113 protein-coding genes and 1 pseudogene (1 of these 114 cut by a window edge) are annotated in these 114,277 nt (G+C 68.5%); 34 read left to right on the plus strand and 80 right to left on the minus strand.

Translation table 11 applies throughout. The features are described 5' to 3' along the window. Nucleotides 1–199: 199 nt before the first annotated feature. Nucleotides 200–567 (plus strand): annotated as a pseudogene (tnpA, locus tag CA951_RS45070) (IS200/IS605 family transposase). On the opposite strand, the gene CA951_RS08275 reads toward tnpA, so the two are convergent. Next, entirely contained in the window at nt 503–1,660 is a 1,158-nt protein-coding gene (locus tag CA951_RS08275) for a winged helix DNA-binding domain-containing protein (RefSeq protein ID WP_256973427.1), read from the minus strand. The pseudogene tnpA and the gene CA951_RS08275 overlap by 65 nt on opposite strands. Nucleotides 1,661–1,750: 90 nt before the next feature. Here CA951_RS08275 and CA951_RS08280 point away from each other — a divergent pair, with 90 nt between their 5' ends. Then, on the plus strand, nt 1,751–3,271 hold the full coding sequence (locus tag CA951_RS08280; RefSeq protein ID WP_087556402.1) for an MFS transporter: 1,521 nt from the start codon (nt 1,751–1,753) through the stop codon (nt 3,269–3,271). Here CA951_RS08280 and CA951_RS08285 read toward each other — a convergent pair. From CA951_RS08285 to CA951_RS08310, 6 genes are all read right to left on the minus strand, one after another. Continuing rightward, the gene (locus CA951_RS08285) at nt 3,261–4,430 is read right to left on the minus strand and encodes an ABC transporter ATP-binding protein (RefSeq protein WP_087556403.1); all 1,170 of its coding nucleotides are present in this window, start codon (nt 4,428–4,430) and stop codon (nt 3,261–3,263) included. The genes CA951_RS08280 and CA951_RS08285 overlap by 11 nt on opposite strands. 5 nt (nt 4,431–4,435) lie before the next feature. Further along, complete coding sequence (locus CA951_RS08290) at nt 4,436–5,272, minus strand: carbohydrate ABC transporter permease (protein WP_087556404.1); 837 nt, start codon at nt 5,270–5,272, stop codon at nt 4,436–4,438. Between the two features lie 2 nt (nt 5,273–5,274). After that, nucleotides 5,275–6,222: a carbohydrate ABC transporter permease gene (locus tag CA951_RS08295; RefSeq protein ID WP_087556405.1), complete on the minus strand. Its 948-nt coding sequence runs from the start codon at nt 6,220–6,222 to the stop codon at nt 5,275–5,277. Continuing rightward, the gene (locus CA951_RS08300) at nt 6,219–7,583 is read right to left on the minus strand and encodes an ABC transporter substrate-binding protein (protein ID WP_179220148.1); all 1,365 of its coding nucleotides are present in this window, start codon (nt 7,581–7,583) and stop codon (nt 6,219–6,221) included. Before CA951_RS08300 ends, CA951_RS08295 begins: the two co-directional genes overlap by 4 nt. Before the next feature lie 249 nt (nt 7,584–7,832). Further along, nucleotides 7,833–8,324 (minus strand): general stress protein, encoded by a 492-nt coding sequence (locus CA951_RS08305; RefSeq protein ID WP_015889781.1) that lies wholly within the window; start codon nt 8,322–8,324, stop codon nt 7,833–7,835. A gap of 67 nt (nt 8,325–8,391) precedes the next feature. Continuing rightward, on the minus strand, nt 8,392–9,354 hold the full coding sequence (locus tag CA951_RS08310) for a CoA ester lyase (protein WP_087556406.1): 963 nt from the start codon (nt 9,352–9,354) through the stop codon (nt 8,392–8,394). A 71-nt stretch (nt 9,355–9,425) separates the two neighbouring features. Between CA951_RS08310 and CA951_RS08315 the strand changes: the two genes are divergently transcribed. The 5 genes from CA951_RS08315 to CA951_RS08335 all read left to right on the plus strand — a co-directional run bounded on the left by CA951_RS08315 (nt 9,426) and on the right by CA951_RS08335 (nt 14,854). Continuing rightward, on the plus strand, nt 9,426–10,697 hold the full coding sequence (locus CA951_RS08315) for a magnesium transporter MgtE N-terminal domain-containing protein (protein WP_087556407.1): 1,272 nt from the start codon (nt 9,426–9,428) through the stop codon (nt 10,695–10,697). Beyond that, on the plus strand, nt 10,694–11,215 hold the full coding sequence (locus CA951_RS08320; RefSeq protein WP_087556408.1) for a DUF1003 domain-containing protein: 522 nt from the start codon (nt 10,694–10,696) through the stop codon (nt 11,213–11,215). Before CA951_RS08315 ends, CA951_RS08320 begins: the two co-directional genes overlap by 4 nt. A gap of 116 nt (nt 11,216–11,331) precedes the next feature. After that, nucleotides 11,332–12,522, plus strand: coding sequence for a lytic transglycosylase domain-containing protein (locus CA951_RS08325; protein WP_087556409.1), 1,191 nt, complete (start codon nt 11,332–11,334; stop codon nt 12,520–12,522). 293 nt (nt 12,523–12,815) lie between these two features. After that, a complete protein-coding gene (locus CA951_RS08330) occupies nt 12,816–13,694 on the plus strand; it encodes a lytic transglycosylase domain-containing protein (protein ID WP_087556410.1) in 879 nt (292 codons plus the stop codon). A gap of 23 nt (nt 13,695–13,717) precedes the next feature. Next, a complete protein-coding gene (locus tag CA951_RS08335; RefSeq protein WP_087556411.1) occupies nt 13,718–14,854 on the plus strand; it encodes an Mrp/NBP35 family ATP-binding protein in 1,137 nt (378 codons plus the stop codon). A gap of 66 nt (nt 14,855–14,920) precedes the next feature. Here CA951_RS08335 and tatB read toward each other — a convergent pair whose 3' ends face one another. The 4 genes from tatB to sigE form a co-directional block, all read right to left on the minus strand. Beyond that, a complete protein-coding gene (gene tatB, locus CA951_RS08340) occupies nt 14,921–15,352 on the minus strand; it encodes a Sec-independent protein translocase protein TatB (RefSeq protein WP_087556412.1) in 432 nt (143 codons plus the stop codon). Between the two features lie 69 nt (nt 15,353–15,421). Continuing rightward, on the minus strand, nt 15,422–16,942 hold the full coding sequence (locus tag CA951_RS08345) for a S1C family serine protease (RefSeq protein ID WP_087556413.1): 1,521 nt from the start codon (nt 16,940–16,942) through the stop codon (nt 15,422–15,424). A gap of 94 nt (nt 16,943–17,036) precedes the next feature. After that, nucleotides 17,037–17,399: a DNA-directed RNA polymerase sigma-70 factor gene (locus CA951_RS08350; RefSeq protein ID WP_015889772.1), complete on the minus strand. Its 363-nt coding sequence runs from the start codon at nt 17,397–17,399 to the stop codon at nt 17,037–17,039. Between the two features lie 16 nt (nt 17,400–17,415). Next, nucleotides 17,416–18,048, minus strand: coding sequence for an RNA polymerase sigma factor SigE (gene sigE, locus CA951_RS08355; RefSeq protein ID WP_087556414.1), 633 nt, complete (start codon nt 18,046–18,048; stop codon nt 17,416–17,418). Nucleotides 18,049–18,331: 283 nt separating this feature from the next. On the opposite strand from sigE, the gene CA951_RS08360 reads away from it, so the two are divergent. Beyond that, complete coding sequence (locus CA951_RS08360; protein ID WP_087556415.1) at nt 18,332–18,970, plus strand: O-methyltransferase; 639 nt, start codon at nt 18,332–18,334, stop codon at nt 18,968–18,970. 84 nt (nt 18,971–19,054) lie between these two features. Here the strand turns inward: CA951_RS08360 and glgC are convergent, their stop codons facing one another. After that, nucleotides 19,055–20,269 (minus strand): glucose-1-phosphate adenylyltransferase, encoded by a 1,215-nt coding sequence (gene glgC, locus CA951_RS08365; protein ID WP_005239253.1) that lies wholly within the window; start codon nt 20,267–20,269, stop codon nt 19,055–19,057. Nucleotides 20,270–20,390: 121 nt separating this feature from the next. Here glgC and glgA point away from each other — a divergent pair, with 121 nt between their 5' ends. Beyond that, complete coding sequence (gene glgA / locus CA951_RS08370) at nt 20,391–21,560, plus strand: glycogen synthase (RefSeq protein WP_087556416.1); 1,170 nt, start codon at nt 20,391–20,393, stop codon at nt 21,558–21,560. 3 nt (nt 21,561–21,563) lie between these two features. On the opposite strand, the gene CA951_RS08375 is transcribed toward glgA, so the two are convergent. The 11 genes from CA951_RS08375 to CA951_RS08425 form a co-directional block, all read right to left on the minus strand. Then, nucleotides 21,564–22,406 (minus strand): putative RNA methyltransferase, encoded by an 843-nt coding sequence (locus tag CA951_RS08375; protein WP_087556417.1) that lies wholly within the window; start codon nt 22,404–22,406, stop codon nt 21,564–21,566. A 90-nt stretch (nt 22,407–22,496) separates the two neighbouring features. Next, nucleotides 22,497–22,664, minus strand: coding sequence for a DUF3117 domain-containing protein (locus CA951_RS08380; RefSeq protein ID WP_003936084.1), 168 nt, complete (start codon nt 22,662–22,664; stop codon nt 22,497–22,499). A 150-nt stretch (nt 22,665–22,814) separates the two neighbouring features. Next, entirely contained in the window at nt 22,815–23,387 is a 573-nt protein-coding gene (locus tag CA951_RS08385; protein WP_087556418.1) for a DNA-3-methyladenine glycosylase I, read from the minus strand. Further along, nucleotides 23,384–23,695 carry a DivIVA domain-containing protein gene (locus CA951_RS08390; RefSeq protein ID WP_087556419.1) on the minus strand — a complete coding sequence of 104 codons (312 nt, stop codon included), beginning with the start codon at nt 23,693–23,695 and terminating at the stop codon, nt 23,384–23,386. The genes CA951_RS08385 and CA951_RS08390 overlap by 4 nt, the downstream gene beginning before the upstream one ends. A 52-nt stretch (nt 23,696–23,747) precedes the next feature. Next, entirely contained in the window at nt 23,748–24,707 is a 960-nt protein-coding gene (locus tag CA951_RS08395; protein ID WP_373413600.1) for a glucosyl-3-phosphoglycerate synthase, read from the minus strand. Then, a complete protein-coding gene (gene folP / locus CA951_RS08400) occupies nt 24,704–25,603 on the minus strand; it encodes a dihydropteroate synthase (protein WP_087556421.1) in 900 nt (299 codons plus the stop codon). The genes CA951_RS08395 and folP overlap by 4 nt, the downstream gene beginning before the upstream one ends. 89 nt (nt 25,604–25,692) lie before the next feature. Further along, on the minus strand, nt 25,693–27,468 hold the full coding sequence (locus CA951_RS08405) for a long-chain-acyl-CoA synthetase (RefSeq protein ID WP_087556422.1): 1,776 nt from the start codon (nt 27,466–27,468) through the stop codon (nt 25,693–25,695). Between the two features lie 84 nt (nt 27,469–27,552). After that, the gene (locus CA951_RS08410; RefSeq protein WP_087556423.1) at nt 27,553–28,116 is read right to left on the minus strand and encodes a TIGR00730 family Rossman fold protein; all 564 of its coding nucleotides are present in this window, start codon (nt 28,114–28,116) and stop codon (nt 27,553–27,555) included. After that, on the minus strand, nt 28,110–28,907 hold the full coding sequence (locus tag CA951_RS08415) for a TIGR00730 family Rossman fold protein (RefSeq protein ID WP_087556424.1): 798 nt from the start codon (nt 28,905–28,907) through the stop codon (nt 28,110–28,112). The genes CA951_RS08410 and CA951_RS08415 overlap by 7 nt, the downstream gene beginning before the upstream one ends. A gap of 42 nt (nt 28,908–28,949) precedes the next feature. Continuing rightward, nucleotides 28,950–30,023, minus strand: a complete 1,074-nt coding sequence (gene dapE / locus CA951_RS08420; RefSeq protein ID WP_087556425.1) for a succinyl-diaminopimelate desuccinylase — start codon at nt 30,021–30,023, stop codon at nt 28,950–28,952. Between the two features lie 41 nt (nt 30,024–30,064). Then, on the minus strand, nt 30,065–31,021 hold the full coding sequence (locus CA951_RS08425; protein WP_087556426.1) for an SMP-30/gluconolactonase/LRE family protein: 957 nt from the start codon (nt 31,019–31,021) through the stop codon (nt 30,065–30,067). Nucleotides 31,022–31,163: 142 nt separating this feature from the next. Between CA951_RS08425 and dapD the strand changes: the two genes are divergently transcribed. After that, on the plus strand, nt 31,164–32,117 hold the full coding sequence (gene dapD / locus CA951_RS08430) for a 2,3,4,5-tetrahydropyridine-2,6-dicarboxylate N-succinyltransferase (protein ID WP_087556427.1): 954 nt from the start codon (nt 31,164–31,166) through the stop codon (nt 32,115–32,117). Nucleotides 32,118–32,121: 4 nt separating this feature from the next. After that, nucleotides 32,122–33,513 carry an amino acid permease gene (locus CA951_RS08435; protein ID WP_087556428.1) on the plus strand — a complete coding sequence of 464 codons (1,392 nt, stop codon included), beginning with the start codon at nt 32,122–32,124 and terminating at the stop codon, nt 33,511–33,513. Between the two features lie 14 nt (nt 33,514–33,527). On the opposite strand, the gene CA951_RS08440 is transcribed toward CA951_RS08435, so the two are convergent. The 8 genes from CA951_RS08440 to pruA form a co-directional block, all read right to left on the minus strand. After that, nucleotides 33,528–33,941 carry a DUF1622 domain-containing protein gene (locus CA951_RS08440; RefSeq protein WP_087556429.1) on the minus strand — a complete coding sequence of 138 codons (414 nt, stop codon included), beginning with the start codon at nt 33,939–33,941 and terminating at the stop codon, nt 33,528–33,530. A 67-nt stretch (nt 33,942–34,008) separates the two neighbouring features. Beyond that, a complete protein-coding gene (locus CA951_RS08445; protein ID WP_087556430.1) occupies nt 34,009–35,655 on the minus strand; it encodes a substrate-binding and VWA domain-containing protein in 1,647 nt (548 codons plus the stop codon). 145 nt (nt 35,656–35,800) lie between these two features. Next, nucleotides 35,801–37,039 (minus strand): CdaR family transcriptional regulator, encoded by a 1,239-nt coding sequence (locus CA951_RS08450; protein ID WP_087556431.1) that lies wholly within the window; start codon nt 37,037–37,039, stop codon nt 35,801–35,803. A gap of 146 nt (nt 37,040–37,185) precedes the next feature. Beyond that, nucleotides 37,186–38,226 (minus strand): NADP-dependent oxidoreductase, encoded by a 1,041-nt coding sequence (locus CA951_RS08455; protein ID WP_087556432.1) that lies wholly within the window; start codon nt 38,224–38,226, stop codon nt 37,186–37,188. 52 nt (nt 38,227–38,278) lie between these two features. Next, nucleotides 38,279–39,679 carry an acyl-CoA synthetase gene (locus tag CA951_RS08460; RefSeq protein ID WP_087556433.1) on the minus strand — a complete coding sequence of 467 codons (1,401 nt, stop codon included), beginning with the start codon at nt 39,677–39,679 and terminating at the stop codon, nt 38,279–38,281. A gap of 12 nt (nt 39,680–39,691) precedes the next feature. Further along, nucleotides 39,692–40,366 (minus strand): rhomboid family intramembrane serine protease, encoded by a 675-nt coding sequence (locus tag CA951_RS08465; RefSeq protein WP_087556434.1) that lies wholly within the window; start codon nt 40,364–40,366, stop codon nt 39,692–39,694. 55 nt (nt 40,367–40,421) lie between these two features. Further along, entirely contained in the window at nt 40,422–41,399 is a 978-nt protein-coding gene (locus CA951_RS08470; protein WP_087556435.1) for a proline dehydrogenase family protein, read from the minus strand. Beyond that, nucleotides 41,396–43,036, minus strand: a complete 1,641-nt coding sequence (gene pruA, locus CA951_RS08475; RefSeq protein ID WP_087556436.1) for an L-glutamate gamma-semialdehyde dehydrogenase — start codon at nt 43,034–43,036, stop codon at nt 41,396–41,398. The genes CA951_RS08470 and pruA overlap by 4 nt, the downstream gene beginning before the upstream one ends. 159 nt (nt 43,037–43,195) lie before the next feature. Here pruA and CA951_RS08480 point away from each other — a divergent pair, with 159 nt between their 5' ends. Continuing rightward, on the plus strand, nt 43,196–43,789 hold the full coding sequence (locus tag CA951_RS08480; RefSeq protein ID WP_087556437.1) for a hypothetical protein: 594 nt from the start codon (nt 43,196–43,198) through the stop codon (nt 43,787–43,789). Between the two features lie 4 nt (nt 43,790–43,793). Here the strand turns inward: CA951_RS08480 and CA951_RS08485 are convergent, their stop codons facing one another. From CA951_RS08485 to CA951_RS08515, 7 genes are all read right to left on the minus strand, one after another. Next, nucleotides 43,794–44,207 (minus strand): PPOX class F420-dependent oxidoreductase, encoded by a 414-nt coding sequence (locus CA951_RS08485; protein ID WP_087556438.1) that lies wholly within the window; start codon nt 44,205–44,207, stop codon nt 43,794–43,796. 55 nt (nt 44,208–44,262) lie between these two features. Continuing rightward, complete coding sequence (locus CA951_RS08490) at nt 44,263–45,132, minus strand: hypothetical protein (RefSeq protein WP_087556439.1); 870 nt, start codon at nt 45,130–45,132, stop codon at nt 44,263–44,265. A gap of 45 nt (nt 45,133–45,177) precedes the next feature. Continuing rightward, entirely contained in the window at nt 45,178–46,278 is a 1,101-nt protein-coding gene (gene dapC, locus CA951_RS08495) for a succinyldiaminopimelate transaminase (protein ID WP_087556440.1), read from the minus strand. Nucleotides 46,279–46,280: 2 nt separating this feature from the next. Then, on the minus strand, nt 46,281–46,604 hold the full coding sequence (fdxA, locus tag CA951_RS08500; protein WP_087556441.1) for a ferredoxin: 324 nt from the start codon (nt 46,602–46,604) through the stop codon (nt 46,281–46,283). Between the two features lie 108 nt (nt 46,605–46,712). Then, a complete protein-coding gene (locus CA951_RS08505; RefSeq protein ID WP_087556442.1) occupies nt 46,713–47,483 on the minus strand; it encodes a hypothetical protein in 771 nt (256 codons plus the stop codon). After that, nucleotides 47,480–50,107, minus strand: a complete 2,628-nt coding sequence (locus CA951_RS08510) for a bifunctional FO biosynthesis protein CofGH (RefSeq protein WP_087556443.1) — start codon at nt 50,105–50,107, stop codon at nt 47,480–47,482. The genes CA951_RS08505 and CA951_RS08510 overlap by 4 nt, the downstream gene beginning before the upstream one ends. A 45-nt stretch (nt 50,108–50,152) precedes the next feature. Continuing rightward, complete coding sequence (locus tag CA951_RS08515) at nt 50,153–50,338, minus strand: hypothetical protein (protein WP_015889740.1); 186 nt, start codon at nt 50,336–50,338, stop codon at nt 50,153–50,155. An 82-nt stretch (nt 50,339–50,420) separates the two neighbouring features. Here CA951_RS08515 and CA951_RS08520 point away from each other — a divergent pair, with 82 nt between their 5' ends. Genes CA951_RS08520 through CA951_RS08530 form a run of 3 tightly spaced genes read left to right on the plus strand, consistent with a single transcriptional unit; the run spans nt 50,421 to nt 53,157 of the window. After that, nucleotides 50,421–50,921, plus strand: coding sequence for a PH domain-containing protein (locus CA951_RS08520; RefSeq protein ID WP_087556444.1), 501 nt, complete (start codon nt 50,421–50,423; stop codon nt 50,919–50,921). After that, complete coding sequence (locus CA951_RS08525; protein ID WP_087556445.1) at nt 50,918–52,459, plus strand: PH domain-containing protein; 1,542 nt, start codon at nt 50,918–50,920, stop codon at nt 52,457–52,459. Before CA951_RS08520 ends, CA951_RS08525 begins: the two co-directional genes overlap by 4 nt. Further along, nucleotides 52,444–53,157 carry a uracil-DNA glycosylase gene (locus CA951_RS08530; protein WP_087556446.1) on the plus strand — a complete coding sequence of 238 codons (714 nt, stop codon included), beginning with the start codon at nt 52,444–52,446 and terminating at the stop codon, nt 53,155–53,157. The genes CA951_RS08525 and CA951_RS08530 overlap by 16 nt, the downstream gene beginning before the upstream one ends. Nucleotides 53,158–53,221: 64 nt before the next feature. On the opposite strand, the gene CA951_RS08535 is transcribed toward CA951_RS08530, so the two are convergent. Further along, nucleotides 53,222–54,064 (minus strand): uroporphyrinogen-III synthase, encoded by an 843-nt coding sequence (locus tag CA951_RS08535; RefSeq protein WP_087556447.1) that lies wholly within the window; start codon nt 54,062–54,064, stop codon nt 53,222–53,224. A 39-nt stretch (nt 54,065–54,103) separates the two neighbouring features. On the opposite strand from CA951_RS08535, the gene CA951_RS08540 reads away from it, so the two are divergent. Next, nucleotides 54,104–54,481, plus strand: coding sequence for a VOC family protein (locus CA951_RS08540; protein WP_087556448.1), 378 nt, complete (start codon nt 54,104–54,106; stop codon nt 54,479–54,481). Here the strand turns inward: CA951_RS08540 and CA951_RS08545 are convergent. The 6 genes from CA951_RS08545 to typA form a co-directional block, all read right to left on the minus strand. After that, nucleotides 54,478–55,995, minus strand: a complete 1,518-nt coding sequence (locus CA951_RS08545) for a catalase (protein WP_087556449.1) — start codon at nt 55,993–55,995, stop codon at nt 54,478–54,480. The two genes, CA951_RS08540 and CA951_RS08545, sit on opposite strands and share 4 nt — an antisense overlap. A 30-nt stretch (nt 55,996–56,025) precedes the next feature. Continuing rightward, nucleotides 56,026–56,454, minus strand: coding sequence for a hypothetical protein (locus tag CA951_RS08550; protein ID WP_087556450.1), 429 nt, complete (start codon nt 56,452–56,454; stop codon nt 56,026–56,028). Between the two features lie 14 nt (nt 56,455–56,468). Beyond that, complete coding sequence (locus tag CA951_RS43355) at nt 56,469–56,627, minus strand: hypothetical protein (protein WP_005239161.1); 159 nt, start codon at nt 56,625–56,627, stop codon at nt 56,469–56,471. Between the two features lie 99 nt (nt 56,628–56,726). Further along, complete coding sequence (mshB, locus tag CA951_RS08555) at nt 56,727–57,605, minus strand: N-acetyl-1-D-myo-inositol-2-amino-2-deoxy-alpha-D-glucopyranoside deacetylase (RefSeq protein ID WP_087556451.1); 879 nt, start codon at nt 57,603–57,605, stop codon at nt 56,727–56,729. Beyond that, entirely contained in the window at nt 57,602–59,359 is a 1,758-nt protein-coding gene (locus CA951_RS08560; RefSeq protein ID WP_179220149.1) for an ABC transporter family substrate-binding protein, read from the minus strand. Before CA951_RS08560 ends, mshB begins: the two co-directional genes overlap by 4 nt. 221 nt (nt 59,360–59,580) lie before the next feature. Next, complete coding sequence (gene typA, locus CA951_RS08565) at nt 59,581–61,488, minus strand: translational GTPase TypA (protein ID WP_087556453.1); 1,908 nt, start codon at nt 61,486–61,488, stop codon at nt 59,581–59,583. 334 nt (nt 61,489–61,822) lie between these two features. Here typA and CA951_RS43360 point away from each other — a divergent pair, with 334 nt between their 5' ends. Beyond that, nucleotides 61,823–61,999: a hypothetical protein gene (locus CA951_RS43360; RefSeq protein WP_087556454.1), complete on the plus strand. Its 177-nt coding sequence runs from the start codon at nt 61,823–61,825 to the stop codon at nt 61,997–61,999. Between the two features lie 2 nt (nt 62,000–62,001). Here the strand turns inward: CA951_RS43360 and CA951_RS08575 are convergent, their stop codons facing one another. After that, nucleotides 62,002–62,382: a (deoxy)nucleoside triphosphate pyrophosphohydrolase gene (locus CA951_RS08575; protein ID WP_087556455.1), complete on the minus strand. Its 381-nt coding sequence runs from the start codon at nt 62,380–62,382 to the stop codon at nt 62,002–62,004. A gap of 58 nt (nt 62,383–62,440) precedes the next feature. Here CA951_RS08575 and CA951_RS08580 point away from each other — a divergent pair, with 58 nt between their 5' ends. Beyond that, nucleotides 62,441–62,725 (plus strand): 4a-hydroxytetrahydrobiopterin dehydratase, encoded by a 285-nt coding sequence (locus tag CA951_RS08580; RefSeq protein WP_015889728.1) that lies wholly within the window; start codon nt 62,441–62,443, stop codon nt 62,723–62,725. Here CA951_RS08580 and CA951_RS08585 read toward each other — a convergent pair. After that, nucleotides 62,673–64,007, minus strand: coding sequence for a mannosyltransferase (locus CA951_RS08585; RefSeq protein ID WP_087556456.1), 1,335 nt, complete (start codon nt 64,005–64,007; stop codon nt 62,673–62,675). The two genes, CA951_RS08580 and CA951_RS08585, sit on opposite strands and share 53 nt — an antisense overlap. Before the next feature lie 315 nt (nt 64,008–64,322). Between CA951_RS08585 and CA951_RS08590 the strand changes: the two genes are divergently transcribed. Both CA951_RS08590 and CA951_RS08595 read left to right on the plus strand, forming a co-directional pair. After that, nucleotides 64,323–65,105: a hypothetical protein gene (locus CA951_RS08590; RefSeq protein WP_179220150.1), complete on the plus strand. Its 783-nt coding sequence runs from the start codon at nt 64,323–64,325 to the stop codon at nt 65,103–65,105. Nucleotides 65,106–65,214: 109 nt separating this feature from the next. Next, complete coding sequence (locus tag CA951_RS08595) at nt 65,215–65,565, plus strand: hypothetical protein (protein WP_087556458.1); 351 nt, start codon at nt 65,215–65,217, stop codon at nt 65,563–65,565. A gap of 10 nt (nt 65,566–65,575) precedes the next feature. Here the strand turns inward: CA951_RS08595 and CA951_RS08600 are convergent, their stop codons facing one another. Continuing rightward, the gene (locus CA951_RS08600; protein ID WP_087556459.1) at nt 65,576–66,046 is read right to left on the minus strand and encodes a MarR family winged helix-turn-helix transcriptional regulator; all 471 of its coding nucleotides are present in this window, start codon (nt 66,044–66,046) and stop codon (nt 65,576–65,578) included. 357 nt (nt 66,047–66,403) lie between these two features. On the opposite strand from CA951_RS08600, the gene CA951_RS08605 reads away from it, so the two are divergent. After that, nucleotides 66,404–66,907: a nuclear transport factor 2 family protein gene (locus CA951_RS08605; RefSeq protein ID WP_087556460.1), complete on the plus strand. Its 504-nt coding sequence runs from the start codon at nt 66,404–66,406 to the stop codon at nt 66,905–66,907. Nucleotides 66,908–66,912: 5 nt separating this feature from the next. Here CA951_RS08605 and CA951_RS08610 read toward each other — a convergent pair whose 3' ends face one another. The 20 genes from CA951_RS08610 to CA951_RS08705 all read right to left on the minus strand — a co-directional run bounded on the left by CA951_RS08610 (nt 66,913) and on the right by CA951_RS08705 (nt 90,048). Further along, entirely contained in the window at nt 66,913–67,635 is a 723-nt protein-coding gene (locus tag CA951_RS08610) for a DUF1906 domain-containing protein (protein WP_087556461.1), read from the minus strand. A gap of 167 nt (nt 67,636–67,802) precedes the next feature. Next, nucleotides 67,803–69,425, minus strand: a complete 1,623-nt coding sequence (gene nuoN, locus CA951_RS08615) for an NADH-quinone oxidoreductase subunit NuoN (RefSeq protein WP_087556462.1) — start codon at nt 69,423–69,425, stop codon at nt 67,803–67,805. Next, nucleotides 69,425–70,993 carry an NADH-quinone oxidoreductase subunit M gene (locus tag CA951_RS08620; RefSeq protein ID WP_179220151.1) on the minus strand — a complete coding sequence of 523 codons (1,569 nt, stop codon included), beginning with the start codon at nt 70,991–70,993 and terminating at the stop codon, nt 69,425–69,427. Before CA951_RS08620 ends, nuoN begins: the two co-directional genes overlap by 1 nt. Beyond that, nucleotides 70,990–72,870, minus strand: a complete 1,881-nt coding sequence (nuoL, locus tag CA951_RS08625) for an NADH-quinone oxidoreductase subunit L (protein ID WP_087556464.1) — start codon at nt 72,868–72,870, stop codon at nt 70,990–70,992. Before nuoL ends, CA951_RS08620 begins: the two co-directional genes overlap by 4 nt. A 69-nt stretch (nt 72,871–72,939) precedes the next feature. After that, a complete protein-coding gene (gene nuoK / locus CA951_RS08630; RefSeq protein ID WP_005239116.1) occupies nt 72,940–73,239 on the minus strand; it encodes an NADH-quinone oxidoreductase subunit NuoK in 300 nt (99 codons plus the stop codon). Continuing rightward, on the minus strand, nt 73,236–74,045 hold the full coding sequence (locus CA951_RS08635) for an NADH-quinone oxidoreductase subunit J (RefSeq protein ID WP_087556746.1): 810 nt from the start codon (nt 74,043–74,045) through the stop codon (nt 73,236–73,238). The genes nuoK and CA951_RS08635 overlap by 4 nt, the downstream gene beginning before the upstream one ends. 31 nt (nt 74,046–74,076) lie before the next feature. Beyond that, the gene (gene nuoI, locus CA951_RS08640; protein WP_087556465.1) at nt 74,077–74,643 is read right to left on the minus strand and encodes an NADH-quinone oxidoreductase subunit NuoI; all 567 of its coding nucleotides are present in this window, start codon (nt 74,641–74,643) and stop codon (nt 74,077–74,079) included. Further along, nucleotides 74,636–75,988 (minus strand): NADH-quinone oxidoreductase subunit NuoH, encoded by a 1,353-nt coding sequence (gene nuoH / locus CA951_RS08645; protein WP_087556466.1) that lies wholly within the window; start codon nt 75,986–75,988, stop codon nt 74,636–74,638. The genes nuoI and nuoH overlap by 8 nt, the downstream gene beginning before the upstream one ends. Continuing rightward, entirely contained in the window at nt 75,985–78,519 is a 2,535-nt protein-coding gene (locus CA951_RS08650) for an NADH-quinone oxidoreductase subunit G (protein WP_256973433.1), read from the minus strand. The genes nuoH and CA951_RS08650 overlap by 4 nt, the downstream gene beginning before the upstream one ends. An 81-nt stretch (nt 78,520–78,600) precedes the next feature. Continuing rightward, a complete protein-coding gene (gene nuoF / locus CA951_RS08655) occupies nt 78,601–79,899 on the minus strand; it encodes an NADH-quinone oxidoreductase subunit NuoF (protein WP_087556467.1) in 1,299 nt (432 codons plus the stop codon). A gap of 1 nt (nt 79,900) precedes the next feature. After that, nucleotides 79,901–80,821, minus strand: coding sequence for an NADH-quinone oxidoreductase subunit NuoE (gene nuoE, locus CA951_RS08660; RefSeq protein WP_087556468.1), 921 nt, complete (start codon nt 80,819–80,821; stop codon nt 79,901–79,903). Beyond that, nucleotides 80,818–82,128 (minus strand): NADH dehydrogenase (quinone) subunit D, encoded by a 1,311-nt coding sequence (gene nuoD / locus CA951_RS08665; protein ID WP_087556469.1) that lies wholly within the window; start codon nt 82,126–82,128, stop codon nt 80,818–80,820. Before nuoD ends, nuoE begins: the two co-directional genes overlap by 4 nt. Further along, complete coding sequence (locus CA951_RS08670; protein WP_087556470.1) at nt 82,128–82,850, minus strand: NADH-quinone oxidoreductase subunit C; 723 nt, start codon at nt 82,848–82,850, stop codon at nt 82,128–82,130. Before CA951_RS08670 ends, nuoD begins: the two co-directional genes overlap by 1 nt. Nucleotides 82,851–82,982: 132 nt before the next feature. After that, nucleotides 82,983–83,537 carry an NADH-quinone oxidoreductase subunit B family protein gene (locus CA951_RS08675; protein ID WP_087556471.1) on the minus strand — a complete coding sequence of 185 codons (555 nt, stop codon included), beginning with the start codon at nt 83,535–83,537 and terminating at the stop codon, nt 82,983–82,985. A 49-nt stretch (nt 83,538–83,586) separates the two neighbouring features. Beyond that, nucleotides 83,587–83,946 carry an NADH-quinone oxidoreductase subunit A gene (locus CA951_RS08680; protein WP_087556472.1) on the minus strand — a complete coding sequence of 120 codons (360 nt, stop codon included), beginning with the start codon at nt 83,944–83,946 and terminating at the stop codon, nt 83,587–83,589. A 218-nt stretch (nt 83,947–84,164) separates the two neighbouring features. Beyond that, nucleotides 84,165–84,587, minus strand: coding sequence for a response regulator transcription factor (locus CA951_RS08685; RefSeq protein ID WP_087556748.1), 423 nt, complete (start codon nt 84,585–84,587; stop codon nt 84,165–84,167). Nucleotides 84,588–84,693: 106 nt separating this feature from the next. After that, entirely contained in the window at nt 84,694–85,902 is a 1,209-nt protein-coding gene (locus tag CA951_RS08690; protein WP_087556473.1) for a serine hydrolase domain-containing protein, read from the minus strand. A gap of 166 nt (nt 85,903–86,068) precedes the next feature. Further along, a complete protein-coding gene (locus CA951_RS08695) occupies nt 86,069–86,968 on the minus strand; it encodes a restriction endonuclease (protein WP_087556474.1) in 900 nt (299 codons plus the stop codon). A gap of 42 nt (nt 86,969–87,010) precedes the next feature. Then, a complete protein-coding gene (locus CA951_RS08700; protein ID WP_087556475.1) occupies nt 87,011–88,423 on the minus strand; it encodes a chloride channel protein in 1,413 nt (470 codons plus the stop codon). After that, nucleotides 88,420–90,048 (minus strand): amidohydrolase, encoded by a 1,629-nt coding sequence (locus CA951_RS08705; protein ID WP_087556476.1) that lies wholly within the window; start codon nt 90,046–90,048, stop codon nt 88,420–88,422. The genes CA951_RS08700 and CA951_RS08705 overlap by 4 nt, the downstream gene beginning before the upstream one ends. 138 nt (nt 90,049–90,186) lie before the next feature. Here CA951_RS08705 and CA951_RS08710 point away from each other — a divergent pair, with 138 nt between their 5' ends. After that, nucleotides 90,187–91,317 (plus strand): NADH:flavin oxidoreductase, encoded by a 1,131-nt coding sequence (locus CA951_RS08710; RefSeq protein WP_087556477.1) that lies wholly within the window; start codon nt 90,187–90,189, stop codon nt 91,315–91,317. A 9-nt stretch (nt 91,318–91,326) separates the two neighbouring features. Here the strand turns inward: CA951_RS08710 and CA951_RS08715 are convergent, their stop codons facing one another. Next, a complete protein-coding gene (locus tag CA951_RS08715) occupies nt 91,327–91,845 on the minus strand; it encodes an OmpA family protein (RefSeq protein WP_087556478.1) in 519 nt (172 codons plus the stop codon). A gap of 301 nt (nt 91,846–92,146) precedes the next feature. Here CA951_RS08715 and CA951_RS43365 point away from each other — a divergent pair, with 301 nt between their 5' ends. Beyond that, nucleotides 92,147–92,284, plus strand: a complete 138-nt coding sequence (locus CA951_RS43365) for a hypothetical protein (protein ID WP_179220152.1) — start codon at nt 92,147–92,149, stop codon at nt 92,282–92,284. A 325-nt stretch (nt 92,285–92,609) separates the two neighbouring features. Next, nucleotides 92,610–93,854, plus strand: coding sequence for a triacylglycerol lipase (locus CA951_RS08720; protein ID WP_087556479.1), 1,245 nt, complete (start codon nt 92,610–92,612; stop codon nt 93,852–93,854). A gap of 21 nt (nt 93,855–93,875) precedes the next feature. Here CA951_RS08720 and CA951_RS08725 read toward each other — a convergent pair whose 3' ends face one another. Further along, nucleotides 93,876–94,646, minus strand: coding sequence for a CPBP family intramembrane glutamic endopeptidase (locus tag CA951_RS08725; RefSeq protein WP_087556480.1), 771 nt, complete (start codon nt 94,644–94,646; stop codon nt 93,876–93,878). Between the two features lie 178 nt (nt 94,647–94,824). Here CA951_RS08725 and CA951_RS08730 point away from each other — a divergent pair, with 178 nt between their 5' ends. Beyond that, the gene (locus tag CA951_RS08730; protein ID WP_087556481.1) at nt 94,825–96,522 is read left to right on the plus strand and encodes a fumarate hydratase; all 1,698 of its coding nucleotides are present in this window, start codon (nt 94,825–94,827) and stop codon (nt 96,520–96,522) included. A gap of 60 nt (nt 96,523–96,582) precedes the next feature. Here CA951_RS08730 and CA951_RS08735 read toward each other — a convergent pair whose 3' ends face one another. Both CA951_RS08735 and CA951_RS08740 read right to left on the minus strand, forming a co-directional pair. Beyond that, on the minus strand, nt 96,583–97,251 hold the full coding sequence (locus CA951_RS08735) for a L,D-transpeptidase (RefSeq protein ID WP_087556482.1): 669 nt from the start codon (nt 97,249–97,251) through the stop codon (nt 96,583–96,585). 56 nt (nt 97,252–97,307) lie between these two features. Beyond that, nucleotides 97,308–98,117 (minus strand): class I SAM-dependent methyltransferase, encoded by an 810-nt coding sequence (locus tag CA951_RS08740; protein WP_087556483.1) that lies wholly within the window; start codon nt 98,115–98,117, stop codon nt 97,308–97,310. 130 nt (nt 98,118–98,247) lie between these two features. Here CA951_RS08740 and CA951_RS08745 point away from each other — a divergent pair, with 130 nt between their 5' ends. Continuing rightward, nucleotides 98,248–99,642, plus strand: a complete 1,395-nt coding sequence (locus tag CA951_RS08745) for an acyl-CoA dehydrogenase family protein (RefSeq protein ID WP_087556484.1) — start codon at nt 98,248–98,250, stop codon at nt 99,640–99,642. A gap of 12 nt (nt 99,643–99,654) precedes the next feature. Here CA951_RS08745 and CA951_RS08750 read toward each other — a convergent pair whose 3' ends face one another. From CA951_RS08750 to CA951_RS08770, 5 genes are all read right to left on the minus strand, one after another. Beyond that, nucleotides 99,655–100,005 carry a hypothetical protein gene (locus tag CA951_RS08750; RefSeq protein ID WP_087556485.1) on the minus strand — a complete coding sequence of 117 codons (351 nt, stop codon included), beginning with the start codon at nt 100,003–100,005 and terminating at the stop codon, nt 99,655–99,657. Between the two features lie 25 nt (nt 100,006–100,030). Beyond that, a complete protein-coding gene (locus CA951_RS08755; RefSeq protein ID WP_087556486.1) occupies nt 100,031–100,600 on the minus strand; it encodes a mismatch-specific DNA-glycosylase in 570 nt (189 codons plus the stop codon). After that, nucleotides 100,597–101,586 (minus strand): NAD-dependent epimerase/dehydratase family protein, encoded by a 990-nt coding sequence (locus tag CA951_RS08760; RefSeq protein WP_087556487.1) that lies wholly within the window; start codon nt 101,584–101,586, stop codon nt 100,597–100,599. The genes CA951_RS08755 and CA951_RS08760 overlap by 4 nt, the downstream gene beginning before the upstream one ends. 6 nt (nt 101,587–101,592) lie before the next feature. Further along, the gene (gene htpG / locus CA951_RS08765) at nt 101,593–103,521 is read right to left on the minus strand and encodes a molecular chaperone HtpG (RefSeq protein ID WP_087556749.1); all 1,929 of its coding nucleotides are present in this window, start codon (nt 103,519–103,521) and stop codon (nt 101,593–101,595) included. A 102-nt stretch (nt 103,522–103,623) separates the two neighbouring features. Next, entirely contained in the window at nt 103,624–103,836 is a 213-nt protein-coding gene (locus CA951_RS08770) for a DUF4287 domain-containing protein (RefSeq protein ID WP_087556750.1), read from the minus strand. 240 nt (nt 103,837–104,076) lie between these two features. On the opposite strand from CA951_RS08770, the gene CA951_RS08775 reads away from it, so the two are divergent. Beyond that, entirely contained in the window at nt 104,077–105,732 is a 1,656-nt protein-coding gene (locus CA951_RS08775) for an alkaline phosphatase D family protein (protein WP_087556488.1), read from the plus strand. Here CA951_RS08775 and CA951_RS08780 read toward each other — a convergent pair. After that, entirely contained in the window at nt 105,726–106,196 is a 471-nt protein-coding gene (locus CA951_RS08780; protein WP_087556489.1) for an SRPBCC family protein, read from the minus strand. The genes CA951_RS08775 and CA951_RS08780 overlap by 7 nt on opposite strands. 132 nt (nt 106,197–106,328) lie before the next feature. Here CA951_RS08780 and fusA point away from each other — a divergent pair, with 132 nt between their 5' ends. Together fusA and CA951_RS08790 are read left to right on the plus strand one after the other, a co-directional pair. Then, a complete protein-coding gene (fusA, locus tag CA951_RS08785) occupies nt 106,329–108,362 on the plus strand; it encodes an elongation factor G (protein ID WP_087556490.1) in 2,034 nt (677 codons plus the stop codon). Between the two features lie 84 nt (nt 108,363–108,446). Next, nucleotides 108,447–108,884 carry a hypothetical protein gene (locus tag CA951_RS08790; RefSeq protein WP_256973437.1) on the plus strand — a complete coding sequence of 146 codons (438 nt, stop codon included), beginning with the start codon at nt 108,447–108,449 and terminating at the stop codon, nt 108,882–108,884. 7 nt (nt 108,885–108,891) lie between these two features. Here CA951_RS08790 and CA951_RS08795 read toward each other — a convergent pair whose 3' ends face one another. Beyond that, complete coding sequence (locus tag CA951_RS08795) at nt 108,892–109,935, minus strand: helix-turn-helix transcriptional regulator (RefSeq protein ID WP_087556491.1); 1,044 nt, start codon at nt 109,933–109,935, stop codon at nt 108,892–108,894. An 86-nt stretch (nt 109,936–110,021) separates the two neighbouring features. On the opposite strand from CA951_RS08795, the gene CA951_RS08800 reads away from it, so the two are divergent. From CA951_RS08800 to CA951_RS08810, 3 genes are all read left to right on the plus strand, one after another. Then, complete coding sequence (locus CA951_RS08800) at nt 110,022–110,489, plus strand: hypothetical protein (RefSeq protein WP_087556492.1); 468 nt, start codon at nt 110,022–110,024, stop codon at nt 110,487–110,489. After that, nucleotides 110,486–110,890, plus strand: a complete 405-nt coding sequence (locus CA951_RS08805) for a DUF1304 domain-containing protein (RefSeq protein ID WP_087556493.1) — start codon at nt 110,486–110,488, stop codon at nt 110,888–110,890. The genes CA951_RS08800 and CA951_RS08805 overlap by 4 nt, the downstream gene beginning before the upstream one ends. 68 nt (nt 110,891–110,958) lie before the next feature. After that, nucleotides 110,959–111,828, plus strand: a complete 870-nt coding sequence (locus CA951_RS08810) for a PE-PPE domain-containing protein (RefSeq protein WP_087556494.1) — start codon at nt 110,959–110,961, stop codon at nt 111,826–111,828. 3 nt (nt 111,829–111,831) lie between these two features. On the opposite strand, the gene CA951_RS08815 is transcribed toward CA951_RS08810, so the two are convergent. Continuing rightward, a complete protein-coding gene (locus CA951_RS08815; RefSeq protein ID WP_087556495.1) occupies nt 111,832–112,362 on the minus strand; it encodes a helix-turn-helix domain-containing protein in 531 nt (176 codons plus the stop codon). Between the two features lie 61 nt (nt 112,363–112,423). Between CA951_RS08815 and CA951_RS08820 the strand changes: the two genes are divergently transcribed. Then, nucleotides 112,424–113,833 carry an MFS transporter gene (locus tag CA951_RS08820; protein ID WP_087556496.1) on the plus strand — a complete coding sequence of 470 codons (1,410 nt, stop codon included), beginning with the start codon at nt 112,424–112,426 and terminating at the stop codon, nt 113,831–113,833. Between the two features lie 251 nt (nt 113,834–114,084). Beyond that, on the plus strand, nt 114,085–114,277 hold the 5' portion of the coding sequence (locus CA951_RS08825) for an Ig-like domain-containing protein (protein ID WP_087556497.1). It continues 185 nt past the right edge of the window; the window shows 193 of its 378 coding nt (coding positions 1–193); it begins with the start codon at nt 114,085–114,087; the stop codon falls past the right edge of the window.

Below are 114,277 nucleotides of genomic sequence, written 5' to 3' on the forward strand. Positions count from 1 at the left end.
CTTTTGCAGCGCGAACGGGCGTCGATCAGCGGCGGTGTGCGCGAGCTGCGCAACCATGTTCGCCCCCGCATTGCACAACTCCAGTGTCGATGTCAGCGCCACATACTGCTCCGGGGTCGGAGCCAGCTTCACGACAACGATCCGCTTCACACCCCGCGCCTTTCCCTGCGGATACTCTTTGGTCTATGTCACCGAGATGATGGCAGAGGTGTGTGACAAGTTCGGCGCGACGTCGACCGCGTTCACCGGAAAAACCGACCACGTCCACCTATTGATCCACTACCCACCGTGCAACTCTCCACCCTGGTCAATAGCCTCGAGGGCGTCTCCGCACGATACCTGCGCCAAGAGTTCCCCGACCACATCCAGAAATACCTGTGGGGCAACCACTTCTGGTCACCGTCCTACTTCGCCGCCTCCGCAGGCGGAGCCCCACTCGCCACCATCGCCGAGTACATCACCAACCAAAAACGACCAGAACCCACGAAAGAAACCGACCCCGCTACGCGCCATCGCGCAATACAGAATCAGCTTCCTCCCGGCCCGAAAGGGCCAAACCTCCTCTGATTGATCCGGTGAACCGCACGACGCGGTCGGTCGCCTCGGGGTGCGCGAACTTCAGCAGTCGCCTGCCCTCCGCCTCGATCGCGGTTCGGTGCGTCTTCGCGATGGTCGCCAGTGGCTCCACCTCGAGAACCGCACGGGACTTCTCGACCACCGTCGTGGTGAACGCAGCGACCCGGCCGTTCACGAGGACGGCGGGTTTGACGATGCCGTTCTGCGTGAAGATCTTCTTCCGCACGTCGTCGTCGACGAGGCGCCCGCGGTCCGCGTGCGAGAGCAGCACGTTGTCGAACGGCGCGAGGATGCGGACAGGGGCGGGGGTGTTCGGGTCCGGCCGGGGCGCGTCGGGAAGGTCGAACAGTTCCGGCCCCGACTCCCCCGCGAACACCCGGAGCCGGGGCCGCAGCCGGTCCAGCACCTCACCGAGCCGGGTCAGCCCCGACCAGGCCTGGGCGTCGCGCGCACTCGCGGGGCCGAACGCGGCGAGGTAGCGGAGCAGCATCGTGTCGATGGACGGCGCGGCGGACAGTGGGCGGCCCACCCACGACTCCAGGGTCGCCAGCGCCGGTTGCCCCGACCTGCCCCACAGCCCGCGCGGCGGTACCTGGACCATCGGGACCAGTCCCCGCACTCCGTGGGCGAGGGCGGCACCGTCGCGGCCGGGGAACCGCTGCTCGAGCAGCGGCCGCATCTGCGACTGGGTGCGGGGTTCGTCGCGCACCAGGTCGCGTCCCGCGGCCGCAAGGGCGTCGAGGTCGATCCCGTCGAGACTCGACCGGTGCTGCGTGTTGGTGTGGAGGTCCCGGTCGAGCAGTGGTTGCGCCAGCGGACGGAACGAGAGGGCGTCCGACGCGGACAGCGCGAACACCGTCCCGCGCATCGCGACGATCCGCACCACCGCGCGGTTCTCGACGAGATCCGACAGATTGTCGGCGCGGAACCGTCGGAGCCGCGCCCACAGCGCGAAGTACGGCGGGGCCGGCGCCTGGGCCTGCAGTCCGCAGAGGTGCTCGATCATGTCGAGCGCGGACAGGTCCGAACGACTCAGCAGCGATTGCCTGGCCAGCGTCGCCCGGCCCAGCGCTCGATTCGACATGCGTTCAGACCCCACCGTGCACCCCTTCGTTAGTTAGCCCCAGTACCGTATTGGTTTACGCCCGTTCACCGACCCCTGCAGGAGGACCCCATGGCCGCCGGATCGACAACCGCCGCCAGGGCTCTCCTGCCCGTCATGTGCTTCGTCGTGATGATTGTCGCCGTTCTGCAGACACTGGTGGTACCGATCGTCGGGACCATCGGCGCGCAACTCGACGTCGGCCCCACCGCCGTCGGCTGGCTGCTCACCGCGAACCTTCTCGCGGCGGCGACCGCGACACCCGTCCTCGGCCGCCTTGCCGACCTCCGCGGCAAACGGCCGGTCCTGCTCGGGGTGCTCGTCGTGGTGCTGCTGGGGTCGCTGATCGGTGCGGTGTCGACGTCGGTGGGGGTGCTGATCTTCGCCCGGGTACTTCAGGGTGTGTCGTTCGCACTGTTCCCCATCGGCATCGCAGTGCTACGTGACGAACTTCCGGCCGAGAAACTGACCGGGGCGATGGGGATCTTCTCCGGCACCCTCGGTTTCGGCGGATGCTTCGGCATCGTCCTGACCGGTGTGCTGGTCTCCGACGGCGCCGACTTCCACCGCGTCTTCTGGCTGTCCTCGGCCATCACCGCGGCGGGACTCCTGCTCGCCTGGATCGCCATTCCCCGCCGTCCGCGCACAGGCACGGGTTCCATCGACTGGATCGGCGCCGTCGGTCTCGCCGCCGGCCTGGTCCTCGTCCTGCTCCCGCTCGCCGAGGGCGGCACCTGGGGCTGGACGTCTCCCGTCACGATCGTCAGCGGAGTCGCCGGAATCCTGGTTCTGATCGGCTGGTTCCTCTACGAACGCCGGACCACCGACCCGCTCGTCGCGCCCCGGCTGCTGACCAACCCGCCCGTCCTGGTCACCCACTTGTCCGCCCTGGTGGTCGGCATGTCGATGTTCGTGATGTTCCTGGGCAGCTCGTACTTCGTCCAGACGCCGCGCGCGGTCGCCGGGTACGGCTTCGGCGCCACCGTCCTCGCTGCCAGCACCGTGTATCTGCTGCCGGGCGCGATCAGCGGCGTCCTGGCGTCGATTGCGAGCGGAAGACTGATCCACCGCTTCGGTTCCCGCGCCGTCCTGATCGCCGCAAGCGTCGTCGGGGTCGGCGGTTTCGTCGTGTTCATCTTCGCCCACGACCGCACGTGGGAAGTCATTGCGGCGCTCGTGCTGATCAACACGTACATCAGCCTCGCCTACGCGTCCCTGCCCTCGCTGCTCGTGGCCGAGGTACGGCAGGACGAGACCGGCGTCGCGAACAGCATCAACTCCATCGCCCGGTCTGTGGGCAGCTCGATCGCCAGTGCACTCCTCGCGACCCTGCTCGCCGGGATCACCATCCCCGGGACCGACGTCCCGACCGAATCGGCGTACGTGATCGCGTTCGTCGTCGGTGCGGCCGCCGCAGCCCTCGCCGGACTGCTGCCGTACTTCGGGATCACCCGCACCACCCGCACCCCGTCCGACGAGGAGGAGGACGAGGTCCACGCGACCGCCCTCGCCGCCGAGTGGGGCACGGTCGGCGGTCTCGGCGGAGCGAACACCAGCCGTCCGGGTGAACGCACCACCCCGGTCAGCGGGTGAGGTTCGCCCCCGAGTTCTGATCGAACAGGGCGATCTTCGCCCGGTCGAACCACAGCTCCACCGGGCTGCCGTGCACCGCGGACGATTCGGCCGACAACCGGGCCACCAGCTGCCCGCCCCCCGCGACCGCGGTACCCGAGTCGGCGGCGAGTTCCTCGAGTTCCCGGGAGTTCACCTGCGGCCCCTCGGCCGTGAAATAGGCGTACTTGTCCGAGCCCATCGACTCGAGCACCTCGACGTTGGCCGTGAACGTGGCACCGGACTCCCGCTGTCCCACGTCGACGAGCGCCACGTCCTCGAAGTGCTCGGGACGGATCCCGACCACGACGTCCTTCGCCGAATTCGACGACGCGACCTTGTCGCGGGTCTCCGGGGGCAGCGTGAACTCGCCGAGCGGCGTCGACACCCCATCGGCGGTCAGCTGTCCCGGGAAGAAGTTCATCGACGGCGAGCCGATGAATCCCGCGACGAACAGGTTGTTCGGGTGGTCGTACAACTCCTGCGGCGCCCCGATCTGCTGGACCACCCCGCCGCGCAGCACCACTACCCGGTCGCCGAGCGTCATCGCCTCGGTCTGATCGTGCGTGACGTAGACCGTGGTGGTGCCGAGTCGCTGTTGCAGCCGGGCGATCTCGGTGCGCATCTGGACGCGGAGCTTGGCGTCGAGATTCGACAGCGGCTCGTCCATCAGGAACGCCTTGGGGCTGCGGACGATCGCCCGGCCCATCGCGACGCGCTGCCGCTGACCGCCCGACAGATTGGCGGGTTTGCGGTCGAGGTGCTGCGTGAGGTCGAGGATCTTGGCAGCGTCGTCCACCTTCGCTGCGATGTCCGACTTCGACATCTTCGCCAGGGTGAGCGGGAACGCGATGTTCTGCCGCACCGTCATGTGCGGGTACAGCGCGTACGACTGGAACACCATGGCGATGTCGCGGTCCTTCGGCGCCTTCTCGTTGACCCGCTCCCCCGCGATCCGCAGCTCACCGGACGAGATGTCCTCCAGCCCGGCGATCATGTTGAGAGTGGTCGACTTTCCGCAACCGGACGGTCCGACCAGGATGATGAATTCACCGTCGGCGATCGTGATGTCGACGTCGCTCACCGCCTTGGCGCCGTCCGGGTACAACTTCGTCACCTTGTCGAGCACGATTTCGGCCACAGCACTTATCCCTTCACGGCGCCGGAGGTCAGGCCGGCCACGATGCGTCGTTGGAAGAACAGCACGAAGATGATGATCGGGATCGTGATCACCATCGCGGCTGCGGCGATCGAACCGGTCGGCTCCTCGAACTGGGAGGCACCGGTGAAGTTCGCGATCGCGGCAGGCGCGGTGATGGACCGTTCCGTCGAGGTCAGCGAGATCGCGAACAGCAGATCGTTCCAGCAGAAGATGAACACCAGGATCGCGGCGGTCACGATGCCCGGCGCCGCAAGCGGTGCCACCACCTTCCGGAACGCCTGCGCCGGGGTGGCGCCGTCCATCTTGGCCGCCTTCTCCAACTCCCACGGGATCTCCTTGAAGAAGGCCGACAGCGTGTAGATGGCCAGCGGGAGCGCGAACGTGATGTACGGCAGGATCAGGCCGGCCCAGGTGTCGAACAGCCCGAGCCTGCGCTCGATGTCGAACAGCGGGCTCACGAGGGAGATCTGGGGGAACATCGCGATCAGCAGCGCCACCCCGACCAGCAGTTTCTTGCCAGGGAAGTCGAGGCGGGCAATGGCGTAGGCGGCCATGGTGCCGATGACGACGGCGATCACCGTGGAGATGAGACCGATGCCGATGGAGTTGATCAGCGCGCTGGTGAACGCGTTGGTCTCGAAGATGCCGCGGTAGTTGTCGAGGGTCCACTTCTGCGGAATGAACTTGCCGTCCTTGATCGTTCCCGCGGGTTTGAACGACAGGCTGGCGATCCACAGCACCGGGACCAGCGCGTACAGCAGGACCAGCAGGTTGACCGCGGACCAGCTGAACTTGCGGCGAGGGGTGTCGACGACGGCCATGGTTATCGGTTTCCTTCCGTGTCGGACCCGGGAGCAGACGCGCCGAAGAGCTTGATGAACACGAATGCGAGCAGCGCGACGCACAGGAAGATGAGGACGCTGATCGCCGAGCCGATACCGAGGTTGAATGCCTTGAACAGGTTGTCGTAGCCGAGGATCGACAGTGACCCGGTGTCGTTGGCGCCCTTGGTGAGAACGTAGATGTTGTCGAAGATCCGGAACGCGTCGAGGGTGCGGAACAGCAGCGCCACGAGGATCGCGGGTTTCATCAGCGGCAGGATGATCCGCACCAGCCGCGTCCACGCCCCGGCGCCGTCGACCTGCGCGGCCTTGAGGAGGTCGTCGGGAACGAGAGCGAGCCCGGCGAGCAGCAGCAGCGCCATGAACGGCGTCGTCTTCCACACCTCGGCGAGCACGATGATCGCGAGCGACGGGATCTGCTCCGTCAGCGGGGCGCTGCCGTCGGGCAGCAGATTTGCGAGATACCCGGTTCCCGGCGTCCACGCGTAGTACCAGCTGTACGCGGCGGCGACGGTGACGATGCCGTACGGAATCAGCACCACCGTCCGGACGAGACCCTTCCCCACCAGCGTCCGGTGCATCACGAGCGCCAGGATCAGGCCCAGGACGAACTCGATCACCACCGACACGACGGTGATGCCCACCGTCACCCAGAACGCCTGCCACCAGTACCCGTCCGTCAGCACCGACACGTAGTTGGCGAGGCCGACGAACTTGCGTTCGTCGGGGAACCGGAGGTCGTAGCGCTGCAGGCTCAACCACACCGCGTACACGACGGGATAGGCCGTCACCGCGATCATGAGGATCGCGGCGGGGGCCACCAACCACAGCCCGAGCCGGCGTTCGGCTTTCTTTCCTTCCGAGATCTGGCCCTTGGACGCGGCTTTCGGCTCCTCGGCGCGGTCCGCCTGCACGGTTTCGGTCGTCACGGGATCAGCCCTTCCGAGTTGACCGCCTTGCGGACCTGTTCGGCGAGTTCGTCGACGGTCCGCGGCGGGTCGATGTCACCGACCGGATTCAGCGTGGCGGTGATCAGGGTCGAAATGCTCTGGTACGCCGGTGACACCGGGCGGACGGACGCGGTGTCGAGGCTCTCCCGCACCTCACGCCACGCGGGGTACGCCTCCTGGAACGCCGGATCGTCGTACAGATTCGCCAGCGTCGGCGGCACACCGCCCTTGACGGCATTGTTGCGCTGGTTCTCCTCGTTCCGCAGGCACGACACCGCTTCGAACGCCAGATCCGGGTGCTGACTCGTCTTCGCGACCGCGACGTTGAATCCGCCGATCGTCACCTCGGCGGGCCTGCCGGGGATCACCGACGGGTACGGCGCAGGCAGGAAATTCTGCTGACCGTCGACCGTGAGCACCGTGTTACCCGTGTCCGCGGACGTCGGGTTGCCCTTGTCGTCGATGAACGGGAGGTCCCCCTTCTCTGCGTTCTCGATCATGCCCGGCAACACGAACGGCCAATTGACCTCGAACGCAGCCTTTCCGCTCTCCATCCCGAGCCGGGACGACGCCTCGTCGCCCTGGGAAACCGACGGGTCGGCACCCTTCGCGGTGGCGACCCGCTTCATGACCTCGAGCGCCTGCAGGGCGGCGTCACCGTCCGCGACCGTCACGGTGGTCCCGTCGTCGGCGACGACGGACCCGCCCGCACTCGCGAGCAGAGTGTTGAACCACACCATCAGGCCCTCGTACTGCTTGCCCTGCACCCCGATCCAGCTGGGGCGGCCCTCCGCGGCGAGGCCTTCCGCGATGTCGATCATCTGATCCCACGTCTGCGGCGGCTGCCCGTCCGGCATGAGGTCCTTGCGGTACCAGAGCAACTGGGTGTTGGTATTCAGCGGTGCGGCGTACAGCTGGTCCTGCCACTTGGCCGATTCGAGGGGGCCTTCGAGCGTGCCCTCGGTGACCTCGGCGGCGATGCCGGGTGGGAGCGGTAGCGCCCACCCCGCCTCGGCGAACTCGGCCGTCCACACCACGTCGAGCGTCATGATGTCGAGCGACGTGTCGTTGCCGGTGAGCCGGCGGGCCAGCTGGAGGCGTTGATCGTCAGCGCCCTTCGGCAGCGTGCGTTGCTCGATGGAGTACCGGCCGCCGGCCGCGGCCGTGCAGTCGGCCGCGGCCTCCGCGTACTGTTCGGCACCGTCGGCGGCGGTGTAGAAGCTGAGGACGATGCCGTCTTCGGACGACCCGCACGCGGCCAGCAGGGGAACGGTGAGGACGGCGGCCGCACCGATCAGTCCCCACTTCAGCGAGCGTCCGGGCTTGGTGCGGTGCAGCACAGCCGCCTCCTCGAGCGGCCCTCACGGATCCAGTCGCGGTACGGCTGGGCACGCGGGCCCGCACATTGGTTCCTGCCGGAACACGCGCTCCACCGACAGGTCACGGTTTCGGCGAGGGCCGGGGCCCACGCATTGCGCCGTAAACCTATCCGACATCGCCGGCCAACCGGGCGAAATCACGGCGAACGTCGCGAATAGGACGCAATCCGTGACCCGACCGCAACCCGCCGCTCGACGTGTTCGCGCCGATCAGAGCGCCAGCTTGGCCAGCATGTCCCTGGCCGTCTCCGCCGACTTCGGCTCGCACAGCACGTCGTACCGCCCGGCGACCAGCTGCATCGTCGACGCGAAGTCCCGGGTCCCCCGCGTCGCCGCGTACGGGATCGTCGTGGAGATCAGTCCGAAGATGATGCCGCCGACGATGCCGACGACGAGCGGCGCCAGGAAACCGCCCGTGACGATGCCCAGCAGCAGACCGAAGAACACGCCGAGCCACGCGCCCGAAACGATGCCCCCGCCAATCACTTTCGCCCAGGTGAGGCGGCCCAGCACCCGCTCCACCTGCATGAGGTTGACCCCCACGATGGTGACGTCCTCCACCGAGAATTCCTGATCGGAGAGGTAGTCGACGGCGCGCTGCGCCTCCGCGTAGGTGGGATACGAACCGATGGGCCAGCCCGTGGGGGGTTCCGGCAGAGCCCCGCGCCGCGCCCCGTTGGACTGTCCGAGTGGATTCGTCATCGTCAGCTGGTCTCCTCGTGTGGTTACCGCAGGATCGGTCCTGTGAGAACCATTCTGCCTGCCGGGACTACTTCGCGTCGGGCCGCACGAACTCGGTGGTCCGTTTCATACCCGCGGCGCGCCCCTTGGCGGAGATCACGAGCGCCATCTTGCGACTCGCCTCGTCGATCATCTCGTCGCCGAGCATCACGGCACCGCGACCGCCGCCCGCGGCGGACGTGTGGAACTCGTAGGCGTCCAGGATCAGTTCGGCCCGGTCGTAATCGTCCTGGCGGGGGCTGAACACGTCGTTCGCCGCCTCGATCTGCGTGGGATGCAGCACCCACTTGCCGTCGAAGCCGAGCGCGGCCGTGCGCTGCGCCGACCGCCGGAACGCCTCCACGTCGCGGATCTGGAGGTAGGGACCGTCGATGGCCTGCACGCCGTGCGCGCGGGCCGCCATCAGGATGGTCATCAGGATGTGGTGGTAGGCGTCGCCGCGGTCGTAGCCGTCCGGCTGCTCCCCCACGACCAGCGTGCGCATGTTGATGCTCGCCATGAAATCGGCGGGACCGAACACCAGGGTCTGCACGCGCGGGCTGGCCGTCGCGATGGCGTTGATGTTGGTGAGCCCGATCGCGTTCTCGATCTGCGGTTCGATGCCGATCCGGCCGACCTCGAGCCCGTTCGCCTTCTCCACCTGCGTCAGCAGCAGGTCCAGGGCCTGAACATGGCTGGCGTCCGGCACTTTCGGCAGCAGAATCGCGTCGAGGTGGGCACCCGCCCGCCCCACGACCTCGACGACGTCGGCGTACGTCCACTCCGTGGTCCAGTCGTTGACCCGGACCACCTTGATCTGCTCGCCCCACCCGTCCTCCGCGAGCGCGTCGCCGATGGTGCCGCGGGCTTCCTGCTTGGCGAGCGGCGCCACCGCGTCCTCGAGATCGAGGAAGATCTCGTCGGCGGGCAGCCCCTTCGCCTTGTCGATCATCTTGCGGCTGCTGCCCGGAACGGCGAGAACAGATCGCCGTGGCCTGTAGACGGAACTCATGACGGACGATCCTCCACTTTCGCAGGTGTTCGATTCCCTGTATCTCTGTACAAGGATCTAGCCTGGCAATCATGGCAGCTGCGAACAAGGTTTTTGCAGCCAGGCTGGCCGGCCTGGTGGTGCTCGGCCCCGACGGGGAGTCGATCGGCCGCGTCCGGGACGTGGTGATCACCGCCCGCGTCGGCAGGCAGCAGCCGCGCGTGCTCGGGCTCGTCATCGAATTGTTCACGCGCAAACGCATCTTCGTCCCGATGCTCCGCGTCACCGCCATCGAACCCAGCTCGGTGACCCTCACGACGGGCAACGTCAGTCTCCGCCGATTCCAGCAGCGGCCCGGCGAGGTCCTGGCCCTCGCCCAGGTGGCGGATTCCCACGTGCGCGTGGACGACCCGGAACTCGAGGAACTGCGGGACGCCGACATCATCGTCGTCGACCTGGGCATCGAGCAGACCCGTACCCGGGACTGGGTGGTGTCGAAGGTCGCGGTGCGCGGGCACCGCGGCAGGCTCGGCCGTCGGGCCGCCATGCACGTCGTCGGGTGGCAGCACGTGCAGGGACTCACGCAGACCGACCTGGCGATGCCCGGCCAGGGCGTCTCGGCCCTGCTCACCCAGTTCGAGGGGATGCGGGCCGCCGACGTCGCGAACGCGATGCGCCTCCTGCCGGAGAAGCGCCGCCACGAACTCGCGCTCGCACTCGACGACGAGCGCCTCGCCGACGTCGTCCAGGAACTGCCCGCCGACGACCAGACGGATCTGCTCATGCACCTCGAGGTGGAGCGGGCCGCCGACGTCCTCGAGGCCATGGATCCCGACGACGCCGCGGACCTCCTCGGTGAGCTTCCCGAAACCGAGGCCGAATCGCTGCTGCAGCTGATGGATCCACAGGACTCCGAGCCGGTCCGCCGCCTGCTCGAGCACTCACCCGACACCGCGGGCGGTCTCATGACACCGGAGCCGGTGGTCCTCACCGCGTCGACGACGGTCGCCGAGGCCCTGGCCCGCGCCCGGATCTCGGACGTGACCCCCGCCCTCGCGAGCATGGTGTTCGTCGTCCGTCCACCGACCGCGACGCCGACCGGCCGCTACCTGGGATGCGTGCACCTGCAGAAACTGCTGCGCGAACCGCCCGCCAGCCTCGTCGGCGGGCTGCTCGACACCGACATGCCGCGGCTCGCGCCCGAGGATTCCCTGACGTCGGTGACCCGCTACTTCGCGACCTACAACCTGGTGTGCGGGCCCGTGGTCGACGACGAGGATCACCTGATCGGCGCGGTCACCGTCGACGACGTCCTGGACCATCTCCTCCCCGAGGACTGGCGTGAAGAGGAGATCGACGTATGAGCGAGAAGTCCCCCAGCGCGGCTGCTCGGAGCCTGTCGGACCGGCAGCGACTCGACACCCCCCGCGGCACCCGGCGTTTCCGGGTCACGTACGACGTGGAGGCCGTCGGACGGGCCAGCGAGAACTTCGCCCGGTTCCTCGGCACGGGCCGCTACCTGATGATCCAGACGGTGATCGTGATCGTGTGGATCGTCATCAACGTCTTCGCCGTCGGCCTGCAGTGGGATCCGTACCCGTTCATCCTCCTCAACCTGGCGTTCTCCACCCAGGCCGCCTACGCGGCGCCGCTGATCCTGCTGGCGCAGAACCGCCAGGAGAACCGCGACCGCGTCTCCCTCGAGGAGGACCGCTCCCGCGCCGAGCAGACGAAGGCGGACACCGAGTTCCTCGCCCGGGAACTGGCCGCGCTGCGCATCGCGATCGGCGAGGTGGCCACCCGCGATTACCTGCGGCGCGAACTCGACGAGATCAAGACGCTGCTGGCCGACGAGGAAGACACGCGCCCCCGGCGGAAATGAGGCCGGCGAAATCCCCCCAAACTCCGGCACGGCCAATCACGGATATGTAACGTCAGTCACATCTTCTCGGATGTATGCGGTGTGCACAGACGAAGAGCACCGCAGGGGGTGATCGAGTGCGGATACGTGGACTGTTGACGGTGACTGCCCTGACCGTGGGCGCAGTCGCCACCCTCGGGTCCTCGACCGGCGGTTCCGCGATCAGCGGCGCAACCGCGAGCACCACCGTCTACTCGTCCACCGGTGCGGCGACAGCCCTCGCGGCGTCGTCGGTCACGCCGGGAGCCACTCCCCCGGCCGCGTACCTCCCGCCCGCGGGAATCGTGGCGCCCACACCGCGGATCGCGCGGTCGCAGCGGGCCGCGCCGCCGCCGCCCGCCCCGGCTCCCGCCGTGACAAATCCCACATCTCCCGCATCTTCGGCGTCGCCGTCCGGCACCGGGCTCATCGCCGCACCGGTGATTTTGAGCGCTCTGGGCATCCCGGAAATCGTGCTCAACGCGTACCGGTCCGCGGAACTCGAGATGATGGCGGAGTCCCCGAAGTGCGGTCTGCCGTGGCACCTGCTGGCCGGTATCGGCCGCATCGAATCGGGGCACGCCGGCGGCGGCCGGACCGACTCGGTGGGCACCACGATCACCCCGATCCTGGGTCCGGTTCTCGACGGCAGGCTGGCGGGCAACGAGATCATCCGCGACACCGACCGCGGCGCCACGGACGGCGACCCCGGGCACGATCGCGCCGTCGGACCGATGCAGTTCATTCCGTCCACGTGGGCCAAGTACGCGTCGGACGGCAACGCCGACGGCGTGGCCGATCCCAACAACGTGTTCGACGCGACGCTGGCGGCCGCCCGGTACCTCTGCTCGGGCGGTCTCGACCTCCGCGATCCGCTCCAGGAGACCCGCGCCGTCCTGCGCTACAACAACTCGGCCGCATACGCCGCCAACGTCATCACCTGGTCGAACGCGTACAGGAACGGGGGAACGCCGACGCCGGGCCAGTTGTCGGAGTCGGCCTCGCCGTCGCCCGGACGGGTCGCCGACGCCGCCGCGGCCGCGGCCGAAGCGGACCTCCCCCGCGATCTCGCGACCACCCCGCTGCCTTCGACGGACGGTGCCGCCGCCCCCACTACGCCTGCTCCGGCCCCGCCGATTCCCGGACTCCCGCCGCTGCCGCAACTGCCCTGTCTGCTCTTCTGCCCGCCCGCCGATCCTTCGGCTCCGGCGGCCGCCGTGCCCGACCCGGGCGTCCCCGCTCCGGTTGCGCCCCCGGCCACCGCTCCGGCTGTCACCGCTCCCCGGTAATCACCCCCGCCTCCGCCGCGCGCCCTGCCATCTCGCAGGGCGCGCGGTGACGTGTGCGGGTCGCCGGTCGTAGTCCGGGCGACCGGCCCCCGCGTCGACATCCCGACCACGCGGCGCCCTGGCGTGACCTTGCCGTGTTCGTTACCCTCGCTCACGTGCGCATCGCGTAACGGAACCCTGCAACACAAGACCGTTTGATCACGGTTGAATAACGGAAAGATATCGAATCAGGTAGCCTCGATCCGGTCAGTTGAACGGAACACCCCAAGACGGGGGTCGCAGGAGGCAATCGAGTGGGTCGGCACAACAAGAAGACGGACTCCCATATCCGCCGCAATTCGGTCATCGCGCTTACCGGACTCGTCCCCATCGGACTGATCACCGCAGCCAACACGGCCGGCGCCGCACCCAAGGTCCCGTTCCTGTCCACAAGTTCCTCGTCGGAGGTCGCCGACGTCGCCCAGGAGGCGACCGCCACCGCACCCGAGGCCACAGAAGCCGTCACCCCCGTGGCCGAGACCGCCGCCGAGTCCGCACCCGCGGTCGAGGCAGCACCCGCTGCGCCGGCACTCGCACCCGTCCAGGCCACCCCGCCCCTCCCGACGAGCATCGCGCAGGGCGCGCTCGGCATCCCCGCCGTCAACGTCGCGGCCTACCAGAACGCCGAACGGATTCTCGCGGTCGAGCAGCCCGGTTGCGGCATGTACTGGACGCTGATCGCCGGAATCGGCCGCGTCGAGTCCACCCACGCCTACGACGGCAAGACCGACGACAAGGGCAACATGCTCAATCCCGTCCTCGGCCCAGTCCTCGACGGCAGCCTCGGCGGCAACGCCGTCATTCGCGACACCGACGGCGGCAAGCTGGACGGCGACACCACCTACGACCGCGCCGTGGGCCCCACCCAGTTCCTGCCCGAGACCTGGAATCACTACGCCGGCGACGGAAACGGCGACGGCGTCGCCGACCCGCAGAACGTCTTCGACTCCGCGCTGACCACCGGAAAGTATTTGTGCGACGGCGGATTGAACGTCAAGGATCCGATCCAGGCGGCCAAGGCCGTGCACCGGTACAACAACTCCGCCGCCTACGTGGCCAACGTCCTCGCATGGTCCGCCGGCTACTCCAGCGGGATCATCCCGACGGCCGCGGACCTGCCGCGCATCCACTGAGCGCACATCCTTACCATTGAGTCATGGCAGTCCTGAGCGAGTCCGCTGTACGTAGCGCCCTGGCGCGCGTCCAGGATCCCGAGATCCGGAAACCGATCACCGAACTCGGGATGGTCAAGAGCATCGACATCGCGGCCGACGACAGCGTCGACATCGCGATCTACCTGACCACCGCGGGCTGTCCGATGCGGACCGAGATCAGCGACCGCGTCACCAAGGCCGTCGCGGACGTCCCCGGCGTCGGTGCGATCCGCGTCGAACTCGACGTGATGAGCGACGAGCAGCGCACCGAACTCCGCAAGTCGCTGCGCGGAGACTCGGCCGAGCCCGTCATCCCGTTCGCCCAGCCCGGTTCCCTCACCCGCGTCTACGCGGTCGCATCCGGCAAGGGCGGCGTCGGCAAATCCAGCGTCACGGTCAACCTGGCCGCCGCACTGGCCGCCCGCGGCCTGTCGGTGGGTGTGCTCGACGCCGACATCTACGGGCACTCCGTTCCCCGCATGCTCGGCACCGACGCCAAGCCCACGCAGGTCGAACGCATGATCATGCCGCCCGTCGCGCACGACGTGAAGATGATCTCCATCGCCCAGTTCACCCAGGGCAACACCCCGGTGGTGTGGCGTGGACCGATGCTGCACCGCGCGCTGCAGCAATTCCTCGCCGACGTCTTCTGGGGCGACCTCGACGTTCTGCTGCTCGATCTGCCGCCGGGCACCGGCGACGTCGCCATCTCCGTCGCGCAACTGATCCCCGGCGCGGAGATCCTCGTCGTCACCACCCCGCAGCAGGCCGCGGCCGAGGTGGCCGAACGCGCCGGCGCGATCGCCCTGCAGACCCGTCAGCGCATCGTCGGCGTCGTCGAGAACATGTCCTGGATGGACATGCCCGACGGCAGCCGGATGGACATCTTCGGTTCCGGCGGCGGTCAGGCCGTCGCCGACCGCCTCACGAAGGCCGTAGGCGCGAAGGTGCCGCTGCTGGGCCAGATCCCGCTCGAACAGGCGGTCCGGGAGGGCGGCGACGGCGGCGTTCCCATCGTCCTCGGCCAGCCGGATTCACCGGCCGCGACGGCACTCCGCGACATCGCCGACAAGCTGGCCGTCCGCAAGCGCGGGCTCGCCGGAATGTCGCTGGGGATCGACACCACCCGGCACCTGTAGGCGCTCCGCGCTCGTGCGCCTTTCCGGTTGTTCCAGCGACCACAAAGGCGCACGAGCCCGGAGGGCCTAGGTTGCGTCGAGGTCGATCGGGGGGCGCTCGCCCGCCGCGAGCGGCTTGTTCTGCGGAGCGGTGGGCGCCGACGGATCGGCGCTGACGGCCTTCGTTCCCGCGTTCGACTTGTCGAACGACACCGAACTCGGCTTGTCGAAGTTGCCGGTGAGAATCGAATCGTCACCGTCGAGAAGATGTTTGGTGATGACGGCACGCGGCGTCATTCCGCGGAGCTGATTGAGATCCGCCAGCGGTTTGCGCAGATCCTCGAACTCCGGGCCGAGTTCGTCCTTGAGTTGCTGGCTGGCGCCGCTCGCATACTCCCGGACCTGCCTCAGTGACTTCGTAACCCAGCTGACCGCACCCGGAAGCCGCTCGGGTCCCAAGATGACCAGAGCCGCGACGAGGAGGACCATGAACTCGCCCCAACCAATGTTGCCGAACACGTGGTCAGCCTACTGTGCGGTGTGGGTGCATGCCCAGGTGGCGGAGCGCTTTCACAGCAACCTCTCGAGTCAGTCGGAGGCCGGGGTCACGTCGACGTCGACGAGCCGGCCCTCGCGGATCAGCTGAACCCGGACGGGCTCACCGATCTTCTGCAGGTTGACGGCGACCACCAACTCGTCGGCGCTGGTGACCGTGCGGTCGCCGACCTTGACGATGACGTCGTTCTCGACGATGCCCGCCCGCGCGGCCGGGCTGTCCGAGCGGACGTTGGCCACCTGGGCGCCGCTGGTGTTGTCGTTGACGACGGTGCGGGCGTTGACGCCGATGTCCGGGTGATGCATCTGCCCGTCCCGGATGAGGGCTTGAGCGACCGTGGTGACGTCGTCGATGGGAATCGCGAAGCCGAGGCCCACCGAGCCACCGGATTCGCTGAGCATCGCGGTGTTGATGCCGATCACCCGGCCCGTGTCGTCGACGAGCGCGCCGCCCGAGTTGCCGTGGTTGATGGCGGCGTCCGTCTGGACGGCGTCGATGACGGCGTTCGTGTCGGAGCCCTCGCCGGACAGTCGCATCGGGCGGTGCAGGGCACTGACGATGCCGCGGGTGACGGTCTTGCTGAGTCCGAGGGGCGAACCGACGGCGACGACGTCCTCACCGACCTGCACATCCCCGGACTTCCCGAGTTCCGCGACCGTCAGATTGTCGGCGGAGACCTTGAGTACGGCCAGGTCGGTCTTGATGTCGCGGCCGACGATCTGGGCGTCGGCCTTCGTCCCGTCGGAGAAGATCACCTGGATCTTGCCGCCGTCGGGGGCGGTGGCGGCGGCGGAGATGACGTGATTGTTGGTGACGATGTAGCCGGCGCCGTCGATGACGACACCCGAACCGGTGCTGCCCTGGTCGCCGACCGCCACCTGAATGGACACGACGGAGGGCAGGACGGCGTCCGCGACCTGCGCGACGGGCGACTGGCCGAGGTCCTCGTCGCCGCCCTGGACGAGGGTGACGCTGTCGCTGGTCAGCGAGCTGCGATCGGCGGTGATCACCGCGGCGAGCAGGCCACCGACCAGGCCGATCGCGAGCGCGATTCCGCCCAGCGCGGCGAGCGCCTTCGGTGCCACCTTGCCGCCGAACAGGACCTCGCGGGCGCTGAGGGCGGGGGCGGGCGGGCGGGAGTGTTCCGTGGCGTGCAGCGCCGGGGAGCCGAGTTCGACGCCCGCTGCGGGGTCGCGCCACGGGTCGGCGGGCGGGGCCTCGGCTGCCGGGGCGGCGGGCTTGCGGTGGGGATCGCGCTGAATGGTGTCGACCTCGCCGTCCGGGCGGCCGAACGCCTCCGCCAGCACGGGGTCGGGTGCACCGACCTTCATCGAGGGTTCGCTCTCACGCCGGGCATCCGTCGGAGCGAAGGAACCGGTGACGCCACCCGGTCGGCCGAACGCGCGGCTGGACGCCGCATCGATCTTCGGCCGGTAGACAGGTCTCGGATCGAGCCGTGGGGCGTCCGCGGGACGCAGCGTGCTCGACTCGTCCGCCACGGGACCGTCGGGCGCCGTCGCATCGGAACCCGGAGTCTTGTAATCCGCCGTCACGCTGTCGTGTCCCCCTCGTGTGCGTCAGTCACGCGCCCCAGTATCACCGATGCCCCGCCGGGCGCGGACACCGCCGTCGTCGGTCCGGCTGCGCTCAACGGCGCCAACGCCGGGACCAGATCCGGCTGGTGATCGAGTACTCGCTCGTGACCGGCGAATCCGGGGTGTGGGAGTCGAACGGGGACTTGTCGGCGGGATCGCCCTGGTTACAGCTGGGGATCTGGCTCAACAGACCCAGCAGGCCCGAGGGCATCGCGACGTCACCGCTGCGACGCAGAGCACGCCGCGCCTGCTGCTGGGAGTCGACCTCGAACGCACACTCGGCGCAGATCGACAGGTGGTGGGCGGCGCGCAGATAAGCGGACATGCGGAGTTCACCGTCGACGAAGGCGGCGATCGCCTCACTCGCCAAGTGTTCGGTGGAGCCAAACTGGCGAGGTACACGCCCCTGCGTCATTCGTCCCTCCTGGTAACTACCCGACGCCGATCTGATCGGAGTCAACCTTTCCGTTCACAGCCAGATGCTCACGCAGAGCCTGCCTGCCGCGGTGGATGCGGCTGCGCACGGTTCCGAGCTTCACACCCAGTGTGGCACCGATCTCCTCGTAGGACAGTCCTTCGATGTCACACAGCACGACCGCGGCGCGGAACTCCGGGGCCAGCGAATCGAGCGCTGCCTGCAGATCGGCGTCCAGGCGGGCGTCGTGGTAGATCTCCTCGGGGTTCGGCCCGTCGGCCGGGACCCGATCGTAGTCCTCGGGGAGCGCTTCCATACGGATGCGGTTCCGGCGGCGGACCATGTCGAGGAAGAGGTTGGTGGTGATGCGGTGCAACCAGCCCTCGAACGTGCCGGGCTGGTAGTCGGACAGGGACCGGAACACCCGGATGAACGTGTCCTGGGTGAGGTCCTCGGCGTCCTGCGCGTCGCCCGACAGCCTGTAGGCCAGCCGGTAGACCCGGTCGCCGTGCTCGCGGACGAGTTCGTCCCACGACGGCATGGCGGACTTCTCGCCTGTGGCATCGAACACAGCGGTGCCCGTCAGCTCGGCGTCCGACAGCTGCTCGTCGGTGGTTCTCTCGTCTGGAGCCATCGCGTGTTTGCTCATCGAGTTAAGTGGATCCTCCTACTCAGGACCGCAGATCACTGGACGTGGTATAGGCGTCAACTCTCGGGAGCCGGAATTTGTTCCCGGGCTCTCGGACTTTCCTCCGTCGTCGTGATCTCCCCGCCGGGCGGTCTTCGGATCTGGCGTTGCGCTTACTCTTTCCCACCCCGATATGTGTGTGGTGTGAGCAAGCTGAGGTATTCCTGAGAATCGCGCCGGGCCGGGTCAGGGCATTGTTGTCGAGCGCGCCTCGCAGCGGCGATGACGAGACCCCGATAGCCTCATGTGCGTGCAGACAAACGCCGAACGGATACTCACCCACGCAGAAGGGGCTGTCCGTGAAGACGAGGCCCTCGGTGCGGCCAGGGAGCGGGCGGACGACCTCGGTGCCGAACCGGTACCTCCCGCGGTCGGTGCTGCGCTCGCCCTGTTTGCCCGCATGCTGGACGCCAAGACGGTGGTCGAGGTCGGCACCGGCGCGGGTGTGAGCAGCCTGTGGCTGCTCCGGGGCATGCGCGAGGACGGCGTCCTCACCACCATCGACAGTGAACCCGAACATCAGCGGGCCGCCAAGCTGTCGTTCCGGACCAACGACATCGCACCCGCGCGGACGAGGCTGATCAACGGCCGGGCGCTCGACGTCCTGCCGCGACTCGCCGACAGCGCGTACGACCTGGTGTTCGTCGACTGTGCGCCGGTCGACCACCCGCACTACGTCCGCGAAGGGGTTCGGCTGCTGCGCCCGGGCGGCGCGATCGTGCTGCACAACGCGCTGAACGGCGGCCGGGTCGTCGACCCGAGCCAGCGGGACGCCGCGACCGTCGCCGTCCGCGAGGCCGCCAAGGCGCTCGCCGAGGACGACAAGCTGATCCGGGTGTTGCTGCCGATCGGCGACGGCCTGCTCTGCGCGTCCAAGCTCTGAGAGGCGCGTCCAAGCTCTGAGAGGCGCGCCCCGGCTCGGAACGCCGTCCCCGGCTCCGAGAGCCCCGTTCCCGGGGCCCTCCCGCTAGATCCAGACGCCCTTGCCGATGGCCACGACTCCACCGTTGCTCACGGCGAAGCGCTGTTTGTCACGCTCGAGGTCGACGCCGATGATCTCCCCGTCGCCGACGACCACGTTCTTGTCGAGGATCGCGCGGCGCACGACGGCGCCCTTGCCGATGCGCACACCCGGCATGAGGACGCTGCCCTCCACGGTCGCGCCGCTGTCGACCATCACGTTGGAGCTGAGCACGGAGTTGCGCACGGTGGCCGCCGAGAGGATGCACCCGGCCCCGACCACGGACTCCTGCGCGAGGCCGCCCTGCACGAACTTGGCGGGCGCCAGGTTCTCCGTCTCGCCGCGGATCGGCCAGCGCCGGTTGTAGAGGTTGAAGATGGGGTGGACCGACACGAGATCCATGTGGGCGTCGTAGAACGCGTCGAGCGTCCCCACGTCCCGCCAGTAGCCCCGGTCCCGGTCGGTGGCGCCGGGGACGATGTTGTCCTTGAAGTCGTACACGGACGCTTCGCCCGCCTCGACGAGCGCAGGGATGATGTCGCCGCCCATGTCGTGGTCGGAATCGGAGTTCTCGGAGTCGGCCCGGATGGCGTCGACGAGCACCTTGGTGGTGAACACATAGTTACCCATCGACGCGAACGTCATGTTGGGGTCGTCCGGGGTTCCCGGCGGATGCGCCGGCTTCTCGAGGAACTGCACGATGCGGCCCGACTCGTCGCTGTCGATACAGCCGAACGCGAACGCCTCGCTGCGCGGCACCCGGATCCCGGCCACCGTCACCCCGGCGCCCGACTCGATGTGGTGCTGCACCATCTGCTCCGGGTCCATCCGGTACACGTGGTCGGCACCGAACACGACGATGTACTCGGGGTCCTCGTCGTAGACGAGGTTCAGCGACTGCAGGATCGCGTCCGCGCTGCCGGTGTACCAGCGCGGACCCAGACGTTGCTGCGCGGGAACGGGAGTGATGTATTCCCCCGCGAACCCGGACAGTCGCCACGTCTGAGAGATGTGGCGGTCCAACGAGTGCGACTTGTACTGCGTCAGAACACACAGGCGGAGGTATCCCGCATTGACCAAATTGCTGAGCACGAAATCGATCAACCGGTAGGCGCCTCCGAAAGGCACAGCGGGCTTCGCCCGATCCGCGGTGAGCGGATAGAGACGTTTGCCCTCGCCGCCGGCGAGCACGATTCCAAGCACATGTGGCTGGCTCCTCACCCTGTCAACCTATCGGGCGGCCACTCCCCCCGCCAGCGAAGCGCCGACTCACAATTTCTCCGATACCCGAATGTGTCCGAGAGCGGTGGCCCGAAGCGGCCCGGACGGTTACGTTAGGCCGGTGCGGGTGGCGATGATGACCAAGGAATATCCACCGGAGATCTATGGCGGTGCGGGTGTACACGTCACCGAACTGGTTGCTCAGTTGAAGCAGCTGTGCGAGGTGGACGTGCACTGTATGGGCGCTCCGCGCGTCGGGGCGGTCGTGCACACCCCCGATCCCGCGCTGGCCGGGGCCAATCCGGCGCTTGCGACGCTGTCCGCCGAACTGCGTATGGCGGACGCCGCGACGGGCGCCGACGTCGTGCACTCGCACACCTGGTACACCGGCCTCGCCGGCCATCTGGCGTCCGCGCTGTACGACGTGCCGCACATCCTCACCGCCCACTCCCTCGAGCCCCGCAGGCCGTGGAAGGCGGAGCAGCTGGGCGGCGGCTACCGCATCTCGTCGTGGTCCGAGCGCAACGCGGTGGAGCACGCGGACGCGGTGATCGCCGTGAGCGCCGGCATGCGACTCGACGTCCTCGACGCGTATCCGTTCGTCGACCCGCACCGGGTCCACGTGGTGCGCAACGGGATCGACACGACCGTTTGGCACGCGGGACCGGCAGGTCACGGGCAGTCCGCGCTGACGAAGATCGGCGTCGACCCGGACCAGCCGATGGTGGCGTTCGTCGGCCGCATCACCCGGCAGAAGGGCGTCGGTCATCTGATCGCCGCAGCACACCACTTCGCGCCCGAGATCCAGCTGGTGCTGTGCGCAGGCGCCCCCGACACCCCCGAGATCGCCGCCGAGACCGAGCAGGCCGTCGCCGCCCTCGCGGCGCACCGCGGCAACGTGTTCTGGGTGCGCGAAATGCTCCCCACCGAACAGGTGCGGGAAATCCTGTCGGCCGCAACCGTCTTCGTGTGCCCGTCCGTGTACGAGCCGCTGGGGATCGTGAACCTCGAGGCCATGGCCTGCGAGACCGCGGTCGTGGCGTCCGACGTCGGCGGCATCCCCGAGGTGGTGGAGGACGGGGTCACCGGCCGTCTGGTGCACTACAACTCGTACGAGCCGGAGGCGTTCGAGCAGGCGCTCGCCGAGTCGGTCAACGCGATCGCCGCCGACGCCGGCACCGCCGAGGCCATGGGCAAGGCCGGGCGGGCGCGGGCGATCGCCGAGTTCTCCTGGGCGGCCATCGCGCAGCAGACCCTCGACGTCTACCAGGACGCGCTGTCGCGCCGCTGACGCTCAGAGCCGGGTGTAGGTGGACACCGTCACCGACGCCGTCACCGGATACTCCTGCGGCAGCGCAGTGATCGAGGAGGCGAGCCGCTCGGGAGTCAGGTGCCGCGCCGACGGCCCCATCCCCACCAGTCGGGTCACGTCGAGGTGCGACAACGACATCGGGTACTCCACCGCCACGTGGCCGGTGCGCTCGAACCGCCCGGACATCGCGGCCCCCAGCCGCTCGACCTTCCGGTCGTCCACCCGGACCATGCCGAGCAGGTCCACGAGTTCCCCCAGGTGCCGCTCCGTGGGCGTGAGGACCACCAGGGAGCCGCGCTCGGCCAGCACCCGGTGCGCCTCGTCGGCGTTGCGGGGCGCGAACACGCAGAGGACGTGACTGAGGACGTGGTCACGCACCGGAAGGTGTTGCCACACGTCGGCAACCACCGCCCCCGCACGCGGGTGGGCCCTGGCGATACGACGGGCCGCGTACTTGGACACGTCCAGCCCGATTCCCCGGCCCGTGGGCGCGGCGTCGAGGACGCGCGCCAGGTAGTGGCCTGTGCCCGCGCCGATCTCGAGGATCCGGGGGTCGTCGGCGGCCCCGGTTCCCGCCACCACCGCGTCGGCGACGGCATCCATCAGCGGGTCGAAGCTGCCGCCGCCGAGGAAGTCCGCACGTGCGGCGATCATTTCGGGGCTGTCACCGTCGAACTTGCCGCCTGCCCCGGTCATCAGGGTGACGTAGCCCTGCCGCGCCACGTCGAAGGTGTGCCCTGCGTCGCACAGGATCGCGCCTTCGTCGAGTTCCACCGGCGACCGGCACTGTGGGCAGGCCAGCAGGTCGGTCACATCGGCCAGCACGAACGTTCGCCTCCCTGTTCCGCACACGGAACAGGCCCCGCACCGAGAACGGCGACGGGGCCTGCCCTGTGAGGTTCTCTCCGCACTCGACTAACTGGTGACGCCCTTGAGCTCTTCACCGAGTGCGGCAGCTTCCTCCGGGGTGAGCTCGACAACCAGACGTCCACCACCCTCGAGCGGAACCCGCATGACGATTCCTCGTCCCTCTTTGGTTGCTTCGAGGGGACCGTCCCCGGTCCGGGGCTTCATGGCCGCCATCCTCTGCTCCCTCCAGATCTGCGCTGCCTGCTTGCGCCTCGACAAATTTTGGCACCCCGCCAACACTCGGCGAGGCTTGTGACATCCATTCTTCCCTATGGACACGAGTACCGGGAACCTGAGTCACGAATACGCAGGTTCACCGGCAATTCAGGCAGTGATCGGGACCCAGCAGGCGGCGACGTGGTCGTCCACCATCCCGGTGGCCTGCATGAGTGCATAAGCGGTGGTAGGACCCACAAACTTGAACCCTCGCCGCTTCAATTCCTTCGCCATCGCGGTGGACTCGGGTGTGACGGCCGGGACGTCGTTCACGGTGGCCGGACGGCTCGGGCGCGGCGGCGGGGCGAACGACCACAGCAGCGTGTCCAGGTCGGTGTCCGGCAACTCCAGCAGGGCCCGGGCGTTGCTCACCGACGCCTCGATCTTGGCCCGGTTCCGCACGATCGACGCGTCCTCGAGCAGGCGCTCCACGTCCCGTTCCGTGTATCGCGCGACCGCCTCCGGATCGAAGCCGGCGAACGCGTCCCGGAAGGCCTCGCGCTTGCGGAGAATCGTGATCCACGACAGTCCGGACTGGAACGCTTCGAGGCACAGCCGTTCGTACAATTCGTCGCGGCCGTGCAGTGGACGACCCCACTCGAGGTCGTGGTAGTCGCGGTAGAGGCTGGACCCGTCCGAGTCGACCGCCCACGCGCACCGCACCCTCTCCCCGGCGCTCACCGGGCGTCACCCGGATCTTTCGACGCGGCCTCGACCGCCGCCAATTGTTCACGCAGCGAATCGATTTCGCGACCCAGCCGGGCCAGCGCCCAGTCGACCTCGCTCGCCTTGTACCCCCGCAGTGTCTGCTGGAATCGCAACGCCTCCACGTCGGCGCCCGTCACACCGTCGGCGGGCAGGGCCGTGAGTGTGGTGCCGGGCGGCAGGGGCGCGAGTTCCTCGGAACGGCCGAACACCGCACTGGCGGCGAGGAACAGCATCGCGCCGACGAACGCCATGACGAGCAGATAGAGCAGGGCTGTCACCATGCCCCGATCCTGTCACGGACGTCCGACAGCCTCCCGCGTCAGGGGCGCCCGGTCAGGGGCACACCGTGTTCATCGGCGGACGATCGGCCAACGCGACGTCCGTCGTCGTCGGCACGAAGGAGTCGCCGTCCACCAGGAACTGGGTCAGACCCGCCCCCGAGTCGGGCACCCCGCAGCGCCGCATCATCGTGCCGATGATCTGTCTGCTCATCACCCCGAGTTCGGACAGCGGACGGTTCCGGTGCTTGCGCACCCCCAGGTTGACCTGGCCGATCGCACCGAGCCCGAGACGGTCGTACGTGTCGAGCAGCAGCCCGATCTCGACGCCGTAGCCGGGGGCGAACGGAACCGCCGACAGCAACTCCCGGGTGCCCGCGTACTCGCCGCCCAGCGGCTGCAGCACGCACGTCAGCTCCGGCCGCAGCGACGCCAGCATCGGGCGCGCCACGAGTTCGGTCACCCGGCCGCCGCCGTTGGCGTCCTCCGTCCCGCTGAGGCGGAGCGGACGCCGGTAGTAGCCCTTCACGAGATGGATGCCGTCGGCCGTCAGCAATGGTCCGAGGAGCTTCGGGACGAACGCCGGATCCGGGTTGATGAGATCCGAGTCGACGAACGCGATGAGGTCGCCGGTGCTGGCGGCGACGGAACGCCACAGCACCTCCCCTTTGCCCGCGACGGGTGGGAAGGCGGGCACCGCCTCCTCCCGGCTGATCACCGTGGCGCCCGCCGCGCGTGCGCGTTCCGCCGTCAGATCCGTCGATCCGGAGTCGAGCACGATCAACTCGTCCACCAGCCCGCCCAACAGCGGATGGATTGTGTCCACCACCGCGGCGACGGTCTCCTCCTCGTTGAGCGCGGGCAGGACCACCGACACGGTGCGCCCCGCCTTGGCCCGCTCGAGTTCGGCGATGCTCCACGACGGCTGGTCCCAGCTGTTCGCCTCGGCCCAGGAGCGAGGGGCGCGCTCCTCCGCGACCATCGTGCGGGCCGCCCGGGCCCCCACGGCACTCATGCCAGCCCCCGCACGGTGCGGGACGGGGCGCGGCGGCCCTGAATCGCGGCCACCATGTCCACCACTCGACGCGTGGGGGCAACTTCGTGGACACGGAAGACTCGGGCGCCTCCTGCGGCGGCCATAGCTGTCGCTGCCAATGTTCCCTCCAACCGCTCGACGAGATCTACCCCTAGAGTCTCCCCGACGAAGTCCTTGTTGCTCAGCGCCATGAGCACTGGCCACCCCGTATTTACAAGATCTTCCACTCGCCGCAACAACTCGAGCCCGTGATAGGTGTTTTTCCCGAAATCGTGGGTCGGATCGATGAGGATCGAGTCGGCGGGCACACCCAGCCGGGCCGCGTTCTCGGCGGCCGACACCACTTCCTCGAGGACGTCCGCGACCACGTCGGAGTAGCGGACGCGGAACGGCCGGGTCCGGGGGACCGCTCCCCCGGTGTGCGAACAGACGATGCCGGCACCCGTCTCCGCGGCTACCTCGACGAGCGCCGGGTCGGCGCCTGCCCACGTGTCGTTGATCAGGTCGGCACCCTCGGCGACGGCAAGCCGGGCCACGTCGCTGCGCCAGGTGTCGATGCTGATGAGCAACTCGGGATAGCGTCCGCGGATCGCGGCGACGAACGGCACCACCCGCCGGATCTCCTCCGCCGAGTCGACGACGTCGCCGGGACCGGCTTTCACGCCGCCGATGTCGACGAGGTCGGCGCCCTCGTCCACGGCCCGCTCGACCGCCGACATCGCGGCGGAGTCGGTGAACGTGGCGCCGCGGTCGTAGAACGAGTCGGGCGTCCGGTTCACGATGGCCATCACCAGCGCACGGTCGACCGCCACGGGCCGCCCGCACAGCGTGGGCGACGGACGGTCGGGCGCGGGCGGTACGTCTCTCTCGGCCATGCCACCAATATTGGCACGCAGCGAAATCGCGGCTTCGCCGCCCGTGAGTACTTGTTAACCACGGGCGGTTAATAAGTACTCACGGGGCGTCAGCCCTTGGGCAGCGACCCCTTCGCCACTTCCTCGACGTACCCGTCGTACGCACGCTTGTAGCCGCCACTGCGGCCGGACAGCACGTGCAGCGTGTCGGTGTCCTCGACGTCGTAGCCCTCCTTGCGGAGTTCCACCTTGCGACTCTTGAACGTCGACGTCTGCTCCAGCGAGTCGACGACGCGGACGAACAGCGGCACCGCGTACGACGGCAGCCGCTGGAACAGCAATTCCGCCACGTCGGAGCCGTCGAAGTCCTCGTTCTCGTGCAGCGTCACCGCGGCCATGCCGGCGCGACCGTCGGTGCCGGGGATCTCGACGCCGTAGACGACGGCGTGCTCGACCGCGGGATGCGCGAGGAGCGCACCCTCGACCTCGGTGGTCGCGACGTTCTCCCCCTTCCAGCGGAACGTGTCGCCGAGCCGGTCGACGAACGCGACGTGTGCCCAGCCCTGGCGGCGCACCAGGTCGCCGGTGTCGAACCAGCAGTCGCCGTCGTCGAAGGCGTCGCGGACGAGTTTCTTGTCGGTGGCGTCCTCGTCGGTGTAGCCGTCGAAGGGTGCCCGGTCCGTCACCTTCGACAGCAGCAGGCCGACCTCGCCGGTGGGCACCTTCCGCAGTTTGCCGTCGGAGTGCCGCCGCGGCGCACCGTTGTCCTCGTCGTACTCGACCACGGCGTGTGGGAGGGGGCAGATGCCCGCGGTCCGGTCGACGTTGAGGGCGTTGACGAACGCGATGTTGCATTCGCTGGCGCCGTAGAACTCGGCCACCCGGGAGATGCCGAACCGGGTGGTGAACTCGGACCAGATCTCCGGACGGAGTCCGTTCCCGACCATCAGCCGGACGTCGTTGTCGCGGTCGCCCGGCTTCTCGGGCTGGTTCAGCAGGTACCGGCACAGTTCACCGATGTAGGTGAACGCGGTGGCGCGGTTCAGCGCGACGTCGTCCCAGAACTTGGACGCCGAGAACTGCTTGCCCAGCGCGAGCGTCGCCCCCGACCCCAGCACCGACGACAGCGACACGGTCAGCGCGTTGTTGTGGTAGAGCGGCAGGCAGCAGTAGAGCACGTCGCTGCCGCGCAGCCGGACTCCCATGTTGCCGAGTCCGGACATGCTCTTGAGCCAGCGGAAGTGACTCATCAGGCTGGCCTTCGGCAGTCCGGTGGTGCCGGAGGTGAAGATGTAGAAGGCCTTCTCCCGGGCCTGGATCTGCTCGCACACCTCGGGGTTGCCGTCGCCGGCCTTCCCGGCGAGCCGGTCGAGGTCGTCGAAGTACACCACCGAGTCCGCGGCGGGCGGTTCGTCGAGCGAGTCCATGGCCTCGCCGCACGCCTCGGACACCACGAGGACACGGCTGTCGAGCAGCGAGATGCTGTGCGCGAGCACGTCTCCGCGCTGATTGTGGTTCAGCATCCCGGCGGTGGCACCGAGCTTGACCGCGGCGAGTGCGATGAGCAGCGTTTCGGGGGCGTTCTTGCCCAGGATCCCGACGACGTCCCCGCGCGACACTCCGAGGTCGGCGAGCACGTAGGCGTAGCGGTTCACGCGGATGTTGGCGTTCCGGTAGCTCAGCGAGTCGCCCTCGAACCGCAGGAACGTGCGACGCGGGTGTGCGGCGGCGGCGCGCTGGAAGACCAGGCCGATCGACTCCTTCGCGTCGGGGGTCCGGATGAGGCCGAGGACTCCCTTCGCCATGGTCGGCAGCTCCGGGATCATGGCAGGCAACCGCCTGGCCAGATCGACCACACCGATCGTCGAACGTGCTTCAGAACGCATGACATCCCCTCAGGCCTGCAGTATGAATCAGGTCACCTTACTGCACGGTAACAACGTGCGCCACGACGGCGATCGGACGGCTCCTCAGGGGAGGCAGGCGTCCAGCGCCTCCCCGACCTCGGTCCGGACGAGCAGCCTGTCGAGGGCGCGCTGCGCCACGAAGCCACCTCCCCGCAGACCGTTGATCCAGTCCAGCAGCCCCGTGTAGTGGCCGTGCGGATCGAGCAGGACGACCGGCTTCTCGTGCATGCCGAGGTAGCCCGCGGTCCAGGTTTCGAACAGCTCCTCGAGCGTGCCGATGCCGCCGGGCAGCGTGACGAACGCGTCGGCCCGGTCCTCCATGACCTGCTTGCGCTGGCGCATGGTGTCGGTGACGACGAGTTCGTCCGCGTCGACGTCGGCGACTTCCCTGTGCACGAGGGCTTTCGGGATGACTCCAACGGTCGTCGCCCCGGCGGCACGGGCGGCCACGGCGACCGCGCCCATCATCGAGAGATTGCCGCCGCCGGACACGAGTTGCCAACCGCGCTTTCCGATTTCGGTTCCCACCTGGGCCGCCAGTTCCAGGAAGTGATCGTCCACGGGCCCGGAAGCGCAGTAGACGCACACCGAGAACGGCTGCGGTGGAACATTTTCCGGGTTCACCACTGCTCCTCCGTTCCGAGCAGTTCGGCCTCGTCGACTCCCTGCTGGGATTTGACGACGATCCGCACCGCCTCCTCGACACTGTCCGTGACGTGCAGCAGGTTGACGTCACCCTCCGAGATCTTGCCGCTGCGTTCGAGGGTTCCGCGGATCCAGTCGACGAGCCCGGACCAGTACTCGGTGCCGAACAGGATGATCGGGAACCGGGTGACCTTGCGCGTCTGCACGAGGGTCAGCGCCTCGAACAGTTCGTCGAGCGTCCCGAAGCCGCCGGGCAGGCAGATGAAGGCCTGCGAGTACTTCACGAACATCGTCTTGCGGGCGAAGAAGTACCGGAAGTTGATACCGAGGTCGACCCACTCGTTGAGGCCCTGCTCGAACGGCAACTCGATGCCGAGGCCGATGGAGTATCCACCCGATTCGCTGGCGCCGCGGTTGGCGGCCTCCATCACTCCGGGGCCGCCGCCGGTGATGACGGCGTATCCGGCCTCGGCCAGGCGCGCACCCAGCGCCCGTCCCGCCTCGTACTCGGGGTGACCGGGCTCGGTGCGGGCGGACCCGAACACGGTGACCGCACGCGGCACCTCGGCGAGGGCACCGAACCCTTCGACGAATTCGCTCTGGATCCGCAGGACCCGCCACGGGTCGGTGTGCACCCAGTCGGTTCGCCCCCGCTCGTCGAGCAACTGCTCGTCGGTGGTGGTCTCGTCCTTGCGGGCGCGCCTCAACTGCACCGGACCCCGGTGCTTCACGGACGAGGACTTCCGTCCGTAATTGTTCTTCTCGGGTGCCATGAGCCCCAGGCTAACGGGTGGCCCGTTCGGGGCACCGGGCAGTCACGGGGTGCTCAGATAGGCGCGGAGCACGGTCGCCACGTCGGTGATCTGCTGGACGGGGACGTGTTCGTCCCGCTTGTGCGCGAGGTTCGGATCGCCGGGACCGTAGTTGACGGCCGGGATGCCGAGCGCGGAGAACCGGGACACGTCCGTCCACCCGTACTTGGCGCGGAACTCGCCACCCGCCGCCTCGATGAGGGCCGCGGCCGCCGGATCGGTCAGCCCGGGGAGCGCGCCCGGCGACAGGTCCGTGACCTCGAAACCCAGCTCGAGACCGTCGAAGACCTCCCGCACGTGGTCGATGGCCTGCTCCGAGCTGCGGTCGGGTGCGAAGCGGAAGTTGACGTCCATCTCCCCCGCGTCCGGGACGACGTTCCCCGCGACACCGCCGGCGATCCGCACGGCGGACAGCCCCTCCCGGTACACGCAGCCGTCGATGTCCACCGACCGCGCGGTGTAGTCCGACAGCCGCTGCAGGACCGGGGCGAACCGGTGGATCGCGTTGTCGCCGAGCCACGATCGCGCGGAGTGCGCGCGGGTGCCGCGGGTGGTCAGCGTCACCCGCAGCGTGCCCTGGCAGCCGGCCTCGATGAGTCCTCCCGTCGGCTCGCCCAGGATCGCGACGTCCGCGCGCAACCACTCGGGGATCTCACGTTCGATCCGTCCGAGCCCGTTGTGGACGGCCGCGATCTCCTCGCAGTCGTAGAACACCAGGGTCAGGTCGTGCGCGAGGTTCTCCACGGTGGCGGCGAGGTGCAGGAACACCGCGTCGCCCGACTTCATGTCGACCGTTCCACATCCGTGCAGCAGGTCGCCCTCACGCCGGGACGGCACGTTGTCCGCGATCGGCACGGTGTCGAGGTGCCCGGCGAGCATCACCCGGCTCGGGAGCCCCCGATCGGTGCGGGCGAGCACCGCGTTGCCGTTGCGGATGACCTCGAAACCCGTGGTCTGCTCCCGCAGCGCCGACTCGACGGCGGCGGCGATCGCCGATTCGTCGTGGGAGACGCTGGGGATGTCCACCAGCGCGGCGGTGAGGTCGATGGGATCGGCGTGGAGGTCGAGTGTGCTCACCGGTCCACCCTAAGCCGACCCGTCGACCCACTACTGCGTTGCTACCCGTCGAAGCCACCCGGGATCTCGTAGATCGCACCGTCGAATCCGATGCGGAACAACCGTCCCGCGGAGAAGCCGCCGGACCCCTGCCCGTAGACGACCATGCTCGACGACGGCAGTCCCGACGCCAGCACGCAGTACTGCCCCGGCGCGTCGACGCGCCAGATCTCGCCGCGCACGTTGGCCGGGACCACCGGGCGTCCCCGCGAATCCAGGGTCAGACCGTCGGGAGCCGCGAACGTGTCGGGACCGGACAGGTCGAGGATGCTTTCGGGGGCTCCCGGGTTCGCGATCGGGATCCGGCTCACGCCCGGGTTCACGAACGTCCGCGACACGTAGAGGTACCGGTCGTCGACACCGAGCACCGCGCCGTTCGCGCTGGGCAGCGTGGCCCAGTTCGGTTCGACCCGGCCGTCGGGGAACACCCGCCCGATCTGCGTTCCGAAGTCGTTGGTGGCGTACGCGGTCCCGGCGGCGTCGACGTCGAGGCCGTCCGCCGCGCTCAAGCCCGACACGAAGGGGGTGAGTGCGCCGGTGGCGATGTTCAGCTTCGCGATCGCACCCGGACGCAGGATGTCGCCGAGGAGGACGCGGGCATCCGCGCCGTACCCCACCAGCAGTGATCCGTCGGACGCCCACGCGAGGGCCCCCGCGCCGCTGCCGCCCGGCACCGTCGCGACGGGGACCGCCGGCGCTCCGGGCGCGTCGAGACGGAACACCCGTCCGCTGATCAGGTCCGTCGTGTAGAGCCGGCCGCCGCCGTCCACGGCGACGCCCTCCAGCGCGGCGCCCGGCACGCGCCCCACCAGGACCGGCGGCTGGCCTGCGCCCGGGCACACCGGTGCGGCGGACGCGGTCTGCGGCGCCGCCACCGACACCACCCCGGCCAGCAACGCCCCCGCGGCCACGGCCCGCAGGCCGCGCCCGGTGACTCGGCCCCACTCTGAAATACGCATTGCCACGACCTTTCCCGGTGTCTCACACGTGCCCCGTGCATGTTCCCCCACGAGCCGGGAACCCGCTCGGTTTCGAATCGATCACGCCGAGATAACGACCGCTCGAGAATGCCCGAGTAATGAGGCAGTAACCTCTACTGCCGTGAGCACACAGGGAGCATCAGCAGTAGGCATCGCCAACGTGACCGTCGGCGGCACGGTCCTCGACACCTGGTTCCCGGCGCCTGAGCTGGGAACGTTCGACAGCGCGGGCACCGTGCGGATCGAGGGTGGCGACATCCCCTCCGATCTGGCACTTCTCGCCGGACCCGACGAGGCACGTGAGGTCGACCACGTCGTGGTGCGCACCACCATCGCCGACCTGTCGGCGCCGCCGGCCGACGCCCACGACGCCTACCTGCGCCTTCACCTTCTCTCGCATCGCCTGGTGGCCCCGCACGGCGTCAACCTCGACGGACTGTTCGGCCTGCTGTCCAACGTGGTGTGGACCAACTTCGGGCCCTGTGCGGTCGAGGGCTTCGAGAAGGTGCGGTCCCGCCTGCGCATCCGCGGCGTCGTCACCGTGTTCGGTGTCGACAAGTTCCCGCGCATGGTCGACTACGTCGTCCCGTCCGGCGTCCGCATCGCCGACGCCGACCGCGTCCGACTCGGCGCCCACCTGGCCAGCGGCACCACCGTGATGCACGAGGGCTTCGTCAACTTCAACGCGGGCACGCTCGGCAGTTCGATGGTCGAAGGACGTATCTCCGCGGGTGTCGTCGTCGACGACGGGTCCGACGTGGGCGGCGGCGCCTCGATCATGGGCACCCTGTCCGGTGGCGGCAAGGAGACCATCTCGGTCGGCAAGCGCTGCCTGCTCGGCGCCAATGCCGGCCTCGGCATCTCGCTCGGCGACGACTGCGTCCTCGAGGCCGGCCTGTACGTGACCGCGGGCACCAAGGTCACCGGCCCGGACGGCACCGTCGTGAAGGCCAAGGAACTCAACGGCCAGTCCAACCTGCTCTTCCGTCGCAACTCCGTGTCCGGGGCCGTCGAGGTCGTGCCGTGGAAGGGCACCGGCGTGGAACTGAACGCCGCGCTGCACGCAAACGACTGACGCTGTGAGCGGTCCGCGAACACCCGGCACCACGACCGATTCGACCGGCACCCTCGGCCGGGGCCTGAAGGTCCGTCACCTGACGATGATGGGACTCGGCTCCGCGATCGGTGCCGGACTGTTCCTCGGTACCGGTGTCGGGATCGCGACCGCCGGTCCGGCCGTCCTCGTCTCCTACCTCCTCGCCGGCATCATCGTCGTCTTCGTGATGCGGATGCTCGGCGAGATGGGGGCGGCGATTCCGGCCAGCGGATCCTTCTCGCACTACGCGCGGATCGGCATCGGCGACTGGGCCGGTTTCGTGATGGGGTGGCTCTACTGGTTCATGCTGATCATGGTGCTCGGCGCCGAGATCACGGGCGCCGCAGGCATCGTGAGCGCCTGGCTGCCCGGGGTCCCGCAGTGGCTCGTCGCCCTCGTGTTCGTGATCTTCTTCGCGGCCGTCAACCTCGCGAAGGTCAGCAACTTCGGCGAGTTCGAGTTCTGGTTCGCGGCCATCAAGGTCACCGTCATCATCGGCTTCCTGGTGATCGGTGTGCTGCTGGTGTTCGGCCTGCTCCCGGACACCGAACCGGTGGGTACCACCAACCTGTTCGGGCACGGCGGCTTCATGCCGGAGGGCTTCGCCGGTGTCGCCGCAGGACTGCTGGTGGTGGCGTTCGCATTCGGCGGCATCGAGATCGTGACCATCGCGGCCGCGGAATCCGAGGACCCGGAGCGTTCGATCGCCGTGGCGGTGCGCAGCGTCGTCTGGCGCATCAGCGTCTTCTACCTCGGTTCGATCTCGATCATGGTCCTCGTCCTTCCCTGGGACTCGTCGGACCTGAAGAGCGGACCGTTTGTCGCCGTTCTCAACCAGGCGCACATCCCGTACGTGGCGGGATTCATGGAACTCGTGGTCGTGGTGGCGTTGCTGTCGGCGTTCAACGCCAACATCTACGGCACGTCGCGGATGGCGTATTCGCTGTCGCGGCGCGGCGACGGTCCCGCATTCATGGCCCGGATCTCGAACTCCGGGGTGCCGCTCAATGCGGTGCTGCTGTCGGTGTTCTTCGGTTTCGTCAGCGTGCTGCTCAACTGGTGGCTGCCGGACGACCTGCTGGGTCTGCTCCTCAACGCCGTCGGCTCGGCGCTGCTCGTCATCTGGATCTTCATCGTCGTCTCACACCTGAAGTTGCGCCCCCGGCTCGAACGCGAGGGCAAGCTGACGGTGCGGATGTGGTTGTTCCCCTGGCTCAGCTACCTCACGCTCGCGATGCTCGGCGGTTTCGTCGTGCTGATGCTGTTCGACACCGACGCCCGCACCCAGCTGATCTCGACGTGCGTGCTGTTCCTCGTGATCGCGGCCCTCGGGTTCATCAACACCCGGATGCGGAGGCATTCCCGGGCGGTGTGACCCGGGCCGGGCACTCACCGGTCGGGCGTCCGATCCGGATCTCCGGAGGTGCGCGCCGCGTGGGCGAGGACCTGCGGGCCGGTCACCAGCGCTTTCCGCCACGGCGCGACACCCTCGATCTCGATCTCGATCGACAGACTCAGCACGGTCCGGATCAGCACGATCACACCGAGCACGGCGGCATCGGTCAGCGACGGCGTCGACGTGACGGTCTTGACGATGTCTGCCGCGACGAGCAGTTCCAGACCGAGCAGGATCGCGCCGCCGAGCGACTCCCGCAGGGTCTTGAACGCCCGGGCACCGTCACCGGTCCGCTTCCAGGCCCGGACGGCGAGGACGAACGCGAAGACGAACCCCAGGACCATGGACGAGACACCGAGCACTTCGAACAATTCGGTCGCGAACTCGAAGAACCGGTGAGTATCCATGTGAGGGTTCCTGTTCCGGAGGATGTTCGCGGTGGCGGCTTACCCGTTCCACGCATCACGGTAGGCGCTAGCTTCGGCCGCGGGCGGCCAACGCGTTGACGAACACGTTGGCGATGTCGGCGGGATCCTTCGCGACGTAGCTCGACCCTCCGGTCACCCGCGAGATCTCGGCGAGCGTGGCCGCGTCGGCGTCGTCGGTGATGCCGATGGTCACGATGATGACGGGCCGGGCCGTATCCACCTCACGCTCCAGGATGCCGAGGAGCTGTTCCTTCGTGATGGAGTCCGGGTCCTCGTTGGCGCCGTCGGTCAGGATGATCACGCTGTTCACCGCGCGCGGGTCGTAACTGTCCTGCACCGTCCGGAACGCGGCGAGCGTCGTGTCGTACAGGCCGGTGCCGCCGCCGATCAGCCCCTCGACCTTCCCCGCCTGCTGCGCCATCAGCGCACGCTGCGTGAGTCCGTCGACAACGGTGTCGTAGCGGCGGATCGGGACCAGCTCCTGATAGTCCTGCGGTCCCCCGCCGAGCCCCTGCGAGAACGCCCACAGTCCCGCGGACACGCTGTCCGGGAACATCGCGTTGCCTGCGAGGGCGGCATCGACCGTGAGGTCCATGCGCGACCGGTTGCCCGCCGGGGTCTCCATCGACCCCGACACGTCGATCGCGACGAGCGTGCGGATCGGCAGCGCCATCAGCGCCCATCCGCCCAGGGCGTCCTGCAGCGGCGACTCGTCGTCGAGCCCGAGCTTGGTGACCCTGCCGACGCCGCGGCCGTCGGCCGGTGGGCTCCCGTCCGGTCCGCGGAATCCGTGCTCGGCGAACACCGCGCGGGCGTCCTCGCCGCCGAGGACCGCGGCGACGGCACGGGCCACCTGGGTGGCCTTGTAGTGCCGGTCCGGGGCGGGCGACGTGACGACGAGCGGGAAGTTCATGAAGTTGCTGCCCGTTGGGGGCACCGTCGCGGCGAGCGTGCGCGCTTCGTCACCGTCGGTGAATTCGAGCACGGACTGTTCGGTGGCGACCGCGACTCCGCCGTTGTCGACGACGCCCTGCAGCATCTGCTCGCCGACGGGTTCGTCCGCGGTGCGCGCACTTTCCTCCTGCGCGAGCGGGACCAGCGCCGCCCGCACCGTCCCGGCGGACACGGGGTCGGCCTCGCCCTCGGCGAGTGCCGCGTTGATCGGCGCCTGCGCGACCCCCGTCACGAGGGGGTTGCCCAGCTGGATGTCCTTGATCTGCAGGGCGGCGAGCCACGTCGGTGACGTGAGTGCGTCTTCCTCGCGGGAGGCCAGCACGACGGGCGAGGACGCGACCGACCCCGTCATGACCTCGACCGGCCCGGCCGCGGTGAGTGCCGCCTTGCCCACCCACGCGCCGGTGTCGGGGATCCACAGATCCGGGGCGTCGGTTCCCTTGCCGAGCCGTCCCGCGATGTCGCCGGACGTCGCGGCGCCGACGGCGATGTTCGCACAGCTCAGGTCGGTGCTCTTCGCTTCGCCGAGGATGGTGTCGAGGGCGGGAGCGATGCTCGGATCGGCGGCGAGGGTGTAGTCGGTGACCTGGTCGCACTCGTCCGCCCAGGAGCGCACCGCCTGAACGCTGACCACGACGGAGGCCACGAGCCCGATGACAGCGGCAGCGCACACCGCGTAGAAGACGGGTGAGCGCCCCTCCCGCTCCGGCCCCGCGCTCGAATGACGCCCTCCGGCCATCGCCTGCCCCCTCTAACAGTTCGGTCACGAGGCGAACCGCCGGCCCACCGGACCGAATATGATCCGGCCCACATCGTAGCGAACGGTGCGTTGTACGACTTTGCGCTGGTGACAGAGTTTTCGTCCAGCGACGAGAGCGGTCCGATCAGCGGTCGGGTTGCTCGACCTCGAGTCGGCGTGCCACGAGCGCGGCCTGGATCCGCCGGAGCCCGGAGGGGCGGGTCGGATCGCAGCCCGTCAGCTGCGCCACCCGTTTGAGCCGGTAGTCCACCGTGTTGGTGTGCAGGTGCATCTGCTTCGCGGTCCGCTGCCGATTCAGATCGTGGCCGATGTGCACCTCGAGCGTCTCGATCAGTTCTGGCGAGCCCTGCAGCGGTTCGAGGAGCCGGGCCAGGTGGGTCCGGCCCGGCCCGGGCCGGGTGAGCTGGTATTCGAGCGCCAGATCGTCCATCTCGTAGAGGCCAGGCTCCAGGGCCAGCTGATGGACGAGACCCAGGAGTTCGTGAACCTCGTCCGCCGCCGCAGGGATACCGGCGGTCCGGACCCGGGTCGCCGTCGCGGTGAGGGGAACCCCGGCGGCCGCTCCGATGCGGTCGAGCAGGGAGACCATCCACGCCCGCTCCGGCGACCCCGGTAGCAACAGCGTTCCGCCGTCCGGGCTCAGCGAACAGAGGGCCGCCCCACCCGCGGCGTCCGCCAGCTCGATCTGCAACCGGCGCAGCTTCTGCCGGGCGACGACGGCCTTGCGCCGGTGGGTCACGGCCTCGGTGGGATGCGACGGAATCGACAGCCCCAGCACTACGTATTCGTCGGCCGGCTCCACACCCGCGTGCCGGGCCGCGGCCGCCGCGTTTCGGCCGCTGAGCAGCGCCGTGACGAGATTGACTGCGGCGCCGTCGCGTTCGGTGTTGACCGCTTCCAGTTCCTCCACGTAGCTGGTCGTGGCGGCGACCGTCACGCATTCGAGGAGGGTGAACATCACCTTCTGGATGGCCAGGAGTTCGGGCAGGTCTTCCTCGCGGGCGTTCGAGGCGACGAGGTCGCCTGCCTCCCGGATACCTTCGTGGAGGATGCGGAGCACGAGTTTCAGCGGGAAGCCCTCGCGGGCCCAGCGCGCGGAACTGTTGCGCACCTCCGCGAGGTCCTCGTCCGTCGGGCTGATGCCCTCGTCGAGCATCTGGATGCCGAGACCGAGACAGACGATCGTGAAATCCATGACGTCGCTCTGCAGTTGTTCGCCGGGCAGCGAACCGCACGGGGTGACGTTGTCGGCGAAATGCCGGACCAGGTTCTGCGCGACGGTCAGCGTGTCGCGCAGCGGGGCGGACGCGGGCCTGCCGTCGACGAGGATCTGCGAACCCGCCTCAGGACTGTGATTCGTCATAGCTCTGACCGCTCCCGTAGGTGGATGACACCGAACTCCCGCATCATCGACATCACGCAAACATAACGAGGGTCCGCTTCTGTCACAGTTGTATCACGACAGCGCCCTGTCCAGGGCGAATACAGACATCCCAGCAGGGTGGTCGGTCAATTCTCCTCGGCGACCCGGACCACCAGCTTGCCGAAGTTGCTGCCCCGGAGCAGCCCGATGAACGCCGCGGGCGCGTTCTCGAGCCCGTCGACGACGTCCTCGCGGTAGGCGAATCGGCCCTCCCGGATCCACCCGGACACGTCGCGCTGGAAGTCCGCATACATCTCGGAGACGAACTCGCTCTGGATGAACCCACGGATCGTGAGGCTCTTGACGAGCACCCGGCTGAAGAACCCGGGCAGCCGATCCGGCCCCTCGGGGGTCTCGGTGTCGTTGTACTGCGCGATCAGGCCGCACACGGGAACGCGCGCGTACAGGTTGAGCAGCGGCAGCACCGCCGTGGCCACCGGACCGCCGACGTTCTCGAAGTAGACGTCGATGCCGTCCGGGCATGCGGCGCGCAGTTCCTCGGCGAAGTTCGGGGACCGGTGGTCGACGGCGGCGTCGAATCCGAGTTCGTCCAGCAGGTAGGCACACTTCTCCGGTCCACCGGCGATCCCGACGGCCCGGGCGCCCTTCCGTTTCGCGATCTGCCCCACGGCGGAGCCGACCGGACCGCTGGCCGCCGCGACGACCACCGTCTCGCCCGCCTTCGGTTGCCCGATCTTCAGCAGGCCGGAGTACGCGGTGAAGCCGGGCATGCCGAGCACTCCGACCGCCGTCGACAACGGCGCGGCGTCGCGGTCGAGTGCGCGGAGGTGCTTGCCGTCGACCACGGCGTGCGACTGCCAGCCCGCGTACCCGAGAACGTAGTCACCCGTCGCGAAATCCGGGTGCCGGGAATCGACAACCTGCCCGACGGTGCCACCGACCATGACCTCGTCGATCTCGACCGGGTCGGCGTACGACTCGGCGGCACTCATCCGGCCGCGCATATACGGGTCGAGCGACAGGTAGATGACGCGGATCAGCACCTGGCCGTCCGCGGGGTCGGGGAGATTCACCGCCTCGAGCCGGAAGTTGTCGGCGGTGGGCGCGCCGTCCGGCCGGGAGGCGAGGACGATCCGGGTGCTCTGGACGATGCTCTCGACACTCACTGTGCGCCTGCCAATCCGTGTTGGGCCGGTATCGCCCGCCACCTTACCGATTTCAGGACAGCAGCTTCTTCTGCACCTTGCCCATCGCGTTGCGCGGAAGCGACTCGACGACGCGAATCTCGCGGGGCCGCTTGTGCACCGACAGTTCGGTGGCCACGTGCTCGATCAGCGCGGCCTCCGACACGTCGTCGCCCACCACGAACGCCACGAGTCGCTGACCGAGGTCCGGGTCGGGGAGGCCGACGACCGCCGCCTCCCGCACGCTCGGGTGACCCAGGAGCGAGGTCTCCACCTCGCCCGCCCCGACGCGGAATCCACCCGATTTGATGAGGTCCGTGGATTCGCGGCCGACGATGCGGTGGAACCCGCCCGGGTCGATGACGGCGACGTCGCCGGTCTTGAAGAAGCCGTCGTCCGTGAACGATTCGGCGGTCGCGTCGGGCCGGCCGAGGTAGCCGTCGAACAGCATCGGCCCCCGCACCTGCAGACCGCCGATGGATTCGCCGTCGTGGGGGACGTCGCCGCCGCGCTCGTCGCGGAGCCGGGTCTCGACACCACGGACCGGCACACCGACCCACCCCGGGCGTCGTTCGCCGTCGGCCCGGGTGCTGAGCGTGAGCATCGTCTCGCTCATGCCGTACCGCTCGACGAGTGCGAGCCCGGTCAGCTCCTGCACCTTCTCGAACACCGGGACGGGCAGCGGGGCGCTCCCCGACACCAGTAGTCGCGCCCCCGACAGCGCCCGCGCCGATTCGGGGTCGCCTGCGATGCGACTCCACACCGTGGGGACTCCGAAGTACATCGTTCCCCGCGCCGCGGCGTAGGCCGCCGGGGTGGGTTTGACCGTGTGGACGAGCCTGCTGCCGATCCGCAACGGTCCCAGCACACCGAGGATCAGTCCGTGGATGTGGAACAGCGGAAGTCCTTGCACCAGAGTGTCGTTGCGGGTCCACTGCCAGGCGTCCGCGACGGCGTCCAGGCCGGCGGCGATGGCCTTCCTGCTGATCAGGACCCCCTTGGGCGGTCCCGTCGTGCCGGACGTGTAGAGCACGAACGCGATGCTCGACTCGGGCGGTTCGGGGTAGCTGTGCCACGACCGGGCGTGGAGGCGCACCGGAACGACGGGCAGGCCCGCCGCGTCCGCAGGCGCCTCACCGAGCCACGCCTGCGCACCGGAATCGCGCAGGATGTGCTCGAGTTCGGCGGGGCCGGAATCGGGCGGCACCGGCACCGCGGTGACACCGGCGATGAGGCAGCCCACGACGGCGAGGACGGTGGTCGCGGTGGGGGTGGCGAGAATCGCGACCCGATCCGCGCGTGCCACCCGTTCGGCCACGGACGTCGCCGCACCGAGCACGTCGCCGCGCGACAGGGTGGCGTCGCCGATCCGGATGGCGTCGGGAATGTCGTCGCCCTGGGCGACGGCCGGAGGATTCAGAGATCGCAGCAGCACATCGACAGCCTCTCACAGCGCCCGGACGCGGTCGGGCGGGTCTCCCGGCGGCGGACTGACCGTGGCGAGTGCCGCGCCGAGCAGGGCCCCGGTCAGGACTGCCAGTCCGTGGGCGTCGTCGACCACCACCAGCAGGACGCCGGCGAGCACGATGCCACCACTCGCGGTGAGGACCCGCCTGTCCTTGGACTGCATGACCACCAGCCCCGCGAACGACGCGGCCAGCGCGAGCGTGGCACCCGAATTGCCCGCGCCGGGCGACGGGAACAGGAACGCGGTGAACAGGCCGAAGATGATCTGGCTCGCCACGAACAGCAGTACGGCCCGGACTCCACCCCACACCCGGACCGCGAGCGGCGCCACCCAGGCGAGGACGAGCAGGTTCACCACGGTTCCGGCCACTCCCCCGTCCTGCACCGCGACCGACGTGAAGATCCGCCACCACTGGTGGTCCCGGATCTGGTCGGGGTCACGCTCGAGGGCGTCGAGGACGGCGGGAACGACGATCTGCAGCAGTGACGGCACGGCGATCAGCAACCACAGCACCACCGCGGTGCGCGGCGGACGGGTGAACCCCACCTCACCGATGCGCCCCTCACCGGTGTGCACCGATCCGATCAGTGAGGCGAGGACGAGAACGACGGCGAAGAGGACCGCGCTGATCCATCCCGCGCCAGAAGTCGTCACCGCGAAACTCTACAACGGCGCGCCCGCACCGGATCCGGTCAGCGGCCCGCGCCGGTCAGTCCCGGGTGACCACCGAGCGCAGGAAGAACCGCAGGTTCGAGGGACGCTCGGCCAGTCGCCGCATGAAGTACGCGTACCACTGACTTCCGTACGGCACGTATACCCGAACCTGCTTGTCCTGGTTCGCGAGCCGCAGTTGCTCGACGTCCCGGATCCCGAACAGCATCTGATGCTCGTAGGCGTCCGCGGCGCGGCCGGTGCGCCCGACCATCGGGGCGACCGCGTCGATGACGGCCGGGTCGTGCGAGGCCACCATCGGGTACCCCTCGCCTTCCATGAGGATCGTCAGGCAACGCAGATACGAGGCGTCCACGGCGGCACGGTCCTTGAATGCCACGGACTCGGGTTCCCGGTACGCCCCCTTGCAGAGCCGGACCCGCGAGCCGGGGCCCGCGAGGGCTCGGCAGTCGTCCTCGGTGCGGCGCAGATACGACTGCAGCACCGCACCGAGCCATGGGAAGTCGGTGCGGAGTTCGCGGACGATCGCGAGCGTCGAATCGGTGGTGGTGTGGTCCTCGGCGTCCACGGTCACCCACACCCCGGCCGCCTCGGCTGCGGCGCAGATCGTGCGGGCGTTGCCGGTGGCAATCCGCGTGCCGTCGCCGGCGAGCGCCTGCCCGAGCGCCGACAACTTCATCGACACCTCGAGCCGGCGGACCCCCGACGTCGTGTCCGCTGCCTCCGGCAGGGCACCGAGATCGGCGACGAGCGCCAGGTACTCGTCGACCGTCGCCTGCGCGCCCGCCGCGTCATGGGTGTCCTCACCGAGGAAGTCGATCGACACCGACCGGCCCGAATCGAGGATCTCACGAACGGACGCCAGCGCCGACTCCCGGCTCTCGCCCGCCACGAAGCGGTCGACCAGTTTCCGGGTGACCGGGGCGCCGGTGACGGCGCGTTTGACGCGCGACGACCGGGCCGCCGCGAGGATCGCCGGGCGCAGCGGATTCGCCAGGACCGTCGGCGCTTTCATTCAGACCCCATGTGCGGATATCGGTAATCGGTGGCGGGGACGAACGTCTCCTTGATGGTGCGGGCCGACACCCAGCGCAGCAGGTTGAGTTTGGACCCGGCCTTGTCGTTGGTGCCGGACGCGCGGGCCCCGCCGAACGGTTGCTGCCCGACGACGGCACCGGTCGGCTTGTCGTTGACGTAGAAGTTTCCGGCGGTGTACCGCAGGGCCGACGTGGCCTGCTCGACGGCCTGCCGGTCGTCGGCGATCACCGCACCGGTCAGTGCGTACGGGGCCGCCGAGTCGACCTTGGCGAGCACGTCGGCGAACGCGTTCGGGGCCGAGTCGTCGTACACGTGCACCGTCAGGATCGGGCCGAAGTACTCGGTGGTCATCGCCTCGTCGGCGGGGTCGTCCGCGAGGAGCACGGTTGGACGGACGAAGTAGCCGACGCTGTCGTCGTACTTGCCGCCGACGGCGATCTCGAGGCCTGCCGCGCCGCGGGCGCGTTCGATGGCCGCGACGTTCTTGTCGTAGGCGCGCCGGTCGATGAGGGCGCCGCCGAAGTTCTCCAGGTCTGTCACGTCCCCGTAGGTGAGGGCGTCGACTTCCGCAGTGAACGTGTCCCGCATCCTCCGCCACAGCGATTTCGGGACGTAGGCCCGGGAGGCGGCGGAACACTTCTGGCCCTGGTATTCGAATGCGCCGCGGACCAGCGCCGTCCGGAGTACGTCCTCGTCGGCCGAGGCGTGCGCGACCACGAAGTCCTTGCCGCCGGTCTCCCCCACCAGCCGGGGGTAGCCCGCGTACTTCCCGATGTTCGCGCCCACCTCGCTCCAGAGATGCTGGAACGTGCGGGTCGAACCCGTGAAGTGGATTCCGGCGAGCCGGGGGTCGCTCAGCAGCACCTCCGACACCACCTGCCCGCTGCCGGTGAGCAGATTGATCACGCCCGGGGGCATGCCCGCCGCTTCGAGCAGTTTGATCGTCCAGTACGCGGCGACGGTCTGCGTCGACGACGGCTTCCAGATCACCGTGTTGCCCATCAGCGCGGGCGCAGTCGGCAGATTGCCGGCGATCGCGCTGAAGTTGAACGGAGTGATGGCGTAGACGAAGCCCTCGAGCGGGCGGTATTCGAGCCGGTTCCACACACCCGGCGAGGAGATCGGCTGGTCGGCGAGGATCTGGCGGGCGAAGTGAACGTTGAAGCGCCAGAAGTCGATCAGCTCGCACGGTGCGTCGATCTCCGCCTGCTGGACCGACTTCGACTGCCCGAGCATCGTCGCCGCGGCGAGCGTCTCGCGCCACGGCCCGGACAGCAGGTCGGCGGCACGCAGGATCACGGCGGCCCGGTCGTCGAACGACAGCGCCCGCCAGTCCGGTGCCGCGGCCGTGGCCGCCTCGACCGCCGCCGACGCGTCGTCGTGGGTGGCGCTGCGCAGCGTGCCGAGCACGGCGGCGTGCCGGTGGGGTTGCACGACGTCGACGCGGTCGCCGTTGCCGTGACGGTGTTTGCCCCCGATCACGTGCGGGATGTCGACGGGATTGGTGGCGATGTCGGTGAGCGCGGATTGCACTCGGGAACGTTCGGGACTGCCCGGCGCGTACGTGTGGACCGGCTCGTTGGTGGGCACCGGAACCTGGGTGATGGCGTCCATGCTGCCTGCCTCCTGCCCTCAGATCGTGTGAGGAACTGTGACCGGGAACCGCGGCCGGACGGGGACACCCGTCCGAACGGAACCCTCGAGCCCAGGTTAGCTCTGTACGGGGGCAGCCATCCGGTTTTGACGCGCCGACGGGCTGGCTACCATCGGCGCATGGCCGAACGGAACCGCGTGTCACCCCGCTCCGGCATCGTCGCGATTCCGCTGCGCGGCCGGTTCATGGGCAATCGGGGCTGCCTGCACCGCGGGCACTCCGTGGTGCGCAATCACTCCGGCAAACGGTGGATCGTCTGCGTCACCGACTACCCGGCGCGCACGATCCCGCAGTGGAGCGAGGGCCACTACACGGTGCTGTTCTTCCACGACGAGGCGGTGGCGCTGGCCGCCGGGCACCGGCCGTGCGCCCTGTGCAGGCGCGAGCCGTACAACGACTTTCGCGCCGCCTGGCGGTCCGCGAACGGGGGCGCCCTGCCGAGCGCCGACGAGATGGACGCCCGGTTGCACGGCGAACGACTGGACGGGTCCCGTCAGCGAACGCACCGGGCCGCGTGGTCGTCGCTGCCCCGCGGCGCCTTCGTGCTGTTCGACGACGGTCCCGCGGTCGTGCTCGACGACACCGTCGTCCCGTGGTCGGCCGACGGATACGGGACGCCGTCGAACCGGCCGGAGGGCGGCACCGCCACCGTCCTGACACCGCCGTCCACCGTCGCCGTGCTCGCGGCCGGCTACTCCCCGGACATCGCGTAGTCCGCTACACGTCGCGTGCGTTCGAGACGAGTTGGTGGACGTCCTGATCGGTGGCGCCGAGCCCGAAGCTGATGATGCGTTCCGGGCGGATGCGGATGGTCGGGCCGCCGAGACCGTTCGCCTGGGCTGCGTCGGCGTCGAGGGCCTCGGCGCGCCCACGGATTTCGACGCAGCGGACCCGCCACGGGTCGACGGACGGCACGTCGTCCACGACGAACGCCACCTTCCCGTTGTCGGCGACGTTGCGGAACTTACGGCTCGCCGCCATGTTGTAGCCCTGGATGTCGATCGTGGACGTGTCGGGGTTGTAGTGGAAGCCGACGGGACTGACCTGCAAGGTTCCGCCGGGTTGCACCGTGGCGAGCCTGCCGATGCGCTGCGATGCCAGGTAATCGAGTTCCTGCTCGGTGAAGGACATGAGGCCAGGCTAAGACCTCAACCGCGCTCGAGGTCAAGGTTTCCGGCCCTCGTCCTCAGCCGAGGTCGTCGAGTGCGCGCCGGGATGCCTCGACCCGCCGCTCCGCCGCCTCCAGTTCGCGTTCCCCCCGGTGCACTGCCTCCGCCGAGGCCTTCTCCGCGTTCCGGGTGAACTGCCGCTCCTGCTCGGCGTGTTCGAGTTCGGCGCGCAGTTCCTCGATCCGGTGGTCGATCTCGGTCAGCGTGGATCGCGCCTCCCCGAGTTCGGTGTTCGCGTCGTCCAGCGCGCCGCGGATCTCGTCGGCCCCGGACGTGGCGTCCGCCAGTTCCGCCTCGGCCGCAGCGCGTTCGGCGTAGAGATCACGCTCCTGCGATTTCTTCGCCTTCTTCGGCTTTTCGGGTTCGGACTTCGACGGCTCCTTCGCCGCCTTTCCCTGAACGACGGTGAGTCCGGCAGGCCCGAAACCGCTGTAGCTCGCCGCCGTCACCACCCGGCCGCGCCGCACCCGTTCGGCGGTGTCGGCGTCGGCGAGCGCGGCGTGCAGCGTCTGACCGACATCCCGCAGCGCGTCCTCACCGACGGTCCGGCCCCGGTCGGCGGCGAGTTCGCCGGCCTTGCGCGCCAACGCCCGGACCACCTGCTGGCGCTGCGTCGTCAGCCGCCGAAGGTCCGGGCCGGACAGGTGCCGCTGCGCATCGCGGAGGGCGTCGCCGAGGGTGAGGAGCGCACCCACCTCGTCGGGCAGTTCGCGGGCGAGCAGGTTGACGAGCCAGCCGACGACCGTGGGCTTGCGCAGTTTCCCGATCTCGGTGGCCAGGGCGCGGTCCTTGTTCTCCCGCGCCGCCGTCACCTGCGCGGTGCGCGCCTCGACGAACTCACCGGGGTCGAGGCCGTACAGTTCGTCGGCGACGTCGTCGAGGGTCACGGCACCATACTTGCACCGCGACCGTTCCGTCCGGGCCGACTCGGGTCAGGCGAGTCGTTCCACTGCGGCCGCGATGCGTTCGTCGTCGGCCGTGAGCGCGATCCGGACGTGGGTGCCGCCGCCGGGACCGTAGAACTCCCCCGGCGCCACGAGAATGCCCCGCTCGGCGAACCACTCGACGGTGTCCCGGCAGGCTTCGCCGCGGGTCGCCCACAGGTACAGCCCGGCCTCGGAATCGTCGACGGTGAATCCGGCGCCGCGCACCGCTGCGAGAAGGATCTCGCGGCGACGGCGGTACCGCTCACGCTGCTCGTTCTCGTGGTCGTCGTCGCTGAGCGCGGCGGTCATCGCCGACTGGATCGGCAACGGCACCATCATGCCCGCGTGCTTGCGGACCTCGAGAAGTTCGGCGACCAACGCCGGGTCACCGGTGACGAAGCCCGCGCGGTAGCTCGCGAGGTTGGACGTCTTCGACAGCGAATGCACCGCGAGGAGACCGGTGAGATCGCCGTCGTTCACCCGCTCGTCGAGGATGGAGAGCGCTTCCCCTTCCCAGGTCAACCCCAGGTAGCACTCGTCGGACGCCACGATGGCGCCCCGGGTGCGCGCCCAGTCGACCACCTTGCGCAGATGCTCGAGGCCGAGCACCTTGCCGGTCGGATTGGACGGCGAGTTCACGAAGATCAGCGACGCGCCCTCGGGGCCGAGCCGGTTCAGGCCGTCGGTGCGGATCACCCGCGCACCCGCGAGGAGCGCACCCACCTCGTAGGTGGGGTACGCCAGCTCCGGAATGACCACGAGGTCGTCGGCGCCGAGCCCGAGAAGGCGTGGCAGCCAGGCGATGAGCTCCTTCGTGCCGATCGCGGGCAGCACCGCCGCCGGATCGATGCCGGTGATTCCGTAGCGGCGGCGCAGCGCCTCGACCGCGGCGTTGCGGAGTTCGTCCGTGCCGTGCGTCGTCGGATATCCCGGAACCGCAGCGACCGCGGTCAGCGCCTCCTGGATGATCGGGGCCACCGGATCGACGGGGGTTCCCACCGACAGGTTGACGATGCCACCCGGGTGGGCGAAGGCCTTCGCCTTCGCCGACTCGAGCGAGTCCCACGGAAAGTCGGGAAGTGCTGCGGCTACCGGGATACGAGGCACATCTAGTCCTCGCCCATGGGGGGCAGCGCCTTGACGAACGGCGGGTCGTAGTCGACCTTGCCCAGCTTCGCCGCGCCGCCGGGGGAACCGAGGTCGTCGAAGAAGTCGACATTCGCGGAAATGTAGCCGTTCCACTGGTCCGGAACGTCGTCTTCGTAGAAGATGGCTTCGACGGGGCAGACGGGTTCACAGGCGCCGCAGTCCACGCATTCGTCCGGATGGATGTAGAGCATCCGCCCGCCCTCGTAGATGCAGTCGACAGGGCATTCCTCGATACACGCCTTGTCCAGCACATCCACGCACGGTTCAGCAATCGTGTAGGGCACTGCCGCTCTCCCTGCCTTTCTGACACGAGTTAGCACGAGGTACGGGCCGCTTGTACCTCGTGGAAGAAATCATTATCGCCTGCCCGGCGGACCCCTCTGCGGTGAGGGTTACCTGACCCGACGGATCGTCGCGGGCATCGGCGCCCGGTTCGCAATCCGTTTCTCGGCTTGTTTTACGGCTCTCACCAGCGCGCCCCGTTCGCCGAGATACCCGGCCACCACACCGACCACCGGGATGTTGCCCAGCAGCGCGTAGGTCCCGCCCGGTTGCGGGCGTTTGTCTAGTTCGTCACTGAGCGCCCGCACCGTGCCCGCGGTGCGCCACAGCGCGCCGATCAGCCCGAACGGGCGCCACACCGAGGCACCGTCCGCCGAATCGGATGGCGGGGTCGCGCGGGCGAGCACCGCGGACGCGTCCGTCTCACGGCGGCAGAGCACGGACGCCAGCAGGTCCACCTGCTCGGACCGGTCGGTGACGCCGTGCTCCCGGGCCACGGCGACGAGCACGACGGCCTGATTCGCGAATCCGAGCACGTCCTGGATCGGGAGCCGGTTGAGGAGAACACCGAACATGCCCGGGGACGCGACCGCGATCGTGTTCAGCGCACCGATCCGCGTCACCCACCACCGTGCCCGCTCGTCGTCGCTCGCCTTCTCCCACGACGCCGTTCCCGGGAACCGCACGGTGTCGAGCACCCACGCGAGGCCGTCGAGCAGTGCCTCCGCGGCGCCCCGTTCCTCCGCTGCCGGGGTGAACGTCCGGCCCTTGATACCGAACGGATCCGTGAGGGCCAGATCGAGCACGGGGTTGATGCCGCGTGCGGCGCGGTCCAGGATGCCGACGACCGTGTCGTCGCCCAGCCGATGTGTCTCGCTCATGCGGCCGGCGACCGTCCCTCGCGCCGGGCGTGTGTGGTGGTGCGTTCGTGGGCCGGGCGGCCGATGCCCTCGGCGATGGCCCGCAACTCGGCGACGGTCTTCTCCGATCCGTGCTCGGAACCCGCCATCCGGGAGATGGTCTCCTCCATCAACGTGCCGCCGAGATCGTTCGCCCCGCCCCGCAACATCACCTGGGTGCCGGTCACCCCCAGCTTGACCCAGCTGGTCTGAATGTTCGGGATCCGCCCGTGCAGCATGATCCGGGCCAGCGCGTGCACCGCCCGGTTGTCCCGGTTGGTCGGACCCGGCCGCGACGCCCCCGCCAGATACAGCGGCGCACTCTGATGCACGAACGGCAACGGCACGAACTCGGTGAACCCCCCGGTGCGGTCCTGAATAGAGGACAGCACCCGCAGATGCCCCACCCAATGCTTCGGGTTGTCGACGTGCCCGTACATCATCGTCGAACTCGACCGCAGCCCCACCTCGTGCGCCGTGGTCACCACCTCCACCCACGTCGCGGTCGGCAACTTCCCCTTCGTCAGCACCCACCGCACCTCGTCGTCGAGGATCTCCGCCGCCGTCCCGGGAATGGTGTCCAGACCCGCCTCCCGCAACTCCGTCAACCAGTCCCGGATGCTCTGCCCGCCCCGGGAGGCGCCGTTGACGATCTCCATCGGCGAGAACGCGTGCACATGCATCGACGGGACCCGCTTCTTCACCGCCCGCACCAGATCCGCGTACCCGGTCACCGGGAGTTCCGGGTCGATACCGCCCTGCATGCACACCTCCGTCGCCCCCGCGACGTGCGCCTCCCACGCCCGGTCCGCGACCTCGTCGGTGGACAGGGTGAACGCGTCCGCGTCGCCCTTGCGCTGCGCGAACGCACAGAACCGGCACCCGGTGTAGCAGATGTTGGTGAAATTGATGTTCCGGTTCACCACATACGTGACCTCGTCCCCGACCGCATCCTTACGCAGCGCATCCGCCAACGCGACCACCGCCTCGAGTCCCGCCCCGTCCGCGGTCGCCAACGCCAGGTACTCGTCATCGGACAGCCCCGCCGGGTCGCGTTCGGCGCTGCGCAGCGCCGCCAGGACGTCGGTGTCCACCCGCACCGGGCCGGACAACTCCAGCACCTGCTCGCGGACGGTCTCCCAGTCCCCGAACGCGCTGCCCAGATCGCTGCGGGTGTCGGTGTTGCGGCCGGCGGTGTCGATCTCGGTGTTCAGGTCCACCCGCCCCGCCGACTCCCACGACTCGTCCGGCTCCTGCCACGGCAACCCGACCGGTGTGGTGTCGGGCTTGGCGAGCCCGGTCTGCGGGTCGGAGAGGGCGTGCACGTGCCCGAGGATCCGCGGATCGATCCACGGCGCCCCGGCCAGCACGAACTGCGGCTGCGCCGCGGTGCGTTCGGTGAGTTCGAACCCGGCGGCCGCGGTGATCTCGGCCAGGGTGTCCAGGTTCGGCCACGGCCGCTCCGGGTTCACATGATCCGGGGTCAGCGGCGACACCCCACCCCAGTCGTCGACCCCCGCCCCCAGCAGCGCGGCGCATTCGGTGGTCGACACCAGATTCGGCGGCGACTGGATCCGCATCCCCGGGCCCAGCAGCAACCGGGACACCGCGATCGTCGCGGTGAACTCCTCGAGACCGGCGTCGGGGGTATCGCGCATCGCGGTGTCCGGCTTGGCCAAAAAGTTCTGCACGATCACCTCCTGGACGTGCCCGAACGCCTTGTGCGACTTCCGGATCGCCATGATCGACTCGGCCCGCTCCCGGACCGTCTCGCCGATGCCCACCAGAATCCCGGTGGTGAACGGCACACTGAGCCGGCCGGCGTCGGTCAGGGTGCGCAGCCGCACCGCCGGATCCTTGTCCGGGCTGCCGTAATGGCATTCGCCCTTGTCGGTGAACAGCCGGGTGGAGGTGGTTTCGAGCATCATCCCCATCGAGGGGGCCACCGGCTTGAGCCGGGAGATCTCCTCCCAGCTCATCACACCCGGGTTCAGGTGCGGCAGCAGCCCGGTCTCCTCGAGCACCCGGATCGACATCGCCCGCAGGTAGTCCAGCGTCGAGTCGTAGCCCCGCTCGTCGAGCCACTGCTTGGCCTCCGGCCACCGATCCTCCGGCCGGTCACCCAGCGTGAACAGGGCTTCCTTGCAGCCCAATTCGGCGCCCTGACGGGCGATCTCGAGGACCTCGTCCGGTTCCAGGTACGCCCCGCGCCCCTCCGCCCGCAACTTGCCCGGCGCCGTCACGAACGTGCAGTAATGGCACCTGTCCCGGCACAACCGGGTCAACGGGATGAACACCTTCCGCGAATACGTGACCGCCTTCGGCCGACCCGCCGCCAGCAACCCGGCATCGCGGACCTTCGCCGCCGACGAACACAGATCCACCAGATCCTCGCCGCGGGCCTGCAACAACACCGTCGCCTCGTCCACGTTCAGCGTGGCACCGTCCCGGGCACGTCGCAGCACCCGCCGCATCGCGGACGCGGACGGGGCCGCTTCCTGCGCCGATACGCCGGACGGGGGTGCCGCCGGAACACCCGGCATGGGAAGCATCGTGGGCCGGCCGGACTCTTCACCTGAATGGGTCACCCAGCGATCATGCGCCATCGACGACGAGCCGTGCCACCCAGACTCCGTGAGCGGCGGGGATCGCTACCCGCGCGGGTAGTCCTCGTCGACCGGAACCGCCCGGCTCTGCTCGGCGGCGTCCGCCTCGTTCACCTCCAGCGACGACACTTCTTCGACCTCGTCGGAGTTGTCGTCGTCGACGGCGATCTCCTGCTCGAGCCGGTCCGCCTCGGGAACCTCCGGAGAATCGGCCGCATCGAATGACGTCATGTCTGCGCTCCTTTCGCTTCGGGGTTCCTCCCACCATAGGTCCGTTCTCGACAGAATGGCGGGGCACGGCCAAAGTAGGGGCATGAGTGTGCCCACCACCGTCACCATGGCGGAGCCGCTGTGGCGGCCCAGCCCCAAAGCCAAGCAGCTGTGGGCAATCAACGCTGCCCTCCTCTGGTTTCCCGTCTTCGTCGTGCAGGCCGTCGCGCTCGTCTTCCACTGGTGGCCCGTGTGGGTACATCTCACGGTCCTCGCGATCACCGTCGTGCTCGCGATCGTCCACGTCGCTGTCGTCCCCTTCTGGCGGTACCGGGTGCATCGGTGGGAGATCAGCGACACCGCGGTCTACACGCGAAGCGGCTGGTTCACCCAGGAACGGCGCATCGCGCCCATCTCCCGCATCCAGACCGTCGACACCGAACGCGGACCCATCGACCGCATGCTGGGGCTGGCGACCGTCACCGTCACGACGGCGTCGTCCGCCGGTGCCGTCAAGATCGCCGCCCTCGATCAGGGCACCGCCGACCGCACCGTCGCGCGGCTCACCGAGATCGCGGGCACCAACGTCGGTGACGCCACATGAGTGCGGCACCGGAACCGGGCGTCGCTCCGCCGATCGCGCAGGGCGAGGCGGCGGTCGCGGCGGAGGAGGAGCAGCCCTGGCTGCGCCTGGACCGTCGGATGCTGCTGGTCCACCCCGTCAACGAGATCGTCAAACTCCTGCCGGTGCTGCTGATTTCGCTGGTGATCGGCACCCAGAGCGGCAACCACGTGTGGAGTCTCGTCGCCATCGTCGTGTTCGTGGTGTTCGGCGTCTCGCGCTGGTTCACGACGAGTTACCGCATCGGCCCGGTCCACGTGCAACTGCGGCAGGGCCTGTTCAACAAACGCCTGCTGTCCGTACCGCGCAACCGGATCCGCTCCGTCGACGTGGAGGCGGGGGTGCTGCATCGGCTGCTCGGGCTGTCGATCGTGCGCATCGGCACCGGCCGGCAGGTGGGGGCCAAGCCGGATGCGGCGAAGTTCGAACTCAACGCCCTCTCCACCGGGCTGGTGCCCGACCTGCGCGCCGCGCTCCTCGCCCGTCAGCCCTCCCCCGAAGTCGAGCACACCGCGGTCACGCAGGAACCCGCGGTGGACGAGATCGGCCACTGGACTCCCGCGTGGGTGCGCTACGCCCCGTTCTCGGTGACCGGGGTGGTGACCATCGCGGCGATCGTCGGACTCGCGTTCCAATACGGAATCGGGGCGAAGATCGCCCGCTCGTCGACGGTGGCCGAGGGGATCGAATCCGCCGAGCGCGTCGGGGTCGCCGTGGCCGTCGTCGTCGGCGTCGTCGTCCTCCTGATCGCCGCCAGCGGCCTCGCGTGCGTCCGGTACCTGCTGACGTACGGCAACATGACGCTGACGGACAACGGCCGCACCCTGCACGTCAGCCACGGCCTGCTGAAGACCCGCCAGACCACCCTCGATCGCGCCCGGCTCCGCGGTACGCGGCTCGAGGAACCACTCCTGCTGCGGCTCGCCGGCGGCGCCCGGCTCGATGCCGTGATGACCGGTGTCAGCGCCGAGAGGCGCGAGTCCTCGCTGCTGCTCCCCCAGGCGCCGCGCGCGGAGGCGGAGCGGGTGATGGCCACCGTCATCGGCGACCACCGCCAGGCCGCGGTCCCGCTCACCCCGCACGGGCCGGTCGCACAGCGGCGGCGTTACACCCGGGCCCTGATCCCCGCGGAGATCGCGCTCGCCGCCGCCCTCGTGTTCCTGATCCTCGACCGGCCCGTGTTCTGGGCGGTGTGGGCCGGGATCGCGATGCTCGCCGTCGGCGGGGTGGCGCTGGCGTGGGACCGGTACCGCGGCCTCGGTCACGCCGTGCTGCCCGGGTGGTTGATCACCCGCAGCGGCTCCCTCGACCGCGCCCGGGTCAGTCTCGAGGCCGACGGCATCATCGGCTGGACCGTCCGCCAGACGTTCTTCCAGCGGCGGGCAGGAGTGGCGACCGTCATCGCCGCGACCCCCGCAGGCACTGGAAAATACCTGGTGATCGACCTGCCTGCCGATCAGGCGTGGTCGCTCATCGAGTCGGTGGCCCCCGGCGGAGGTGACGTGTGGGCGCGCCGCTGAACGACATCGCCGGTCTCGACGCCCACCTGATCGACTGCCGGGCGTGCCCCCGCCTCGTCGAGTGGCGGGAGACCGTCGCACGCGAGAAGCGCGCGTCGTTTCGCGACGAAACCTATTGGGGCCGGCCGGTTCCCGGATTCGGTCCGGCCGACGCGTCCCTGCTGATCGTCGGTCTCGCGCCCGCCGCGCACGGCGGGAACCGGACCGGGCGCATGTTCACCGGCGACCGCAGCGGCGACTTCCTGTACGCCGCCCTGCACGCCGTGGGTCTCGCGAGCCAGCCGACGGCCACCCGCATCGGCGACGGCCTCGAACTGTTCGGCGTCCGGATCACGTCCCCGGTGCACTGCGCGCCGCCCGCGAACAAGCCCACCCCTCAGGAACGCGACAACTGCCGGCACTGGCTCGACGCCGAACTACGCATCCTGCAACCCGGCCTGCGGTCGGTGATCGTGCTCGGCGGGTTCGGCTGGCAGTCGCTGCTCCCGGTCCTCGACGACGCCGGCTGGGCCGTCCCCCGGCCGCGACCCAAGTTCGGGCACGGCGCGCACGTCGAATTGGCCGGCACCGAACGTCCCCTGCACCTGTTCGGGTGCTATCACGTCAGCCAGCAGAACACGTTCACCGGCCGGCTGACCCCCGCCATGCTCGAGTCGGTGCTCTCCGACGCCGCACGCGTGGCCGGGCTGCTCGACTGATTTCGGGCGCCCGACCGCCGGGCGAACGGTACATCCGACGCGTCAGAAGCGCCGAAAGCGCCGTTCACCCCGCATGCCGCCGCTTCGGGAGTTCCTCGATGATGTATTTGGCCATGCTGCCGAGCCGGGGGCGGGCGGGTTGCATGGTGTCCACACCGAGGACGGTGAGCGGCGACGCCGTGACGGATCCGACGCAGACGGGTGCGACCGGACCGTGGAACGCCTGCAGGAGGGCATCGACCCGGTCGGTGTCCTTCGCGGTGCTGAGCAACGAGGACACGGCGGGTGCGCTGGTGAAGGTGACGGCGTCGACCTCGGCGCGGACGATCCGGTCGAGCAGCGTCAGCAGTGGCTGCTGGTTCTCGGGCCGGATCCACCGGTACACCGACACGGCTGTCGTCTCGGCCCCGGCGCCGGCGAGGGAGACGCTGAGGTCGGTCATCGGTTCCCATTCGGTGATGGTGCCGTGCAACTGGACCACGACGCGCAGTCCGCGCACCCCCTCGGCCACGAGGTGGTCGTGCACTTCCTCGGACGATTCGGTGTCGGGCGACCACTCCTCGCGCAGGCCTGCGCCGCGGACGGCGCCCTTCGCCTTGGGGCCGCGGGTGATGATCCGCGCCGATTGCAGGGCGGTGAGCAGCGCGTCTTCCTCGTCCCAGGCCCGTGCCGCGTCCAGCCATCCCCGGAATCCGACCGCGGTGCTCACGACGAGGAGGTCCGGCGGCGACGCGATGATCTCGGCGGTGCGGGCGCGCAGATCGGAGTCGTCGACGAGCGGAAGCACGTGGATGGCCGGGGTGTGGACGATGGCGGCGCCGTGCCGTTCGAGCAGCGTGATGAACTCGGCGGCCCGCCGTTCGGCGGTGACGGCGATGGTGAGACCGGACAGTTCGTCGTTCGACATTCCCTCAGTGTGACGGACGAATCGCACTAGGCTTCCCACATGATCACAGCTGTGCACACTCTGGTCTACGCCGACGACGCCGAGGCCGCCCGCGATTTCTTCCGCGACGTGCTGGGCTGGCCGCACGTCGACGCCGGCGGCGGTTGGCTGATCTTCCGCACCGGGCCGTCCGAGATGGGAGTGCATCCCACCTCGGACGATCGGGGCGGCGAGCCGTGGTCGACCCGGCCGCATCACGAGATCTCGCTGATGTGCGACGACATCGAGTCGACCGTGGCGGAACTCGAGGCCAAGGGCGCCGAATTCACCCGCGGAATCCGGGACGACCGGTACGGCCTCACCACCTCCCTGAAGATCCCCGGAGCGGGAGAGATGACGCTGTACGAGCCCCGGCACCCGGTGGCGTTCGAGGGTTAGGCCTTCGCCTGCGCGCTGCTGCGCGCCGGATTGGCCTGCTCCCCCGCCTTGGGATCCGTCTCGGACTGCTTCTCCGACACCCCGTCGGCGATCCGGTCGCCGAGCGTCTTGTCGACGTTGCGCCAGTACTCGAACGCCTTCGCCAGGATCGGTTCGCTGACGCCGTTCAGCAGGTGCCCGACGACGTTGTCCACCAGGCGGTCCCGGGCGGCGTCGTCGAGTACCTCACGGACCATCGTCCCGGCCTGACCCCAGTCGTCGTCCTCCTTGTGGAGTGCGTAGGGCGAGCGGACCATGTCGCCGGCGCCGTACCAGGTGGCGGTCTCTCCGACCTGCGACGGATCGGCGTGCGGGCCGCCCTTGGAATTCGGCACGTACACCGGGTCCCCGGGGTTGTGGTGCCGCATGTTGCCGTCCTTCGAGTACGAGCGGACGGGTACGTGCGGCCGGTTGACGGGCAGTTCCTTGTAGTTGGCGCCGATCCGGTAGCGGTGGGCGTCCGGGTACGAGAACAGCCGGCCGATGAGCATCTTGTCGGGGCTCGGGCCGATGCCGGGAACCAGATTGCTGGGTTCGAATGCGGCCTGCTCGATCTCGCAGTGGTAATCGGTCGGGTTGCGGTCGAGTGTCATTCTGCCGACGGGGATCAGCGGGTAGTCGCCGTGCGGCCACACCTTGGTGAGGTCGAACGGGTTGAACCGGTAGTCGTCCGCATCCTTGAACGGCATGATCTGCATCTTCAGCGTCCAGCTCGGGTACTCGCCGCCGTCGATGTGCTCCCACAGGTCCCGTGTGTGGTAATCGGTGTCGACGGCCGCCATCTGGTCGCCCTCGTGCTGCGTGAAGAACTCGATGCCCTGGTCGGTGTGGAAGTGGTATTTCACCCAGAATTTCTCGCCGGCGGCGTTCACCCACATGTAAGTGTGGCTGGAGTACCCGTTCATATGCCGCCAGGTGCGCGGGATGCCGCGATCGCCCATCAGCCAGGTGACCTGGTGCGCCGACTCCGGGGACAGCGTCCAGAAGTCCCACTGCATGTCGTGGTCGCGAAGGTTGTTGTCGGCGCGCCGCTTCTGCGAGCGGATGAAATCCTGGAACTTCATCGGGTCGCGGACGAAGAAGACGGGCGTGTTGTTTCCGACCATGTCGTAGTTGCCCTGCTCGGTGTAGAACTTCACGGCGAATCCGCGAGGGTCGCGCCAGGTGTCCGGGCTGCCGCGCTCGCCGGCGACGGACGAGAATCGGATCAGCAGATCCGTCTTCTTCCCGGGCTGGAAGAGATCGGCTTTCGTGTACGCGGAGACGTCCTCGGTGACTTCGAACCGTCCGAACGCCCCGCCCCCCTTCGCGTGCGGTTGGCGTTCCGCAACGCGTTCGCGGTTGAACTGGGCCATCTTCTCGATCAGGTAGTGGTCCTGGAGGAGGATGGGCCCGTCCGTCCCGATGGTGAGCGAGTGTTCGTCACTCGTGACCGGGATGCCGGCGTCGTCGGTCGTGAAGTTCTGATCGGTCATCGCGATGCTCCTTCAGCAGACTGCTGGTGGTTACCGCGTACCCTCGCGTTCTGGAGGCGAAACAGCCCCGAAAGCCGCTTTGACACTGACCTTCCACAGGTAGACCGCTGCGGGAAGCAGCGAGCCGATCAGGAGCAGGAGCGTCCAGACGGACGCGAGCATGAGCACGTCGCCGCCCGGACCGCCGAACATGCAGAGCAGGAAACCGACCCCCCACCCGGCGAGCGGCAGCACTCCCGACCTGACCCGGCCGGTCGTGGACCGGGCGGCGATCACCAGCGCCAGATTGGCGACCGCGGCGGCGAGGATGCTTATCGGAAACGGCGTGGCACCGAGATAGCTAGGCAGGAACAGCACCGACAGGACGGCGCACAGAAAACCGTCGAACACCAGCAACGCGAGGGTGACCCTCCCCAAAGCGTCGAGGTGCCCGGGTTGCGCTGCGGTGCCGACGGTCATGTGTCAATAGTGGATCAGGCGACGGGCGGGTAGCCCAGCAGGGTCAGCAAATGGCTCTGCATGTCGGCGAATCCGTACAGCACGCTGTAGTACAGGTCGTGCTGGGCCGGCCACGAGGGCCGAAGCGTATCGACGAACGCGACGATGGCGTTCTGAACATCCCAGTTGTACATCTATCGCCTCTCCTGACGGGTGCCACGCGGACTCGACCGCGGCCGCTGCGTGACGTGCGCCACAGTGTAATACGTGACGCCGGTCACAGACACCTGCGGTCAGAGACGCACGCCACCGAAGAGGTCCCGCTCCCTGCCGTCGGCGTCCCGATCCCCGAGGGCGCCGCGCACCAGCACGAAATGCTCCTCCACCAGGATCGGCTGCGCGATGTCGTTGGAGAGCGCGTACTCGGTGCCGCTCGGCGCCACGGTCACCTGCGTGGCGTGCGCCGACAGCGCGTTCCGCTTCGCATCGAGCACACCCCGTACGTCGATCACCGTCGTCACGTCGGCGTCCGGCACGCTCGGCAATTCGCCGGGCTCCGGCAGCCGCCAGCCGTCGGGAAGATCGCCGATCCGGCAGAGACCTGCCTCGAGCGCACTCGCCTCGGTCACCGTCCAGTACAGCTTCGCGACCTCCCAGGGGACGCCCGCGTCCGGGAACTGTTCGGTTCCCGCCGCCTCGACGGCCGCCGTGACGATCCCGTGCGCCTGGATGTGGTCGGGGTGCCCGTATCCGCCGTCCGGGTCGTACGTGACGACGACGTGCGGCCGCACCTCGCGGATGACCGCCACGATCGCCGCGGTCACCGAGTCGCGGTCGGCGTTGACGAAGGCGCGCGGGTTCGCCGCCGACGCCGTGCCCGCCATGCCGGAGTCGCGGAAGCGTCCCGCCCCTAAAAGGAATCGTGGCCGCCCCGCACCGAGCGACGCCAGCGCGGACGTCAGCTCACCGATCCGGAACCCGCCGAGCTGATCGGCGGCGTCCGCAACCAGGTGCGCCCACTCGTCACCGATCACCTCGCCCTCCTCGCCGAGCGTGCACGTCAGGACGTGGACGTCGGTACCGTCGGCGGCGTAGCGCGCGATGGTGCCGCCGGTGGTGAGGGTCTCGTCGTCGGGATGGGCATGGACCAGCAGAAGTCGCCGCTCACTCATTCCTTGATCCTGCTCCAGTCTGCTGCGTCACTGAATATTCCGACGGGCACCGCGCCCGACAGCGATACCCCGTCGACACCGGGCCCGGCCGCGACCAGCGTGCGGTCCTGCATGATCGGCAGCACCGCAGCCAGGTCCCAGAGCCTGCGATCGGCGTCGGCGAGGGCCTGCGGCACGTCACCGACCCCACGCAGCGCGGCGTCGATCGACGGCTGCAAGGTGGGATCGCAGACTCCCGACAGGTTCGACGGGGCCTCGGCCTCCGACACCGAATCACGTTCGGGGACGGCGGTTTCGGTGTTCGGCTGAGTCGTCGCGACCATTGCGGGCGGACAGCTGTGCCGGGACGCCAGCGCCGTCGCCGGGTCGGACCCGGCGCGCGACCAGCCGACGACCGCTCCGATGTCGCCCCTGCTCAGCGACTCACCGTACAACTCCTCGGCGGGCAGCGACGTCACCGTGGCGTCGATGCCGGCGCCGCGCAACTGGTCGGCCGCCGTGTTGGCGACGGCGCTCGCGGTGTCGTCTCCCTCGGGTGTCCCGATGACGAGCGTGAGCGGGACGCCCTCACGGACGAGCCGGGTGGGCGGCACCGTGCCTGCGGGAACGACGGTATCCGGGGGTGTTTCGGCGACGTAGCCGTATTCGGCCAGCTGCGCCAGCACCTGTTCGCGGCTCGGCCGCGCGGGTGCGGTCGCGCTGTAACCGGGATCGGAGGGGGCGTAGACCTGCGAGCGCGCCGGGACCGCCGACGCCTCGCTGCCCGCGCCCACGACGGCGAGCAGGTCCGTGTCCAGCAGGTTCAGCAGACTCTTCCGCACCCGGACGTCGGCGAGTTCGGGCACCCGGCCGTTCAGCGTGAGGTCGAGTCCGCGGGGCTGGAACGACGCACCGGTCCGCACCGCCGGGATCGCCGCGAGCTGAGCGGAAGTCGCTGTTCCCCCGTGAATCTGGACGATCTGGGTGTCGTTGTTGCGCATCGAGTCGGCGAGCTGCGACGGGGTGCCGTCGCGGCGCATCAGGATCTGGTCGGGGGTCGCCGGTTTGTCCCAGAACCGGTCGTTGCGTTCGAGCAGGATCTCGTCGCGGCCGCGGTCGATCGACTTGATGTGGAAGTGCCCGCCCGACACCGGGATGTTCTCGGCCAGTCCGGTCGCGAAACCGCCGGGGGAATCCTTGATGAGGTGTGACGGCAGCAGGTCGGTGAAGAGTTCACGCCACGCCGGGTAGGCGGCCTTCATCACGACGGTGACCGTCTTGCCGCCGCCCGAGGACCGGACGTCCTGGATCAGGTCGTAGCCGGCGGGGTCGACCACGCCGGGGGCGCTGATCATCTGCTGCCACAGGTAGCGGAAGTCCTCGGCGGCGATGGGCGCACCGTCGGACCATTGCGCTTCGTTGCGAAGCTGGTACGTGACGGTGAACGGTTCCTGCGACGTGACGTCCGCGGAGATGACGAGGGAGGAGTCGGGAATCCAGGTGCTGCCGCCCGGGTGCGCGGGGTCGGGCACCGGCCGGAACGGGCTCGGCAGGACGAGGGCGCTCACCGCGGAGTTCGCCGGCGACTGGTCCGACAGCAGGTGCGGGTTGAATCCGCTGCCCACGTCGTCGATCGCGACGACGACGGGCTGCTTCTCGGTCGGGGACACCGTCGGCTTGGGGCTGTCGGTGCTCTCGACCGGCGGAGGCGGATCGGCGGTGCACGATGTGAGTACCGCCGTCGACAGTGCCAGCAGGAGTGCGGTCACTGCCACACCGTTCCCGCGGCTTCGGCCCCGAACTCCCCGAACTCCCCGAACCGCCCGAACTCCCCGAACCGCTCGGACTCTCTCGAGTCGACCCCCAGCACCCACCGCGCCGCCTTTCCTCAGAGATACCGGAAGGCTCCGGAAACCCACGAGCGAATGTACCTTCGGTCGGCGATCGATCGAAGGTACATTCGCCCGGTTGTGTTTGACGTGGTCGGACGTGCCGACTACAGGGCCGCCTTGTCGCGGGCCTTGGAACGCGAACGCTCACGGGCACGGTCGGTGGCCGACAGGTGCACCTTGCGCACCCGCACGACCTCCGGGGTGACCTCTACGCACTCGTCGCCGGCGCAGAACTCCATCGCGCCTTCGAGCTCCAGCTTGATCGGCTTGGCGAGGGTCTCCATCACGTCGGCGGAGGACTGACGCATGTTGGTCAGCTTCTTCTCGCGGGTGACGTTGATGTCGAGGTCCTCCTGGCGCGGGTTGATGCCCACGACCATGCCCTCGTAGGTGTCGGCGCCGGGCTCGACGAAGAACGTTCCGCGGTCGGCGAGCTGGATCATCGCGAACGGGGTGACCGAACCGGTGCGGTCCGAGACGAGCGAGCCGGTGTGGCGGGCACGGATCTCGCCGGCCCACGGTGCGTAGCCGTGGAAGACGGCGTTCGCGATGCCGGTGCCGCGGGTCTCGGTGAGGAAGTCGGTGCGGAACCCGATCAGGCCGCGCGACGGGACGATGAACTCCATCCGGACCCAGCCCGCGCCGTGGTTGGCCATCTGCACCATCTTGCCCTTGCGGTTGGCGAGGAGCTGGGTGATGGCACCGAGGTATTCCTCGGGACTGTCGATGGTGAGCTCCTCGAAGGGCTCGTGCACCTTGCCGTCGACCTGACGGGTGACCACCTGCGGCTTGCCGACGGTCAGTTCGAAGCCTTCGCGGCGCATCTGCTCGACGAGGATGGCGAGCGCGAGCTCACCACGGCCCTGGACCTCCCAGGCGTCGGGTCGACCGATGTCGAGGACCTTGAGCGAGACGTTGCCGACCAGCTCCTGGTCGAGGCGCGACTTCACCATGCGGGCCGTCAGCTTGTGTCCGCTGACCCGGCCGACGAGCGGCGAGGTGTTGGTGCCGATGGTCACCGAGATGGCGGGCTGGTCGACCGTGATCCGCGGCAGCGGCACCGGGTTCTCCAGGTCGGCGAGGGTGTCGCCGATCATGATGTCGGCGAAACCGGCGACCGCGACGATGTCACCGGCGACGGCCTTCTCGGCGGGCTGACGCTCGACGCCGACGGTGGCGAGCAGTTCGGTGATCTTGGCCTTGGTGACGACGGGCTCGCCGTCGACCTCGCGGCACCAGGAGACGGTCTGGCCCTTGGTCAGCTCGCCGTTGTGGATGCGGACCAGCGCGAGGCGGCCGAGGAACGCGGACGCGTCGAGGTTGGTGACGTGAGCCTGCAGCGGCGCGTCGACGTTGCCCTTGGGTGCGGGCACGTAGTTTAGGAGGACCTCGAACAGGGCGTCGAGGTTCTCGGCGTCCGGCGCGTGGCCGTTCTCGGGCTGAACCTTGGACGCCTTGCCCTCACGGCCGGACGCGTACAGAACGGGAAGGTCGAGGGCGAGCTCGGCGGCTTCAGCGGCCTCGTCGTCGAGGTCGGAGGCCAGGTCGAGCAGCAGGTCGTGGCTCTCGGAGACGACCTCTTCGATGCGGGCGTCGGGGCGGTCGGTCTTGTTGACGACCAGGATGACGGGCAGCGACGCGGCGAGCGCCTTGCGCAGCACGAAGCGGGTCTGCGGCAGCGGGCCCTCGGAGGCGTCGACGAGCAGGACGACACCGTCGACCATGGACAGGCCGCGCTCGACCTCGCCGCCGAAGTCGGCGTGACCGGGGGTGTCGATGACGTTGATGACCGTGACACTGCCGTCGGCGTGGTGCTTGTGGACGGCGGTGTTCTTCGCGAGGATGGTGATGCCCTTCTCGCGTTCGAGGTCGCCGGAGTCCATCACGCGATCGACCAGTTCGGCGCGCTCCTCGAATGCCCCCGACTGACGCAACATGGCGTCGACGAGAGTGGTCTTGCCGTGGTCGACGTGTGCGACGATGGCAACGTTACGGAAGCTGGTGATGGTCACGCGGTGGCTCTCCTGGCTGAGTTGATTCGGCCACGCGAAAGTTCCCTCGCACGGCTTTCTGGCGGCCGCCTTGTCATCTCGATTCAGAATCCTCGTCGAGGCGATGGTAAATCGCCCAGTACAGGCATCGCGGCCACGTGAATACTACCCGCCCGAACGGCTACTTCGCGCATCGCCGGCTTCGCGGGGCATGCCCGACCAGCGTAAAGTGATCTGCGCCACGTCGAATTCGGCCCGTCTCGCGTGTGCGGTGAGGCCGAAAGCTGAGGGGACGCTAACCTGAGCGGAGCCGGCGGATACCGGCGTTCACCGGAGTAGGAAGGCCGAGCCGAGTATGGGCAAGGTGAAGGCCGGCAAGGTCTCGGGCCTCAAGCCGAAGAAGAAATGCTGCCGCAGCAAGACGCGGTGCATCAAGTGCCCGGTCGTGATCATGCGCATGAAGAAGCTCGAGGACGAGGGCGCGTCCAAGAAGGAACTGAAGAAGGGGCTCAAGAAGGCCCGCGCGGCCTGAGGTCAGGCCCGCCCGTTCAGGTGCAGCCGCAGGTCCGGCACCCATCCGCGGTCGTTGCCGACGAGGTCGATCTCGCCCAGTTCCCGTCCGTCCACCCAGCGCAGTTCCGCGTGGTCGAGCGCGGCGGGGGTTCCCGACACCAGTTCGACGCGGTACGCGCGCAGCACCCGGCCGTCGGGCAGCGGCACGTCGTCACCGATCCGGTCGCCGCCGGACACCTCGACGCCGAGTTCCTCCCGCAGTTCGCGGCGCAGCGCGTCCTCGGCGCTCTCCCCCGCCTCCGCCTTGCCGCCGGGCAGCTCCCACAGTCCGGCGAGTTCCGGGGGCCGCGTCCGCTGCGCCAGCAACAGCCGGCCGTCGACGATGATCGCGGCCGCCACCACCTCACCGGTGTTCTCGACAGGTCTTGCACGTTCCTCGGGCACGGCACCATCATGAGGTATGGCCGAGTTGCTGTCAGACGGAGAGATCGACACCGCGCTCGCAGGACTGCCCGGGTGGCAGCGGGCGGGTGATTCCCTCGTCCGCACCGTGGAGTCGCCGAGTTTCCCCGAAGCGGTGGAGCTGGTCCGGAAGGTCGCGGAGGCGGCGGAGGCCGCGAACCACCATCCGGACATCGACATCAGGTGGCGCAAGGTCACCTACACACTGTCGACGCATTCCGCGGGCGGGCTCACGCAGCTGGATCTGGATCTTGCTGCGCAGATCGACTCACTGGCGGGCTGATCTCGCCGGCGGCCGCGGCGGCACGCTTCGTGCGGCGCCCGGCGTAGGCCACCCATGCGTAGACACCGAAGGCGCCGACGACGTCGACGGTGCCCAGCCACGCGAGTACCGCGGGCCGGGAGATCAACCAGATCGAGTCCTGGAAGAAGCTGAGCACCCAGGGCACGCCGATGAGGGTGGTGACGAGCCAGTACCCGGCGAGGATCCGGGTGCCCAGCATCGACCCGTAGGGGCCGTGCAGCAACCAGATCAACATCGGGATCACCCACACCCAGTGGTGCGACCACGAGATCGGCGAGACGAGCAACCCCAGCAACTCGACGAGAACGAGGGTGCCGAGCCGGTCGTCCCGGGCGATCGCCCGCCAGGCCAGGCCGGCGAGGACGACGGTGACCGCCACCGCCAGCAGCCAGAGGACGCCCGTCTCGACGTCGTATCCGAGCAGCCGCGACAACGCGCCGCGCAGCGACTGATTCCAGACCGAGCCGACCGGCCCGATGCGATCGGCGTCACCGAGCAGGTGGGTGAAGTACTCCCGCGCCTCCGAGCCGATCAGCAGGTAACTGACTCCGACGGTCGCGGCGAACGCGACCCCGGAGAACACGGCGGCCTTCCAGCGGCGTTGCATCAGGAAATAGAGGCCGGTGATCGCCGGGGTCAGTTTGATCCCGGCGGCGAATCCGACGAGCGCACCGGACAGCCACCACCGGGAACTGCGGACCGCGGTCATCACGAGCAGTGCCAGGAAGACGTTGATCTGGCCGTAGTCCAGCGTGGTGCGCACCGGTTCCACCCACACCCCGACCGTGGTCCACAGGACCGCGACCGCACGCCAGTGCGGGCTGCGCGCGGCGTCGCCGAGCACGAGCCCCAGGCTCATCCGCGCCAGCGCGTACAAGGCGAGGATGGTGAGCAGTTGCCAGCCGACCCCGACCAGCGGGAACGGCAGGTAGTGCAGGGGAAAGAAGACGAGCGCCGCGAACGGCGGATAGGTGAACGGCAGCGGAAAGTCCGGTGTCACTTCCGAATAGGTGAAGTCGTAGAGACTGCCACCGTGAAGCGCCTCGGAACCGTCGACGTAGACGTGCAGGTCGACGAGGTTCATCCCGTTGGGGCTCAACAGCGTCCACGCCATCCGCCCGAGCACCGACAGCACGAGAAGAACAGGCGCGCATCGCAACAGGGTGTGCAGGGCGGATGTTCCCCGGGTGGACGTGGGTGAACGCTCGGAAGTCGGGTCGTCGGAGGCTGCTCCGCCGTCGGACGCTGCATGGTCGGACACAGTGTGGCGCTCTCCCGTGAGGTGTAGATGTCTCAGCCGATCCCGAAACGGTCCCGCACAGCGTAGACGGCGCCGCCCGCGGCTTCCGAGGTGTCCGTAGCCGCGCGTAACAGTTGCATCACCAATCACACGAACCACACGTGCCACAAGCTATCGTCACCGGAGGACCACCGTCGGGGTCTGTATGCCATACACTCCCACCGGGGTGCCGCAGCTACCGATGAACGAACTCGTGAGCTGTACAACCCGGGGGCGCTGTACATAGAGTGACCCCCCGAGCCGTCAGACGTGGATTGTTTTGTCGTCCACGCTGTTATGACTAAGGATGGGGAGACTGTGCTTCGAACCCGAGGTATGCGCAGAGCAGTAACTGCTCTCGCCGTTGCCGCAGCAGCCGCTATGGCAGTGCCGGCCCAGGCGATCGCGCAGCCGACGCCGCCGCCCGTACCCGAAGGCATCCCCGTGGAGATGCTCGCGTCGTTCGCACCCGCCATCATCGGCGCAGCCGCTGGTACCGAAGACATCGCCGCAGGACCCCAGGACGCGATTCTGGACCAGGCCCGCAACCTCCTCGAGTCCCCCGGCATCCCGCCGGAACTCAAGTCCACCCTCGAGCGCGTCATCACATTCCTCGACGGCAGCGGCGGTGGCGGTCCCGAGATCCCGCAGGAGAACGCGCCCGTCATCGCGCAGTTCCTCTACCCGACCATCGGCAGGGGCTGCATCGGCGAGGGCGCCGATTCCGTCGGCACCGCCCTCGCGGTCCCCGGCCCGGCCCAGCTGCCCCCGCCCGGCCCCAAGGCAGGTCAGGCCGGGTTCGTGTTCACCGCCCTCGGAACCAGTTCCGTTGCCGCCGAACAGCCCAATCCGCTGACCGTGACGTGGATCAACCTGGACAACCAGCGGCGCGCCACCCAGAACCTCACCAACGAGGCCAAGATCAACCCCGACGGACCGGCAACCCTGTCGGCGATCGCGGACACCGGCCCGGGCCGCGTCCTCGCGGTCGTGTCGGGCGGACTGACGACCCAGAAGGAAGGCGCGGCACCGATCACGTGCAGCTTCCTCCCCACCGTCGGCATGTTCCAGGTCGCGTAACCCTTCACACCTGACGAGCGCGGGGCCCTCCGGATCTTCCGGAGGGCCCCTCGCTCATGTCTGCACCGCTTCACTGTTTGCCGACGGCCCCACCGTGGTAGACCGAGGAATGCACTCGACGCACCACACCCCGGACCACTCACTGCGATCGCGACACGCCCGGCGGTCCATCCTGTCGATCCGTTCGGAAGGGTCGATCCTCTCGATCGGTTCCGCCTACTCCGTCCTGTCGATCGGGAGTGTCGGCTCGGTGCTGTCGATCGGGTCCGTCGGGTCGTTCGGCTCGGCACTGAGCACCGCTTCGTTCGCCAGCCTCGGATCTGCGCTGTCGGGGCTGTCGCGGTGGTCTCTGCTTTCATGGAAGGGCTGGCACGACAGTCCGCCCGAGCACCCTCATCTCACGGTCATCGCCGACGAACCGGACCTCACACGGGACGCGACCGCACACGTCCAGTCCTGACGGCGTCCGGTCAGGTCGTCCGGCCGGCGCGCGGCCAGGAGTTGCCGTCGTACTTCTCGATCTCGCCATTGAACTTGGTCAGCAGGCGGCGCAACTCACCGCGGTCGTGGTCGCTCCACTCGGCGATGATGCGTTCGACACCGTTCCTGCCCAGCGCCCGGTCCGCGTGAAGCTGCTCGAGCCCCCGCGCAGTGGCCTCGACCTTGCGGGCCATTCCGCCGTCCGGGTCGGGAACACGCTCGACGAGTCCACGCTTCAGCAAGGCGCCGATCTGCCGGTTGATGGTCGAGATGTCGAGCCGGAACGCCTCGGCGAGTTGTTTCAGACTGAGCGGATGTTCGAGTTCCAGGCGTCCGAGGAGCAGGTAGGCGGAACGGTCGAGTTGGAATCCCGCCCGCTGCGCGTGGGCGTGATAGCGCGACAGCAATGTCAATTCGTTCTCGACATCAGCCGCCACCTCGTCGCGATCGGACACCGACACCTCCCAGAGTTACCGTCATTCTGCCCGAGGCACGGTTATCTTGACCGGGGCATCATTGTGCACCATACACATCATGTGTAGCGTGCACATTTCGGCACCGCGAACGCGACTCAGGATCCGTTGACGAATAGCGCGGTGTAGAGAACCGACGCGACGGTGTACACGAAATTGATCAGCAGATCCATGGCAGAACCTCCGGGTTCGAGAGTGAAACGAGTGACAACAGGTAATCGGAGTTGACTCGGGTGGCGTTTCAACGATCCCATCCACCGGAAAACGCCCCACAACAGAACTGAAACGTGTTCTCATTCTTCGAGGCACGCAGACGCGGTGCCGGACGAGAGAAGGGGACGCACCATGCCGTGGAGTCGCGCCGAACTCGAAGACGCGTTCGCGCACTACCAGCGAACCGTCGGCCGCTGCGTCGAACTCGGAGACTGGGACGGATTCGCCGACCTCTTCACGGAGGACGCCACATACGTCGAGCACGCGTTCGGGCACTTCGACGGACGTGAGGCCATCCGCGCCTGGGTCACGCGCACCATGTCCGCCTTCCCCGGAAGCCGGATGACCGAGTTCCCGGCGAACTGGTTCGTGATCGACGAGGACCGGGGATGGGTGATCTGCGAAATCGACAACCCCATGGAAGATCCCGGCGACGGCTCACGGCACGCCGCGGCCAATATCACGATCCTCCACTACGCCGGCGACAACCTGTGGTCGCGCGAAGAGGACGCGTACAACCCGATGAACTTTCTCGCCACCGCCAAGAAGTGGTGCCGCGCAGCGGAAGCCGCGGGCAACCTACCCGAGGACGCGCGGGAGTGGCTCTCGAAGATGGGTGATCGACCGGCGGCCTGACCGGGTCACCACTGCCCGTAGTCGGGCTTGAGAATGTCGTTGAGATCGATGCCCACCCCGTCGACGTTGCTCGCGTCGATCTCGTACTGATGCAGGTGCGCCGACGGGTGGACGTACCCCTCGGGTGTGCCCCAGTCGTGCTGCCAGTACCACGACCCGAGCCCGGCGAGGACCGCCAGATCCAGCGTCTTGGAGTTGGCGTAGATGCCGGTGTTCCCGTTGCCGACCACCGACTCCCACCCGGCGAGATACGGGGCGATCATGGTGAGGAAATCGGCGGGCGAGGGATTGTCGTCGATGGACGCGTAGATGGGACGATCCTCGGGACCGCCTGCGGCGAGGTGCAATTCGAGTCCACGCTCCGCGTGCCGCTTGCCCGCCTCGAGCCCGCCGCGCCAGTCGGCGGTCGGCCCCTTGCCGAACTGATAGCACGAAACGACGGACAGTCCGGCGTCGAGCAGCGCCTGCGCCTCGTCGGCGAGCATCGGCTTGCCTTCCATCCATTCAGCGCCGGGACGGCGATCCGACACGTAGCGGATGGCGCCGTCGTATCCGGCCTCGAGGATGGCGTCCGCCGAAGGCACGCCGCCCGCGTAGTCGATCAGGATGCCGAGGCTGTCCGCCTTCGCGACGGCGACCGAGGACGTGGTGGATGTGAGCGCCGCGATCCCGGCCACGGCGGATCCCGCTGCCGCGTACCGGAACAGGTCTCTCCGAGAAAATTCCACTGTTGCCCCCGTATCCGATCGGTCGCGCTCCGGCGTGTCTCCGACATTCACTCTCGCTCAGTCGGTATGTTGTCCGGCTTGCATTCCACCACACTCACACGGGTCCCGCCAGCCACTTGGACTACATCCGTCACATCGGACACTCGCGACCCGCCGGCACCGCCGGGTCAGCGGAAGAACACCGCGGCCTGGTCCGCCAGTTCCAGCGCCCCCTGCGGCAGGATTCCGAGCACCACCGTCACCACCACTCCCACCGCGATGGCCGCGGCGGTGAACATGCTGGGTACCACGATCGTCGGGGCGTCGCTCTGCGGTTCCGAGAAGAACATGAGGACGATCACCCGGACGTAGAAGAACGCCGCGATTGCACTGCTGACGACGCCGACGAGGACGAGGGGAACGGCACCGCCCTCGATGGCGGCCTGGAAGACCGCGAACTTGCTGACGAACCCACTCGTCAAGGGGATTCCGGCGAACGCGAGCAGGAACAAGGCGAAGACCCCGCCCACCAGAGGCGAACGCCGCCCCAGCCCCGCCCAGCGGGACAGGTCCGTCGCCTCGCCCCGGCTGTCCCGCACGAGGGTGACGACGGCGAACGCGCCGAGCGTGCTGAAGCCGTAGGCCAGCAGATAGAACATGGTGGACGACAGACCCGCCCGGTTGGCCGCGATCAGACCGGTGAGGATGAATCCGGCGTGCGCGACCGAGGAGTACGCGAGCATCCGCTTGACGTCGTTCTGCGTGACCGCCATGACGGCACCGACCACCATGGTGAGGATGGCGACGCCCCACATCACCGGCCGCCAGTCCGCGCGGAGGTCGGGCAGCGCCACGTAGAAGATGCGCAGCATCGCCCCGACCGCCGCGACCTTGGTGGCCGCCGCCATGAACGCGGTGATCGGCGTCGGGGCACCCTGGTAGACGTCGGGGATCCAGGAGTGGAACGGGACCGCGCCGATCTTGAACAGCAGACCCACCGACAGGAGCGCGGTGCCGATCAGCGCCAGCGTCCGGTCCTCGGCGCCCCGGGCGAGTGCGTCGCCGATCCCCGGCAACGCGACGGTGCCCGCGTAGCCGTACAGCAACGCCACCCCGAACAGGAAGAACGCCGACGAGAACGCCCCGAGCAGAAAGTATTTCATCGCGGCTTCCTGCGACAGGAGACGGCGACGCCGCGCCAGCCCGCACAGCAGATACAGCGGCAGCGAGAGCACTTCCAGCGCCACGAACATGGTGAGAAGGTCGTTGGACGCCGGGAACAGGAGCATCCCGCCGACCGCGAACAGGGTGAGGGGGAAGACCTCGGTGTGTCCCGGGGCGTTTCTGGTGGCCTCCCGTTCGGCGACACTGCCGGGGACGGCGTACGCCTGAGGGGTGAACGCGTCGGTTCTGCCTTCCGGCTCCGCCCCGCGGACGGCCGTGACCTCCGCGGTCGCGGCGCCGACCCCGCTGTCGACGCTCCGCTCGGCGATGATCAGGATCGCCGGGATCGAGATCAGCAGGATCGTGCCCTGGAGGAACAGCGTCGGACCGTCGACGGCCACCGCTCCCCCGACCACCGAGTCGCGGGTTCCCGCGAGCAGGACGACGGCCACGAATGCCGCAGTGAGTCCGCCGATCGCGAGAACGAGATGGCTCGAGTAGCGGCCGCGACGGGGCAGGAACGCCTCCACGAGCACACCGGCGACAGCCACGCCGAACACGATCAGCATGGGTGACAGCTGGCCGTATTCGATGTTCGGCGCAGGCAATGACGCGGACTGGGCGAGGACGAATTCGGAGGTACTCATCAGGGTGTGCCTCCCTCTGAATCCTGCCCGGCGACGGTGGGGGCAGGATCGTGCTGACCGACGGTGACGAGGACGTGGCTCACCGCGGGGGTGATGACGTCCAGTACCGGCTTGGGGTAGACGCCGAGGACGAGCAGCAGGGCGATCAGCGGTGCCACGACCACGATCTCACGGCGCACGAGATCGCGGACCGTCTCGTTGCCCTCCTTCAGCGGTCCCGTCATCATCCGCTGGTAGAGCCACAGCACGTAGACCGCGGCGAGGACGAGCGCGAGTGTCGCGACCACGGCGGCGATCTGGTACCGCGAGAACGTCCCGACCAGGACGAGGAACTCACTGATGAAGGGCGCCAGGCCCGGCAGCGACAGCGTGGCCAGCCCCGCCACGAGGAACGTGCCCGCCATCACCGGAGCGACCTTCTGCACCCCGCCGTAGTCGGCGATGAGACGGGTGCCGCGCCGCGACACCAGGAACCCTGCGATCAGGAACAGCGCCGCGGTCGAGATGCCGTGGTTGACCATGTACAGCGTCGATCCGGCCTGCCCCTGGCTCGTCATCGCGAAGATACCGAGGATGATGAACCCGAAGTGGGAGATCGACGTGTACGCGATCAGCCGCATCACGTCGGTCTGTCCGATGGCCAGCACCGCACCGTAGATGATGCCGATCACCGCCAGCACCGTGACGAACGGTGCGAAGTACGCGGACGCGTCCGGGAACATCTGCAGGCAGAACCGCAGCATCCCGAACGTCCCGACCTTGTCGACGACGGCCATCATGAGCACCGCGCTGGCCGGGGTGGCTTCCACCGCGGCGCCCGGCAGCCACGTGTGGAACGGCCACAGCGGGGCCTTGACCGCGAACGCGAACATGAACCCGAGGAACAATGCCTTCAGCACGCCGGGGTCGGCGTCCAGCCCCTCGGCGACGATCACCCGGAAGTCGAAGGTGCCGCCGCCGAACGCGTCCTGGCGCGCCGTCACCACGTACAGCCCGATGACGGCCGCCAGCATGATCAGGCCGCCGAACAGGTTGTACAGCAGGAACTTCACCGCGGCATACGACCTCCCCGCCCCGCCGAATCCTCCGATCAGGAAGTACATGGGGATGAGCATGGCCTCGAAGAAGATGTAGAACAGCAGGACGTCGAGGGCGGTGAACGAGACGATCACCATCGCCTCGACCATCAGCGTCAGCGCCACGTACGTGTGCGCCATCCGCCGCCGGTCGTAGTCGGGAGCGGAGTCGCCGTCGTTCCACCCCGCCAGCAGCAGCAGCGGCACCAGCACCGCGGTGAGGAGAACCAGGACGAGCGCGATGCCGTCCAGACCCAGGATGTACCGGGTGCCGAATGCTGGGATCCAGGCGTGGGATTCGACGAACTGGTACTGCTCACCGGTCGGGTCGAACCGGATCGCCAGCACGACCGCCAGGCACAGGACCACCACGGACACACCGACCGCGACCGACTTCGCGAGCGCGCGCCGGTCGACGGGCAGGGCCAGGACCACACCGGCGCCGACGAGTGGCAGCACCCACAGGACGGTCAGCCACGGGAAGCCGCTCACCACAGCCTCACCAGCATTGTGGCGACCAGAAGCGCCGCACCCGCGAACATGAACAGGGCGTACGACCGGACGAACCCGGTCTGCAGGCGCCGCACCCGCATCGACGTTCCGCCGACGAGTGCGGCGAACCCGTTGACGGCGCCGTCGACACCCCGGTCGTCGACGGTCACGAGCGTTCGCGTCAACTCCTGCCCGGGACGCATCAGCGCCGCCTCGTTGAACGCGTCGCCGTACAGGTCCCTCCGGGCGGCGACGGTGAGCGCGGTGACGTCCACCGGCGCGGTGTCGGGGATCGGCTGCCGGGCGTACTGCCGGTAGGCCACCGCGACCCCGGCGAGCACCACCACCAGGGTGAGTCCGGTGATCGCCCACACGGGCAGCGCGGGCTCGCCGTGATGGGCGCCGACGACCGGTTCCAGCCAGTGCTGCAGCGAGGACCCGACGGCGAGCAGCGCTCCCGCGGCGACCGAACCCACCGCGAGCAGAATCATCGGCACCGTCATCACCCCCGGCGACTCGTGGGGGTCGGTGTTCGGTTGCCACCGCCGTTGTCCGAAGAACGTCATCAGCATCACCCTGGTCATGTAGAAGGCGGTGAGTCCCGCACCGAGCAGCGTCACCGTTCCGAGGACGACGCCCTGCACGCCCTCGGCGGCGAACGCCGCTTCGATGATCTTGTCCTTGGAGAAGAAGCCGGAGAACGGCGGAATCCCGATGATGGCCAGGTATCCCAGCCCGAACGTGACGAACGTGATGGGCATGACGGTGCGCAGACCGCCGTAGCGGCGCATGTTCACCTCGTCGTTCATGCCGTGCATCACTGAGCCCGCGCCGAGGAACAGGCCGGCCTTGAAGAAGCCGTGGGTGAGCAGCAGCATGATCGCGAACGCGTACCCGGCCGGTCCCAGTCCGGCGGCCAGCACCATGTACCCGATCTGGCTCATCGTCGACGCCGCCAGCGCCTTCTTGATGTCGTCCTTCGCGCAGCCGATGATCGCGCCGAACAGCAGGGTCACCGCGCCGACGATCACGACGCCGAGTTGGGCGTTCGGTGCCAGGTCGAAGATCGCGTTGGAGCGGACGATGAGATACACACCCGCCGTGACCATGGTCGCAGCGTGGATGAGCGCGGACACCGGTGTCGGGCCCTCCATCGCGTCGCCGAGCCAGGACTGCAGCGGGACCTGCGCCGATTTGCCGCAGGCCGCGAGCAGCAACGCGAGTCCGATCGCGGTGAGCACGCCCTCGCTCGCGGCGTCGGCGCGCGTGAACACGTCGGCGAATTCGATCGAGCCGAACGTCGAGAACATGATCATGATCGCGAGGATCAGCCCCATGTCGCCGACGCGGTTGACCACGAACGCCTTCTTCGCCGCGGCAGCCGCAGACGGCTTGTACTGCCAGAACCCGATGAGCAGGTACGACGCGAGACCGACACCCTCCCACCCGACGTACAGGCCCAGAAAGTTGTCGGCCAGCACCAGCAGCAGCATCGCCGCGAGGAACAGGTTGAGGTAGGCGAAGAACCGCCTGCGCTCCGGGTCGTGGGCCATGTAGCCGACCGAGTAGATGTGGATCAGCGAGCCGACACCGGTGATCAGCAGCACGAAGCACACGGACAGCTGGTCGAGTTGCAGACCGAAGTCCACCTGTAGTTCGCCGACCGGCACCCAGCTGAACAGGACCTGGTGCACGACCCGGTCGGCGGCGTCCCGGCCCAGCATGTCGACGAAGAAGGCGAGACCGAGCGCGAACGAGGCCAGCGCCGTCGCGCAACCGAGGAGATGACCCCACGCATCGCTGCGCCTGCCCGCCAGCAGGAGCACGGCGGCGCCGAGGAGCGGCAGGACCGGCAGCAGCCAGAGCGTTCCGCTCATGCCGCACCGCCGATCGGGGTGTCGTCGGGCAAAGTCACCTTCTCGAGGATGTGCGTCATCGGGGACCCGTCAGTTCTTGAGGAGGTTGGCGTCGTCGACGGAAGCCGAACGGCGGGAACGGAAGATGGTCATGATGATCGCCAGACCGACGACGACCTCGGCGGCCGCGACGACCATCGTGAAGAACGCGAACACCTGACCGTCGAGGTTGCCGTGCATCCGGGCGAACGTCACGAACGCCAGGTTCGAGGCGTTGAGCATCAGTTCGATGCACATGAACACGATGATCGCGTTGCGGCGGATCAGCACCCCGGCGGCACCGATCGTGAACAGCAGCGCCGACAGGTAGAGGTAGTTCTCCGGATTCATCGCCCACCCCCCTCTTCGGTCGCGGCGGGTTCGGGGGCCGCGACGTCCGCGGTGCCCAGCGCCCGGGCGGGCATGCTCGGCCGCCGGTCGAGCGACCGGCTGACGGACAGGTCGGAGAACGTGCCGTCGGGCAGCAACGCCGGGATGTCGACGGCGTTGTGCCGCGCGTAGACCCCGGGACTGGGCAGCGGTGTGACCCGGGCACCCTCACGGACCCGGTCCTCGGACAGCTCGCGCTGGTCCTTGCGCCGCTCGAAGCGTTCCCGGTGGGCGAGCACCATGGCACCGATGGTCGCGGTGATCAGCAGTGCGCCGGTCAGTTCGAACGCCCACACGTACCGGACGAAGACGAGTTCGGCCAGCCCCTGGACGTTGCCCGCCGCGTTGGCCTCGTCGAGACCGGTGAACGCGGAGACGGACGCACTTCCGATGCCGCCGATCAGCAGGAGTCCGAATCCCAGCCCCGCCGCGATCGCGGCCACCCGCTGACCACGCAGGTTCTCGACGAGGGATTCGGAGGAATCGACGCCGATGAGCATGAGCACGAACAGGAACAGCATCATGACCGCGCCGGTGTAGACCACGATCTGCACGACGCCGAGGAACAGCGCGCCCTGGGCGATGTAGAACACGGCCAGGATGATCATGGTCGTGGCGAGGAAGATCGCCGAGTAGACGGCTTTCGTCGCGCTGACCACTCCGAGCGCGCCGATCACGGCCACGGTCGCGAGGACCCAGAACTGCACGCCCTCGCCCGTCGAGGTCTGGGTGAAGGGTTCCGCGACCAGTTGGACCGCGGACGGCATCGTGTTCACCACGTCGGCTCTCCTCCCTGGATCACGGCTTGTCCCCCGCCGTGTCGTCCGCCTCCGACTCGTCCTGCGACGCGGGCGCCGCTCCCCCGGTCACGGTGCCGCGGTAGTAGTCCTCGGCCGTGGTGCCCGGGGCCATCGGGTGCGGCGAATCGACCATGCCGGACTCGAGCGGGGCCAGCAGGCGGTCCTTCTCGTAGATCAGGCCGGCCCGGTTGTCGTCGGCCATCTCGTACTCGTTGGTCATCGTCAGCGCCCGCGTCGGGCACGCCTCGATGCACAGCCCGCACCCGATGCAGCGCAGGTAGTTGATCTGGTACACCCGGCCGTACCGCTCGCCGGGCGAGAAGCGTTCCTCGTCGGTGTTGTCGGCGCCCTCGACGAAGATGGCGTCGGCGGGGCACGCCCAGGCGCACAGTTCGCACCCGATGCACTTTTCCAGTCCGTCCGCGTACCGGTTGAGCTGATGCCTGCCGTGATAGCGGGGCGCCGTCGGCGTCTTCTCCTCCGGATAGAACTCGGTGTTCGATTTCTTGAACATCGTGGAGAAGGTCACGCCGAATCCCGCTATGGGGCCGAGGAATTTAGTCATCGCTGTTCTCCTGAGTCGATCCGGTGGAGTGCGCGCCGGTGACGGAGACGGGCGTGCGCCGGAACGCGGGCAGTGTCTGACCCGGCATCGGCGGAACCGGGTATCCACCGGCCATGGGGTCGAACGGTTCGAGTGTCTCCGGGGACAGTTCGGCGCGGTCCCGCGGCTCGACCGGTTTCTCGGATGCGCGAACGCGGCCGGGACGCAGGCGCTTCCACAGCAGCGCCACCACCACGAGGGCCACGACGAGGCCCGCGACGACGAGGGTGATCGTCCTCGCGTCGTAGCCTTCGTTGCGGAAGGCCCGGACGGTGGCGACGATCATGACCCACACCAGCGAGATCGGGATCAGGATCTTCCAGCCGAGACCCATGAACTGGTCGTACCGCAGCCGGGGCAGCGTGGCCCGCAACCAGACGAACACGAACAGGAAACCCCAGACCTTCAGCGTGAACCACAGCACCGGCCACCATCCGGAGTTCGCGCCGTCCCACAGGCTGAGCGGGAACGGTGCGTGCCAGCCGCCGAGGAACAGGGTGGTGGCGAGCGCGGAGACGGTCACCATGTTCACGTACTCGGCGAGCATGAACATCGCGAAGCTCAGTGAGGAGTACTCGGTGTGGAATCCGCCGACCAGTTCGCCTTCGGCCTCGGGCAGGTCGAACGGCGCCCGGTTGGTCTCACCCACCATCGAGGTGACGTAGATGAGGAACGACGGCAGCAGCAGGAAGACGTACCAGGTGTGCTCCTGGGAGGCGACGATGCCCGACGTGGACATCGTTCCGGCGTCCAGGAAGACGGCCGCGAACGACAATGCCATCGCGATCTCGTACGAGATCACCTGCGCCGTCGAGCGCAGACCTCCCAGCAGCGGGTACGTGGAGCCGGACGCCCAGCCGGCGAGCACGATGCCGTAGACGCCGATCGACGTGGCCGCGAGGACGTAGAGCACGGCCACCGGCAGGTCCGTCAGCTGTAATGGCGTGTAGTGCCCGAAGATCGACACCGCCGGGCCGAACGGGATCACGGCGAACGCCATGAACGCGGGCACCGCGGCGATGATCGGCGCGAGGAGGTAGATCGGCTTGTCCACACCCTTCGGGACGATCCCCTCCTTCAATGCGAGCTTGATGCCGTCGGCGAGGCTCTGCAGCATGCCCCGCGGGCCCACCCGGTTGGGGCCGACGCGCATCTGCATCCAGGCCATGACCTTGCGTTCGGCCAGGATCGTCAGAAGCGGGGTGAGGACGAGGAACACGAAGACGGCCAGCGCCTTGCCCAGAACCAGCCACCACGGGTCGTGCCCGAACAGTGCCGGGTCGGGGTAGACCGCCGCGATCGTCACAGCGCACCTCCCGGCGCGATCCCGTTGGTGCCTGCGGCGCGGCGTACGTTCACGACGGTTCCCGCCCCGGCGGCCAGTTGCCGGTAGACCGCCGATCCGGGTGAGTTGAGCGGCAGCCACACCACCCGATCCGGCATGTCGGTGATCACCAACGGCAACGTCACTTCGCCTCGTTCCGTCGTGACGGTGACCGGATCTCCGTCACCGGCACCCGACTCGGCCGCCGACGTCGCGGACATCCGCACGACCGGGGTACGCGCCGTGCCCGCCAAGTGCGGCTCCCCGTCCTGCAGCCGCCCCGAGTCGAGCAGCATCCGCCACGTGGCGAGCGTCGCCTCCCCCGCCCCGGGGTCCCGCCGTGGGGACTGCGGGACGTCGGGCGGATCCGGGAAGTCACCGTCCCAGGCGCCGAGCCGCTCGAGTTCCCGCCGTGCGGTCGCCGCGTCGGGAAGACCGAGCGAGACACCCATTTCGCCGGCGATCGCGTGGAGCACCCGCTGATCGGGCATCGCCCCGGTGCCGCGGAGAGCGGCGTCGAAGTCGCGTATCCGCCCCTCCCAGTCGAGGAACGTGCCCGGCTTCTCCATGACCGGTGCGATGGGGAACACCACGTCGGCGCGATCGGTGATCGCACTGTGGCGCAGTTCCAGACTCACGACGAACCCGGCCGCGTCGACGGCCGCCGTCGCGACCTGAGGGTCGGGGAGGTCGTCGATCTCCACACCGCCGATCACCAGCGCCCCGAGCGTCCCCGACTCGGCGGCGGCGAGGATGCCCGCAGTGTCGCGGCCCGCGGTGTCCGGCAGATCCGCGACGTTCCACGCCGACGCGACCTGCCGCCGGGCCACGGGATCGCCCACCGGCCTGCCGCCCGGGAGCAGTCCGGGCAACGCGCCCGCCTCGAGTGCGCCGCGTTCGCCGGCCCGCCGCGGCACCCAGGCCAGCCGGGCCCCGGTGGCGTCGGCCAGCCGGACCGCGGCGGACAGCGCCCCCGGTACCGCGGCGAGCCTCTCCCCCACCACGACGACCGCACCCGGTCGGCGAAGCAACTCGGTGACCCCCGCGTCCACCTCACCCGTACGGAGGCCGTCGAGGACCTCCGGCTCCGCATTCGGCGCAGCCCGCAGCAGTCTGCCCGACACCTTCTCGAGGCCGCGGGACGTGTACGGGGCGATCGAGTACACCGGAACGGCCTTCGTACGCGCCGCCTTGCGCAGCCGCAGGAACACGATCGGCGACTCCTCCTCCGGCTCGAACCCGGCGAGGAGGACGACCGGCGCGGCGTCGAGATCGTCGTAGGTGACCGCGAGTCGCTGCCCCGCCACCCGGGCCGCGAGGAAGTCGGCCTCCTCACCGGAGTGTGCGCGACTGCGGAAGTCGATGTCGTTGGTGCCGAGCGCCGTTCGTGCGAATTTCGCGTAGGCGTAGGCGTCCTCCCACGTGGATCGGCCTCCGACGAGGACACCCGCGTTGCCCCGCGCCGCGGTCAGTCCCCGCGCCGCGACGGCCAGTGCCTCCGACCAGGAGGCGGGCGCCAGCGTGCCGTCGTCGCCGCGGACCAGAGGGGTGGTGATCCGGTCGCGCTGAGCGTAGGCGAACGCCCACCGCCCCTTGTCGCAATTCCATTCCTCGTTGACCTCGGGATCGTCGCCCGCCAGCCGCCGCAACACCGTGCCCCGCCGATGATCGGTGCGCTGGGCGCACCCGCTCGCACAGTGCTCGCACACACTGGGGCTGGAGATCAGATCGAACGGGCGGGCCCGGAACCGGTACGCGGTACCCGTCAGCGCGCCCACCGGGCAGATCTGGACGGTGTTGCCGGAGAAGTACGATTCGAACGGTTCCTTCGCGTAGATCCCGACCTGCTGCAGCGCACCCCGCTCCATCAGTTCGACGAACGGATCCCCCGCGACCTGCTGGGAGAACCGGGTGCACCGCGCACACAGCACACACCGCTCACGATCCAGGAGGACCTCCGTGGACAGCGGAATCGGCTTGGGGAACGTGCGCTTGACCTCCCCGAAGCGCGACTCCGCGCGCCCGTTGGACATCGCCTGATTCTGCAACGGGCATTCGCCGCCCTTGTCGCACACCGGACAATCCAGGGGATGGTTGATCAGCAGCAACTCCATCACCCCCTTCTGCGCCTTGTCCGCCACCGGCGAAGTCAGCTGGGTGTGCACCACCATGCCGTCGGTGACCGTCGTGGTGCACGACGCGAGCGGCTTCCGCTGCCCCTCCACCTCGACGAGGCACTGACGGCACGCACCCACCGGGTCGAGCAGCGGATGATCACAGAACCGCGGGATCTGGATACCGATCATCTCTGCCGCACGAATCACCAACGTGCCCTTGGGAACACTCAGCTCCACCCCGTCGATAGTGATGTCCACTGTGTCAGGGCTCGCTCCGCTCGCGGGCACCGGGGCCGAGTCACGGCTCGCTCCGCTCGCGGGCACCGGGGCCGAGTCACGGCTCGCTCCGCTCGCGGGCACCGGGGCTTTCACGCGCGCTCTTCCCTCGTCACTCATTCGCTGCGCTCCCTCGCTCCTCGGTCCAGACCGCGCGGCCCCGGCGCCGAGTCACGGCTCGCGCACCATCCCGGTGCCCAATCATGCGTCCACTCCAGCCATGAGCGTGGACTGGTGCGGGTCGAACGGGCAGCCGCCCTGCTCGAAGTGCGCGAGATACTCGTCGCGGAAGTACTTGATGGAAGACATGATCGGGCTCGCCGCACCGTCACCGAGAGCGCAGAACGACTTGCCGAGGATGTTGTCCGCGATGTCGAGCAACTTGTGCAGATCCGCATCGGTTCCCTCCCCTCGCTCGAGCCGCTCCAAAATCTGCACCAGCCAATAGGTGCCCTCCCGGCAGGGCGTGCACTTGCCGCACGACTCGTGCGCGTAGAACTCGGTCCAACGGAGCACGGCGCGCACCACACATGTGGTCTCGTCGAAGATCTGCAGGGCCTTGGTGCCCAGCATCGACCCGGCGGCGCCGACGCCCTCGTAGTCGAGGGCGACGTCGAGGTGCTCGTCGGTAAAGATCGGCGTCGAGGAACCGCCCGGCGTCCAGAACTTCAACCGGTGCCCGGCGCGGACTCCGCCCGCGTACTCGAGCAACTCCCGCAACGTGATTCCCAGCGGAGCCTCGTACTGTCCGGGTGTGGTCACGTGCCCCGACAGGGAGTAGAAGGTGAACCCGGGCGACTTCTCACTGCCCATCGACCGGAACCACTCGATGCCGTTCACGATGATCGGCGGGACGCTCGCGATCGACTCGACATTGTTGACGACGGTCGGGGACGCGTAGAGACCGGCCACCGCGGGAAACGGCGGACGCAGCCTGGGCTGGCCGCGGCGCCCCTCCAGCGAGTCGAGCAGCGCCGTCTCCTCCCCGCAGATGTACGCCCCGGCACCCGCGTGCACGACCAACTCGAGGTCGAACCCGGTTCCCAGGATGTTCTTGCCGAGATAGCCCGCCGCGTACGCCTCCGCGACCGCGGCCTGCAGCCGGCGCAGCACCGGCACCACCTCGCCGCGCACGTAGATGAAGGCATGCCCGGCGCGGATCGCGTACGCCGCGATGATGACGCCCTCCACGAGCGCGTGCGGCGTGGCCAGCATGAGCGGCATGTCCTTGCAGGTGCCCGGTTCGGACTCGTCCGCGTTGACCACGAGGTAGTGCGGTTTGTCGTCGCCCTGCGGGATGAACGACCACTTCATGCCGGTCGGGAACCCGGCTCCACCGCGACCGCGCAGACCGGCCTCCTTGACCGTCGAGATCACCTCGTCCGGGTCCATGCGCAGCGCCTTCTGCAGGCCCTCGTACCCGTCGTGGCGACGGTACGTGTCGAGGGTCCAGGATTCGGGTTCGTCCCAGTAGCGGCTCAGAACCGGGGTCAGCGGCATGTCAGTCTCCCTTCCGTCCGGGGTCGGTGGCAGCCGGGTTCGTTTCGGAGGTGGACCGCTCCGGAGGGACCGTCGCCGACGGGGCAGGCGCAGGCTCGTCCTTCGTCGACTCCGCCGCCACCGCCTCGGTGCCCTGCGACTGCGGCTCCGGGACGAGGGACGTCTCCGCCGGATCCGGCGCCGTCATTCCCCGCTCCCGCGCAATGCGCAGGCCGGCCAGTGTCGCGTCGCCGGCGACGCCCTCCTCGAGCGCACCGGGACGCTCGTCGGGAAACCCGGCGAGAATGCGGGCGGTCTCCCGGAACGTGCACAGCGTCGCGCCGCGGCTCGGCGTCACCCGATCCCCCGACCGCAGGGAATCGACGAGCGAGCGGGCCGACTCCGGGGTCTGATTGTCGAAGAACTCCCAGTTCACCATCACCACCGGGGCGTAATCGCACGCCGCGTTGCACTCGATGTGCTCCAACGTGACCTTGCCGTCCGCGGTCGTGCCACCGTGCGGCAGATCGAGATGCTCCTCCAGCGCGGCGAGGATCGCGTCGCCGCCCATGACCGCGCACAACGTGTTGGTGCACACCCCGACGTAGTAGTCACCCGTCGGATCGCGCCGGTACATCGAATAGAACGTCGCCACCGCGGCCACTTCGGCGCCGGTCAACCCGAGCCGGCCGGCACAGAATTCGACCCCCGCCGGCGTGATGCACCCGTCCTCCGCCTGAACCAGATGCAACAACGGCAGCAGCGCGGAACGCGAATTCGGGTAACGCGCGACGACGACATCGGCGTCGGCAGCGAGCCGCGCCCGGATCTCCGGCGGATACTCCTCCCGCGCACCCGGCCGCACCAACCGTCCGTTCTCCTCCGGCCTCGGCCCGAACTCGATGAAAACAGGTGGTTGCGCCGGTGCCGCTCGCTCGGTCATCGATCCACTCCCCCCATGACGGGGTCGATGCTCGCGACCGCGGCAATCACATCCGCCACCATGCCGCCCTCACACGTGGCCGCCACCGACTGCAGATTCGTGAACGACGGATCGCGGAAATGCACCCGGAACGGGCGCGTGCCACCGTCGCTCACCATGTGCACCCCGAGCTCACCCCGAGGCGACTCCACCGCCACGTACACCTGGCCCGGCGGCACCCGGAAACCCTCGGTCACCAACTTGAAATGATGGATCAGCGACTCCATCGACGAATCCATGATCTCGCGGACATGCTCCGGCGAATTACCCAGACCATCCGGGCCCAACGTCAGATCCGCAGGCCACGCGATCTTCTTGTCTTCCGCCATGATCGGCCCCGGCCGCAACTTGTCGAGGCACTGCTCGACGATCTTCAGCGACTCCTTCATTTCGTCGACCCGGATCAGGTAACGGCCGTACGCGTCACACCCGGTGTCGGTGCTGACGTCGAACTCGTAGTTCTCGTACCCGCAATACGGCTGCGACTTCCGCAGATCGTGCGGCAGACCCGTCGCACGCAGCATCGGACCCGTCACCCCCAGCGCCATGCACCCCGTGAGGTCGAGATACCCGATGCCCTTCGTCCGGCCCTTCCAGATGCGGTTGTCGTTCAGCAGATTCTCCATGTCCCGCAACCGTTCCGGCATCACCGTCAGCAACTCGCGGACCTTCTCCACCGCCCCCTCCGGCAGATCCTGCGACAACCCGCCAGGCCGGATATACGCATGGTTCATGCGCAACCCCGTGATGAACTCGAACACGTCCAGGACCAACTCACGTTCCCGGAAACCGAACAGCATCGCCGTCACCGCGCCCAACTCCATCCCACCCGTGGCCAGCGCCACCAGATGCGAGGAAATGCGGTTCAGTTCCATCAACATCACCCGGATGACACTCGCCCGCTCCGGCACCTGCTCCGTGATGTCGAGCAACTTCTCCACACCCAGGCAATACGCCGTCTCGTTGAAGAACGGGGACAGATAATCCATCCGCGTCACAAACGTCACGCCCTGCGTCCAGGTGCGGTACTCCAGGTTCTTCTCGATCCCCGTGTGCAGATAACCGATCCCGCACCGGGCCTCCGTGACCGTCTCACCCTCGATCTCCAGGATGAGCCGCAACACCCCGTGCGTCGACGGATGCTGCGGACCCATGTTCACGACGATGCGCTCCTCGCCGCTCCCCGCATCATCCGACGCCGCCTTCACCGCATCGACAACCTCGTCCCAGTCCTGACCGGCGACCGTGAAAACCGTGTCCTCGCTCATCAGTTGTACCCCCGCCGCTCGTCCGGCGGCGCGATCTCCGCGCCCTTGTACTCGACGGGAATACCGCCGAGCGGATAGTCCTTCCGCTGCGGATGACCCGGCCAGTCATCCGGCATCTCGATCCGCGTCAACGACGGATGACCATCGAACACGATCCCGAAAAAGTCGTACGTCTCCCGCTCGTGCCAATCATTCGTCGGATACACGTCATACAACGACGGAATATGCGGATCCCCATCCGGCACCGCCACCTCCAGACGGATCCGCCGATTGTGCGTAATCGACAACAACGGATACACCGCATGCAACTCCCGGCCCGCATCCTGCGGGAAATGCACGCCATTCACACCCAGACACATCTCGAACCGCAGATCCGGCTCATCCCGCAGCGCACGCGCCACCGGCACCAAGAACTCGCGGCGCACACCGAACGTCACCTCACCCCGGAACACCACCACCGACTCCACCGCAACCTCGAAGCCCACCCCCGACTCCGCCAGCGCCGCCCCCAACCCATCCGCCACCTCGTCGAAATACCCGCCGAACGGCCGCGGCGTACTCCCCGGCAACAACACCGGACGCACCAACCGCCCATACCCCGACGTATCACCACTACCCCGCACCCCGAACAAACCCTTGCGCACGCCGATCTGCTCTGGGACATGGCTCGCTTCGCTCGCGTGTGCCGGAGCTTGATCGTGCGGTCTTCCCTCGTCACTCACTCGCTACGCTCCCTCGTTCCTCAGTCCAGACCGCACGGCTCCGGCACCTCGTACTCGGTTCGCTCCGCTCCCTCGCCCGGCACCTGCTCGGCTCGCTCCGCTCCCTCGCCGCACGGGACCTTTGTCGCGCCGTCACCGGAGCAGGCCCTTCATCTGGAAGGTAGGGGTGGCGGCCAGCGCGGCCTGCTCCGCCGCACGCGCCACCTCCTCCCGGTGCACACCGAGCGGCATCTGCTGGATCTTCTCGTGCAGGGTGAGGATCGCGTTCAGCAGCATCTCGGGCCTCGGCGGGCACCCCGGGAGATAGATGTCGACAGGCACGATGTGGTCGACACCCTGCACGATCGCGTAATTGTTGAACATCCCACCCGACGACGCGCAGACGCCCATCGCCAGCACCCACTTCGGCTCCACCATCTGGTCGTAGATCTGCCGCAGCACCGGCGCCATCTTCTGGCTCACCCGGCCGGCGACGATCATGAGATCGGCCTGCCGCGGTGAGGCACGGAAGGCCTCCATGCCGAAGCGGGCGATGTCGAAGCGTCCGCCTGCGGTGGCCATCATCTCGATCGCACAGCACGCGAGCCCGAAACTGGCGGGCCACAGCGAGCCCTTGCGGACGTAACCCGCAAGCCCCTCTACCGTGGTCAGCAGGAAGCCGCTCGGCAGCTTCTCCTCGATGCCCATATCCGACTCTTCTCTTCCGACTTAGCTTTTGGATCGCTGACGGGACCGATCAGTCCCAACTGAGACCGCCACGCCGCCACTCGTACGCGTAGGCGACGGAGACGTTGAAGATGAACAGGGCCATGGCCCCGAGACCGAAGAAGCCGAGGGCGTCGAAATGAACAGCCCACGGATAGAGGAACACGATCTCGATGTCGAAGATGATGAACAGCATGGCCGTCAGGTAGTACTTCACCGGGATGCGGCCCGCGCCCAGCGGCGAGGCAGTCGGCTCGATCCCGCACTCGTAGGCGTCGAGCTTGGCACGGTTGTAGCGTCTCGGACCGACGATCCTCGCCACGATCACGGAGAACACCGCGAACGCGACAGCAATCGCCCCGAGCACGAGGATCGGCACATAGACATTCACGCCGTCTCAGCTCCCCTCTTCCCGAGCCTGCCCGCCCGATTCCCGGGCGGTCGTTTCCGAAGCTACGCTCTTGTGAGTTATGCCACAGCGTACAAGGGAAGTCGCCGGGCCCGGCCGATTTGACCGAGCGATTTCCAGGCGATCTGGAAATGCGGAAAACCGCTGCGGGACAGGCGCTCGATGCGCCTTCGGACGGCGGAAACAGAAGTCAGGAGACCCTAAGCGGAGAGTCGGGTGCGGAGCAGCGCTATGACCGCTTCGGACAACCGGATCGGGTCGAGCGGATGCGGCACGGCGGCCTCCGCACGCGACCAGCTGGCCAGCCAGGCGTCGTCGGGACGTCCGGTCAGGACGAGGATCGGCGGGCACGCGTCGAGTTCGTCCTTCAACTGCTTGGCGATCCCCATCCCGCCCGCGGGCACCGCCTCCCCGTCCAGGACGGCCAGGTCGATACCGCCGGCATCCATCTCCCGGATCACCACGGGCGCCGTCGCCACCTCGACGTACTCCAGCTCCGGAAGGTCGGGGTGCGGACGCTTCCCCAACGCCAGAACGACCTTCTGGCGGGTGCTCGCGTCGTCGCTGTAGACGAGGACACGCAACCGATCGGGACGGCTGGTGTGGGCGGTCGCGTCGGTCACGGACACGATGCTACCGGTCCCCCGCCTTCCAGACCGGCGGCTCGCGTCGATCGAAAAACGGCGCGTCGAAATCGAATTGGTTCGGCCGGTGGCCGCAGCGGCCCGGCTACAGCCTCTCGGCGATGGCGAGCGCCGTGGAACCGAGCTTCGGCAGGCGGAGATCCGCGATGGGGGTCAGCATGTTGCCGAGCCGGTTGGTGACGAAGGCGATCGACAGCCCGGTGTCGGCGTCGGCGAACGCGCCCGACCCGCCCAACCCGTAGTGCCCGAAGGTATTCGACGGCTGCCTACGGCGCGCGACCATTCCCGCGTGGTAGCCGAGCCGCCAGTTCATCGGTATCCCCAGAACGTAGTCGCGGGCCGTGGTCTGCACCTGGCTCAGCTGAGCCACGACGTCCGGCGGGAGGAACTCGGCACCGCCGACGGTTCCCCCGTTGGCCAGCGCCCCGTACATGCGCGCGAGCGCGCGGGCACTGAACACGCCGTTCCATCCCGGCATCACGCTGTCGTGGATCGCGGGGTTGCGGACGAGGGCGTCGAAACCGGCGGGCATGCCGGCGTCGGCGACGTTGCGGAGACCGGGCAGCCGCGCCATCGCGAACGACGTCGCACCCCAGGGAACACCGAACGGGTTGATGTGCGGGAACGTTCTCGCGATCCGGGACCGCTCGGCCGGCGGCACCTCGTACCAGAATTCCTTCACGCCGAGCGGTTCGGCGATCTCGGTGCGCACCAAATCGGTGAAGTGCGTTCCGGCCGCACGCGCCGTCAGTTCGGCGACCAGCGAACCGAATGTCACGGCGTGATAGCCGGGGGCCTTCAGCCGCCGCCGATCCGGGGTCGCCGCGGCCAGTGCGGCACTGACCAGGCCATGGTCCATCAGACTCAGCGGTCCGGGCACGAGCCCGCGGACGCGGTGCAGTCCGGCGCGGTGCGACAGCAGTTCGCGCACCGTGATCTCGTCCTTGCCCGCGGTGGCGAACTCGGGCCAGTACTGCACCACCGGCGCGTCGTAGTCGATGATCCCGCGTCCCGCGAGACGGTGCAGCACGGTGGACGCGACACCCTTGCCCGTGGAGAACGTGAGGGTGACCGTGTCGTTCTGCCAGAACGTGTCGCGGCTCGCCCACCCGGCCCACACGTCGACGACCGGCTCACCGTGGAGGTAGACGGCCAGTGCACCGCCGCCCTGGCCCGCGTCGTGGAACAGCCGGAAGAACTGGTCGACGAGCACCCCGAATCGCCGGTCCGCCAGCATCCCCGCCGGTGGCCGTACGGTGCGGCGCCTCAACGGCCACGGCGATGTGGTCGTCATGTCGACTTCCCTCGGTCGCTCTTCACGTCAGTGACATGTGCATTTAACTTCCTCTTTACACACGGGTGAACGCCGTCGGCACCGCTTCAGGGCCTGCGTGATCGCTTCGTGGCCATACCGCAACGGGAAAGACTGTCCGGGCCGGGCCGAGGTGACCCGACCATGATCATTTCGGCTCGAGGGAGTGGAAGTAATCGGACCTGACCTCGACGTCCTCGACGAGACGCGTGGTGGTCTGAACCCCCAGTGAATGCTCCTTCAACAGGTCGCACAGCCGGTCGCCGTCGATCAGGTCGATCGGCGGGGCACCGTCCCGCTTGGACTCCGTGCGGGCGTCACCGGTGAAGGTCCCGGTCGTGATGAGCAGACCCTTCTCGCCGCGACCCGCCATCGCGCCACGGAAGTCGCGCACCGCCCCGGCCCCGACACTGCCGCTGTAGCGCTTGCACTGGAAGAACACGGGGAAACTGAGCAACGACAACTGGTACACGCCAAGGCCCTCGATGTCCCCGTCACCGCCGCGGCCGGTGACGGACGCGCTCGAGAATCCCGCCTCCCGCAGCAACCGCTGAGTCAGCCGCTCGAACGCGGGCGGCGACATCTTCAGGACCGTGTCGAGCAGCAGGTCCTTCCAGTCCGCGTCGTTCTCGGCCTCGGCGATGTTGGCGTCCGGTTCGTCGTTCCTCCGGGATGCGGCCTTCGCCGATTTGCGCGCGGCATTCTTCTTGCGGTTCTCGGCGGAGAACTCGGCATGCAACGGGCGGATCTCGCTCTCGCCGACCTCCCGGCCCTTCTCCGTCACACTCCACACCCCGCGGCGACTGTTGGTGAGCAGACCCATCCCCTTGAGGTAGGTGCGCGCCCACGCCAGCCGGTACTCGATCTCGGTGCTCGGACCGTCACCGTGCAGCACACCCTGCACGTCCGACGAAAGACCTTCTCGCTCAACGACTGCGCTGTCGAGCTCCTCGTTGGACGCCGAACCACCCAAAGCAATGGCAGCCTGAAGCGCTGGCCAGAGGAGGTCGACGTACTGAGGAACGTGAACAGTCATGGCCACAAGCATGCCCGAATCCTCCAGGCACTCAGAACAGGGACCCGGATCCGATCACCCCGGCGAACCCTGGGCGAGCCGAGCCTCCGCCCGGTTCTCGAGTTGCGCGCGGTAGATCGTCTTCCCAGACAGGCGCACGATGAGGTAGGAGATTCCGACGGCGATCATCCCCGGCACGAGCACGCCGATGCTTCCCGTCATCTCCGCGACCATCAGCATCACCGCGAGCGGGGCGCGGGCGATGCTTCCGAAACACGCCATCATGCCGACGATGACGAAGGGCGCCGGATTGTCGGGGACGCCCGCGGCGATCGGCTCCAGCAGTCGCCACACCGCGGCGCCGGTGAACGCCCCGATCACCATGCCCGGGCCGAAGATGCCGCCCGATCCACCCGATCCGATGGACAGCGACGTCGCGAGGATCTTCGCGAACGGCAACAACAGCACCACCCACAGCGGGATGGCCGCGAGGTCGTCGCGGGCCATCGACTGCTGGATCCAGCCGTATCCGCTGCCCAGCACCTCGGGCAGCACCAGCGCCATCAGTCCGACGAGCAGCCCGCCGACCGCCGGCTTGACGATCCGGCTGCCGGGCAGGCGGTGGGTGAGGTCGACGGCCTTGTAGAACGTCCCGCTGTACAGCAATCCGATCAGGCCGCCGAGCACACCGATGAGCGCGAACCACACCAGCTGCGCCGGGGTGTCGAAGACGTAGTCCTGGGCGGCGTACCCGAACAGCGGGCCGAAACCGAGGAAGCTGCCGAACACGGTGTAGCTGACGATCGACGTGACCAGTGCCGGCACGAGCACCTCGAAGTCGAAGTCCTCCTTGTACGGGATCGTGCAGCACAGCACCGCGCCGCCGAGCGGGGCGCCGAAGATGGCGCCGATCCCGGAGCCGATGCCGATCGCCACAGCGATGCGTCCGTCCCGCGGCGACAGGTCCAGCCTGCGGGCGAGGAGCGATCCGAAACCCGCCGAGATCTGCGCGGTGGGCCCCTCCCGGCCGCCGGACCCGCCGGATCCGATCGTGATCGCCGACGCGACGAGCTTCACCAGCACGACGCGGACGCGGATCATGCGGGGGTCCCGGTGCACGGCCTCGATCGCCGCGTCGGTGCCGTGCCCCTCTGCCTCCGGTGCCAGGGTGAACACGAGAATGCCCGACACGAGACCGCCCAGGCACACCACGAGCGGAATCGCCCACGGTCTCGTGAACTCCCTGCTGCCGCCCGCGCCGCCGTCACCGGCCGCCGTCGGCGGGTGGTAGCCGCCGATGTCGACGATCAGCAGTTGCGTCGCCTCCGACAGCGCGACGTAGAACACGACCGCGCCAAGCCCCGCGACGATGCCGATCACGACACCGAGGACCAGCCATTTGCGGGTGTAGCCCGCGGTGCGGATCCAGGCTCCGGTCGACGCCCCCACCGACCGCAGCGCCCGCGACCCGGACGCCACCCGGATCACTCCAGCTTTCCGAAGACCGTTCGACCCTCCAGGATCGTGGCGAGCACTTCGAGGTCCGCGATGTCGTCGGGATCCACCAGAAGCGGGTTGGCCGACAGCACGACGAGATCGGCGTGCAGCCCGGGAACGATCGCCCCGATCGCGTCCTCGCTCCGGAGGTGCCACGCCGAGTTGATCGTCTCCGCGCGCAGGGCGTCCGGGACGGAGATCCGCTCCTCGGGGGCGAGCACGCGTCCCGACCGGGTGCGGCGGGTGACGGCGTCGGCGATGTTGCGCAACGGGTTGGTCGGGGTGACCGGACCGTCGTTGTGGAACGAGATCCGCTGGCCCGCCGCGATCGCGGAAGCCGCAGCGGCCCAACGTGCTCCGCGTTCGCCGAACAGGTCGTCGACGAGCACGTCGCCCCAGTAATAGAGGTGGTCGACGAAAAGGCTGCACGTGACGCCGAGTTCGGTCGCCCGTCGGAACTGCTCCGGGGTCATCGCCCCCACGTGCTCGAGCCGCAGTCGGTGGTCTTCTCGCGGCGACTCGGCGAGCATCCGCTCCCACGCGTCGAGGGCCAGGGTGACCGCGGCGTCACCGTTGGCGTGACAGGAGATCTGCCAGCCGTTCTCGAAGTACGGCTTGCTGATCTCGAGAATCTCGTCCGCGGTGTAGTTGGCCTTGCCGCGTGATCCGGCGAGTCCGAGCGACCGCGTGACGTCCGTGTCGAGGTACGGGAAACTCGTGGCCGCGTTGCCCACCCACGGCGAGCCGTCCGACCAGATCTTGATGCCCACCTGGCGCAGCAGGTCGTCGCCCACTCCGGGTGACACGTCCGTGGAGCGCTCCGGGTTCGACATCTCGTACAGCCGCAGCCGGGTGGTGAGCGCACCGGACCGGGCGATCGCCGTCAACGCGCTCCGGAAGCGTGGGTCGAAGGCCATCTCGCTGGCGGTGGTGATGCCTGCCGCGTTCATCCGCGCGCATTCCGCGGCGAGAAGTTCCGGCAGCCGGGTGGACGCACCCTCGAGAATCGAGGCGGCCACCGCCATCACCGCGGGCGCCTCGAACGCCGAACCGTTCAGTTCGCCCGACTCGTCGCGGCCGAAGCTGCCGCCCTCCGGGTCCGGCGTCTTCTTGTTCAATCCTGCTTCCCGGGCGGCGACGTCGTTGAAATACGCCACGTGACCGGTGTTGTGCAGGATCACCAGGGAGGTGTCGGGAGCGACGGTATTGAGCCATTCCCGGGACGGCTCCGGCAGCCCCTTCTGGAGCAGAGGGTCCCAGCCGTTGAGCACGGCGCCGTCGGGGTGCTCGTCGACGGCGCGGCGGACGGCATCGACCACCTCATCGGCGTCGGCGATGGTCACCGGCCTGATGTCCACCACCGGTTCGCCGAGCAGCACCGCCGAGTTCAACGGGTGACCGTGCGCCTCGATGAACCCGGGGAGGATGCAGGCGCGGTGCACGTCGACCGCGATCGTTGCCGGTCCGATCAGCGGAAACACCGCGGCGTCGTTGCCGACGGCGGCGATCCGCCCGTCCCGCACCGCGACCGCCCGAGCGCGTGGCGCGGCGTCGTTCATGGTGACCACGTCACCGAACAGCACCAGATCGGCAGGTTTTCCGTCGTTCGTGCCCATCAGTGCACCCTCCCGTCAGACCGGGCGCGGGCGAGTGCCCATGCGCCGGCAGCGAGTGTCGACTGTGACTTCAGATTACAACTACGCAGCAGGTCATATGCAGGAATAGTGCGTAACCGGGTTCGGTTGGAGACAGGCATGACCGAAACACCTCTGCCCGTGGACGGCCTCTTCGAGCCGTTCGCCGTCAAGTCTCTCCAACTCCGGAATCGCTTCGCGATGGCACCCATGACCAGGGCTTTCTCCCCCGACGGCATTCCCGGGGAGGACGTGGCGGCGTATTACCGCCGGCGCGCGGCGGGCGGCGTCGGTCTCGTCATCACCGAGGGGACGTACATTCCGGACCCGGCCGCCGGATCCCACACCCGGGTGCCGCTCCTCTACGGACAGGACAGCCTCGCGGGCTGGAAGTCGGTGGTGGACGCGGTCCACGAGGAGGGCGGGCAGATCATCCCGCAGCTGTGGCATCTGGGCGTCGAACGTGGCCCGCAGCCCCGCATGAACCCCGAGGTGACGACCTCCAGCCCGTCCGGCATCGCCCTGGACGGAACCCGGCTGGGACGCGAATTCACCGCGCCCGATCTCGACGCGCTGCGCGAGGCCTGGGTGGCGGCCGCCGTCAACGCGCGTGACGTGGGCTTCGACGGCATCGAATTGCACGGCGCGCACGGCTATCTGCTCGACCAGTTCCTGTGGGACCGCACCAACGTCCGCTCCGACGGTTACGGCGGATCTCTCGAGGCCCGCACCCGCTTCCCGGTCGAGGTGGTCGCAGCGATCCGCGAAGCCGTCGGGGACGACTTCGCGATCGTCTACCGCTTCTCGCAGTGGAAATCGAACCACTACGACTCGCGCATCGCGCAGACCCCCGGCGAACTCGCGGCCGTGCTCACACCCCTCGTCGCCGCCGGCGTCGACGTGCTGCACCCGTCCACCCGCAGGCACTGGGAACCGGCCTTCGCCGAACTGTCCGGTGAGGACGGGGAACTCGGCCTGGCCGGATGGACCAAGCGGCTGACCGGACTGCCCACGATCACGGTCGGTTCGGTGGGTCTCGACGACGTGTTCACGACGGCCTTCACGTCGAACGGCGCCTCGAACACCGCCGGGGTCGACCGCCTGCTCCGGCAGTACGAGAACGGCGAGTTCGATCTCGTGGCGGTCGGCCGCGCCCTGCTGTCCGATCCGGAGTGGGTGCTCAAACTCCGCGACGGCAGGACCGCCGAGCATATTCCGTACAGCAACGAGCACCGGGCGGTCCTGCACTGACCGCGCCGGTCAGCTGTCCTCGACGGTGATCTCCACCTGATCGACGTTCACGCCTTCGGCCGGGTTCGCCGTGCCCTCGGTCGAGATGCGACTCTTGTCGACCCCCTGCGCCTCGAGGGCGTTCGCCACGGCCTGGGCGCGCTGGTCGGCGAGGAGCGAGGCGGCCGCCTCGTCCGAGTTGCTCGCGTACGCCTCGATCGCGATCTTGCTGTCGCCCGCCTTCATCGCGGCGGCCACCGCCTTGACGGTCACGTCCGAGATGGCGTTGAGTTCGGCGGTTCCCGATTCGAATCCGATCGGGACCGCCGCGATGGCCGAGTTGATCGCGTTCTGGGTGGCCTCGCGCGCGGTGTTCACGGCGGACGACGCCGTGGCCTGCACACTGCTGATCGCGCCTTCCATCCGATCGGACGGGGAGGACGTGGTCGTGGTCGCGATCGGCGCCTCGTTCGAGTCGTTGGAACAGCCGGTCACGCCGAGCAGCGCGAGGGCCGCGACCGCGATGCCGGTGACGATGGTCTTGCGCATGATGGTTTCCCCTATACGTCCGTATGTCCGGAAGGCGCTACACGTCGTGGGACGAGGATAGCCCCGCCCGCGCCCCTCGAAGGTGCGATTCGCACAGGGCCCAGGCTCCCACATCGTGAGATTTCTCGACGGAGGTGATCCGGCCACAGGCTTCTCACCTGCCCGGAAACCGTTCATTCGCCTTCCGTTTCAATTCGGTTAATTCCACGGATTGCGATCTCATTTCAATAACGGTAGGAATGAATCCGGCGCCCGCTCAGCGCCGACATAAATGCCCACAACCGAGCAAGGAGTTAAACGCATGGATCTCGCCTTCCTGTCCGATTTCTTTTCCGCCTTCTCCGACCTCGCCGGTGCCCTGGACTTCTTCTCGGGTTCCGCCGACGCATTGGGCGGTGGCGCAGACGCCGCGACGGCGGCCGCAGCCACGCTTGGCTAGCATTTACGCTGGCACAAGGCTTGAAATACCCGCGACGGGGTTCGTGCGCTCAGGCGCGCGGGCCCCGTCGCGGTGTTGTCGGCAGCGTAACGATGCGTCGATCACGTATCTATCACGATGGATAACTCGGGACGTGAACATGTTCATTATCCGCGTCACCAGCTTTTTCTCCGGAATTGGTCGGTCGACCAATTGATCCGCCATTTGCAAGATCAACTTTCCCGTTTCACCGTTGATTTATTCGCGAAATAATCGCGTGCGCTGCACATTCCGGCGGTTTCGCACCACGCGCACATCTCAGTGCACATGCGTACACTCAAATCTCGTGACCGATCCGCAGATCAGACGCCGCTCCGAGGTGCGGGCACTCGCCCGGCTGGCTCTCGACGAAATCGGGGCCGCCGCCGGCGGCATCGGCAGCATCCACCGCGCCGTCTCGGACCGCGTCTTCGCCGGAGTACGGCTCGGCGTCGGCACCCACGCCCTGCCTGCCAAGGCACTCCACGACGAGATCTCCGCCGCCGTGTACGCACTCGTCGCCGGCACCGCCCGACTCGGCGGTTCCCTCGCGGGACAGTTTCTCGACGTCCCGTCGGCGGAGAACGTCCCGCCGTCCCAGACCCCTGGCGGTGCCCGGGCCATCGCCGCGATCCAGGGGCTGATCGGCGACGTACTGGAATCGGAGGGGTCCGTGCTCGCCGAACCCCTGGCGATACGGGTGGGCGGCGTCGCGCTCACGGCGGACGAGCCCACGCTCGCCAACGCCTTCCCCCACGCCCGCGGCCGCATCGTCGTCTTCCTGCACGGACTCGTCGAGACCGAGGACGCGTGGTCGCTGGGCCGCCGCCCGACCTACGGTGAACGGCTCGAAACGGACCTGGGATACACGGCGCTGCAGATCCGATATAACTCCGGCCGGCACATCTCCGACAACGGCAGGAGCCTGTCCGACCTTCTGGACGCGGTCACCGGGCACTGGCCGGTCGAGGTCGAGTCGATCGCACTCGTCGGGCATTCGATGGGTGGCCTCGTCGCCCGCAGCGCCTGCCGGATCGCCTTCCTCGACGATCGCCCGTGGGTGCGGCGGGTGCGGCAGGTCGTGAGTCTCGGCTCACCTCACCTCGGCGCCCCGTTGGAGCAGGCCGTCCACTATGCGAGCGCCGGACTGGCCGCACTGCCCGAGACGCGGGCGATCTCCGGACTCCTGCGCCGGAGGAGCGCCGGCATCCGGGATCTGAATCAGGGTTCGCTCGTCGACGAGGACTGGCGCGGCCGCGATCCGGACGCCCTCCGCGCCGCGGCCATCAGCGAGGTTCCCCTCCTCGACGGCGTGACGTACTGCTTCGTCTCCGCGACCATCACGCGCAGCCCGAGGCATCCGCTGGGCCGCCTGCTCGGCGACGGCATGGTGCTCGTGCCGAGCGCGTCCGGCCGGAACAGGACGCGGATGATCGGCTTCCGCGACGAGGACGGCATGCACCTCGCGCCCGCGAACCATTTCACGATGCTCAACCACGAGTCGGTGTACGAGAAGCTGCTCGAGTGGCTGGGTGCCCCGGAGGCCGGCTGACCCTGCTCAGGCCATCGTCGCTCAGGCCATGGTCGTGTGCCACACGACGGCGGCGGCGAGCGCACCCGCGCCGTTCAGCGACCAGTGCAGCGCGATGGGCGCGATCAGACTGCCGCTGCGGCGGCGGAGCCAGGTGAACACGATGCCCGCGGCCGCGGTGGCGACCACAGCCGCGAGGATGCCCAGGACCTGCCCGAGGACGCCGCCGCCGAGAAAGCTCGACAGTCCCTTGTTGCCCGACGTCAGTCCGAGCGAGGACGCGATGTGCCAGAGACCGAACATCAGCGATCCCGCCGCGAAGACTCCACGGGCGCCGTAGACGCGGTCAAGGGTGCCGTGCAGCACGCCGCGGAACGCGAGTTCCTCGGGGATGACGGTCTGCAGCGGGATGACGATCATCGACGCGATCAGAGCGCCGGAGATGGTGGCGTACCGGTCGGCCATGAAGAAGGGGCGGGTGATCGGCAGGGCTGCCCCGATCGCGACGACGCCGATCACGAGGCCCATCGCCGCGAGGGCATACAGCGATCCCTTGCGCCAGTGCCGAGGTGAGAGCCCCAGTTCGGCCCAGCCGAGTCCGCGGCGCCGAGTCAGGACGAGCAGCACGACGGCGGCGATGGGAACGGTCGCGATGCTCGCCCACGCGGTGGTGAAGTGTGCGATCAGGTTCGTGGCCGCGAGAACGACCACCACGATCGCGATGTCGAGGTAGGCGTGCAGTACGGGCCGCTTGGCACGTGCACCGGACTTCTCGTCGTCGACGGCTCCGGCGTCCTGGACTGCAAGGGTCATTTGGCCGGCCGATCTGGTTCCGTGTTCAAGCATCCAGTCAAGTGTACGGATTTACTTGTGAGAACTCTGTGAGCCACGCCACTGCGCAGGTCAAAGCATGCCCCCGCGTCACAGGGCCGCCGGGGGCCGCGTCTAGCCTGAAGACGAACTTCACACAACCCGCTGTCCAGGAGATAGAATGGCCGACTTCCTCTACGAGGACTTGCTGCCGATCGGTGAGGACCCCACCGAATATCGGCTGCTGACCACCGAGGGGGTGTCGACTGTCGAAGGACCCGGCGGCCGCACCTTCCTGTCCGTCGAGCCCGAGGCGCTGCGCCTGCTCACCGAGACCGCCCTCCACGACATCTCGCACTACTTGCGCAGCGATCACCTGACGCAGCTCGCGAGCATCCTCGACGATCCCGAGGCGTCGGGCAACGACAAGTTCGTGGCACTCGACCTGCTGAAGAACGCCAACATCTCCGCCGCAGGCGTCCTGCCGATGTGCCAGGACACCGGCACCGCGATCGTCATGGGCAAGCGCGGCCAGCACGTCCTCACCCCGGGTGACGACGAGAAGGCCGTGGCGCGCGGCGTCTACGACGCGTACACGCGGCTCAACCTGCGGTACTCGCAGAACGCGCCGATCACGATGTGGGACGAGAAGAACACCGGCAGCAACCTCCCCGCCCAGATCGAGCTCTACGCCGACACGGCGACCGGTCACGAGAACACGTACAAGTTCCTGTACATGGCCAAGGGCGGCGGCAGCGCCAACAAGTCCTACCTGTTCCAGGAGACCAAGGCGATCCTCAACCCGGACGGCATGATGCGGTTCCTCGAGGAGAAGATCCGCGCCCTCGGCACCGCAGCCTGCCCGCCGTACCACCTCGCGATCGTCGTCGGCGGCACGTCCGCGGAGTTCGCGCTGAAGACGGCCAAGTACGCGTCCGCGCACTACCTCGACGAACTTCCCAACGAGGGCGCGATCACCGGTCGCGGCTTCCGCGACCTGGAACTCGAGGAGAAGGTGCTCGAGCTGACCCGTCAGATCGGCATCGGCGCACAGTTCGGCGGCAAGTACTTCTGCCACGACGTCCGCGTCATCCGCCTCCCCCGCCACGGCGCTTCGCTGCCCGTCGCGCTCGCCGTGTCCTGCTCGGCGGACCGCCAGGCCAAGGCGAAGATCACCCCCGAGGGCGTCTTCCTCGAGCAGCTGGAGTTCAACCCGGGCCGGTTCCTCCCCGAGGTCACCGACGCCCAGCTCGATTCCGAGACGGACGGCGTCTCCGGCACCGGCAAGGGCGCGGCCGTCAAGATCGACCTCACCAAGCCGATGCCCGAGATCCTCGCCGAGCTGTCCAAGCACCCGGTGAAGACCCGGCTGTCGCTGACCGGCCCGCTCGTCGTCGCCCGCGACATCGCCCACGCCAAGATCAAGGAACGGCTCGACGCCGGCGAGGAGATGCCGCAGTACCTCAAGGACCACCCGGTGTACTACGCCGGTCCGGCCAAGACCCCCGACGGCATGGCGTCCGGTTCTTTCGGCCCCACCACCGCCGGTCGGATGGACTCCTACGTGGAGCAGTTCCAGGCCGCGGGCGGCTCCATGGTGATGCTCGCGAAAGGCAACCGGTCCAAGCAGGTCACCGACGCCTGCAAGTCCTACGGCGGCTTCTACCTGGGGTCCATCGGCGGTCCCGCGGCGCGTCTCGCCCTCGACTGCATCAAGAAGGTCGAGATCGTCGAATACGAAGAACTCGGCATGGAAGCGGTCTGGAAGATCGAGGTCGAGGACTTCCCCGCCTTCATCGTCGTCGACGACAAGGGCGAGGACTTCTTCGCAGGCGTCTCCACCCCCACCCTCACCATCGGCAAGCGCCCCGGCCTGTAGGCGGCTCCGCCGCCCGTGCGCCTTTCTGGTAGCTGTAGTAACCAGAAAGGCGCACGACCGCTAGGCGCCCACGGCGATCTCGATCACCGGATTCTTCGCCGGGTCGAGTCGGCCGAGGAGGGTTGTCAGCGTGTCGCGGTCGGTGGCGACGCATCCTTCGGTGGTGGTGCCGTCCGTGACGTGCAGGAACATCGCCGAGCCGAGTCCGGGGATGCGGGCGGCGTTGTAGCCGATCGCGAGCGCGTAGTCGTAGAGCGGTCCGGCCGAGTAGAGGTTCTCGCTGTTACCGCCGGGGCTCGCGTCCTGCCGGACGTGCGTGTTGTACGTCGGCGAGAGCGGATTCGAATCCCACCAGTCACGCCGATCCGACTGGAAGTACGGCAGCGCCGTCTGCGGTGCGGGCTGCCGGCCGAACGCCTGCGACAGCGGGAAGACCCCGGCCGGGGTGCGGGTGGAGAATTCGTTCGCCGCACCGGTTCCTTCCGCGCCGACGTCGGCGGGGACGGGACCTGCGAACACCTGCCACGTGCCGTCCGAGCCCCGTTCCCAGGCCGTCAGCTCGGCGCTCACCGACCCCGCCGACGGCGCGTAGACGGTGATCACCTGGTCCGAGACCCCGGAGAAAACCGCCCGATCGGGGGCCGCGGAGGCGCCGGGTGCAAACACCAGACCGATCAGAACCACCATCAGCCCCGGCAACCACAGTCGACCCACGCGCAACGTCAGCATGGGGCGAGTGTTCCATTCCCGGGCGCCGGTCGCGAGATTTTCGCTTCGCGCTGCCTCTACACCCGGCAGAGGATCTCGCTGTGCAGGAGCGCGAACCAGCCGTCGTTCTCCCGCACCCAGGCACGCCAGCCGGCCGCGATGCGGTCGAGGTCTGCCGCGGTGGCGAGCCCCAGCGCGAGCGCGCGGTCCGCGAAGGCGGATCGCAGCGAACGGTCTGCCCACGACCCGCCCCACCACTCGCGATCCTCGTCGGTGGAGAAACACCACGTGCTCGCCGTGTTCGCGACGTCGCCGAGTCCGGCCTCGTGCGCCCACGCCCGCAGGCGGCGGCCGGCGTCGGGTTCACCGCCGTTCGCCCGGGCGACGGCCTTGTAGAGCGTCAGCCATTCGTCGAGTTCGGGTGTCGGCGGAAACCACGTGAAGGTGCCGTAGTCCGCGTCGCGGGCGGCAACGATTCCGCCGGGTCGGCACACCCGCTTCATCTCGCGCAGTGCCTGCACCGGATCGCCGACGTGCTGCAGGACCTGATGTGCGTGCACGACGTCGAAGTTGTCGTCGGGGAAGTCGAGTGCGTGGACGTCCGATACGACGGTCTCGACGTTCGCGATGCCGCGCTTGGCGAACTCGTTCCGCGCGAGGGACAGCGCCTCGTCGTTCATCTCGACGGCGGTGACGATTCCGGGCGCGACGAGTCCCGCGAGGTCGGCGGTGATGGTGCCCGGCCCGCACCCGACGTCGAGCAGCGTCATGCCTGCTCGCAGGTGCGGAAGCAGATAGCCGGCGGAGTTCTCGGCGGTGCGCCATCGATGGTTTCGCAGCACCGACTCGTCGTGGCCGTGGGTGTAGACCGTCTCGTCACCGTCCATGTCTCGACGCTAGCAACTCCGATCAGATAATGGGATCGATATCCCACTGTTCAGGATCGTGCGATCCATGGTTCTCACAGCCCGTGAGTGTTACGTTGTTGCACACCAACACGGCAACCGAGGGACTGCCATGACTTTCAGCCTCGCGCTCACCCCCGCACAGAAGGACCTCGTCGAGCGGACGCACGCTTTCGCGGAGAACGTGATCCGGCCGGTGGCCGCCGAGCACGACCGCGCGCAGGAGTTCCCGTGGGACGTTCTCGAGAAGGCCGCGGAAGAGGGCTTCTACAGTCCGCTGTTCTACCGCGACCTCATCGGCGACCCGACCGGCCTGTCCCTCCCCCTGTTCATGGAGGAGCTGTTCTGGGGTTGCGCCGGAATCGGACTTGCCGTCGTGATGCCCGCGCTGGCGCTGTCGTCGATCGGGCAGGCCGCGACGCCGGAGCAGATGCTGCGCTGGGCACCCGAGTGCTTCGGCGAGCCCGGCAACCTGAAACTCGCCGCACTGTGCATCTCCGAACCCGAGGGCGGCAGCGACGTCCGCAATCTGCGGACCACCGCGACGCGCGACGGCGACGACTGGGTGATCGAGGGTCACAAGATGTGGATCGGCAACGGCGGCATCGCCGACGTGCACGTCGTGAACGCCACCGTCGATCCGGAGCTGGGGCACCGCGGGCAGGCGCTGTTCGTGGTCCCCGGCGGAAGCCCGGGCATCGAACTCGTCCGCAAGCTCGACAAGCTGGGCTGCCGGGCGTCGCACACGGCGGAGCTGAAGTTTCACCAAGTGCGGGTGCCCGCCGACCACCTGCTCGGCGGCGACGACAAACTGGAGCACCGCATGCGGAAGGCCCGTGAGGTGCAGGAGGAGGTGGCGACCGGCGCTCCGCGGCGGAAATCGGCCACCCTCGGCACGTTCGAGCAGACCCGTCCGATGGTCGCGGCCCAGGCGCTGGGAATCGCCCGCGCCGCGCTCGAGTACGCCACCGAATACGCGAACCGCCGGGAGGCATTCGGCGGTCCGATCATCGACAACCAGGGCATCGCCTTCCCGCTGGCCGACCTCGCGACCCAGATCGATGCCGCGCGACTGTTGACGTGGCGGGCGTCGTGGATGGCGGCGGCGGGCGTGGAATTCCGCCACGGCGAGGGCTCGATGGCGAAGCTCGCGGCGTCGGAGGTCGCGGTGAAAACCACCGAGCGTGCGCTGCAGACGATGGGTGGGTGGGGGTATATCAGCGACCATCCCGTCGAGAAGTGGTACCGGGACGCCAAGCTGTACACCATCTTCGAGGGCACGAGCGAGATTCAGCGGATGGTGATCGGGCGCGCACTCGGCGCCGCGGACGGTGCCCCGCCGCTGCACTTCGATCAGCCGACCGAGGGATCCGCGTTCAACCGGCGGTTCGGCCGGGGCACGTCGGTGCGCACGAAGGCCGGCGAGTTCGCGATGTCGATGAAGGACCGGATGCCCGAGTCCGCGCAGCGGTTGGCGATGAAGATCCTCGCCCCACCGAAGAAGTGAGCGGGCGCGGGATCAGGTCCAGAGGGCGGCCACCAGCACGGTGACGATGCCGAGCCCACCGACCACGTGGACGAGGTTCGGGAGCTCCTGCCCTCGCTTCTGCTTGCCCCGGACGATCTCGGCGAGTGCGACGATCACCAGCGAGAGCAGAAGCTTCACGCCGATCTTGACGTGGTTGTAGTCCTTGTCCAGTGCGGCCTCCCCCAGCCCGACGAGGATCAGTCCCGTCACGAACTGGAGCCGCGCACCCCACACGATCACCTCGGAGATCCGCGGCGCTGCGAGCACCGCGAAGTAGCCGCCGACGAGTGCGGCCATGCCGAGCAGGTGGCAGACGAAGACGAGGTTGTAGACGACGGTCATCTCCGCAGCCTAGCGACCTGCCAGGTCAGCCCGAGACGATTCCGGCCTCGATCGCTGCCTCCCGGTACGACGCGGCCAGGGTGGCGACGGTTTCGTGGGCGTTGAGACCGCTGGGATTGGGCACCAGCCACAACTCCGCGCCCTCGAGGGTGCGCGGCTGTTTGCCCTTCTTCGCTGCCCGCTCCCCGAATGCCGTGCGGTAGGCGGTGATTCCGGCGACGGCGACCACCCGGGGAGCGGTGTCGCGGACGACGCCGCGCAGGCGCTCGGCGCCGACGGCCAGTTCCTCGCCGGTCAGTTCGTCGGCCTTGGCCGTGGCGCGCGGGGCCAGGTTGGTGATGCCGACGCCCCGCTCGATCAGGTGATCGCGATCCGCGTCCGACATGCCCGCCGTCGGGTCGATGGGTCGCTCGATGATGCCGGCGCCCAGCAGAGCCGGATAGAAACGGTTGCCGGGACGTGCGAAATGCGCCCCGGTCGCGGCCGTCCACAGTCCCGGGTTGATGCCGACGAACAGCAGGCGGCAGTCCGGTCCGATGAGGTCCGGGACCTCGGCGTCCCGGAACGACTCCAACTCGGCGCGCGTGAAGCTCACAGCCGGCCCGCTGCCGTCAGCCCGGCGACGGTGTCGGCGAGGGTTTCCGCCGAGTCGCGGTACTTCACCCCGAGTTCGGTTTCGCTCGGCCGGTCGTCCGTGTCCGGCATCCGCGTGTAGTACTCCATCGCGGCCTCCGAGATCGGGGTGTCGATGGGGACGAACCGGTCGATCGCGTCCACCAGCCTGCCCACCAGGCGCAGCGCGGAGTCCGGCACCGGGTACACGCCCATCCGTCTGCCGGTGATCGTGGCCAGCATGTCGGCGATCCCGGCGATCGGGATCCGGGGACCTCCGAGCATGAACCGGCGGGCTCCGCTCCCCGGTTCGAGGAGGGCGGCGTGCGCCGTGGCCACCTCACGCACGTCGACCATCGTCCATGCGGCGCCCCGCCCGGGCAGACCCCGCAGGTGGACGGCGGCCTCGACTGCCTGGGCGGCCTCGCCGAACTGGTTTCCCGCGGGCGGGCCGACGATCATGCCCGGGTAGGTGATCGCGATGGGTGCGCCGTCGGCCTGCAGGTCGCGCGCGTACTGCTCCACGCGTGCCTTGCTGCGGCCGTAGGCGTCGGAGGGCCCGCACACCGGGAGGTCGGGGGTGAGCAACCGGGCCCCCGGCTGGAACAGGGCGGCGATGCTCGAGACGTAGACGATCGGGTCGAGGCCGAGTTCGACCGCGGTTCCCAGCACGTTCTGCGCGCCGGCGAGGTTGGTCGCCAGCATCTCCTCCGCGCGGCGCGGGTCGACCGCGACCACGGCCGCGGCGTGGATGACGGCGTCGCAACCGTCCAGGGCTCGCCGCACGGACGCGGCGTCCGTGATGTCACCGACCACGTGATCGGACGTGTCGAGCCCGAGCGCCGCCGCACTGGTCACGAGGCGAGCAGGATCGCGCACGAGGAAGCGCACCCGGTGACCGGCGTCCACCGCCGCCTTCGCGCTCCACGCCCCGACGAAACCTGTTCCCCCCGTGACCAATACCAGCAAGGAGAATTACACCGTCCTGGCGAGACGGTTGGCGAGCATCGTCGTGAACCGGGCCGGATCGTCGAGTTCGCCGCCCTCTGCCAGCAACGCCATCCCGTAGAGGAGTTCCGCGGTCTCCCCCAGCGCGGGATCCTCGTTGCGTTCGCTGTGCGCTTCCCGCAGCCCCATGACGAGGGGGTGGGTGGGGTTCAGCTCGAGGATGCGCTTCGTGGTGGGAACGGGCTGGCCGGACGCCCGGTACATCCGCTCGAGTGCCGGGGACATACTGAACGCGTCGCCGACGATGCAAGCCGGTGACGTGGTCAGCCGCGTCGACAGCCGCACCTCCTTGACCTGCTCGGTCAGCGCTTCGGCCATCCAGGAGAGCAGGCCGGCGAAGTCCTTCTCCTGCTCCTCCCGCTCCGACTCGTGCGCCTTCTTGTCTTCCTCGGTGTCGAGATCGACCTCACCCTTGGCGATCGACTGGAACGATTTGCCGTCGAATTCCGGAACCGCGCCGACCCACATCTCGTCCACGGGGTCGGTGAGCAGCAGCACCTCGAAGCCCTTCGCGCGGAAGGCCTCCATGTGCGGGGAGCTCTCGAGCAGCTGCCGGGAGTCGCCGGTGGCGTAGAAGATCTGCTCCTGACCGTCCTTCATCCGCGACACGTAGTCCTCGAGCGAGGTCAACTCCTCCTCGCTGTGGGTGGACGCGAACGACGAGATACCCAGCAACACATCCCGATTGTCGGTGTCCGACATCAGGCCTTCCTTGACCGCGCGGCCGAATTCCGCCCAGAACGTGCGGTAGTCGTCGGGCCGCTCGGCCTTCAGGTCCTTGATCGTGGTGAGGACCTTCTTGGTGAGCCTGCGGCGGATGGCGCGGATCTGCCGGTCCTGCTGCAGGATCTCACGAGAGACGTTGAGGGAGAGGTCCTGGGCGTCGACCACACCCTTGACGAAGCGGAGGTATTCCGGCATCAGCTGGTCGCAGTCGTCCATGATGAAGACGCGCTTGACGTACAGCTGCACCCCGGTCTTCCCGTCCCGCATGAACAGGTCGAACGGCGCGTGTGACGGGATGAACAGCAGTGCCTGGAACTCGAACGTGCCCTCGGCCTTCATCGGGATGACCTCGAGCGGGTCGTCCCAGGCGTGGGCGATGTGCTTGTAGAACTCCTTGTACTCGTCCTCGGAGACGTCGTCCTTCGAGCGCGCCCACAGTGCCTTCATCGAGTTGATCGTCTCGGACGTCGTGGTGACCTCGTCCTCGCCGTCGCCCTCGGCGGGGACCGTGCGCTCGACGTCCATCCGGATCGGCCACGCGATGAAGTCGGAGTAACGCTTGACGAGTTCCTTGATCTTTCGTTCCGACGTGTAGTCGTGCAGGTGATCCTCGGCGTCCTCGGGCTTGAGGTGCAGGGTGACGGAGCTGCCCTGCGGGGCGTCGTCGACGGCCTCGATCGTGTACGTGGCCTCGCCGCTCGACTCCCAGCGCGTGGCCTCGCTCTCGCCGGCCTTCCGCGTCAGCAGGGTCACTTTGTCGGCGACCATGAACGTCGAATAGAAGCCGATACCGAACTGTCCGATCAGTTCCTCGGAGGCGGCGGCGTCCTTCGCTTCCCGCAACTTGCGGCGCAGGTCCGCGGTGCCGGACTTGGCCAGCGTGCCGATGAGGTCGACGACCTCCTCGTGGGACATGCCGATGCCGTTGTCGCGGACCGTGAGCGTGCGCTTCTCCGCGTCCACCTCGATCTCGATGTGCAGATCCGACGTGTCGACGTCGAGGTCCTTGTTGCGGAACGCCTCGAGCCGCAACTTGTCCAGCGCGTCCGAGGCGTTGGAGATGAGCTCCCGCAGGAACGAGTCCTTGTTGGAGTACACCGAGTGGATCATGAGGTCCAGGAGCTGGCGGGTCTCCGCCTGGAACTCCAGTTGTTCGACTTTCGTGCTCATTTCGATTCCCTTCGACAGCAGAACCCTCGACACCAGATTCGTCGGAATGATATCCCGCGGCAAAATTCCGGATTCATCGCGGCGAGCTACAACGGTGGCCCGTCAGCCGGCGGCGTCCTCCTTCAGGGTGTGCGCGACCAGCGCGTTGGCGTGACCGTGACCGAGGCCGTGCTCGGACTTCAGCCAGCTCACCAACTCCATGTGCTTGGTCAGCTCGGACGAGCGGATGAGCGTCTGCCACTCACTGATCGGCCGGCCGTACTTCTCCTCGATCGACGGAAAGTAGGACGCAGGACCCTTCACTGGTTCAGCCATGCGCGCGACACTACCGGCACCCGCCGACACATCCTGTCCGACAAGCATCTTCACACAGCGCCACTCAGACGGGAAGTGCCCACTCGACGAGCCGGCGCGACACCCCCTGATAGCCACTCTTCCCGCTCGAGGCGGCGATGACCAATTTCGGCGCAGAAGACGCCTCGCAGTTGGCCCGGGATCCGTAGTCTGACCGTATGTACCCGTCACGCGCGAAGAGAATTCCGGCAGGGTGACAAAGTGGCGGAGCTGATTCTCGGACCGCTGCTGAGACATGTCGGCACGAGCGATGCGACGGTGTGGGTCGAGACGTCGGAGGCGTGCACCGTCCGGGTCCTCGGCCACGAAGAACGCACATGGAACGTGTCGGGTCACCACTACGCGCTCGTCGTCGTGGACGATCTGGAACCCGGGTCGACCACTCCGTACGACGTGACCCTCGACGGCCGTCCGGTGTGGCCGTTGCCGAATGCCGTCCCGTCGGTGATCCGCACGCTCCGCGAGGACGACGACACCCTCGTCCTGACGTTCGGCTCGTGCCGGTTCGCCACGATGTCCACGACGGAGGACAACCGGCACCTCGGCGCCGACGCCCTCGACGCGTACGCGGTGCGCATGGCCGGACAGTCCCCGGACCGGTGGCCGGACGCCCTGCTGCTGCTCGGGGATCAGGTGTACGCCGACGAACTCTCCCCCGAGACCGAGGCGCGGGTCGCCGAGATCCACGACGTGAAGGAGCCACCCGGCCCGCAGGTGCGCAACTTCGAGGAATACACCTGGCTCTACGCCGAGTCGTGGACGGACCCTCAGGTGCGCTGGCTGATGTCCACGGTGCCCACGTCGATGATCTTCGACGACCACGACGTGCGGGACGACTGGAACACCTCCGAGTCCTGGCGCCACGACGTCGAGGCGACGTCGTGGTGGGAGGAGCGCATCGTCGGCGCGTTGTCGTCGTACTGGGTCTATCAGCACCTGGGGAACCTGTCGCCGAGTCTCCTCGCCGAAAACGATCTGTACCAACGTGTTCGGAAGCACGGCGGCGACGTCGAACCGATGCTCCGGGAGTTCGCGTCCGCCGCCGACGAGGAGGCGGACGGCGCGAAGGGCACGCAGTGGTCGTATCGCCGCGACCTCGGGGTCGCGAGGCTGCTCGTCATCGACTCGCGGTGTGGGCGCATCCTCACCGGCGGCCGCCGCGAGATGGTGTCCGACCCCGAGTTCTCCTGGATCGAACGCCAGACCGAGGGCGACTACGACCATCTGCTCGTCGGGACGTCGCTGCCGTGGTTGCTGCCCCGCGCCCTCCACGACCTGGAGTCCTGGGACGAACGCCTCGCCGCCGGATCCCGCGGCCCGCGGGTGGCGGGATGGGCCGAGAAGATCCGGCGTGGGGCGGACCTGGAGCACTGGGCGGCGTTTCGTGACTCGTTCGACCGGCTCGCCCGGCTCCTCGCCGATGTCGGCAAAGGCCACCGGGCCGGGCCGCGTGGGCGTGCGCCGTCCACCATCTCGGTGCTGTCCGGCGACGTCCACCACGCCTACGCCGCGCAGGCGCACTTCCCCGAACCGCTGCAGTCACTGGTCTACCAGCTGACGTGCTCACCGCTGCACAACTACGTACCGGCCGCGATGAAGGTGACGTTCCGGATCTCCTGGCGGCGCGCCACCGAACGGACCGTGCGTTTCATCCTGAGCCGGGTGTCGCGGGTGCCGCCCGTTCCCCTCGACTGGTCCAAGGTCGCCGGACCGTTCTTCGGCGATCAGGTGGCGACCCTCCATCTGAAGGGACGGTCAGCCCGCCTCGTGATGGAACAGGCCCGGAACGACAGCGACGGCACACCCCGATTCAAGACCATGACCGATCTCGAACTGGCGACGGGAAAGGGCTACTGACGCTGCTCGGCCGCCGCCTTCAGCTGCGCGAGCCCCTTCTCGAAGTCCTTGCCCACCATCTTGTCCATCGGGAAGACCACTCCCACGATCCTGAAGAAGAGGTTGTTCTTACCGGTCATCTGCCAGCGGACGGTCGTGCCCGCACCGTTCGGTTCGAGGAGGAACGTCGTGACGTTCTCCGCCTTGAACGGTTTGAGGAAGTTCAGGTCGAGCACGACCTTCGAGCCGGGCACCGACTCGGTGATCACCATCTGTCCCGACCCCGCCTTGCGGTTGCCCTCCCACGCGTAGGACGCGCCCACTCCCGAATCCGGGCCTGAGTACGTGCGGTTCAGGTCGGGATCGACGTCCTCCCACGGCGACCACGCCTGCCACTTCCGGAAGTCGTCGAGGAGTGGCTGAACGACGTCGGGGCTCGCATCGATGACGGTGGAACGTTCGACGAGGAACTCGGCCGAAGCCATGCGGTCTCCATTCGGTGTCGGGTGTGGCGGACCGAGGTCGCGGCCACCTCTTCACGTGGAAGATAACGCCTCGCCGCCGGTCGCGCGCGCGGTATCGTCGGGAGCGACCCGTACGACACGGTGGGGGTAGCAGTGACGACCGAAACGGATCTGATCCGCAATATCGCTCTGGTGGGACATCAGGGCAACGGGAAGACGACGCTCGCAGAGGCGATGCTCTTCCGCGCCGGTGTCGTCACGCGGCCCGGACGTGTCGAGAGCGGCAACACCGTGCTCGACACCCAACCCGAGGAACACGACCGCACCCAGTCGCTGACGCTCGGCTTGGCCTCGTTCTCCTGGAACGACTACCGGATCAATCTTCTCGACCCGCCGGGCTACGCCGATTTCGCCGGCGACGCGATGACGGCGCTCCGGGTCGCCGACGTGGCCGTGTTCGTGATCGACGGGGTCAGCGGTCTGCAGGTGAACGACGAACTGCTGTGGCAGGCGGCGACCGAGCGAGCCATCCCGCGCATCCTGTTCGTGAACAAGATGGACAAGGAACGGGCGTCGTTCGACGCCGTCCTGGCCGGGATCCGCGATCACTTCGGATCCGGAGTCGAGCCCGTCGACCTGCCCGTCGGCGAGGCGTCCGGTTTCACCGGCGTCGCCGACCTCCTCACCGAGCACGTCATCCTCTACGACAGCGGGTCCGCGAACACGAGCGACGAACTTCCCGCCGACATCGCCGACCGCGAACACGAACAGCACGAACATCTCGTGGAGGACGTCGTCGAGATCGAGGACGACCTGCTCTCGAAGTACCTCGACGGCGAGGACATCTCGGTTCCCGAACTCGAGCACGCACTCCGCGCGGGTTTCGCCGCGGGCTCGCTGTGGCCGGTGCTGTGCGGGTCGGCCGTCGATGCGATCGCCGTCGACCGGTTGCTCGACTTCGTGTGCCGGATCGCGCCCGCACCGTCGGAGGTCCCGGGTATCGAGGTCCGTGGCGACGGGGACCGGGTCGCCGAGGTGCGGTGCGATCCGTCCGGCGATCCGCTCGCGTACGTCTTCAAGACGCAGACCGACGAATACGTCGGGCAGGTGGCGCTGCTGAAGGTCCTCTCCGGCAGCGTGCACGCGGACGACATCCTCGTCAACCAGCGCACCGGCGCGAAGGAGCGCCTGCACAACCTCCTTCGCGTCCTCGGCAGCAAGCACACCCCGATCGACAGCGCGGAGGCCGGCGACATCGTCGGCGCCATCAAACTCACCGACGTCTCGACCGGCGACACCCTCGCACCGATCGGATCGTCACTCACCGTGCCCCCAATCGTGCACCGCCGTCCCGTCTACGGACTCGCGGTGGCCGCCGAAAGCGCGGGCGACGAGGACAAACTCGCGACCGCCCTGGCCGAACTCGTCAGCGACGACCCGACGCTCGAGGTCACGCGCGACAGCGAGACCCACCAGACTGTGATCCGGGGCGCCGGCGACGTGCACGTGCAGGTGGCGCTGACCCGGTTGAAGCGGCGGTACGGCATCACCCTCCTGACCGAACCGGTGAAGATCGCGTACCGCGAGACACTGCTCGGCACCGTGGAGACGGAGGGCCGCCACAAGAAGCAAAGCGGCGGCCACGGCCAGTTCGGGGTGGCGACGGTCCGCTTCGAGCCGCTCCCCCGCGACGAGGGATACGAGTTCGTCGACGAGACCCGCGGCGGAGTGATACCCAAGTCCCTCATTCCCGCGGTCGGCAAGGGGATCGCCGAATCGATGGGACGCGGAGGCAGGCACGGGTTTCCGCTCGTCGACCTGCGCGCCACCGTACTCGACGGCAAGCATCACTCGGTCGACTCCGACGATTTCAGCTTCCGGATGGCGGGGGCGCTCGCCCTCCGTGCTGCCATCGAGAAGGTGGGCACTCTCGTTCTCGAACCCGTCGACCACGTCGAGGTCACCGTTCCCTCGACGCTGCAGGGTGACGTGATGGCGGATCTCGGACGGCGACGCGGCCAGATCGAGGGCACCGAACCGGCAGGGGACGGCGAGGTCACCGTCATCGCCTCGGTGCCGACGAGCGAGGTCACCGACTATCCGGTCGCCCTGCGCTCGATGACGCACGGGCGTGGCCGTCTCGCACTGAGTTTCAAGTGCTACCAGGAGCGGCCCGAACCGCGCTGACAGTGCCCTTCCAGCGTGCACGCAGCGTTCTCCCAGCTTCCCGCGGTGTAGTGGTGTCTCACTCACAGAGGAAGGGCATCGATCATGCGTTCACAATTGGTTCGCGGCATCGGTGGGGCGGCGATGGCAGTAGGTCTCGCATGTTCCGTCGTCGCGTGTAGCTCGGGCGAGTCTTCGTCCGGCACTTCGTCGACAAGCACCAGCAGCAGCGCCGTGCAGGACGGCACCGGCGGCAGCGCTGCGCAGGGCGGCACCGCGCCCGCGGCGATGAGCGACGAACTCGAGGCCTGCCTCGAAGAAAACGGCGTGCCCGCACCGCCCGACCAGGCCGGCGGCGGCGCCCCGGGCGGAATGGCCCCGCCCAGCGGCGAGATGACACCGCCGGAGGGCGGCGCCGGATCCGCCCCACCGCACGGTGGGGCGCCGGACGAGTCGGCCGCACCTCCCGGGGTCGACAGTTCGACGTGGGCCGCAGCGCAGGAGGCCTGCTCCTCACTGGCGACGGGCACCACCGGGTCGTGAGCGGTCGCTAGTTCTCTCGACCGGTCCGCAGCCGTGCGGCGAGTTCCGCGCGGCTGCGGACCCCGGCCTTCGCGTAGACCGATTTCAGATGATCCTGGACGGTGTTCACGGTGATGCCGCGACGGTCCGCGATCTCGGACGTCGCGTAGCCGGCCAGCACGTCGGCGCACACGTCGCGTTCGCGTGCGGTCACCGCATACGCCGCGAGCAGTAGTCCGGTGAGCTCGCCGTCGGCGGCGGGTTCGAGGGTGACCGCCGTCTGCGGCTCGTCGCCGCCGGTCAATGCCGTGGCGCGCACCAGAATCCAGCCGCCCTCCGCGTCGCGGACACGTGCCTTGAACACGCCGGAACTGCTCGACCGCGCCCCGAAGGTCGCGGCCCGCAACACCACATCCAGTCTGCCCGGGGCTACGTCGTCGAAGCGATCCCGCCAGTCTCGGGCAGCGGCCGTCAGCGCGACCGGATCACCGGCGGCATCGGTCAGCACCACCGCCGGACCCTGATCACCGCAACCGGTGACCGCCCGAGCGTGCACGGACGCGGCCCGCGTCGCGACCGCGAGCCCGGGCGCCACGAGCGAGAGGAACTCGAGGTCACGGTCGGTGAAATCCGGTCCGGACCGCACGAATCCGGCTGCACCCCAGCACACCCCGTCGATGCGGAACACGAGGCGGACCTCGCTGCCGAGCCCCAGCGGCGCCCACACCGCGCCGTGGCGGAGGCTGTGGGCGACCTCGCCCGCGGGCAGGTCCGAGGCCCGCGCGACAGTCCGGCCACTGCAGGCGAGTTCGGCGAACGTCCCCGGATCGGCACCGTTGTACTCGGATTCGGCGAGCAGCGGTTCGTACTGCTGCGGGATACGGCTGCGCCCGCTCGTCATCGAACTGATCGCGAGTGTCTCCGGGTCGAGCATCGCCCAGCACGTGAGGTCGCTGCGCACCGTCTCACCGACCAGTTCGATGGCACGCTCGTGCAGTTGCGTGACGCCGGCGCCCTCTCCCGCGAACGCGAGCACTTCCCGGCGCAGCTTCTCCGCCCGAACCTCCAGCATGGACCCAGTATGCGCTGGTCACGGGCACACCACCATCCCAGGATCCTGGGATGGGCAGCGCGGTGTGAGCGTCCTAGCGTCGCAGTATGTCCACGAAAGTTCACGTAGTCGCAGCGGGCGACGGCCGGCGCCTCACCGTGCCGGACGCCGACATCACGGTCCTGGTCGGCGGCGATGACGTCGGCGGAGCGTTCGAAGTGTTCCTCGTCGAAGCGTCCCGGAATGCAGCGGCCGGTCCGCTGCACGCCGAGCCGTGGGCGAAGTCGTATCACGTGCTGCGCGGCCGGATACTCGTCCAGGCCGGAGACACCGGATACGAGGTCGCGGCGGGGGAAACCATCGTCATCGAGGCGGGAACGATGAATACGTTCACTGTCCTCTCCGAAGACGCCGACTTCCTCCTCGTCTCCGCCGGGGCGGCCAACAGTGGCTTCTTCAGTGATCTCGACGCCATCGGACACGGCCGGCCCGCGCCGGAGGACGTGGGCCGGCTGCTGCACGAGATCACCAGTCGCTACGGCGTCGAACTCGGAACCCGGACGGGTGCGTCATGATCGTCGTCGCGCAGATCGCCACCCTGATCGCCGCCGGCGTGCACGTGCTGGCGTTCGTGTGGGAATCGCTCCTGTTCCGCAGACCGTCGGTGCACGAGGGCATCTTCCGGATCCCCGGCAGCGACGTGCCCGCCGCCCATCTGTGGGCGTTCAACGTCGGCTTCTACAACCTGTACCTGGGTTCCGGAGCAATCGCCGGCGTCGTCCTGTGGTGGACCGGTCACGACACTCCGGGCCGCACGCTCGTCGTCTACACGTGCATCTTCATGTTCCTGGCGGGACTCGCTTTGGCCGTGTCGGATCGCATGGCACTCAGCCGGCAGCGCGGCGACGGCGTCGTCGGCGCAGTGTCGCAGAGCGGGCCGCCACTGGTGGCTCTGATCGCGCTGGCGATCGGGTGACAACCGTTCGCAGTCGATTGCCAGGAACTTCTCAGGGTCGACCGATCGAATCCTTATCGTCCGTCGGCATGATGGACGCCATGCCCCAGGTGACCGTTCTCGCTGTCGGTGGTACCGGTGAGTCCCACCCCGATGACCACCGGCGCCACGTCTCCGGGCTGTTGAGTGACGTCACCGACGCCCTCGACGACCGATTCGAGTCTCGGTGGGTCGGCTACCCCGCGTCCTATGGGCCGGTCGCCGCGGGCGGGCTCAGCTATCGGCAGAGCACCGAGGTCGGCGTCCGCCGGTTGATCGACGCCATGGACGACGTTCCCGGACCGGTCATGCTGATCGGGTACTCGCAGGGATGCACGGTGATTCGTGAGGTCCTCGGGCAGATCGCCACCGGCGCCCTGCACGCCGGCAACCTTGCCGCCGTGGGTCTCGTCTCCGACCCCGAACAACCGGCGGGGGTGGTACCGGGATGCTTCGGGCGCGGAGTCGCAGGTGCCGGCGCGCCGATCCCCGAGTCGGTACCGGTCCAGTGGATCGCGCACGCGGACGACATGATCTGCAATGCCAGCGAAGACAGCTATGTGCGCGACATCGCGGATCTCACCCGGTGGATGTCGTTCCGCGCGCTGCGGACATGGCTCGCGCAGACGTGGGAACTGATCCGCAGCAACAGCTTCCAGAATGCGAGAATGACACGATTCAGCCCTCGGCAGTGGCGCACCGACGCCCGACGACTGCGGACCGCGATGATCGAGGTACTCGGCTACCTCCCACCGCGCCTCGCCTGGCGCGGGGTGCGCGTCGTCAACACCCGCGGCGGCCGGCATATCGCGTACGCCAGCGAACCACTCGACGCGAGCGGTCTCACCGGATGTCAGATCCTCGCCCAGTGGCTGCAGGTGCGGGCGACGTTCGAACCACCCCTGCGCGTCGCGGCGTGACATTCAGGCCTCGCTGCGTGACCGCAGCGGGGTGAGCATCCGGCGGGGTTCCCGCAGGGCCACGGCTACGGCGTCGCTGCGAGGGTGGACGGCCTCCCCCGGCCCGGGCGCGACCACGAGGTCTTCCGGCCCCGGGATCGTGCCGCAGCCGGGGCACCGCCCGAAACGGTCGAGTTGGGTCCCGCACTCCGCATGCGAGAACACCCGGCCGGGGTAACTGCCGGGCGACGCGTACTGCTCACCCCATTGGGAGAGCGCATAGATGCTCGGCCACAGCGCCTTTCCGGCCTCGGTGAGTTCGTACTCGGGGTGGCCACCGTCGGCGACACGGACGAGCACGCCGGCGTCGACGAGAGCGCCCAGCCGATCCGTCAGGACGGCGCGCGAGATGTCGAGATGGGCGAGCAGATCACTGAAGCGGCGGACGCCGTAGAAGCAGTCGCGCAGCACGAGCATCGTCCACCGCTCACCCACCACCTCGAGCGCGCGAGCGAGGTTGCAGTTCTGCTGCGAGTACCCGGTTCCCAGTGCCATTTCCCCATGCTAGCGCAACTCAGTCTTGTCACCAGACCAAAATAGTTCTAGGTTCAGTCTTGTGAACAGACCAACCGCGGTTGCCTCACCCGCCCGTACACCCGCACCCCGCCCGGGAACCACGCTGTCCGTCGCGTCGCTCGGCACGTTCGTCGCCCTGATCGCGTTCTGCGCGCCGCTCGGCAACATGCCCACCGTCGCCGCGGCGCTGTCGGCCGGGCCCGCAGCGCAGACGTGGATTCTCAGTTCGATGAGCGTGGGCCTCGCCGCGGTCCTGCTGACGGCGGGCGCGCTCGCCGACGACTACGGCCGGCGCCGGGTGTTCCATTGGGGCGCCTGGCTTCTCGCACTGGGAGCCGTGGTCGGCGCGATCAGTCAGGAACCCGTCCTGTTCATCGTCGGCCGTCTGATCCAGGGCGTGGCGGGCGCAGCGCTCATCGCCGCCAGCCTCGCCGCCGTCGCCCACGCCTTCGCCACCCCGGCGGCACGCGCGACGGCGAGCGGGATCTGGGGCGCGAGCGTCGGCGCAGGCATCGCAGTCGGTCCGGTGCTCGCAGGACTCCTCGACCTCGCCGGATGGTGGCGCGGCCTGTACTGGGCACTCGCCGTCGCGTCCCTCGCGATCGGACAGGTCGCGACGCGCGCACTTGCGGAGTCACGGTCCGCAGTCCCGAAGCGGATCGACGTCCCCGGAGCGCTCACGCTGTGCGCCGCGATGGTGCTGGTCCTCGTCGCACTGGTCGAGGGCAGGCAGGGCAACACCGCCGCCACCGTCCTCTGCGGTGTCGGCGCCGCCGTATTCACCCTCGCGTTCGTCGGCGTCGAGCGGCGGCGCCCGTTCCCGATGCTCGACCTCGCGTTGTTCCGCCGGCGCGATTTCCTCGCCGCCACCCTCGCCGCCCTCGCCACCGGGGCGGGCATCATCGGCCTGATGTCGTTCGCATGCACGTTCCTGGTCAAGACGATGCACGTCAGCACCCTCGCCGCGGCCGGGGTGATCGCGCTGTGGTCCGGCACGAGCGTCGTGGCGTCATTGCTGGCGCGGAAACTCCCGGCGCGGCTCGCCGGGTCGCCGCAACTCGTCATCGGACTCGCCGGCGTCGGCGTTGCCATGCTCACGATGACGGGCCTGTCCCCCGACTCGTCCCTGCTGCGACTCGTCCCGGGACTGCTGCTCGCCGGCGTCGCCAGCGGACTGCTCAACGCCGGCCTCGGCCGCCAAGCCGTCGCCAGCGTCCCCGCCGACCAGGGCGGACTCGGCAGCGGCGCCAACAACACCGCCCGCTACCTCGGCTCCTCCATCGGCGTCACCGTCGTCAGTATCATCGCCCTCGACCCCGCAGGCACCATCGACGGCATGGTGACGGGCTGGAACCACGCCGCCGTCACCATGGGGTTGATCTCCCTCGTCGGCGCAGGAGTCGTCGCAGTCCTCGTGCGCGGAACCACGCAACCGGCAGTCGGAGGCTGAGGCTGACACGGTTTCGCCCCGGTACCGACCGGTCTCCAGGATTGATACAGCTCACACACCCCGAGTAGCGTCGAATTCAGCGGCCCGGGCGGCCACGAAGGTCGATCCGTGGTCGTCCGCTTCGCGTTTCGTCAGGCGCGAATCGAAGGAGTGCGGTCATGATCTCGCTCGCAAATCCACGGCCTCGTTCGGGACCGACCGAACAGGGCCATCACGTTGGTCGCAGGCTCGCGCCACGACTGAGGGCCGGAATGTTCACCCTGGGCGCCGTGGCCGCAGCAATGGTGCTCGTGACTCCGTCCGCCGCCGCAGCAACCACCACGACCACTGTGTCCGCGACGGGCACACCGGCGACCACCTGCCCGGTCACCTTGACCGCGAAGGTTGCGCCCACCCCCTCGGGCGGCACGGTCGAGTTCAAGGAGGGCACAGCATTACTCGGCG

The sequence above is a fragment of the Rhodococcus sp. NCIMB 12038 genome, from assembly GCF_002165735.1.
Classification (GTDB): Bacteria; Actinomycetota; Actinomycetes; order Mycobacteriales; family Mycobacteriaceae; genus Rhodococcus_F.

Coding starts and splice junctions, on each gene's coding strand:
- CA951_RS08275 (WP_256973427.1), bottom strand. CDS start 1,660: ATGTCGAATCGAGCGCTGGGCCGGGCGACGCTGGCCAGGCAATCGCTG.
- CA951_RS08280 (WP_087556402.1), top strand. CDS start 1,751: ATGGCCGCCGGATCGACAACCGCCGCCAGGGCTCTCCTGCCCGTCATG.
- CA951_RS08290 (WP_087556404.1), bottom strand. CDS start 5,272: ATGGCCGTCGTCGACACCCCTCGCCGCAAGTTCAGCTGGTCCGCGGTC.
- CA951_RS08305 (WP_015889781.1), bottom strand. CDS start 8,324: ATGACGAATCCACTCGGACAGTCCAACGGGGCGCGGCGCGGGGCTCTG.
- CA951_RS08310 (WP_087556406.1), bottom strand. CDS start 9,354: ATGAGTTCCGTCTACAGGCCACGGCGATCTGTTCTCGCCGTTCCGGGC.
- CA951_RS08315 (WP_087556407.1), top strand. CDS start 9,426: ATGGCAGCTGCGAACAAGGTTTTTGCAGCCAGGCTGGCCGGCCTGGTG.
- CA951_RS08320 (WP_087556408.1), top strand. CDS start 10,694: ATGAGCGAGAAGTCCCCCAGCGCGGCTGCTCGGAGCCTGTCGGACCGG.
- CA951_RS08335 (WP_087556411.1), top strand. CDS start 13,718: ATGGCAGTCCTGAGCGAGTCCGCTGTACGTAGCGCCCTGGCGCGCGTC.
- CA951_RS08350 (WP_015889772.1), bottom strand. CDS start 17,399: ATGACGCAGGGGCGTGTACCTCGCCAGTTTGGCTCCACCGAACACTTG.
- sigE (WP_087556414.1), bottom strand. CDS start 18,048: ATGAGCAAACACGCGATGGCTCCAGACGAGAGAACCACCGACGAGCAG.
- CA951_RS08360 (WP_087556415.1), top strand. CDS start 18,332: ATGTGCGTGCAGACAAACGCCGAACGGATACTCACCCACGCAGAAGGG.
- CA951_RS08380 (WP_003936084.1), bottom strand. CDS start 22,664: ATGGCGGCCATGAAGCCCCGGACCGGGGACGGTCCCCTCGAAGCAACC.
- CA951_RS08390 (WP_087556419.1), bottom strand. CDS start 23,695: ATGGTGACAGCCCTGCTCTATCTGCTCGTCATGGCGTTCGTCGGCGCG.
- CA951_RS08395 (WP_373413600.1), bottom strand. CDS start 24,707: ATGAGTGCCGTGGGGGCCCGGGCGGCCCGCACGATGGTCGCGGAGGAG.
- folP (WP_087556421.1), bottom strand. CDS start 25,603: ATGGCCGAGAGAGACGTACCGCCCGCGCCCGACCGTCCGTCGCCCACG.
- CA951_RS08405 (WP_087556422.1), bottom strand. CDS start 27,468: ATGCGTTCTGAAGCACGTTCGACGATCGGTGTGGTCGATCTGGCCAGG.
- CA951_RS08415 (WP_087556424.1), bottom strand. CDS start 28,907: ATGGCACCCGAGAAGAACAATTACGGACGGAAGTCCTCGTCCGTGAAG.
- CA951_RS08425 (WP_087556426.1), bottom strand. CDS start 31,021: ATGCGTATTTCAGAGTGGGGCCGAGTCACCGGGCGCGGCCTGCGGGCC.
- CA951_RS08440 (WP_087556429.1), bottom strand. CDS start 33,941: ATGGATACTCACCGGTTCTTCGAGTTCGCGACCGAATTGTTCGAAGTG.
- CA951_RS08445 (WP_087556430.1), bottom strand. CDS start 35,655: ATGGCCGGAGGGCGTCATTCGAGCGCGGGGCCGGAGCGGGAGGGGCGC.
- CA951_RS08450 (WP_087556431.1), bottom strand. CDS start 37,039: ATGACGAATCACAGTCCTGAGGCGGGTTCGCAGATCCTCGTCGACGGC.
- CA951_RS08470 (WP_087556435.1), bottom strand. CDS start 41,399: ATGAAAGCGCCGACGGTCCTGGCGAATCCGCTGCGCCCGGCGATCCTC.
- pruA (WP_087556436.1), bottom strand. CDS start 43,036: ATGGACGCCATCACCCAGGTTCCGGTGCCCACCAACGAGCCGGTCCAC.
- CA951_RS08480 (WP_087556437.1), top strand. CDS start 43,196: ATGGCCGAACGGAACCGCGTGTCACCCCGCTCCGGCATCGTCGCGATT.
- CA951_RS08485 (WP_087556438.1), bottom strand. CDS start 44,207: ATGTCCTTCACCGAGCAGGAACTCGATTACCTGGCATCGCAGCGCATC.
- CA951_RS08505 (WP_087556442.1), bottom strand. CDS start 47,483: ATGAGCGAGACACATCGGCTGGGCGACGACACGGTCGTCGGCATCCTG.
- CA951_RS08510 (WP_087556443.1), bottom strand. CDS start 50,107: ATGGCGCATGATCGCTGGGTGACCCATTCAGGTGAAGAGTCCGGCCGG.
- CA951_RS08515 (WP_015889740.1), bottom strand. CDS start 50,338: ATGACGTCATTCGATGCGGCCGATTCTCCGGAGGTTCCCGAGGCGGAC.
- CA951_RS08520 (WP_087556444.1), top strand. CDS start 50,421: ATGAGTGTGCCCACCACCGTCACCATGGCGGAGCCGCTGTGGCGGCCC.
- CA951_RS08525 (WP_087556445.1), top strand. CDS start 50,918: ATGAGTGCGGCACCGGAACCGGGCGTCGCTCCGCCGATCGCGCAGGGC.
- CA951_RS08535 (WP_087556447.1), bottom strand. CDS start 54,064: ATGTCGAACGACGAACTGTCCGGTCTCACCATCGCCGTCACCGCCGAA.
- CA951_RS08540 (WP_087556448.1), top strand. CDS start 54,104: ATGATCACAGCTGTGCACACTCTGGTCTACGCCGACGACGCCGAGGCC.
- CA951_RS08545 (WP_087556449.1), bottom strand. CDS start 55,995: ATGACCGATCAGAACTTCACGACCGACGACGCCGGCATCCCGGTCACG.
- CA951_RS08550 (WP_087556450.1), bottom strand. CDS start 56,454: ATGACCGTCGGCACCGCAGCGCAACCCGGGCACCTCGACGCTTTGGGG.
- CA951_RS43355 (WP_005239161.1), bottom strand. CDS start 56,627: ATGTACAACTGGGATGTTCAGAACGCCATCGTCGCGTTCGTCGATACG.
- mshB (WP_087556451.1), bottom strand. CDS start 57,605: ATGAGTGAGCGGCGACTTCTGCTGGTCCATGCCCATCCCGACGACGAG.
- CA951_RS43360 (WP_087556454.1), top strand. CDS start 61,823: ATGGGCAAGGTGAAGGCCGGCAAGGTCTCGGGCCTCAAGCCGAAGAAG.
- CA951_RS08580 (WP_015889728.1), top strand. CDS start 62,441: ATGGCCGAGTTGCTGTCAGACGGAGAGATCGACACCGCGCTCGCAGGA.
- CA951_RS08590 (WP_179220150.1), top strand. CDS start 64,323: ATGACTAAGGATGGGGAGACTGTGCTTCGAACCCGAGGTATGCGCAGA.
- CA951_RS08595 (WP_087556458.1), top strand. CDS start 65,215: ATGCACTCGACGCACCACACCCCGGACCACTCACTGCGATCGCGACAC.
- CA951_RS08605 (WP_087556460.1), top strand. CDS start 66,404: ATGCCGTGGAGTCGCGCCGAACTCGAAGACGCGTTCGCGCACTACCAG.
- nuoN (WP_087556462.1), bottom strand. CDS start 69,425: ATGAGTACCTCCGAATTCGTCCTCGCCCAGTCCGCGTCATTGCCTGCG.
- nuoL (WP_087556464.1), bottom strand. CDS start 72,870: ATGAGCGGAACGCTCTGGCTGCTGCCGGTCCTGCCGCTCCTCGGCGCC.
- nuoK (WP_005239116.1), bottom strand. CDS start 73,239: ATGAATCCGGAGAACTACCTCTACCTGTCGGCGCTGCTGTTCACGATC.
- CA951_RS08635 (WP_087556746.1), bottom strand. CDS start 74,045: ATGCCGTCCGCGGTCCAACTGGTCGCGGAACCCTTCACCCAGACCTCG.
- nuoI (WP_087556465.1), bottom strand. CDS start 74,643: ATGACTAAATTCCTCGGCCCCATAGCGGGATTCGGCGTGACCTTCTCC.
- CA951_RS08650 (WP_256973433.1), bottom strand. CDS start 78,519: ATGAGTGACGAGGGAAGAGCGCGCGTGAAAGCCCCGGTGCCCGCGAGC.
- nuoF (WP_087556467.1), bottom strand. CDS start 79,899: ATGCCGCTGACCCCGGTTCTGAGCCGCTACTGGGACGAACCCGAATCC.
- nuoE (WP_087556468.1), bottom strand. CDS start 80,821: ATGACCGAGCGAGCGGCACCGGCGCAACCACCTGTTTTCATCGAGTTC.
- nuoD (WP_087556469.1), bottom strand. CDS start 82,128: ATGAGCGAGGACACGGTTTTCACGGTCGCCGGTCAGGACTGGGACGAG.
- CA951_RS08675 (WP_087556471.1), bottom strand. CDS start 83,537: ATGGGCATCGAGGAGAAGCTGCCGAGCGGCTTCCTGCTGACCACGGTA.
- CA951_RS08690 (WP_087556473.1), bottom strand. CDS start 85,902: ATGACGACCACATCGCCGTGGCCGTTGAGGCGCCGCACCGTACGGCCA.
- CA951_RS08695 (WP_087556474.1), bottom strand. CDS start 86,968: ATGCTTGTGGCCATGACTGTTCACGTTCCTCAGTACGTCGACCTCCTC.
- CA951_RS08705 (WP_087556476.1), bottom strand. CDS start 90,048: ATGGGCACGAACGACGGAAAACCTGCCGATCTGGTGCTGTTCGGTGAC.
- CA951_RS08710 (WP_087556477.1), top strand. CDS start 90,187: ATGACCGAAACACCTCTGCCCGTGGACGGCCTCTTCGAGCCGTTCGCC.
- CA951_RS08715 (WP_087556478.1), bottom strand. CDS start 91,845: ATGCGCAAGACCATCGTCACCGGCATCGCGGTCGCGGCCCTCGCGCTG.
- CA951_RS43365 (WP_179220152.1), top strand. CDS start 92,147: ATGGATCTCGCCTTCCTGTCCGATTTCTTTTCCGCCTTCTCCGACCTC.
- CA951_RS08725 (WP_087556480.1), bottom strand. CDS start 94,646: ATGACCCTTGCAGTCCAGGACGCCGGAGCCGTCGACGACGAGAAGTCC.
- CA951_RS08730 (WP_087556481.1), top strand. CDS start 94,825: ATGGCCGACTTCCTCTACGAGGACTTGCTGCCGATCGGTGAGGACCCC.
- CA951_RS08735 (WP_087556482.1), bottom strand. CDS start 97,251: ATGCTGACGTTGCGCGTGGGTCGACTGTGGTTGCCGGGGCTGATGGTG.
- CA951_RS08740 (WP_087556483.1), bottom strand. CDS start 98,117: ATGGACGGTGACGAGACGGTCTACACCCACGGCCACGACGAGTCGGTG.
- CA951_RS08745 (WP_087556484.1), top strand. CDS start 98,248: ATGACTTTCAGCCTCGCGCTCACCCCCGCACAGAAGGACCTCGTCGAG.
- CA951_RS08750 (WP_087556485.1), bottom strand. CDS start 100,005: ATGACCGTCGTCTACAACCTCGTCTTCGTCTGCCACCTGCTCGGCATG.
- htpG (WP_087556749.1), bottom strand. CDS start 103,521: ATGAGCACGAAAGTCGAACAACTGGAGTTCCAGGCGGAGACCCGCCAG.
- CA951_RS08770 (WP_087556750.1), bottom strand. CDS start 103,836: ATGGCTGAACCAGTGAAGGGTCCTGCGTCCTACTTTCCGTCGATCGAG.
- CA951_RS08780 (WP_087556489.1), bottom strand. CDS start 106,196: ATGGCTTCGGCCGAGTTCCTCGTCGAACGTTCCACCGTCATCGATGCG.
- CA951_RS08790 (WP_256973437.1), top strand. CDS start 108,447: ATGCGTTCACAATTGGTTCGCGGCATCGGTGGGGCGGCGATGGCAGTA.
- CA951_RS08795 (WP_087556491.1), bottom strand. CDS start 109,935: ATGCTGGAGGTTCGGGCGGAGAAGCTGCGCCGGGAAGTGCTCGCGTTC.
- CA951_RS08800 (WP_087556492.1), top strand. CDS start 110,022: ATGTCCACGAAAGTTCACGTAGTCGCAGCGGGCGACGGCCGGCGCCTC.
- CA951_RS08805 (WP_087556493.1), top strand. CDS start 110,486: ATGATCGTCGTCGCGCAGATCGCCACCCTGATCGCCGCCGGCGTGCAC.
- CA951_RS08810 (WP_087556494.1), top strand. CDS start 110,959: ATGATGGACGCCATGCCCCAGGTGACCGTTCTCGCTGTCGGTGGTACC.
- CA951_RS08815 (WP_087556495.1), bottom strand. CDS start 112,362: ATGGCACTGGGAACCGGGTACTCGCAGCAGAACTGCAACCTCGCTCGC.